The following is a 97102-nucleotide window of genomic DNA, read 5'->3' on the forward strand; positions in this document are numbered from 1 at the left end:
ACACCGCGGGCCTCGCCCACGACATCGGGCACCCGCCGTTCGGGCACAACGGCGAGCAGGCGCTCAACGAGGCGGCCCTGGCGTGCGGCGGCTTCGAGGGCAACGCGCAGACGTTGCGCATCCTCACCCGGCTCGAGCCGAAGGTGCTCGGCGACGGTGACGAGGCCGCGGGGCTCAACCTCACGCGCGCGTGCCTCGACGCGGCCACGAAGTACCCATGGCCGCGCGAGGAGGGCACGGCGAAGTTCGGCGTGTACGCCGACGACCTCGACGTCTTCCGCTGGATGCGCGAGGGCGTACCCGGGCGGAGCACGTGCCTCGAGGCGCAGATCATGGACTGGGCCGACGACGTGGCGTACTCGGTGCACGACGTGGAGGACGGCGTGCTCGCGGGCCGCATCTCACTGAGCGTGCTCGCGGACGCCGAGGAGCGGACCGCCGTGGCCGAGCTCGCGGCCAGGCACTTCACGAGCAGTTCGGTGTCCATTGTGGAGCGTGCGGCGAAGGAGCTGCTGAACCTGCCGGTGGTGGCGGCGCTCGCGGCGAACGGCTACGACTCGTCGCTGTCCGCGCAGGTCGCGCTCAAGCGGCTCACCAGCGAACTGGTGGGCCGCTTCGCCTCCGCCGCCGTCACCGGGACCCGCGATGCCCACGGTGACGGGCCGCTGCGGCGCTACGAGGCGCGGCTGGCAGTGCCGGAACAGGTCGGCGCCGAGGTGGCGCTGCTCAAGGCGCTCGCGTTGCGCTACGTGATGAGCGACCGGCGCAGGCTGGCCATGCAGGAGGGCCAGCGGCAGCTGCTCGTGGAGCTGGTCGACGTGGTGGCCCGGCGCGCTCCCGAGTCGCTCGACCCGATCTTCCTGCCCGCGTGGGAGGCGGCCGGGGACGACGCGGCGAAGCTGCGCGTGGTGATCGACCAGCTCGCCTCGCTCACCGACGCGCAGGCCCACGCGTGGCACGCGTGGCACACGGGGCGGCACAGTTAGCTCACAGTAAGGGCGGTAACTTCGAAGGATGTCCGTCACCGGCCAGGAACGCGCACACCTCCGCTTCGCACTCGCGGTGCACCGTGCCGCCGCCGGAGCCGGGAACGCCTGCTACTCGCCGTACTCCGCCGCGAGCGCACTCGGGCTGGTGACCAGCGCGGCGCGCGGCGTCACCGCCGAGGAGGCCGCCGCGCTGCTCGCCGGGTCGGTCGAGGGCGCCGCGGAACAGGCCGGGATGCTGCGCGAGGCCGCGGAGCTGACGCCGAGGGCGGGGCAGGAGGAGCCCGTGCTCGAGGTGTCCAACACGCTGTGGGCGTGGGACGGGCTGGCGCTCAAGCGCGACTTCCTCACCGAGCTGGCGAGCTGGCCGTCGGGCGGGGTCGCGGGCGCGCCGTTCGTCGAGGACCCCGAGGCCGCCCGCGCCGCGATCAACGCCGACGTCGCGAAGGCGACCCGCGAGCTGATCCCCGAGCTGCTGCCGCAGGGCACGGTGGGAGAGGACACCGTCGCGACCCTCGTCAACGCTCTGTATCTGCGCGTGGCCTGGACCTACCCGTTCCGGGAGGCGGAGACCGCCGACTCGGACTTCCACGCGCCGTCGGGCACCCGCCGCGTGCCCATGATGCGCCAGTCCGAGCGGCTCTCCTACGCCGAGCGCCACGGCTGGCGACTCGTGTCGCTGCCCGCGGTCGGTGACGTGGAGGCCGTGGTGCTGCTGCCGGACGGCGAGCTCGCCGAGCAGGAGTCCACGATGGACGAGGACCTGCTCGCGGATCTGCTGTCCGCCAAGCGCGGGGCCATGGTGAACCTGTCGCTGCCGCGGCTGTCGCTGGACGTGCGCACCGGGCTCAAGCCCGTGCTGCGCTCGCTCGGCGTGCACACCATGTTCACGCCGGAGGCCGACTTCGGCGGGCTCACCGACGATCCGCGGCTGCTCGTGTCGGACGTGCTGCATCAGGCCGTGCTGAGGCTCGACGAGGCCGGACTCGAGGGAGCCGCCGCCACCGCGGTGGCGATGCGGCTGGTCTCGATGCCGGTCGGCGAGCCGGTGACGGTCACGGTGGACCGCCCGTTCCTTCTCCTCGTCCGGCACAGCGGCACCGGGGCCGTCTACTTCCTGGCCCGGGTCGTCGAGCCGTGACGGCGGCCGCCGACATGCGGTCGCCGGCCGCCGAGGTCCCACGCGTCCGGTGGCCGTACCGGGGGCGGATCGCCGACATCGCGGTGCTGTCGGCGTACGTGCTGGCCGCGTTCCTCGTCTACCGTCCACTGTGGATGAACCTGGGCAGCGGGTACCTCAGCAGCAGCGTGCAGGACCAGAACATGTGGGAGTGGTTCTTCGCGGTCACGGCCCGTTCCGTGCTGCACCTGGAGAATCCGCTCTTCTCGGACTTCCAGAACTACCCGCTCGGCGTGAACCTCATGGCCAACACGGCCATGCTCGGCGTCGGCATCCCGCTCACACCCGTGACCGTACTGTTCGGGCCCACCACCACATGGGCGCTGACCCTGACCGGCGGCCTCGCCGCGACGGCCGGGGCCTGGTACTGGGTGCTCTCCCGGCACGTCGTCGACACCCGCGCCGGCGCGGCGATCGGAGCCGCGTTCTGCGCGTTCGCCCCGTCGATCATCTCCCACGCCAACGCGCACCCGAACTTCGTCGTGCTGTTCCTGCTGCCCTTCATCGTGCTGCGGCTGCTCAAGCTCGCCCGCGGGGAACGGCCCGTGCGCAACGGCGTGCTGCTCGGACTGCTCGTGACCTACCAGGTGTTCCTCGGCGAGGAGCCGCTGCTGATCGCGGCCACCACGATGGCGGTGTTCGCGATCGTCTACGCGCTGTCGCGGCCCGAGGAGGCCCTCGCCATGGCGAGGCCGCTTGGCGCCGGGATCCTCGTCGGCGCGGGAGTGACGTTCGCGCTCGTGGCGTTCCCGCTGTGGTGGCAGTTCGCGGGCCCGCAGAGCTACGGCAGCATCGAGCACGGCCTGCTGGGCAACGACGCGGCGGCGTTCACGTCGTTCGCCACCGAGTCGCTGGCCGGGGACGCGGAGACGGCCGAGAAGCTCTCGCTCAACCGCACCGAGGAGAACGCCTTCTTCGGCTGGCCGCTGGTGCTGCTGCTCACCGCGGTGACCATCGCGCTGTGGCGCGTGGCGGCCGCGAGGGCGCTCGCGGTGGCGATGTTCGCGCTCGCGTGGATCTCGATGGGTGTGCTGCTCGTCGTGGACGGCGAACCCACGTCGATCCCCGGCCCCTGGATGCTGCTGTTCGACCTGCCGCTGTACGAGTCGGTGCTGGAGTCGCGGTTCGCGCTGGGCGCCGTGGTCCCGGCGGGGATCCTGCTCGCCATGGCCACCGAGCGGGTGCTGCGGCTGAACCTCGCGCCCGACTGGGGCCATGCCGCGCGCATCGGCTGGTTCGGCGCGCTCGCGTTCGCGCTCGTGCCGATCGCCCCCACCGAGCTGCGCGTGCACGAGCGCGACCCGGTGCCGCAGTTCTTCGCCGACGGCACCTGGCGCCAGTACGTGGAGCCCGGCGGTTCGGTGGTCGTGGTGCCGCTGCCCGACACCGGTGACGCCGAGGCCCTGCACTGGCAGGTGAAGGCCGGTTTCGGCTTCCCGCTGGCCGAGGGCTACTTCGTCGGCCCCTCGGCCGACGGCCGCGGCACCTACGGCGCCGTGCGTCGCCCGGTGTCGGAGCTGCTCGAACAGGTCGCCGACACCGGCGTGGCGCCGGCCATCTCGCCGGCGGGCAAGCGGCAGGCGGCGGCGGACCTGCGGTACTGGGAAGCCGATGTCGTGGTGCTGCCCATGGCGGCCGACCAGGCCGACGCCCTGCGCACCACGGTCGACCGGTTGCTGGACCAGGACGCCCGCCCGGTCGGCGGCATGTGGGTGTGGGACGTCCGCGCTGTCACACCCGGCTGAGCTGTCTCGTCCAGCTGGTGACCCCGTCAGTCACCACAGGAGGAGACCGATGCCCCGCATTTCCGGAGTGCCCACCAAGGACGCCGGCCTGCTCGTCCGGTTGAGCTACCGCTTCGCCCGCAAACGTTTCGGCGCCGTGCCCGAGCCGATCACCGTCAGCGCCCACCACCGTCCGCTGCTGTGGACGTACGCGGTGCACGAGCTGATGGCGGAGAAGGCGTCGCGCTCGCTGCCGGTCACCGTGCGTGAGCTGGCCGTCTACCGCACGGCCGTGCGGCTCGGCTGCTCGTGGTGCGTCGACTTCGGCACGATGCTGCAGAAGCACAAGGGGCTCGACATCGACCGCCTCAAGGAGATCGACGACTACGCGACGTCACCCAAGTTCACCCACCAGGAGCGGCTCGCGCTCGCCTACGCCGACGCGATGACCGACAGCCCGGTGAGCGTCACCGACGAGCAGGTGGCGGAGCTGGAGCGGGAGTTCGGCCACAAGGGCGTCGTCGAGCTCACCTACCAGATCGGCCTCGAGAACATGCGGGCCAGGATCAACAGCGCCCTGGACATCACCGACCAGGGCTTCACCTCGGGCGACGCCTGCCGGGTCCCGGTGCCCGCCGATCAGCCCTCCTGACCGGCGACGCGTCCCGCCCGCTCCAGCTTGTCAGGGTTGGCCTGGTCGTAGATCGTGACGACCTTGCCGTCGCGGACCGAGAACGTCTGCACGTGCGCGTCGAGGTCGCGGTAGCCCTCGCCGGGCGCGGGCGGGACGTACACGCCGAGGTCGCCGTTGACCAGCACCGGCCGCGCGCTGTTGAACGCGCCGGGCTTGTAGACCTGCAGGAGGCCCTGGAGGAAGCGCATGATCTTCTCGGCGCCGACCATGATCCGGCGGGTGGTTCTGGCCTTGCCGTTGGAGTCGCCGATGAGCACCACGTCGGGGTGCAGCACCTCGGCCACGGCGTGCACGTCGCCGCTCATGACGGCCGTCAGGAAGCGCTCCAGGATCTCGCGCTGCTCGTCCAGGCTCTCGCGGGACGGCGGGTCGGCGTCGGCCAGCGCCCGCCGTCCGCGCGAGGCGTACTGACGAGCGGTGTCGGGCGAGACGCCGAGGATGTCCGCGATCTCGGAGAACGGCACCGAGAAGGCGTCGTGGAGCACGAACGCGACGCGCTGCTCGGGCCTGAGCTTGTCCAGCACCACCATCGCGGCCATGCGCACGCCGTCGTCGCGCACGACGGTCTCCAGCGGATCCTCGCTGGCCGGGGCGCCCAGCGGGGTGACGATCGGCTCGGGCAGCCACTCGCCGACGTACTGCTCCCTGCGCGCGGTGGCCGAGCGCAGCCGGTCGAGGCAGATGCGCCCCACGACCGTCGTGAGCCACGCCCGCAACTCGTGGATCTCGTCCTGTTTCTCCCGCGGCAGCGCGCTGAGCCGCAGCCACGCCTCCTGCACGGCGTCCTCGGAGTCGGCGAGCGAGCCGGTGAGCCGGTAGGCCACCGCGATCAGGTGGGAGCGGTGCGCGGAGAACTTCTCGGCGAGTGCGTTCCCGGTGACGGTCATAGGCCGAGTATGGCCGAAGACCTCCGTGTCGCGGAGGACACTAGAGTGGGTCCCGTGGCGGGAAGGATCCGGGAGAGCGACATCGCGCAGGTGCGCGAGCGCAGTCGGATCGACGACGTCGTCGGCGAGTACGTCGCGCTGCGCCGCGCGGGCGGCGGCGCGCTGAAGGGCCTCTGCCCCTTCCACGAGGAGAAGACGCCGTCGTTCAACGTGCGCCCCACACACGGCACGTTCCACTGCTTCGGCTGTGGTGAGGGCGGCGACGTCATCAAGTTCATCATGCAGATCGAGCACCTCGGCTTCGTCGAGTCGGTCGAGCGGCTCGCCGACCGAATCGGTCTGCGGCTGACGTACGAGGGCGGCGGGGGCAGCGTCAAGCGCGACCGCGGCACCCGCCTCCGCATGGTCGAGGCGCACAAGGCCGCGCAGGCGTACTACGCCGAGCAACTGGCCACGCCCGAGGCCCAGGCGGCGAGGGAGTTCCTCACCGAGCGCGGGTTCGACCAGGCCGCCGCGGCGAAGTTCGGCTGCGGCTTCGCGCCGGGCGGCTGGGACCGCCTGACCAAGCACCTGCTGAACAACGGCTTCGAGCTGGCCGAGCTCTACAAGGCGCAGATCTCGAAGGAGGGCAGGCAGGGCCCGATGGACCGGTTCCATCGCAGGCTCGTGTGGCCGATCAAGGATCGCGGCGGCGACATCGTCGGCTTCGGCGCGCGGCGCATCTTCGACGACGACCCGATCCAGGCCAAGTACCTCAACACCAGCGAGAGCCCGATCTACAAGAAGTCGCAGGTGCTGTTCGGCCTCGACCTCGCCAAGCGGGAGATCGCCAGGCGGCACCAGGTCGTGGTGGTCGAGGGCTACACCGACGTGATGGCCATGCACGAGGCCGGGGTGCCCACCGCCGTGGCGTCGTCGGGTACCGCGTTCGGCGAGGACCACATGCGGGTGCTGCGGCAGCTGATGATGGACGACGACGCCTTCCGTGGCGAGGTGATCTTCACCTTCGACGGCGACGAGGCGGGGCAGAAGGCGGCGCTCAAGGCGTTCGAGGGCGACCAGACCTTCGCCGGGCAGACCTACATCGCGGTGGCCCCCGATGGTATGGACCCGTGTGAGCTGCGGCTGGCCAAGGGCGACGCGGCCGTGCGCGACCTGGTGGCGCGCCGGATCCCGCTGTTCGAGTTCGCGATCCGCAGCCTGCTCGCCGAGTACGACCTCGACTCCGTGGACGGCCAGGTGTCGGCCCTGCAGCGGACCGTTCCACTCGTGGCCCAGATCAAGGACCGCGCCAAGCGGGACGGCTACGCCACGAAGCTCGCGTGGTGGGTCGGCTGGCAGGACGAGGCCATGGTCGTGCGCCGTGTGCGCGAGAGCACCGGCGTGCCGGTGAAGCTCAACGGCCGCAGGCCGGCGGCCCGCAACGGGTCCGCGCCGGAGGCCGGTGGCAATGACATCGAGCGGCCCGATCCCCGCGACCCCGGGCTGCGCGCTCAGCGCGAGGTGCTCAAGGCGGCGCTGCAGGAGCCCGCGCTGGCCGGGCCCGCCTACGACACGCTGCCGGAGGACGCCTTCACCCACCCGGCGTACGTGGCCGTGCACCGCGCCGTGCTGGCGGCGGGCGGCACCGCGTCGGGGCTGACCGGTCCCGCGCTGATCGACGCCGCCTCCCAGCACGCTCCACAAGGGACGGTGAGCTCGCTGCTCTCCGAGCTCGCGGTGGAGCCGATGCAGGCGCGGGGAGAAGCCGACGTCCGGTACGTGTCGGTCATGCTGGCCGCCGTGCAGGAGAACCTCGTGGGCAGGCAGATCGGGGAGCTGAAGTCCAAGCTGCAGCGTCTGTCGCCGGTGGACGCCGCGGACGACTACCGCGCGCTGTTCGGTGACCTCGTGGCGCTCGAGCAGTACCGGAAGGCGCTGCGTGAGCAGGCCGTGGGCGGGCTGGACTGATGGGCCTGCTCAGCCGCCTCTTCGGCGAGCCGCTGCCGGAGCCGTTGCGAGTGTCGCTCGCCGAGGACGAGCACGTGCTCGCGGTCGCGCCCACCGGCGCCGGCGGGCACGTCGCCGTGACGGCGCTTGGGCTGTGGCTGCCCGAGGGCGCCGGCGTGCGGCGGGTTGGCTGGCACCTGATCAGCAAGGCCGTCTGGAAGGGCGACGCGCTGACGGTGACGGAGGCCGACGAGGCGCGGACCGCGGGCCGGGCCGTGCTGCTGGCCGACCGCGAACCGGTGCGGCACGTCCTGCCGAAGCCGGGCAAGATCCCGCAGCTCGTGCGTCGGCGCGTCGAAGGCTCCATCCGCCAGCGCTACCGCAAGGAGCTGGACGGTGGCGGTGCGTGGTTCGTGGTGCGCAAGGTGCCCGGATCCGACACATCCGTGCTCCAGGTGCGGCCCGATCCGGGTGCGGACACCGATGTGCTGGCGAGCATCGCGGAGGAGGCCGCCGCGAAGCTCGCGGGCGGAGCGCCTTAACAGTACGCTCGTACTGGGAGGCGATATGTGGGATCCGGCGAAGTACCTCGACTACGGCGACCTCCGCGCGCGGCCGTTCTTCGAGCTGGTGGCCCGCGTGGAAGCGGAGGCCCCGCGCAGGGTCGTCGACCTCGGCTGCGGCCCGGGCAACCTGACGGTGACGCTCGCGCGGCGCTGGCCGGACGCGGTGGTGGAGGCGATCGACAGCTCTCCGGAGATGGTCGCCGCGGCCCGTGAGGCCGGCGTGGCCGCCCGCGAGGGTGACGTGAACGAGTGGACGCCGAGGCCCGACACGGACGTCGTCGTGACCAACGCCGTGCTGCAGTGGGTTCCCGAGCACCGGGAGCTGCTGCGGCGGTGGGTCGGGGAGCTGCCGTCGGGCGCGTGGCTGGCGATGCAGGTGCCCGGCAACATGAGCGCCCCGTCGCACACGCTCACCAGGCGGCTCGCGGCGAGCCCGGAGTGGGCGGAGCGGCTGGAGGGCGTGGTGCTGCGCGAGGACGACGCCGTGGACACCCCGCAGCAGTACGCGGATCTGTTCGCCGATCTGGGCTGCGCGGTCGACGCGTGGGAGACCACCTACAACCAGCCGTTGACCGGCGAGAACGCGGTGCTGGAGTGGATCAGCGGGACCGCGCTGCGGCCGGTGAGGGCAGCGCTGCCGGACGCGGACTGGGAGGCCTTCCGGGCGCAGCTGGCGCCGCTGCTGGAGGAGGCCTACCCGCCGCGTGTGGACGGGACGACGTGGTTTCCGTTCCGCCGGGTGTTCGCCGTCGCGCGGGTGCCCTAGGCGGAGCGCCGGCCGGTCCGGCGCTCCACCGGGTCAGGCCTGGCTGGCGTTGGGCTCCGTCGCGTACTGCCCGTTCGCACCCTGCGGGGTGTGTGACCGGTGGCCGAAGGGCAGCTTGTCACCGACCTTCTCGCCGACCTTGGCCCTGGCGACGCCCGCGGCGCCCTGCACGGCGGGATGGTCGGCGATCTTGCGGTAGGTCCGCACGATCTGTTCGTATCGCGCACGCCCGGCACGGGCGCCCAGGACGTACCCCACGGCTGCGCCAAGCAGGAACGTCTTCATCTCTCGATGCCTCCTCGTCGCTGTCGACCTGGTGGTTCATTGTCCCGCAGCCAGGCGCGGAACGCTCGTGGCGTGTGGTGTGGGGGTGGTGCGAGGCGGTGATCGAGCATGGGCTAAAGTGTTAACCCGTTGGCCGGAGCGATCCAGCCGACGACAGCGATCCCCTGTAGCTCAATTGGCAGAGCATTCGGCTGTTAACCGAAGGGTTGTTGGTTCGAGTCCAACCGGGGGAGCAGCAAGAACAAGGCCTCCAAGATCATTGGAGGCCCTTTCTGCATCCACGGTTGACATCAGTTGTTGTCGGCCAGCCGGTTCATCCGCTCGGCCATCTCCCGCTTCGCCTCGTCGAGGACGTGCCCGTAGATGTTCGCGGTCGTGGTGATGGAGGCATGGCCGAGCTGGTCCATGACCTCACGGATCGTAGCCCCGTCCAGCAGGAGCAGCGTCGCGCACGTGTGGCGCAGATCATGGACCCTGCTCCGGTCGATCTTGGCCCGCCGCAACAGCCGGTCGAGCATCGTATTCACGTTCCTCGGCTCCACCACGCGCCCGGTCCGGGTCACGAACACCAGGTCGTCCGGCTGACCCAGCGCGAGGTTGAGTGAATCGCTCATCCGCTCGGCCGTGTCCTGCCGGTGTACTTTGAGCGCGGCCAGGCACACGGCTGGCAGGAAGAGCGTGCGCCGCGAACGTTCGGTCTTCGGCTCGCCGAACACCAACCTCCCGCGGACCCGTTGCACCGTCCGCCGCACGCGGAACTCGCCGGTGACCAAGTTGATGTCCGACCACGCCAGCCCGAGCACTTCGCCCTTGCGCAACCCGGTCATGATCAGGATGAGCCACAAGGCGTGGAGCCAGTGTTTGGCGATGTGCTTGATGAACCTCCGCGCGTCCGCGCCAGACATGGGCTCGACCTCGTAGTGGTCTCTCGTCGGTGCCTTGACGAGCTTGGCGACGTTGCGCCCGATCAATTCTTCCCGCACGGCGTTCGCCAACGCGCTGCGCAGGACCTCGAAGATGTTCTGCACGTACCGCGCCGACAGGGGCTTGTCGTGCACGGTTTTCCTCTTGCGCAGCTTGCCGAGCATCGTCCGTACGTCGGCCGGGGTGAGTGCGTTGAGCTTGCGAGAACCGATCAGCGGCTTGAGGAACCGGCGGATCACCACCTCGTAACCGGAATAGGTCGACTCGCCACGCTCCACCCGGACGACGTTCTCCAGCCAGTACTCCAGATAGTCCGACAGCGTCATCGCCGAGTAGATCGACGGTACGCCCTTGCGGTTGTTGTCGAGCAGTTCGATGCGCTTGTCGTTCACCTCATCCCAGGTCTTGCCGTAGACGTACTTCCGTTGCCGGGTACCGTCCACCGCCAGCACGTAGACCGCCGCCTGGTAGCGGCCGTCCTTGCGCTGCACGATGGTGCCCATCCCGTTCGCCGCCCGCCCGGCCATCAGGCAGCGTCCTGCGTGAGCGATCGCACGTAGGCGTCCACGGCATCCCGCGGAACACGCCGAGCGCCGAAGACCTTGACCGACTGGAGCAGTCCCAGCCGAATCAGGTCGTAGACGCGCGTGCGGCCGATCCCGAGCAGGCGGGCGGCTTCTTCCACACGGAGCAAAACGGGTTCCACTGGTCACTTCCTTTCTAGGTCAGTTGGTGTTCAGCGATTCCTCGATCTCTTGCCGCGCAATGAGTTTTCGCTCGCGGGCCCTGGCTGCGGCGGTGTTGGCCAACGCGGCGTCGCCGATGGTGCGCCAGCCCACGCCGTCGAACAGCCAGGTCAACGTGACGGCGGCGTCGTCGCCGGTGAGGTCGAGGTCGGCTGGCGTGTGGCCGGGATGCTCGGGCGGTTCGCCGCGTTGGTAGGCCTTCCGCACGGCCCGGAGCGCGGTGAGGGTGGTGGAGTAGCGGCGGCTCTTGGTGGAGAAGTGGCCGCCGAAGCCCAGCATGTGGGCCCATTTCTGGAGCTTGCCCCAGCTCTCGGCCCAGTCCTCTCGTACGGCCTTCGTATCGCGGTAGAAGGGCCGTTGCCCGAGTTGCCAGCAGGCGGTGAGCTGGCGGGCCTGGTGGGTGTCCTGCTCGGCGTAGAAGGCGGCTGACGCGGCGGTGAGGCGGCGGGAGACGTGCCCTGCCTGCTCGGTGGCCTTGGTGGCGTATTTGGCCAAATAGGCGGCCACGGCGGTGGTGGTGAGTGTTCCGCGGTCGTCGCAGTCGGTGGGTGTGAGCCGGACGGGGCGGATGTCGACCTGCCGGCCCCAGCGGATGACCCAGCCGAGCCGGTTCTTGGGGTGCGGGGCGGTGGTGAACCGGGTGACGGTCGCAGCGTGTTCGAGGTAGCTGCGCAGCAACTCCGGGGTGATCGAAAGGTCCGGCGCGATGATTCTATCGCGGTCGTCAGGGTTGTAGCCGTCCACACGCACCAGCGCGTGGAAATGCACCACCCCGCGCCGTTGGTATTCGGCGACTTTGGCGTAGGAGAGCCGCACCTTCACGCCGCGCTCGGTGGCCGCCTGGCGCAGTTTGCGGTTCAGGGTGATGGTGGTGCGCCGCCACAGTTCCCCGGCGTGGAAGTTCCACACGGCTTGGTGTTGGTAGTCGTAGCAGTCCCTGCAGATCGCCTCACCGAGGCGCGGGTCGTCCTCAGTGTGCCGCTGGAGGCAGATGACCTGCCGTCCGTGTTGGCAGACGGTGCCGAGCCTGCGAGCCCGGCAGGGCCGCACACGGCCATTGGAACCGACCACCCGGGTGTGCACCGGGCCGAAGGCCGGGGCGGTGAGGGTGACGAAGAAGCAGGGATGCTCGGTCACGGTGTCGGGGACGCCCTTGCCGCCGACCAGCCCGGCCTTGACGAGTTGGTAGGTGTCGGCGCGGTAGGTCTCGGCGCAGGCGGGGCACACCGAAGCGCGGCGGTTCTTGCACGCGACGTACATGACTCCATCGGGCATGTCGTCGGTGACCCGCTCGATTTCGGCGGGGCCGTGGTCGTTGTGCCAGGTGGCGGTCAGGCGCAGTCGCACGGGGTTCGAGCAGGCGGCGGCGGACGGGGCCCTATTTGGGCTGAACCCTGCCGTAGCTAGTTCGTGTGTGCGTGCGACCGCCTGGCGAGAGTGAGCTTTTGCAGCAGCGCGGGAGATCTACGACCGATCAAGGCACACGGCTAATTGGGCGATCGTTGAAGCAGGGGCTGGACTATCAGGGCATCCTTCTGTTATCGGTAAAGAATGATCAATGCTGCGGCCGGTTCTTCAGAGATGGAGCAGAGTTCGCTCAGTACGCGTCGCACTAATGTGTACCGAATGTATCGATCGGACAACCTCCATGAGCTGCTTTCCTTAAAGATTCGCGAGAATGTAGAGGGCCGCTTCTCGATTCGCACCATAGAAGTTGGATCTTCACCAGCGTTACTAGTATCTGGCGAATCAGGTAGTGGCCCAGTTGAATGGACGGAGACCGTTAGATCTCTAACCGGAATCGATCTGGGCTTTACGACCACTGCGGCTTCGGCTGCACTTTTTATCGACGTTGATGGCGCCTACTATACCCTTGCGTTCGGCCAAGGCTGGCGATACATGCGCGAAGGCAAGGTCGATCGCCAGTTTGGCATTGATGTAGGCGTACGAATGCTTGACCCAGACGAGATCAAAGACGTCACAAGATGGGCTTTAAGTGCAAAGTCTCGTGTCGACCGGAATATGGTTCCGGGCGGACAAGGCTTATGGGCTTTCGGTCTGCGCGAGCACGCTGAACTTGTGCGAAGCTTAAGCGGTAAAGCTCACGATAACCTTCCTATTGATCTAACCTATGTGCGCCGCCGGGGCAAGTATCGGAATTTTCGACTGAGCGTGGAATGTGGGGAAGGTCTGCACATTCATTTGGGTATCACCGGGGACTCGCTGGTGTCCGACCTTCGTGAGCTGACACGAATCGTCGACGAGGTCGAGGTGAATCCTCAGCTCGAGCCATTACAATGGGTTCGCCGATTGGGGCCAAATCATGATATGCGAGAGCTTCTTGACTCGGAAGCCGTCGATCTTTTGGCGGATCCTGACGTCACCCGTGGAGAAGTAGGCATCGCGTATCCATCAAGGTATTACGATGGTCCAACGGTGCAAAGATACTCCGGAAACATTGGAGATTTCCGTATAGATACCGAGGAGCTATCGATAGAAAAAATCCGCATCGGAGTTCGCCAGCGCCCGAAGAATGAATATCTGCGAACCTTGCGGTCCAGTACTATTGAAGGTTTAGACGGGAGTGGCGCGAGTCTTGGCGGAGAAGTGTCGGCCCTGCATTGGATTGCCGCAGAGATTGTTGACCCCGACTATCATTATATCCTCCTGGACGGTGATTGGTATAGTCTTGGAGACCAATATTTGCGCCATGTTGATCGGGTCGTGAAATCTGCATTCAAGGAGCAACCGCCGTGGACCTTGCCCGCGTGGAATTCTACGCCACTCAACGAAAGACGAAAGATCTATGAAAAGGATTACAACGAGAATGTACCAAAGCTCGATGGACGATTCCTCTGCTTGGATCGCAAGCTAGTTAAGACAAGAGTTCATCCTCAGGGTTTCGAAGTTTGCGACTTGCTGGGCCCTAATGATGAGTTGATACATGTAAAGAAGGTGAGCAGTGATACTGGCTCTTCGGTCTTGAGTCATCTATTTGCGCAAGGCCTGGTCGCCATTGAAAGCCTGACGGATGCCGAAACTTGGAAAGAGTTTCGAGAGATTATCCGAGAGCGTGACCCGAGTCGTGTCAGGCGGTTAGGTGCCCGCCCAGCCGGGTTGGTATATGCCATACATCGGTCAGACAAACCCCTTGAGCCCAGGACTCTCTTTACCTTTGCTCGATCGGCTTTAGTGTCTGCATCAGTTGCACTTAACACCTTCGGGATTCCACTGCAGATCGTAGTCATTCCCTAATGGTTTAAGTGTCAGAATCAGATCTCTTCAGTCGATTTCCTGGCTACCTTAATCTGCGATTCGGTTCGCTCAACGGCGGACTAGAGAACTGGTGCCGCGCCGGTGATGAACTGGGTGACCAGGTGGTCGGGCCCGTAGCGCTGCTTGATCTCGGCGATGCGCTCGTCGGCCCTGACGGTCTCGCCGTCCGGCGAGGTCGCAATGGTGACCTGCCTGGGCTGCCTCAGCGGGCGGACCTCCCCGTGCGCTGCTGAAGGCGCCGATCAAGCCGGGCAAGGGCTCGGCTCCGGTCGATCAGCGCCTCGATTTTGCCCGCGAGGTCCGCCGTGCGGGACTCGTCGGCTGTCGTGATCTCGGGCAGCAGCTCGGTGTAGTCGGCCACCAGCTTGCGGTACTTGTTCAGGAACTGTCGTTGCTCGCTGGTGGCCATTCCGGTCTTCACGCCGCGTCTCAACCGCGCATACCTGCTGTCGAGGTCGATGATCTGCTGGGCCAGCACGGCGGCGCTGGCGCCGAGGAGAGTCCGCGCGTCGTCGGCGGCGTCCAACCTCTCCCGGCGCCTGGCCTCCAGCTTCCCTGCCTTCCGCGCACCGAAGTAGAGCACTGCGGCACCGGCGACCACGGCGCCGATCGCCGCGGCGGCTATCAGGTAGCGGGGCAGCGACGGGCTGATCGTGCGTGCACCGTCGGGAACCACTTCCGCCTTGACGAGCTGGTCGTAGTTCACCGCCATGACCTTCAGCGCCTCGAGCGGTTCATCGCGGAACTGGTCGATGCCGCGAACGATCATCGACTCGATGACCATGCCAGTGCCGATGTCCTCGGTCGTGTGGGTGCACGGGTAGCGGTCGTACTCGTCGGCTTCCCTGCTGAGCGGCACCATCACGGTTCCGTTCGCGGCATTGCTGGTGCTGTGACAGGCCTCGCGCAGATCGGCACCCGGCTCGAGGAAGGCCACGGTGAGCCTGCGGTTGCCGATGATCCGCTCCGCGGCGGCCTCGTCGAGTTCGACACCGGGCGCGATGTACACCGAGGATCCGCGCAGTTCCTTCGCGACCGCCCCGTCGAACACTCCGCCCGTCCACAGCGCCCACCCCGCGAGCACGCTGCAGCCGAGTACGGCTATCCCGAACAATGTGCTGAAGAACCGGCCGAGTCGTCTCATCCGAGTCTGCCCTCGAGGTAGTTGCGCGGCCGGTAGTCGCTGCGGCCGAGCAGCCGAGCGGTTTCGTCGAGTTCGTTCTCGGCGTCGTCGAGCAAAGTGCGCACCTGCGCCGACGGCAGGTCGGACTCCAGTGCCTCGGTGGCCGCCCGCAGCTTGCCGATGCCGCGCGTCAGCGGGGGATCACTGCGCTCACCGCTCAACCCCGACACCTCGATTGCGAGCGCGGTGAGCCCCGCCAGGCGGGAGTAGTGGCGTGATTCGCTCACCGCCTGGGGCCGCCTCAACGACCGCGCCGAGAGGGCGAGGAAACCCGCCACGCATACCGCGAACAGCCACGGCAGCGCGGGCATCGTCACCTTCAACGGGTCGAACGGCAGGTAGGGGAGGGGCCGGTCGAACAGGCCGGCGTAGCGGACGTCGGTGACGCGGTTCAGCCACGCGTTCAGGACGTTGCGCTGAGGGTAGTCGTAGGTGGCGAGGCGAGTGCCGAACTGGGAGTAGAACATGGCGCTCACCAACTCGGCGAAGTCCGCCGCGCCGGGACCGTCGTACTCGATCCACGAGCCGTACATGACCACGATCGGCCGGTCGGGGAAAGCCCGCGCCAGTGCGGGGCCGTACCGGGGGACCGGTTGGCCGAACGGCTGCTGCGGCAACGCGACGTAGAGCGCGTCCGCATCCGGGAAGGCCGTAGCCGTCGCCGCCTCGGGCACGCCCTCCAGCGTCGCTCCCTCCGCGACGTGCAACCCGTTCGCGCGCAGATCGGCGGTGACGGCGTCGAGCTCGGCGGCGCTGGGTTGCCGCCAGCTGAAGGAGTCGTCGACGGTCGGCGACTCCCGCTCCTGGGCGTGGTGGATCATCGTCACCAGCAAGGCCGTGACATCGCCGGAAGCGAACTGGGCCCGCCACTCGGGAATCGCATCGGCAGTGGCCTGGTACACCCCGCCACTGACTTTGGTGCCGACGATGGTGATCGTCGCGCGTTCGACGTCGCGGACCCGGCCACGCTCGGCTTTGTCCAGCCCCGGCGGCGCCACGAGGATGCGGATGTCGCTGTCACCGATCGCCTCGCGCACGACCTGCTCGTCCCACCGCGCGATCGATCCCGGCAGCCGGACGACCGGCTCGGCGTCGACCATCGCGGTCATCGCCTCGACCGACGGCACGGTGGCCTCGCTCAACTCACCGGCCTCGCCCTCCACGACCGCGTCCGGCGACGACGGCGACCGCCCGTAGCTGACGTCGATCTCCTCGCGCTGGGACACCAGGAAAACGACCAGTAGCACCACGGCCGCGCCGAGCAACGACCAGCGCACCCACTCCTTCGTCCGACGCCCCACGCGCTCAACCACGGCGGGCCGCCCGCCAGAGCCGGTCGGCCCGCTCGGCACACCTGGCCGCCTCCTCGGCCGCGAGGACACCGCCCCGGTCGGCGGCAATCGACTCCGCGCGGGCCAGCAACTGCTCGGCCTCGGCGACCCGAGCGGCACACGCGTCCCGGCTCACGGTGGCGCTGTCGATCGCCGCCCGCGCGGTGGACCACGCGACACGGCGGCGCACGCCGCGAGCACGCAGCCGCGGCAGCAGCGTGCTCCCCACGCCCGCGGCGACCAGAACGACGCCGCCGACGAGCCAGACCGACCACGACGCGGACACGCAGCGCCACCCCCCAAGCGCATGAGCGCTCGGAACGAGCGCTGCCTCAGCTGCAGATTCTGCATGATCACGCGCACCCGAACTCCGGCCACCCGCCACCCGCCACGGGATGCCTGCCTCCAGCGGGACGGGGCTCCGTCGGAGCCCGGCGAGACGACGTCTGGGACCGTCCGTGTTCGACGGGGATGTCGGGCGTCGGTTTCGGAGCAGGTCGGTTGCCCGTGTTGCACGCACGAGCGCGGGCCGTCGGTGCGGACGGCATCGACGTGGCAGCAAGGAAAGTCGGCGAGCTGCGGCTGCGTGGTCCTGGGCGCACCCGCGGGTCATGTCGGTCCGCGACCGCACCGGCACCTCGCGGGGCGGGCGCCACAGCGAGGCGTGACACCGCCGAGCCGGACCGCGTCCGGCGTTCCGGCGCCAGGGCCCGGGCGCCAGATGCTGACGGTGATGCTGGACGACCTGCCGTGAGCACGAGAATCCGGCGGAGCGAGGTCGCCTGATGGGCGGCAGGGGCTGATTCGCTCAGCCCGTGTTAGCCCGCATCGCGATCCGCTTCTCGATCAGCCCCCGCGCGTCCAGTCCGCTGTCACGCAGAACGTTCTCGGTGTCCTGGCCCGGACGTGGTGCCTGCCGCGGCGCGCGGGTGGCGTGCCCATCGAGGCGTGGCGCCGTGCCCGGCTGCAGTACCCCGTGGCTCTCGACCAGGCTGCGCCGGTGGGCGAGGTGCGGGTGCTCGATCGCCTCCTTCAGGCTCAGCACGGGGGTGACGCACGCATCGGTTCCCGCGAAGTGCTCGGCCCACGCGTCCCGCGTACGCAGGGAGAAGGCGCGGGCGAGAACCGAGCGCAGGTCCGGCCACCGATCGCGGTCGTACTGATCCCCGGGAGCCGCCTCGGCCCGGTCGATGTCGAGGAGCCGGAGGAGTTCCGCGTAGAACTTCGGCTCGATCGCGCCGACGGCGACGTGGCCGCCATCGGCGGTTTCGTAGACGGTGTAGAACGGAGCGGCTCCGTCGAGCAGGTTCGCGCCGCGCTGGTCTGCCCATCGTCCGGAGCCGAGCATGGAATGGATGGCGGCGAGCAGGTGGGACACTCCGTCCACGATGGCCGCGTCGACAACCTGGCCCCGACCGGTGGTGTCGGCCTCCAGCAGTGCTGCGAGCACACCGATCACGAGGTAGGTGGCTCCTCCGCCGAAGTCGCCGAGAAGGTTGAGCGGAACCTGGGGCGGGCCCCCTGCCGCGCCGATCGCCCCCAGCGCGCCGGTCAGCGCGATGTAGCCGATGTCGTGCCCGGCGGTATGCGCCAGCGGGCCGTCCTGGCCCCAGCCGGTCATCCGGCCGTAGACCAGCTGCGGATTGCGGCTCCGCACGTCCCCGGGGCCGACCCCAAGGCGTTCGGCGACGCCTGGGCGGAACCCCTCGATCAGGACGTCGGCACGCTCGACGATCGCGTGCACCGCGTCGACCCCTGCGGGCTTCTTGAGGTCGAGCACGACGGACTTCTTGCCCCGGTTGAGGATGTCGGCGGCGCGCGGCGGTGGTGCCCCGCCCGATGCCGTCGGTCGCTCGATCCGGATGACCTCGGCGCCAAGGTCTCCGAGCATCATCCCCGCGAACGGAGCGGGCCCGATCCCCGCCAGCTCGACGACGGTGCGCCCGCCGAGAGGGCCGCCGGCGGGGTTCACCTCGGCACCGCCCGGTGGGGAAGCGCCGAGACCTCGGGGTGGTCCCCGCCATTCGAGGAGCGGATGCCCTGGCTGAACTCGGCGTTGATCCGAACGAAGGCGGCGCGGTCGTCGGGGATCTCGTCGGCGAAGAAGATGGCCTGCTGGGGGCAGACCGCTTCACACGCACCGCAGTCGATGCAGCTGTCCGGGTCGATGTAGTGCATTCGGTCGCCCGGCTGGATGCAGTCGACCGGGCACTGCGCCAGGCAGCTGCGGTCGGTGATGTCGAGGCAGGCGTCGGTGATCACGTAGGTCATGGCAAGCGGTCTCCTGTCGCGGTTCCGATCCGCACGAGCCTGTCCAGTTCGTGGATCGTGGTGCGGTTTCGTCCGTGGGTTGCGCCGAGCGCGGTCTCGGCGCGGTCAATGCCGAGCCAGCCTGGCCAGGTCACGACCCGCAGGCCTGTGGTCGGCGCGGGATCGTGGTCGTCGTTGTCGTCGGGGGGAACGTCGGCGAGCAGCGTCTCGGCCGTCTCCTGCGCGCACGCCTTGTTGGCGCCGATCACGCCTGTCGGACCACGCTTGATCCATCCGGTCACATACAGCCCGGGCGCGACCCGCCCCTTCTCGTGCGGCACGGTGGCCGTCGCATCGTCGAACGGCAGGCCGGGAAGCGGCCGTCCGCGGAAGCCGATCGCGCTCACGGCCAGGTCGACGGGCAGGAGGGTGGGACCGGGAAGAGCGACGGCCTCGACTCGTCCGGCCCCACGGAACGCCGCAGGTGGGCTGTGGAAACGAATCGTCAGGCTGCGGCCTGCGCCCCGGGGCGCGCAGCTCCAGCGGCGGAAGATCGCCAACCGGGCCGCCAGCGCGCGATCGGCGACGCTCGGGCCGGGGTCGTCGGTGGGCAGGACGGCCGGGTCCACGCGCAGGTCGAGATCCGGCAGGGACTCGAACTCGGCCAGTTCCGCTGGGGTGAACCGGGTGTCGGCGGGGCCACGGCGCACCAACATGTGCACCTCATGGGTCGGCCGGGCGTCGAGATCCCGCAGGACGTGCTCGGGCACGTCGGTGTGGCTCAGACCGCGGCCACCACGTAACAGGATGCGGGCGATGTCGAGTGCGACGTTCCCGGCTCCGATCACGGCGACGCGGCGGCGCTCGGCGGGCCGGTACCGCGCGCCGGGCCGCCCGTTGTACCAGTCGACGAGGTCACCGGCCGGGACGTGACCGGGCAGGTCCTCACCCGGGATGGCCAGCCGCCTGGTGCCGGGAGCCCCCACGGCGACGACCACGGCGGCGTAGCGACCGCGCAGTGTGTCGAGCCGCACGTCCTTGCCGATCTCGACGTTGCCGAGGAAGCGCACCCTCGGATCGCTCAGCGTGCGGGACAGCACACGGGTCACGGACTTGATCTTGAGGTGGTCGGGGGCGACGCCGTAGCGCACGAGCCCGAACGGTGTCGGGCTGCGGTCGTATACGTCGACGAGCACATCGGGCCTGTCCAGCAGGGCCGCGGCCGTGAACACGCCGGACGGGCCGGCCCCGACCACGGCGATACGTGTCATCGCGGTTCTCCTTCTGGGGCGGGGTCGGCGGTCCAGCGATGCCGCGACGGGTCCAGCAGCGCCCTCAGCTCGGACTCAGGCGTCCACACGAAGGTCTCGAGAAGCAGGGCATCGAACCACGCGACGCGCCCCGTGCGGTTGTCCCTGACGCGGAGCCTGCGGTCGTTTCCGGCCTCGTCGACGGCGACCGTCACCGAGGCGAACTCGTTCTCTACCGTCTCGTCCATCTCAGATCAGGAAGGCGAGTGTGGGCAGCGGCTGGTCCGCGTTGACGAGGCGGACCTGCTTGCGCGACATCAGGATGCGGTCGTTGTCTTGGACGAGGGTGTGCTCGACCCGGCCAGCCCAGATGGTGATCCCTCTGGCGCGGGACTCGACGGCGACGAACGTCGCCTGCGTCCGGGTGCCGTCGGTGTCGTGGCCGACGATCTCGATGTTGGAGATCAGCCGCGCTACGGCGCTGCGAGGGTCCTGCGAGTGCCGCTTGCCGGTCTTGAGCTGCGCGACGCGCAGCGCGATCCGTGAGCGATGGTCGCAGATGATGGAGATGCGCTCGTCGGTGTCCGTGCTGTCCGCGACCGGCACCCAGTACAGCGCGTCGTCGGTCCAGAGCGCCTCCCACTCGTCGTAGCGGCCCTCGTCCGCGAGGCGGGCTTCGCGGTAGAGGAACTGCTCGGCGTCGGCGAGCGTGATCGCGTTGGCTGGAGCGGTCATGCCGGGCACTCCTCCGTGAGCAGGGTCCGGATGTGGCGCCAGATGGCGCGCTGGGTGGTCTCGTCGGTGGCCGCTCCGGCGAGGTGGCCGTCGGCGTCGATGTGCTCGCGGTTCAGGCCCCTTCGCAGGACCAGCCACTCCGGCAGGCGCGCGGCGACACCGCGCTGGTTGCGCTCGTACATCTCGGAGTCGTCGGCGAGCAGGAATCCTGCCGGTCCGACCGAGCCGCTGACCTGGTGCAGCAGGCGCCGGTTGAGGTCAGGGGCGCCCGCGAACTGCAACGGCGTCACGTGCTGGACCGTGCGGTCCACCGCCAGGGGCTGGATCACGAAGAGCTGGATCTCCGCGATGAACAGATTGGGGAATATCATGATGTGGGGTGAGCCGTCCACCAGGATCTCGCGCGCGGTCGTGTCGCCGTGTCGTTCGCGCATCGCCCGGCAGTAGTCCGGCAGCCGCTGCTCGGTGGTGCCGAACCAGGCGAGCGGGACGTCGATGTGGCGGAACTGCGGGCGCAGGTCGTGCTCGGTGTGACCGCCGCCGAGATCACGCGCGGTCGCCGCGGACTTCTCGCTGTACACCTCGGCCACATGGCTCTCGCCTACCTCGAATATCGAGGAGTGGACGAACTGTGGGTGGTAGCCGTCGGTCTCGTTCTCGACCAGCATCTTCCAGTTGGCCCGCACCTCGTGCCGCAACCAGCCCGCGGTCAGCTCGACCCGGCCCAGCGGCGAGAGCCGCGCGACGCGGTCGAGCGCCTCACGGGCACTGCCGAGGTGCTCCAACAGCGTCGGTCCCTCCTCGGCGAAGCTGCCGAAGACGAAACCCTGGTAGGCATCCGTCCTCGGTACCCGGCCCAGGCCCAGACCGGACTTCGGGGTGTCCGGCCCGTAGCCCTGCCGGAACGGGTAGCCGAGCAGCGCTCCGTCGGGCCCGAAGGTCCAACCGTGGTACTGGCACCGCAGCGCACCGGTGTTGCCCCGCCTGGCCTCGCAGAGCTGGTTGCCACGGTGGCTGCACCGGTTGAGCAGCAGGTGCACGCCACCCTGCCGGTCACGGGACATGATGATCGACTGAGGGCCGATGCTCTTCACGACGTAGTCGCCGGGCTCGGGGATCTCGCTCTCGTGGCCGACGTAGACCCAGGTTCGGTACCAGATCCGTTCCATCTCGTCGGCGAAGACGGCGGGGTCGGTGTAAAGCGAGCCGTGCACTCGATCGTCCTCGATCAGTCGCTGGTAGCGGGAACCTGACGAGGGGGTTGGGGCAGTCAACGGCGACTCCTTCCTTTAGGGGCCGGGCCTGCCGGCACGACTCCGCAATATTAACCGAACGATCGGTTCATAACAAGACTGACTGGCTGAATGGGCTGCGGCCCCCGTCGAGTTCGGCCGTGCCGGCTCCGCTCGGTGGTGACGCCGTCCGGCATGTCGTCGCGAAATCGACCGCTCGGTCGAATGCTAAAGTTCGGTGGGGCCTGGGGTCGGACCCGCGTCCGCGGTCCCGGGGGCGGCTGCGGTCGGAGTGGAGGAGATGTGGCCCGGATCAGCAACTCCGTTCGGCAGCCGTTTCGCGTCGACGAGATCGTTGACATCGCCGTCGGCGTTTTCCTCGAGCGTGGCTACGACGCGACGTCGATGGGCGATCTCGCCAAGGCTGCAGGTATCACGAAGTCCAGCTTCTACTACCACGTGAGCTCGAAGGAGGAACTGTTCGAGCTCGGCGTCGGACGGGCGCTGGACGCGTTGTTCCTGGTACTCAAGGAACACGAGTCGGTCGCCGGTCCGGCTGTGGGTCGGATCCGGCATGTCCTCCGCCGCCTTGTCGAGATCGTCACCAGGCAGCGTCCGGAGGTCGCGCTGCTGGTGCGCGCTCGCGGCAACACGCCGGTGGAGAAGCGTGCGCTGGCGCGCCGCAAGCAGTTCGACCTCGCCATGACGCTGATGGTCGAGCAAGCGATCGCCGAAGGCGGTCTGCGGATCCGGATGGAACCGGCGTTGTTCTCCCGGCTCGCGCTCGGTGCCGCCGTTTCGGTCGTCGAGTGGTACCGGCCCGGTGGCTCGGTCTCGGCTCGCGACCTCGTCGACGCGGTGGAAAGCCTTGTCTTCGACAGTCCGGTCGACGAGACGGCCGCCCCAGCCAACCCCTGATTCCTCCCGAGCGGTCTGACGCCGCTCTGGCTTCATTCCGTGTGCTGCCGTGCGCGGGGAGTCGCGACGACCGCTGACCTCATTGCGGTTTGTCGGCCTTTCCGCGCGGTGCACGGTCGCAATGCCTTGACCGCAGGGGGTCGCGTGTGCATTCTATTATCCGAACGATCGGTTGATTTTTGGACGCGCTCCGCGTCCGCGCATACTTGGCAAAGGGGCCCGACCGTGACCACCACCTACTGGTCAGCCGACATCGAGACCATGCCCCGCGAGCGCATCGAGCTACTCCAGTTCGACCTGCTGGCGGACACACTCCGACGCTGTACCAACGTTCCGCACTACCGCGAGGCACTCGCCAGGGTGGGTGCCGAGCCCGGTGACATCCGCGGTCTCGACGACCTGACGGCGCTACCGTGCCTGGACAAGTCCATGCTGCGAGCACTCCAGCCTTGGGGGATCCAGGCCGTGCCGCTGGGCGAGGTCGCCCGGCTGAACGCGACGACGGGCACGACCGGGCTGCCGTGCAACATCGCCTTCAGCCGTTCCGACCTCCGCAACATCGGCGAACTCGGTGCCCGGAACCTGACCGCGATGGGAGTCCGTCCCGACGACGTGGCCTGGCAGTGCTACGGCTACGGGCTCTGGATCGGGGGTTCTTCCCTCGACCGGGCATTCGAGGAAATCGGCGTCACCACGTTCCCGGCCGGACCGGGCCGGACGTCGCTTGCCATCGAACGGTTGCGGGACCTCGGCGTCACCGTTCTCTCCTGCACGCCGACCTTCGCGCTGCTGCTGATCGAGCGTGCCCAGGAGGCGGGCGTGGATCCGGGCACCGACTGGAAGCTGCGCGTAGGGATCTTCGGCGGCGAGACGATGAGCCCAGCCGCCATGTCCCGCCTCGCCGCGGCGATGCCCGCAGGCTTCCGGCCGCACAACACCTACGGCACCACCGAACTCGGTGGGCCCTTCGTGGCCGGGACCTGCGAGCACGCGGCCGAGCAGGGAGCCTTCCACGTCTGGGCGGACCACCATCTGATCGAGATCCTCGACCCGGAGACCGACGAGCGCATCACCGAACCCGGTGTGCGTGGGGAGCTGGTCGTGACCACCTTGCAACGGCAGGCATCCCCGATGTTGCGCTGGCGCACTCGTGACCTCACCTCCTGGGTCGAAGACTCCTTCGACTGCCCCTGTGGCCGTCGGGGCCATCCGAAGATCAGTTGGATCTCCGGGCGCAGCGACGATGTGCTCAAGGTTCGGGGTTCGCTGGTCATGCCCTCTCAGGTCGAGGACGTCGTGTGTGCCGCCGTCGGCACGGGCGTCGGATGGCAGCTGGTGGTCGACCGCGACCCGGACGGTCTGCGGGCCACCGAGGCGATCGTGGTGGTCGAGCTCGCCGACGGCGCCGATCCCGGCACACCGTTCGAGCTCGAGTCCCGCCTGCGGGACCGTCTGGGAATCCGGCTTCCCGTCGTGGCGGCCAGGGCAGGGGAGCTGCCCCGTTACGAGGGGAAAGCACGGCGTGTGCTCGGCCTCGCCGAGTTCGCCGACGTGGCCCCCGCCGTCGCCGGCCGGTTGCCCGGCACACCGATCTCCTCCGAACCGGCCGTCCGGTGACCGTCCGGCGCGAGCTGCGCGGCCAGGTCGGCCACGTCGTCCTCGACCGTCCTGCCGAACGCAACGCGGTCACGATCGGTCTTGCGCGGGAGCTGGCCGAGGCCGTCACCTCCCTCGCGGCCCGTGCTCGCGTCCTTGTCCTGAGCGGGGCGGGCCCCGACTTCTGCGCGGGCGGCGACGTCGGCGCACTCGCCGCGCTGCACGCCAGGGGGCGGGACGCCACCGCCGAGCTGTTCGGTGCTTTCCGCGACGCGTGCCGGGCGATCAGCTCCGTGCCGGTACCGGTGGTCGCCGCGGTGCACGGTCACGCCGTGGCCGGTGGCTTCGAGCTGGTGCAGGCCTGCGACCTGGCCGTGGTCAGCGCGGACGCACGGATCGCCGACATCCACTGCCGGTACGGCCAGGTACCCGGCGGGGGGTCGACCCAGCGACTGCCGCGGATCGTCGGCCGCCAGCGAGCGATGGGCCTGATCCTCACCGGCGAGGTGATCGGCGGCAGGCAGGCCGTCGAGTGGGGCCTCGCCTACCGCGTGGCGGAGCCGGGGGAACTCGACCGGACCGTCGAGGAAGTCGTCGACCTCCTCCTGGCGAATCCCGCTCCGGCCATGGCACGCAGCAAGCAACTCGTGAACCAGGCACTCGCCCACTCACTTGACGCGGGACTGGACATGGAGACCGAGCACGTACTCGACCACCTGGAGGCCGAGGGGCATGCCGCCTTCGCCGCCTTCACCGACCGGAAGGCCAGGAGCCGATGACCTCCCTTATCGACAGCGGTGACGTCCTGCTCGACATCCGCGACGGCGTCGCCGACCTGCGCATGAACCGTCCTGACGCGGCCAACGGCATGACGGTGGGGCTGCTGCGCGCGCTGTACGACGCGCTCATGGCCTGCCACCGGCGGTCGGATCTCCGAGCGCTGGTGATCAGCGGAAACGGCCGCCACTTCAGCGGCGGCGGCGACGTCAAGGACTTCGCCTCGCACGGCGAAGCCCTTCCCGAGCACCTGCGCGAGGTGACCTCCTGGCTGCAGATCTCGGTCTCGGCGATGATCCGCCTCCCGGCGCCCGTTGTGGCCAGAGTCCAGGGATTCGCCGCGGGCGGGGGAGGCTTCGGTCTCGTGTGCGCGGCGGACTTCGTCGTCGCGGGGGAGAGCGCCCGGTTCCTACCGGCCGCGACGAACGTCGGCATGGCCCCGGACGCGGGCACGACCGTGACGCTGAGCCGCATCGTCGGCCTCCGGCAGGCCATGCGCATCATTCTCACCAACCCCCGGCTCACCGCGAAGGATGCCTACGAACTCGGTCTCGTCACCGAGGTCGTCCCCGACGGAGAGCTCGAACAGCGCGCCGAGGAGCTCGCCCGCACGCTGGCCGCTGGCGCCCCCCGTGCGATCGCGGCGACGAAGCGGCTGTTGTGGGACGGTGTGGGACGGTCGGTCGAGGACGCACTGCCCGATGAGGCCCGGACCGTCTCCGAGCTGTCCGGCAGTGCTGACGCACGCGAGGGTCTTGCCGCGGTGCTGGAGCACCGGGCCCCCGTGTTCACGGGCCGATGACCGCCTCGGCCACACGGCGGCGGGCCGTCGTGACGGGAGCGGCGCGCGGGATCGGCGCGGCTGTCGCGGCGCGGCTGGCGAAGGACGGCGTCGATGTCCTGGTCACCGATCTCGATGGTGCCGCCGCGGCGCGGACCGCGGCTGCGATCGGCGCCCGGTCGGCGCCGCTCGATGTCACCGACCCGGATGCCGTACAGGAACTGCTCGGGGCAGGGACGTACGACATCCTGGTCAACAACGCCGGGTGCGACGACTTCGGCTGGTTCACCGAGACCACCCCGCAACGGTGGCGGCACGTACTGGCTGTCAACGTGGAAGGGGTGCTCGCCTGCACCCGGGCGGTGCTTCCCGCGATGCAACAGGCCCGCTACGGCCGCATCGTCACGGTCACCTCGGAGGCGGGGCGAATCGGCTCCAAGGGCAATGCTGTCTACGCGGCGGCGAAAGCGGCCGTCATCGGATTCGGCAAGTCGATCGCCAGGGAGAACGCCCGCTACGGCATCACCGTCAACTGCGTAGCCCCCGGCCCGACCGAAACACCGATGGTGCAGGCGATCCGGGACAGCGGCCCGCACGGCGAGCGCATGCTCACCGCGATGATCGCTGGTACTCAGCTCGGCAGGCTCGGAACGGCGGAGGAAATCGCCGCCGGGGTTTGCTTCCTCGCCTCACCCGAGGCGTCCTATGTCACCGCCGAGACCCTCGGGGTCTCCGGCGGGATGGGCCTCGGCGGCTGACCGGTGTCGTCCACTGAACACTCGACTCCTCGAAGGAGCTGTCATGTCTGATGTTCCACGCACGATGGTGTTCGCAGAACCGCCGGCCTTCGCCTCTGTCGCCGACGAACGCCGCGACCGCAAGCAGCGGCTCGCGGTCGCGCTGAGGGCGTTCGCCAAGCACGGGTTCGACATGGGCGTCGCAGGCCACATCACGGCCAGGGACCCCGAGTTCTCCGACCGCTTCTGGGTGAACCCCTTCGGGATGCATTTCGGGCAGATCAGGGCAAGTGACCTGATCCTCGTGGACCACGACGGCGTCGTGGTCGAGGGCGAGGGGATCCTCAACACCGCGGCGTTTCGGATTCACTCGGAGATCCACGCCGCCCGGCCCGATGTCGTCGCCGCGGCGCACGCTCACAGCGTCTACGGCACGACATGGTCCGCGCTCGACCGGCCCCTGCTTCCCCTGACCAACGAGGGATGCATGTTCTTCGAGGACCACGTGCTCCACACCGATCACACGGGGGTCACGCTCGAGGAGCTCAAGGCCAAGACCATCGCACAGAACCTCGGCCCGCATCGCGCGGCCGTGCTGCGCAACCACGGGATCGTCACGGTCGGCCGGACCGTCGACGAGGCCGCGTGGTGGTTCATCGCCTTCGAGCACAGCGCCCACGTGCAGCTGCTCGCCGAAGCGGCAGGCGACCCGGTCCCCGCCGACCCCGAGGACGCCCGCGCGGTGCGCGACACGATGGGCACGCCGCGGGCGGCGTGGTTCAGCTTCCAACCGCTCTACCAGCAGATCGTGCACGAGCAGCCGGACGTCCTGCAGTAACAGAACCAGCAAAACCAGCAGAACCAGTAGAGAGCCCACCCGCCCCGCGCGTTCGAGAGGATCAACGATGACCCACGCGCCTGACCGACCTCCCGTCGACACCGTGAGCACCTCCGCCGCCCCCGTTCCCGAGCCGCGCCAGATCCGCCGCGCGGCGTGGGCGAGTCTCGTCGGCACCACGATCGAGTGGTACGACTTCTTGATCTACGCAGCGGCTGCCGGTCTGGTCTTCGGACAACTGTTCTTCCCGGAGTTGGCGACCTCCTCAGCCGTGCTCGCCTCGTTCGCGACGATCGGAGTCAGTTTCTTCGCACGTCCGCTGGGCGGCATCATCGCGGGCCATCTGGGTGATCGGATCGGTCGCAAGGCCATGCTCGTGGCGACCCTCATCCTGATGGGCGCATCGACGACGGCGATCGGCCTGCTGCCCGGGTACGCCACGATCGGCGCCGCTGCGCCGATCCTGCTCGTGGTGTTCCGATTCCTGCAGGGCCTGTCCGCGGGTGGCGAGTGGGGCGGGGCGGCGCTGCTCGCCGTCGAGTACGCGCCACCGGGCAGGCGCGGGTTCTACGGGTCGTTCCCGCAGCTCGGTGCTTCTTTCGGGCTGGTGCTGGCCAACGTCGCCCTGCTGGTCGCGGCGGCGGCGACCACCCCCGAGCAGTTCGTGGCGTGGGGCTGGCGCATCCCGTTCCTGGGGAGCATCGTCCTCATCGCCATCGGCTTCGTCGTGCGCTCCGGCGTCGAGGAGAGCCCGGTGTTCCAGCAGGTCCGCCGCAGCAACGCGCGGCGGCGCGCTCCGCTGGCGGTGCTGCTCCGCGAACACCGGCGCGCACTGCTCGTGGCCGTCGGGCTCTTCGTCGGTGTGAACCTCTGCGGCTACATCATGATCGCCTTCATCGGCACCTACGGGACGACCGCACTGGGGATGAGCCGACGCCAAATGCTGCTCGTCGGCACGGTGGGAGCGCTCTCCTGGGCATTGTGGACAGTTGTCGGGGCGCGCTGGTCGGACCGGCTCGGGCGTCGGCGGACCTACCTCTTCGGCACGCTTGCGATGGGGGCCTGGACCTTCCCGATGTTTCTGCTGCTCGACACCGGTTCGCTGGGCTGGATGCTGGTGTCGGTGTTCGGACTCGCCATCGGCCTCGGCCTGACCTACGGTCCGCAGGCGGCGGCCTACGCCGAGCTGTTCCCACCGGAGATCCGCTACAGCGGCTCATCGCTGGCCTACGCGATCGGTGCGGTGGTTGGCGGAGGGTTCGCGCCACTCGTGGCGGCCTGGCTGCTGGAGCGCACCGGCACGTCGCTGTCGGTGAGCGTGTACATGCTGCTCGGCTGCGTGGTCACCCTCGTCGCCGTGTTCGGCTGGAGGGAACGCTCCAGGGCCGAGCGGGAGGCGTTCGTGTCCACGGTCGCGCATCCGGGAACGAGGGCCGACGCCGAATGAGCACGGTCACCGTCGTCGGAGCCGGAGCTGTCGGAGTCGTGCTGGCGGCCGCTATGTCCGACGCAGGACACGACGTCGTCGCCTGCAGCCGGACCTCGGCCCCGCTCGCCGTCGAACGTGACGGCGTGGTGCGGGCTCCCGCCGTCCGGGTCCGTACGGACCCGGCGACGGTGACCGGCTCGGACTGGGTGCTGCTCTGCACCAAGGCACAGGACACCACCTCCGCGGCCCCGTGGCTGTCCCGGGCGTGCCACCAGGGAACCACTCTGCTGGTCTGCCAGAACGGAATCGACCACGTCGAACGGGTGGGTGGACTCGCCGGTCCCGCCGACGTACTGCCGGCCCTCGTTTACGTCGCCGCCGAACGGACCGGGCCCAACCGCGCACGGCACCGCCGCGGGGCGCACCTGGTGGTACCCGCCTGCCCGGCAGGGGAACGGGCCGCGGCCCTTGCCCCCGAGGGGATCGATGTCCGGCTCGAACTCGACTTCCGCACCGCCGCGTGGCGCAAACTGCTGACGAACGTCGCGGCGAACGCGGTGACGGCACTGACCGGCCGGCGAATGGAAGTCCTGCGCGAGCCGCAGGTCCGTCAGCTCGCCAGTACATTGCTCACCGAGACGGTCGAGGTCGGCCGCGCCGAGGGCGCGGCACTCGGCCACGACGACGTCCGCGCGACGCTCGACTTCTACGACCGGTTCGCCCCGGAGGACGGCACGTCGATGCTCTACGACCGACTCGCAGGGCGGCCGACCGAGCACGCGCTGTTCAACGGGACGGTGTGCGCGCTCGGACTCCGGCACGGGGTGCCCACGCCGGTCAACGACGCCGTTCACGCGCTCCTGCAGGCGACCGAGAATGCTCGGCCCACCCATCCACAACCGCAGGTCCGCCCGGCCGCGACAACCGCGAGGACGGCATGATGAACGCAGAGGTATGGATCGTCGACGCCGTGCGCACCCGCTCCGGCCGTGGCCGACCCGACGGTGCGCTCGCGAAGGTCCATCCGATCGACCTGCTCGCCGGGACACTCGCCGCGCTGGTCGAGCGCACGGGCGTCGATCCCGGCCGCATCGATGATGTCGTCGTCGGATGCGTCCAGCAGGTCGGAGATCAATCCGGGAACATCGCGCGCAACGCGGTGCTGGCCGCGGGGTTCCCCGAATCGGTGCCGGGCACCACGGTGAACCGGCAGTGCGGGTCGAGCCAGCAGGCTGTCGACTTCGCCGCGTACACCATCGCCGCTGGTGCGCAGGGCCTCGTCGTGGCCGCCGGAGTCGAGTCTATGAGCAGGATTACCCTTGGCAGCTCGCGACCCGCGGATCTCGGAGCCCGGCTGCGCGACCGTTACCGGGACGGCCTTGTCCATCAGGGAGTCTCCGCGGAGCTGCTGGCCGCGCGATGGAAGCTGGAGCGCGCGGAACTGGACGCCTTCAGTGCGGCGTCCCACCACAAGGCCAGCGCCGCGTGGGCGGCCGGTGCGTTCTGGAACGAGGTGATCGAGGTGCCGGGCATTCACCTCGGCACGGACGAGACCCTCCGGCCCGGGACGACCACGGATCGGCTCGCCGAACTGCCGCCCGCTTTCCATGACGACGCCGCCGCTGCCCGGTTTCCGGAGATCGAATGGCGGATCACCGCGGGCAACTCGTCGCCGATCAGCGATGGCGCGTCCGCGGTTCTGCTCGCCGCACCGGACCGTGCCCGAGCGCTCGGACTGGCTCCGCGAGCGCGCATCCGTGCCGCCTCGGTGGTCGGCGACGATCCCCTTCTCATGCTGACCGGCCCGGTCCCCGCCACCCGCGCGGTGCTGGATCGGGCCGGACTCGACCTGCGAGACATTGACGTCTACGAGGTCAACGAGGCGTTCGCGCCGGTACCGCTGGTGTGGGCGAGCGAGCTGGGTGCCGACACCGAGCGGATCAACGTGCACGGAGGGGCGATCGCGCTCGGCCATCCCCTCGGTGCCTCCGGAACTCGCCTGCTCACGACACTGCTCGGAGTCCTTGATGCCCGAGAGGGGCGCTACGGTCTCCAGACCATGTGCGAAGCAGGGGGAATGGCCAACGCCACGATCGTCGAGCGACTCGCCTGAGACCAAGGCCGGGCCAGGATGGGTCCTGCGATCCGTTGCTGCCCAAGGCTCGTCGAGGGCCCGCTTTCGAACGACCGCCACAGTTGGCCCGTACCTCGCCCGTGAGCTGCCGAGACGCATCCGTGAGGCCGACGGAGCTACTTCAGCGTGGAGGCGTTCCTCTCCAATGAGGAACCTACGGAGCTGCGGTAGCTCAGGGACGGACGGTGAGCCGCAGTCGATCATCCCACGGTAGGGCCGCTGGAACAGATCGCGTTTCGTGTCACCTCAACGGCGCCCGTCCGCCACTGCGCACGGCTCCGCCCACACTCTCGGCCAGCACGGCTGCGACCTTCTCGCCTCCGTGGGCTACGACGGCGAACACCGTCGTCGGGACGGGCGCTCGGCGGCGATTGCGTGGCCCCGCTGCCGAGGGGCCCTTGCGTGTGACGTTGCGCAGGCCAAGGTCGAGCCGTTGTTCGGCGGCGGTACGACTGTCGAAGTGCGCCCGGCCTCTTGTGCGACTTTGCGCAGCTGGAAGTCGATGTTGTCGAAGCCAGCCCGGTGTGCAGCGGTGGGGTTGCGAGCTGGCACCATTGGCAAACAGACACGCCTGTTTGTTAAATGGTCGGAGAACGCCGACCGATGATGTGAGGTGAATGAGTGAGAAAGCTCTGACTGTCCACACTGCACAGTTATCGCATTATGATGCCCTACCCGGGCAGAAGGCATCCGAGAAGGCGAGGATCGCGGCTCCTTTAGCGGCGGCCTCAGAAACCAACGACTCAGCTTGTCAATATTCTGGTCCGCATCGAACCAGGCCGGTTCGGCCTGCACGGCCGCCGCCTTGTATTTGTGGCCCTAATCGATCATCTCCGAAATTTCCTCACGCCGCGCTATCTTGGACGAGTTGATGGCTCGGAGTATATGGACTCGATCGCGGACGAATGCGCCACTCCGTGCGCGGTGAAGGGTAGTTCTGTGCATGTTCCCGTAGTCAGGCGGGGGGTTGTCGCATTCGGTCCCATCGAATCCCCGGTCGCCACAGCCACGCCGTCCTGCGGAACAATGCGTTTCCTGTCAGCCGCGCCCTTCATGCAGTGTCGCGGCCGTGCGGGTGGAGCGAGCGTTCTGGCCGTCTCTCGAGTGAACGACGAGGCTTGGCAGATTTCGCGGTTGCCGGAGGAATCAGCCGGTCCGGAAAGATGTGTCACCTGTTGGGGTCAGTCAGCCAATGCTCCCGACAGCACGGTATCGACGAGCGCCGCGAGCTCTCGGTCCAGTGCGAATTGCGGTGGCTCGTGGTGGATCCAGCGGACGACGGCGGAGTAGTAGCCCAGTGCAAGCAGGTGTCCGACCTGCGCCGGGTCGGCCGAGCCGCGGAGTCGGGCACCGTTCGCGGTGATGAGGTTCGCGAGCTCACTGCCAAGTGAGTGTCCCAGTAGCGTGTTGCTGTTCTTCAGGGACGGCGGCATCAGGGCTTTCGTCTCTTCGCGGGTCTCGGCGTTGAGTTTGGCGAGCGCCCCGAAGTAGTCCCCGAGCAGCTCCGGCAGCGAGCGCCGTTTCGGGTCGACGTCACCGAGTGCGGCGGCCGCCCGCTGCCGGCGGCGCAGCGCCCACTCGTCGAGGAGCGCGGCCTTGCGCGGGAAATGGTTGAAGACCGTCGTGCGGGCGAGGCCGGAGTGGACAGCGATGTCGTCCATCGAGGTCTCGTCGAAACCGTGCTCCGTGAACAGGGTGACCGCGGCCGTGTAGACGCGGTCCCGGCGCTCATTGCGCTTGCGGGTCCGGCGGGTGAGCGGGACCGGATCCAGGGTGCTGTCGGGTACGTGCAACGCGCGGGCCGCAGACGGGTTCATTTCGCCAAAGTAGAGCACATCCGCGCGAAGTTGTACTCGGGTCTTGCTTCGAGCGCGTGGATCCGTCTATGTTGCTTGCCACGAACTTGTACTTGAGTACGGATTCGTCGAAGGGTGGTGCGGCGTGGCATCGGATACAGACCTGGGCAGCAGCGTGTTCGCGCTGCTCGAGCGGCAGGCGACGGCCTCACCGGAGGCGCCGTTCCTGGTGTTCGAGAACGAGGCGGGAGCGGTGACCCGGCGCAGCTACGGAGCACAGCTTGCGCGTGCGACGGCGGTCGCGGCGCTGCTCGCCGGTCGCGGGGTCCGCGTCGGCGACCGGGTGCATCTGATGACGGCCAACCGGCCGGAGTTTCTCGACGTCCTCTTCGGATGCGCCGCGCTCGGTGCCACTGTGGTCCCGGTCAACCCGCTGTCCACCCCGGCCGAGGTTGCTCAGCAGGTCGAAGACGCGCGAGCCGTCCTTTCGGTGACCGACCCAGGCGTCCGGGACGTCGTGGCCGCGGCGGCGACCGGGATCCCGGTGCTCACCGCCGAGGAGATCGCAATCGCGCCGCACGCCGCACCGCCGGCCGCGGCGCGGACCGGTGCCGGGCCTGCCGCGATCCTGTTCACCTCCGGCACCACCAGCCGGCCGAAGGGCGTCCGTGTCACCCACGCCAACTACCTGCGGGTCGGTGCGGCACTGCGGGACCACCTCGGCGTCGGCCCCGACGACCGCTGGCTGGTCACCCTGCCGCTATTTCACGCCAACGCGCAGTACTACTGCCTGATGTCGGCTCTGACCGCGGGCGGTTCCGTCGCGCTGACGGCGCGCTTCTCGGCGAGCCGCTGGCCCCGCCAGGCCCGCATCCTCGGCGCCACCCTGGCCAGCCTGTTCGCCGCCCCGATCCGGCTCGTGCTGGCTCGTGCCGAACCGGGCCCGGAGGACGCCCGGAACGACCTGCGGCTCGTCCTGTTCGCACAGAATCTCTCCGATGCCGAGGGAGCGGAGTTCGAGTCTCGGTTCGACGTCCCGCTCGTGCAGCTCTACGGCATGACCGAGACAGTGTTGCCGCCGTTCGTCAACCCCCTCGACGAGCGGCGCCGCCGGGACTCGATCGGCCTGCCGCTGCCGGGTGTACGCACCCGGGTCGTCGACCAGTCCGGGCATCCGGTGCCGGTCGGGACGCCGGGAGAGCTGCAGGTCGCCGGGACTCCGGGAGTCGATCTCGCCGAGGGCTACGACACGGCGCCGGGCGCAAGCGACCCCGAGGGAGTCACGCCGTTGCTGCGGGACGGCTGGCTGTGCACGGGCGACCTCGTCCGGCTCGACGAGCAGGGCATGGCCTACTTCGTCGACCGGGCCAAGGACATGATCAAGCGGTCCGGCGAGAATGTCGCGGCGACTGAGGTGGAGCGGGTGTTGCTGGAACACCCGGACGTCGCCGACGCCGCCGTGCACGGCATCCCGGACCCGCTGTTCGATGAGGCGATCGTCGCCCACGTCGTCACCCAGGGCGGACGGACGCCATGTCCGGACGACCTTGTCGCGTGGTGCGCGGAACGGCTCGCCCGGTTCAAGGTTCCCAGCCTGGTCGTCCTGTGCGATGACCTGCCGCGGACCTCGGTCGGGAAGGTCCGCAAGGACGTGCTCCGTACCGAGACGCTCCAGAACCGACTGTCCCAGAACCAGGGTTCGGCGCGGGTCGCCGGCGACCCGCGACAAGGAGGCTCCAGATGAGATGGGTGACCTACGAGGCTGGGGACGGGCCACGCACCGGCCTCGTCGACGGTGACACGGTGCGCGGGCTTGCCGCGGGCGTCACGCTCCTGTCGCTGCTCGGCGACGGCGGGGAACGGCTGGCCGAGGCGGGCGCGGCGGTGCGCAGGGACCCCGCCGAGGTTCGGCCGCTGCACGGGGTTCGGCTGCTCGCCCCGATTCCGCGCCCGCCCTCGATCCGCGACGGCCTGTGCTTTCTTGATCACCTACGTGGCTGTTACCGCGCGCTCGGCCGGACCGAGGACCTGCATCCGGCGTGGTCGCAGACGCCGGCCTTCTACTTCGGGAATCCGGCCGCGGTCGTCGGGCCGTACGACGACGTGCCGATCGCACCCGGGTCGAACTGGTTCGACTTCGAGCTCGAGATCGGCGCGGTCGTCGGCCGGGGCGGCCGGGACCTACACCCGGACACCGCCGAACAGCACATCGCCGGCTACATGTTCTTCAACGACTGGACCGCCCGCGACCACCAGGTTCGCGACATGGCACAGGGCATCGGGATGGGCAAGTCGAAGGACAACGCCATCACCCTGGGACCTGCACTCGTCACCGCCGACGAGCTCGAATCGTACCGGCGTGACGGCCGGCTGGACATCGAGGTGTGCGCCGCGGTCAACGGCCGGGAGGTCGCTCGCGGCTCACTGGCCACGGCCGACTGGAGTTACGGCGAGCTGCTGGCGTTCCTGTCCAGGGGCACCGAGCTGCGACCCGGTGACGTGATCGGCTCCGGAACCATCCCCGGCGGCTGCCTGCTCGAGCACGTCGACACCCCCGACCCGGCGGTCTTCACCGGCTGGCTGACCCCTGGGGACACCGTCGTGCTGTCCGCACCCGCACTGGGTGAGACCCGTCAGACCGTCCGGCCCGCCGAGCCGGTGACACCCCTGCGGACCGGGTTCTGAGCCCGTTCCCCGACGTCCCCAACGAGGAGGACACTATGTCCGCAATCTCGCCACCGCCCGCCGATCCCACGTCGAACCTCGTCGAGTCGCTGTTCGTCGGGCAAGTCGCCGACCCGTACCCGGTCTACGCCGAGCTCCGTGAGACCGGGGACGGGATCCACTGGTCGGACACGCTGCACGCCTATGTCGTCACACGCTACGACGACGTCCGGCGAATCGGCGCCGACCCGAAGACCTACTCCAGCGACGTCTTCTACGACTCCGCGCCGAGCACACACGACCCGGACAACCCCGAGCACCTGCGCTTCCTCGACGCGGCATCGCGGCTGTTCATGTTCGCCGACCCGCCGGTCCACACCCGCATCCGCTCAACGTTCCGCCACGCCTTCACCGTGCAGGGGGTGCAACGGTGGCGGCCGCTCGTCGAGCGGGTCACCGCGGAGCTCATCGAGCGCTACCCGCGCGGCGAGGAATTCGACATCATGCCCGGCTTCGCTGCGGACGTACCGGTCGCGGTGATCGCGGCGATCCTCGGCGTACCGGACGAGATGCGGCCCCGGTTCCGCGAGTGGTCCTATGCCTACGCCTCGACGTTCGACCCGGTTGTCCAGGGGGAACGGCGGGACCGGGCGATCGCGACATCGCTGGAGCTGTTCGATTACCTCGGGGAACTGGTGACCGCCCGCCGGGCGGAACCCCGCGACGATCTGATCAGCACGCTCGTGCACACCGAGACGATCAGCGGTGACACCCTCAGCGACATCGAGCTGCTCGCCCAGCTCGCGCTGCTCCTGGTCGCCGGCAACGAGACGACGACGACGCTGATCGGGTCGGGACTGACCCTGCTGTTCGACAACCCCGACGTCCACCACCGGGTGCGGACGGACCCCTCGCTGCTCCCAGCGGCGATCGAGGAGATGCTGCGCATCGACCCGCCGCTGCACCTGGTGATCCGGAAGACGACCACCGATGTCCGGCTCGGCGAACACACGCTGCCCGCCGGCACGCTGCTGTTCCCCAGCCCCGCCGCGGCCGACCGCGACCCGCGCCGGTTCGAGCGCCCCGACACCTTCCTGCTGCCGCGTGAGGACAACAAGCACCTGGCCTTCTTCCACGGGGTGCACTTCTGCGTCGGGGCCCCGCTCGCCCGCCTGGAAGGACAGGTCGTGTTCGAAAGCATCGTGCGCGACTTCCCGGACGTCCGTCCCGGCGCCACGCCAGCCGTGCGACGCACGACGAACTCGGTCGCTCGCGGCTGGGAGACCAGGCCGGTGATCCTGTGACCGAGCCACACGTCGTCGTCCATCCAGAGCACTGCGCGGGCAGCGAGGCCTGTCTGAGGGTCGCTCCCGATGTGTTCGCCCTCGACGCCGACGGCCGGGTCGAGTTGCGCGACGCCCGGCCGGGGACGGCCCGGCTCGACGAGGTGATCGAAGCCCGCGATGCCTGCCCGCTCGCCGTGATCGAGGTGCTCGACGAGCACGGAGACCCACTCGACTGAGACGTACGGAGAGACCATGACAACCAGCCCCCACACGGTCCCCCCGGCCGTGGCGGAGCTCATCGCGGCCTACGGCGCACCGGATGCTGACGCGACACACCTGCTGTGCCGCAGGCACCCGCCCGACGCGGTCGCATTCACCGTCGTCGACCCCGACCTGACCAGCACGAACCTCACCTTCGGGGAGCTGGACGATGCCGCAGGCCGGCTGGCCGGCGGCCTGGCCCGGCTCGGCGTCTCGGCCGGTGACCGAGTCGCGACACTGATGGGCCGCTCCGCCGAGCTGGTCACCACGCTGCTGGCGATCTGGCGGCTCGGAGCGGTCCACGTGCCACTGTTCACCGCGTTCGCGCCGCCCGCGATCGCGCTGCGAACCGCCGCGAGCGGGGCCCGGTTCGTGGTCGCCGACCCGGACCAACGGGCCAAGCTCGACGGGAGCACCGGTGTCATCGTGACCACTGGACCGGTGTCCGGCAGCGACACGGCGTGGGCGGACCTGCTCGTCGCACCGCCCGCCGAGCCGGTCCCCGTCGGCGGTGCCGGCATCCTGATCGAGCTGTTCACCTCCGGCACCACGGGCACACCGAAGGCGGTCCCGGTTCCGATCCGGGCTCTGGCCGCGATGCATGTCTACCAGGACTACGCGCTGCGCCACACCGACGACGACGTGTTCTGGAACGCCGCCGACCCCGGCTGGGCCTACGGCCTCTACCACGCGATTCTCGGGCCGCTCGCCACCGGCCGCCGCAGCCTGCTGCTGCGATCTGGGTTCTCCCCGGAACTCACCTGGAACGTGCTCGCCCGGTTCGGCGTCACCAACTTCGCCGCAGGCCCGACCGTTTACCGAGCGTTACGCTCGGCCGGGCTGACGGTGCCGGACGGGCTGCGCCTGCGACGCTGCTCGTCGGCCGGCGAACCGCTGACCCCGGACATCGTCGAGTGGGCCGAGCGCGAGCTCGGGCTGCCCGTCCGCGACCACTACGGCCAGACCGAGACCGGCATGATGGTCGCCGACGCCTGGCACCCCGACCTCGTCAGCGCCCCGGTGCCCGGCTCCATGGGCCGCCCCCTGCCAGGCTGGACGGTCGACATCCTCGACCTCGAGCACGACGTCCCCGTTCCAGCCGGACGGACCGGCCGGGTCGCGGTCGACATCACCCGCAGCCCACTCATGCCCTTCACCGGCTACCGCGACACCGGGCGGGCAGGCGTCCCCGACCGCACGGCCGAGCGGTTCACTGCCGACGGCCGCTGGTACCTCACCGGGGATGTCGCGACCCGGGCCGAGGACGGCCGGCTGATCTTCGGCTCCCGCGACGACGACATCATCCTCATGGCCGGCTACCGGATCGGACCGTTCGAGGTGGAAAGTGTGCTGGCCCGCCATCCCGCGGTGCTCGAAGCCGCCGTCGTGGGGGAGCCGGACGAGCTACGCGGTGAGGTCCTCGTAGCGCACGTCGTGCTGCGGGACGGAGCCGAGGCTGGAGAGACCCTCACCACGGAACTGCGGCAGCTGGTGCGGAGCGAGCTCGGCGCCCACCTGTACCCGCGCCGGGTATACGCCACCGATGCCCTCCCTCGCACCCCCAGCGGGAAGATCCAGCGCTACCAGCTGCGCCGCACCGCCATCCCGACAGCCACCGGAAAGGAACGCCCGTGAGCGCACTCGACTACCGAAAAGGCCTCCACGACCTCGGACAGGGCTGCCACGCCTGGCTGCAGCCAGACGGTAGCTGGGGCTGGAGCAACGCCGGGATCGTCACCGGCTCCGGTACCTCTCTCCTGGTCGACACCTTGTTCGACCTCGCACTGACCCGCGAAATGCTCGACGGAATCGAGCCGGTCGTCACCGGCCACCCGCTGCAGACCCTGGTGAACACCCACTCCGACCCGGACCACACCTTCGGCAACGAGCTGCTGGCCGCGCGCGGCGTGGAGATCATCGCCTCCGAGGCGGCGGCCGAACTGATGACCCAGGAGGCTGCCGACGCCATCATGGCCGTCAAGCGAGCGGACGGGCCGCTCGGGGACTTCGCCCGGCACGTGTTCGGCCCGTTCGACTTGGAGGGCATTACCGCGACCGGCCCCGATCGGACGTTCACCGGCGAGGAGAGCATCGACGTCGGCGGACGGGAGGTCCGACTGATCCAGGTCGGACCGGCGCACACCCCCGGCGACGCGCTCGTGCACGTCCCCGACGCGCGCCTGCTCTACGCCGGCGACATCGTGTTCGTCGGCGGGACCCCGATCGCATGGGCCGGGCCCATCGAACGGTGGATTGCGGCGCTCGACCTGATCCTGAACATGGACGTCACGACCGTCGTCCCCGGCCATGGCCCCGTCAGCGGCAAGACAGAGGTGGCCCGGATGCGCGAGTACCTGGTTTTCGTCGAGGAGGAGGCGCGCCGACGTTACGAGGAGGGGCTCGACGTCGACGCCGCGATCGACTCAATCGACCTCGGTGAGTTCGCCGAGCTCCCCGAGTCCGGGCGACTCGCGCAGAACGTGCTCAACGTCTACCAGCAGCTCGACCCCACCGTGCCGCGTCCGGACCGGCTGCACGTGTTGACGAAGATCGCGGTGCTCGAGGGGTTCCCTGACGTCGCCCCCGCCACGGGCCGGCAGGCCTGACTGACCTCACCTCAACCCCCGGCAGGGGTCGAGGGCGAGTGGGGCGGCCCGAGGAGCCTGAGGCCTTCCTGTTCCGCCAAGGCGGCCGCCGCGGCCCGTGAGCCGACGTGCAGCTTGCCGAGGATGCGTTCGACGTGGTGGGCGACTGTCCGCTCGCTGAGGTGGAACCGCCGGGCGATGGCGAGGTTGGAGTGACCGTCGCAGATCTTGTCGAGGATCTCCAGCTGGCGGTGGCTCAACCCGTGCGGCGCCGCGACCCGGTTTGTCGACACGGTCACGCCCGCGCGCACCTGCCTGACCCGGACGTGGTGCCATGCCCCGGTGCGGTCCAGCCAGTGATACGACCGGTCCGGGGCGTGCGTGCCGTCGGCGGCGACGACGGCACGCAGCGCTTCCAGCAGGGCCGTTCCCTCCTCGGGTGCTCGCCCGTCGACGGGCTGGGCGCTCCCGTCGCGGCGGATGAGCGTCACGTTCTCCGCGTCCGGGAGCAGAGCCGCCGGTGAGCCTGGGAACGCTGGCATCTCCTGGCACGCGGCGAGGAGCGTGTGGCAGCGGTGCAACAGGCGCATCGCCGCGGCGGAGGGCAGGCAGCGGGCTTCGGTGCTCATGTGGAGATCGCCGACGTACCGTCCCCTTCTGGTGACCAGCCGCAGCGAGACGCCGCCGCGATATCCCTCCGGCAGCAGGAACTCGCGAGCCGTGCACGTGGTCGCGTAGTCGAACTCCAGGTCCTGCCAGGAGCGCAGGGGCCGCGCGCGGTCGGCGGCGATGGCCCGGTACGCGGGATCGTCGCGGTGGAAGGCGTTCGAGACGACGTGGTCGACGATCTGGGGCGAGTAGCCGCGCACCGCCGCGACGCGGTGCCGGCCGGCCTGCCGGTCCCATCGGGTGATGATCCCGGCAGGCGCCTCACCGAGCGTGGTGAGCAGTTGGAGCAGCCTCGGCGCCGGGTCCGCCCCCGCCCGCGTCTCGGCGGCGATCTCCGCGAGCTCCAGCCCGAACTCCTCGCTTCGCGTCTCGTCGGTCGATGCACTCACGGCTACCTCCCCGGGGATGTCGAAGTCTCCCCCGGGTTGCGCCCCCGCGACAAGACGGGCCACGCATCAAGCGGCCGCGTGCACGCCGGGTCGCCGCCCGTTCCAGGGCCGCGCCCGTTCGAGCTGACCGGCGAGGGCCAGCAGCGTCGACTCCTCGCACAGGTCGGCCGCGAGCTGGACGCCGATCGGCAGGCCGCCGGAGGTCGCACCGAGCGGGAGGCTGATCGCAGGCGCGCCAGTGAGGTTGAACAGCGGAGTGAACGACACGACGTCGAAAATCCTTCGGGTCCATTCCTCGTGGCCGAGCGCGCTGTCGTCGGCGTCGAGATACCCGAGCGGAAGGGGTGGCGTGTTCGTCGTGGGGGTCAGCAGGACGTCGTAGCGAGTGTGGAACTCGCCGAGCACCCTGCTGATCCCGTTGACGATCGAGAACGCCTCGCCCAGCTGCAGCACGCTCAACCTCCGCCCGTACTCGTATCCGGCGAGCACGCTGGCCTCGAGCGTGTCGGGGCCGGGTGCGAGCCCGGACAACGCGCTCGTGGCGTGCACGGACTCGGCGACGAAGCCCGCCCACAGGCGGCAGTTGGCGGTCAGGAACTCCTCCCAGTCGAAGCGAGGGCCCGCCGCCTCGACCCGGTGTCCCAGCTCCTCCAGCGTCCTGGCGACCCCCTCGACCACCGCGACGACCTCCGGATCCACCTCCGTGCCCGCCCACGACTCGGTCTGCACGGCGATGGTGAGCGGGGTGGGATCGCGCTCGAGCTCGGCGGCGAACGGCCGGACCGGATCCGGCAGCCGGTACTTCTCCCCAGGCACCCACCCGGCGACCTCGTCCAGCAGCGCCGCGCTGTCCCGCACGGTCCTGGTCACGACGAACTCCGCCGCGCACCCGTACAGTGCCTCCTGGAAGTCCGGCGCGAGCGGGACCCGGCCGCGTGTGGGCTTGAGCCCAACGAGGCCGTTGAAGGCGGCGGGGATGCGAATCGATCCGCCGCCGTCGTTCGCGTGGGCGACAGGCACCGCGCCTGCGGCGACGAGGGCGCCGGATCCACCGCTCGACCCACCCGCGGACCGGGTCACGTCCCACGGGTTGCGGGTCGGGCCGTGCACGACGGGCTCGGTGTTCGCGTTGTAGCCCATCTCCGGTGTCGTGGTCAGTACCGTGGTGGCCAGGCCTGCCCGCCGGAACCGGGACATGAGCTCGGTGTCGTGCGGAAAGGTCACGCCCTTCTCGCCGGTCAGGCGGCTGCCCATGCGGGTCGGCAGCCCGGCGGCGTGGCACACGAGGTCCTTCAGGCCGAAAGGCACGCCACCGAACACGCCCGCCGCCTCGTAGGCGAGAGGTTCCGGCCACGGCCCTTCGGCGACGCCACCGATCCGCGGCCGGACCTTCTCGATGGCCGCGCTCGCCGCCGCGTGCACCTCCTGGGCGGACACGTCGCCGGACCTGATGAGCTCGGCGAGCCCGGTCGCGTCGTGCGCTGCATAGTCCTCGATGTTCATGGGCAGACTCCTCGACAGCACGAGTGGATGTTCGCGTGTCCTAGAGCCAAACGCTCGCCCAGCTTTCCGGGCAATGGGCAGAACTGCCCCATTTACAGCTCGCCCCGCTCGACATGCGCCAACCCGCCGCATCCTCACGGGCAAGAAGCGCCCGACTGGGACGCAACTGAGGCAAGAATCGGGTTAACACTTCCTGGGCGGCGCAAGGAGTACTCGAAAGGTTTCCCTTCCGGGCGCCTTGGTACTCCACGTTGACGTATTCGTGCCGTCGAAGCATTCAGCATCAATCCCGGACATGGAAGAAGACACGGATCTGCTGCAACCGATGCTCGATGAGTACGAGGAATTGTACGGACGGGGCGCACGGACCACCGATTGTCCAGCAACCCGACTCGACCGAACACGCGGCACACACCAGGGTCTCCGAATTCGGCGCGCGGCGCAAAAGCCCGCGGAGTGAGCGTTCCAGGATTCCGGACCATCGCTGGCCGGCCGGGTCCCTTGCCGTCACATTGCGGCGACCGGATCGGTAGCGGGGAAGTGGCAGGCGACCGGGTGGCCCGTGCCCCGCTCGAGCAGCTCGGGTTCCTCGGTGCGGCATCGGTCCTGTGCTTTCCAGCACCGGGTGTGGAAGCGACAGCCCGGTGGCGGGTTCAGCGGCGACGGCACGTCCCCGGTCAACACGATCTCGCCGTTCTCGGCGTCGTCGCGCCAGTCCTCCACGCTCGGTGCCGCCGAGAGCAGCGCCCGCGTGTACGGGTGCTCGGCATGCTCGTAGATCTGCTCGGTGTCACCGGACTCGACGATGGATCCGAGATGCATCACCGCGACCCGGTCCGCGAAGTGCCGCACCACGCCGAGATCGTGAGTGATGAAGAGATAGGCCACGCCGAGGTCGCGCTGCAGCTCCCTCAGCAGTGTGAGCACCTGCGCCTGGATGGACACGTCGAGCGCCGACACCGCCTCGTCGCACACGATCAGCCGCGGACGTACCGCGAGCGCCCGCGCGATGGAGATCCGCTGTCGCTGGCCGCCGGAGAACTGGTGCGGGTAGCGCTCAGCGTGACCGGGGTTGAGCCCGACGCGTTCCAGCAACCGGGCCACCTCGGCGTCCCACCCGTCCGGCTCGACGATACCGGGGTGGATGCGCCACGCCTCGCTGATCAGCTCCCGCACCGTCATCTTCGGGTTGAGCGAGGCGTACGGGTCCTGGAACACCAGCTGCACCTGCCGCCGCAGGTTCTTCAGCTCACGGCCCTTGAGTCCGGTCACGTTCCGGCCGTCGAAGCGCACCTCGCCGGAGAACGGTCGCAGCAGGCTCACGACCGCTCGGGCCACCGTCGACTTGCCGCACCCCGACTCGCCGACCAGGCAGACCGTTTCACCCGCGCTCACCGACAGGCTCACGCCTGCGACGGCGCGGACTTCGTTCCGCCTGCCCAGCAGGCCGTGCCGCGACCGGTATCCGGCGACGAGATCGACAAGCTCAAGCACCGGCGTGGTCGACTGCTGCTCCACGGGCGAGCACCTCCTCCGCGTAGTGACACGCACTGGACCTGCCGGGTGCGAACTCGCGCAGGTCCGGCTCCTCGGTCCGGCACCGCTCGCGGGCGAACGGGCACCGGGGGTGGAACGCGCAACCGGTGGGCAGCGCGGTGATGTCCGGCGGGTACCCGTCGATGGGCCGGATCTCCCGGTTGCTGTCGCGAGCGGACGGGCTCGCGTCCAGCAGACCCAGCGTGTAAGGGTGGGCAGGCGCTATATAGACATCGGCCACGGTGCCCGACTCGACCGCCTGGCCCGCGTACATGACGACCACCGACCGTGCCGTCCTGGCGACCACGCCGAGATCGTGGCTGATGATGACCATCGCGAGACCTTCGCGCTGCCGGTGCCGCAGCAGCCGCAGGATCTGCGCCTGCACGGTGACGTCCAGCGCGGTGGTGGGCTCGTCCGCGATCAGCAGCCGCGGCTCCAGCGCGAGCGCCATCGCGATCATCACGCGCTGACGCATGCCACCGGAGAACTCGTGCGGGTACGCGCCGACCCGCCGTGCGGCGTCCGGGATGCCGACCTCGGTCATGGCCTCCACCGCGCGCCTTCGTGCCTCGTCGCGGCGAAGGCCGCGGCGGCGCCGGAACATCTCGGCGATCTGGTAGCCCACGGTCAGTGAGGGGTTCAGCGCGCTCAGCGGATCCTGAAAGATCATCGAGAGCTGCTCGCCCCTGAGCGCGCGCAGTTCCCGCTCGCTCATCGCGCTCACGTCCTCGCCGGCCCAGCGGATCTCACCGGACTCGACGCGGGCCTGTGCCGGCAGCAGCCCGAGCACGGCCAGCGAGCTGAGGCTCTTGCCGCTGCCCGACTCGCCGACGATCGCGAGCGTCTCGCCCTCGCTGAGGCTGAACGACACCCCGCGGACCGCCCGTACGTCGCCGAACGCGACCACGAGGTCCGTCACTTCCAGCAGAGCGCTCATCGGACCACCGCCACCTTCGTGTTGTCGGAACCGTCCCTGGCCGAGTCTCCGAGGACGCCGACGCAGATCACCACGAGCGTCAGCGCGATCCCGGGAACGGCGGCGATCCACCACGCCGAGGCCAGGTAGTCGCGCCCCGCCGCGATCGTGGAGCCCCACGACGCCTGGTCGATCGGCACGCCGAGACCGAGGAAGCTCAGCGCGGCCTCGGCCACCATCGTCAGTCCCACCTGGACGGTCGCGGCGACCAGCAGCGGCTGCACGCACGACGGGTAGATGTAGCGGGCCATGATGCGCACGCTGCCGGCGCCCATCACCCTGGCGGAGTCCACGAACTCACGGTTGCGCGTGGACAGTGCGGAGCCGCGCACCACCCTCGCGAAGATCACCCAGCGGGTGACCGCGAGCGCGATGATGACGTTGGTGAGGCTCGGCCCGAGCGCGCCCGCGAGCAGGATCGCCAGCAGGATGCTGGGGAACGCCAGCTGCATGTCGCCGACGCGCGAGATGACCGTGTCCAGCCAGCCGCCGTAGTACCCGGCGAGCAGGCCGAGCACCAGGCCGATGAGCCCGCCGACCACCACGACGGTGACGGCGACCAGTAGTGAGATCCGCGACCCCGCGATCACCTGGGCGAACACGTCCCTGCCGAGCTGGTCGGTGCCCAGCAGCGCGAACGAGCCGTCCGAAAGGGTGCTGCCGGGCGGCAGGAGCCGGTCGGAGACGCCCGTGGCCACGCTGTCGTAGGGGGCGAGCATGGGGCCGAACACGGCGACGAGCACGAACAGTGCCAGCACGCCGGTGGCGGCCTTCGCGGCCTTCGACTTCATACGGTCTCCAGCGTGATCCGGGGGTCGAGGTAGAAGTAGAGGACGTCGACCGCGAGGTTGAGTCCGATGTAGAAGATCGCGATCAGGAGGATCGCGGCCTCGGCCACGGCGTAGTCGCGGTTGACGATCGACTCGATCATCAGTGAGCCGATGCCGGGCCACGCGAAGACCTGCTCGATGATCACCGCGTCGGCGATGAAGTTGCCGAGCACCAGCCCCAGCACCGTGACCACGGGGGTCAGCGTGTTGCGCAGGACGTGGACGTTGAACACCACCCGTTCGGAAAGGCCTTTCGAGCGCGCGGTGCGGACGTAGTCCTTGCCGAGCTCCTCGAGGGTCCCGTTGCGCACGAGCCTGGCGAGCCAGCCGAGGAACGGCAGCGCGAGCGTGAACGCGGGCAGCACCAGTGCCAGTGGCGTGCCGTCGGCTGTGGCGGGCAGGATGTCCAGCATCCGCGAGAAGATCAGCACCAGCATGATGCCGACCCAGAACGAGGGCAGCGCCTGGCCGGTGAGGGACAGGTAGGAGACGAGGCGGTCGACGGCCTTGCCGGTGTTGCGGGCCGCGTGCACCCCGAGCGGGAAGCCGATGAGCAGGGTCAGCGCGAGCGCGTAGCCGGCCAGCGTCAGCGTGGCGGGCAGGCGCTCGAGCACGTTCGCGAAGGCGTCGCCGCCGAGCCGCCACGATTCGCCGAAGTCCAGGCGGAGGACCTCGCCAAGATGGCGGAAGTACTGCGCCAGCAACGGGTCGCCGAGTCCGAGCTCCTGACGCTTGGCCTCCAGCTCTTCGGCCGTCGCCTGGCTGCCGAGAATGAGCGACGCCGGGTCGCCGGGAATGACCCGCAGCACCAGGAAGACGATCGTGATGGCACCGAAGACCAGGAACACCGACTGGGCCAGCCGGCGTGCGATGTAGATGATCACGTCATTGTGCTCTTTCCTGTCCGGCTCGAGTCGCGCACGACGAGCTCGGTCGGCAGTCGCCGCTTCTCCGTTGCGTCGTGGTCGTCCCGGCCCTTCATCCGCTGCAGCAGCAGGTCGACGGCGGTGGTGCCGATGTCGGCGGCGGGCAGCCGGACGGTCGTCAGCGGGGGATTGAGGTAGGCGGCGAAGGGGTGGTCACCGAATCCGCCGACCAGCACGTCCTCGGGGACGCGGAGGCCGGCCTCGGTGAGCGCCCGGTACACCCCGAGCGCGAAGTAGTCGTTGCCGACCATGATCGCGTCGGGGAGGTCACCGCCGCGCACGATGTCCTGCGCCAGGCGGTAGGCGTCCTCGGGCTCCCAGGGCAGGGCCAGTGACTCCCTCCGCCGGGTGGGCACCGAGCGCACGGGGTCGGTCCCGGCCTCGATGCCCGCTTCGGTCAGCGCCCTGCGGAAGCCGGTGGTGCGGTCGGCGACGGGCGAGATCGGCAGGTCCTCCTCCAGCAGGCACAGGGTGCGCGCGCCGCCGTCGACGAGGTGCCGGGTGGCCTCGTACGCGCCGTGCTCGTAGTCGACTCCGATGAAGTCGAGGTCAAGGGCGGGGAAGTCACGGTTGAGGCACACGAGCGGCACACCCGATTCGTTGAGCCGGTCCCAGTGCTCGCCGTCTCCCTGTACCGGCACCACGAGCGCGCCGTCCACGCCCCACCGCAGCAACGTCTCCGCCGCGGCCCGGTCACCGTCGGGACTCTCCTCGGTGACCAGCAGCATGAGCGAGTAGCCGTGCACGCGGCCGCGTTGCTCGATCGTGCTGATGAGCCTGGCGTAGAAGGGGTTCGACGGGTTGGTGATGACCAGGCCGAGCGTCATCGCCGACCCGAGTACGAGCGAGCGGGCCATGGAGTTGGGCACGTACCCGAGCCGTTCGGCTTCGGCCTTGATCCGGGCGCGGGTGTCCTCGCCGACACTGTCCTTACCGGTCAGTGCCCGCGACACCGTGTTGACCGACACCCCGAGCGATTTCGCGATGTCCTTCAGGGTCACCCGCCGTGACTCCATCCTTGCCCCTCCCTCAGGACGCCAGCGTCACGCCACGCAGATCGGGCTGGTTGCTGGCCGCCGGTTCGAACCCCTCGACGGTGCTGCGCAGACCGTAGGTGCTGATGAGCGCGGCGGGGAACATACCGACCGCGTCGTCCCAGACGATCTTGCATGCCCGACTGTAGAGCTCCTCGCGGCGCCCGCGATCGGAGTCCCGGTGCGCCTGCCGCAGGATGGTGTCGAGCTCGGGGTTCCGGTAGCCCATCCGGTCGGCGTCGGAGTCGTACAGCCTGCCGAGCGTGAAGTCGGCGTCTCCGGTGGTCACCGTGTTGATCTGGAGGTCCATGTCGAACTCCTTGGCGTTCAGCCGCCGCAGCCACTCCGCCTTCTCCACGTTCTGCGGCTCCACGGTGACGCCGATCTTGGCCCAGTCCGAGATCATCGCCTGCGCGAGCGCGTCGGCGAGCGGTCCCGTGTCGCTGAACCACATCAGTGAGGTGCGGAAGCCGTCGGCCAGCCCCGCGTCGGCGAGCTCGCGCTTCGCCGCGTCGGGATCGTGCCGGTAGGGCTCCTGCGGCGCGTGCCCGAACACGGTGGAGGGGATCGGCGCCGTCATCAACTCGGCGCCGTCGCCGAAGAGGTTCTTGACGATCCCGGCGACGTCCACCGCGCGCCACATGGCCCTGCGCACGCGCGGGTCCGTGAACGGCTCCCTGCCGCAGTTGAACCAGTTGAAGTAGTACGCGTAGCTCGGGATGGTCTCCAGCCGGATCTCATCGAGGCCCTCGAGCTCGCGAAGCTGGTCGGGCGGCACCGGCCACAGTGCACTCAGCTCCCCGGTGCGCAGCGCGGTGATCTGGCTGGAGGTCTCGGGGATGTAGGGGAGGGTGACGCGGTCGAGCTTCGGCTTGCCGCCCCAGTGTTCCACCGCGCTCAGGCGCAGCTCGTCGGACGGCGTGAATCCGTCGACCCGGAACGGCCCGCTGCCGATGGGCTTGCGGAAGAACCCCGGCTCGTTCATCTTCGCCGCGGGCAGGATGAACATCAGCGTCAGGTTCACCGGCATCGTGCCCAGTGGCTCGCTGGTGGTGATGCGCAACGTCGTGTCGGTCTCGGCCTCGACGGCGCTCACCGAGGTCCACAGCGCCGACTGCGCCGTCCCGGCGTCCTTCACGCGCTCCAGCGAGGCCTTCACGTCACCGGCGGTGAGCTTGCTGCCGTCGTGGAAGGTCACGTCGTCGCGAAGCTGGAACACCCACGTGTTCTCGTCGGTCTGCTCCCAGGACGTGGCCACACCGGGCACCAGCTTGTCACCGTCACGGCGGATCAGCGTGTCGTAGATCAGCCGCCCCGCCAGCAGCGTGCTCTCGTCGACGCTGCTGGGCCCGTGCGGATCGAGATCGTTGACCGGCTGCGCGAACGCCGCCTTCAGCGCGTTGGCGGCCGCGCCGCTGTCACCGCCGCCGACGCTGCACGCGGCCAGATAGGCGCTGGCGAGGCCGATGCCGCTGATCTTGAGGAAGCCGCGCCGGTTGTACGTGCTCACCATGTGTGTCTCCAATGCTCATTCTTTGAGCGTGAGGTAGATCTGAACCTTGACCGATCCTTCGTCCCCCTCGACGGATCCGCGGATCCGTAGCCATTGCCCGAACTCCCGCACGGGCCACGAGACCATCCCCTCGCCCTCGGCGACCTGTGGCGGGCACTCGGCGTCACACCAGTGCAGGCCGTCCGGGGAGACCTGCGTGGTCAGCACCACCTTCACGTCCGGAGCGGACGCGCGCAGCACCTGCACGAACCAGCGCGCCTCAGTGGCCCAGCCCGCCTCGTAGGGCTCGGTGGCGAACTCGCCCTCCAGCACGCGGTACCGTTCGAGGACGGCGGCTTGTGACTGTCGCATGTAGACCTACCAATCGACCGAGATCAGAACCGAGTCCAGGAAGAGGAAGTTCCTGACGTTGGTGTGGGTGCGGGTGCTGACGTAGAAGTTGAGCAGGTTGTCGAGCGAGTCGTAGCGCTCCTCGTACGCGGGCACGGGCACGTCGCGCATGTCGTAGACGCGGTCGTTGACCTGCAGCTCCACGTTGCGCTGCTTCTCGGTGTCGAGCTGCCAGCGCAGGTAGTGCCAGTTGACCTTGGTCGGCACCTCGTTGTAGCAGAAGGACTGCGGTTCGCCGAAGTAACGCCAGTCGTCGGGGTTCGGTGCGGTGAAGTCGTCGGTCGCGGCGAGCTTCGCCTTGCCCTCCAGGTGTTCCCTCGGTGTCGGCTCTGGCACCACCGGGTACATCCAGCGACGGGTGAACCGGTTCTCGAGGTCGGTGTTCTGGTAGCGGGCGACGCAGTGGTAGCGGACGCCGCGGTCGTCGCAGATGTCGGTGGCCACGGTGAACGCGCCGAACTGCTGTTCCGAGGGGTGGATGTTGCCGTCCCACTCGCCTGCGCCCGCCTGCTGCGCGGCGCCGTTCTCCTCCGACGCGGCCTCGGCCTTGTAGGTGAAGTACGTCTCGAACTGGACGAGGCCCTTCTTCGCCATGGTGAGCCTGCGGATCGCGACCGCGGTGTGGCCCGCGAGCGGCCGGGTGGCGACCTTGAGCGCGTAGGTGCCGGTCATCGCGCCGTGCGTGCCGACGTCGAAGAACGTGCACGAGCTCAGCTGCGGTGGCCGGAAGTCGCGCATGTGGTCGTCGACGGTGTCGAGGTTGCCCTCGCCGTCGTGGTTGCCGATCAGCTCGGTCCAGCCGTGCGTTCCCGAGTTGAACTGGTCGAACACGAGGATGCGAGAGAGCGGGTTGTAGCGGGAGAGTGCCGGGTCTGCGTCGAGCACGGCCCGGCGCAGACTTCCGGCGAGCTCGGAGTCGGTGATGTTGCCCAAAGGTGTCAGCTCCTGACGGGAGGCGGCCCACGGGAAGAGGATGAACGTTCACGTGAGCGCTAACTGAGATCGGGATGAACGTTAACTCCCGATGTCGCCCGAGTCAACGGTGTCGCTCAGCGAAACGTCGCGACCTTGACAGCGCTCGCCTGGCGGCCGTACGTTTCTGCTTCAGTCCCACCATTAACGTTAACTTTAACGTTAATTCTTCGCATTCCGAACTTCCGCCGAGACGTCATCGGCTGTTGGTGCTCTGTTCGCACTTCCCGGGCAAGGTCGCCCCGGACGAAAGGAATGATCGATGCGTGTAAAGGCACTGCTCACGGTGCTCACCGCGGCGGCGCTCGCGGTCACCGGCGCGGCGATACCCACGGCGGCCGCGGGCGCCGGCGAGAACCCGAGGCCGTGCGCCGACGCTCCGGCCGCCCCGGTACGGACCGGCGCGGTCTTCAACGATCCCGCGGCCGGTGACCCCACCGCGATCGTGCGGCAGATCTGCGGCCTGGTGAAGCAGGCCCCGAGCGGCTCGCGCATCCGCATCGCGCACTTCGTGATCTCGGGGGAGGCCGGAGCGGACTTCGCCGCCGAGCTCGTCAGGGCACACGAGCGTGGCGTCGACGTGCAGGTGGTGCTCGACGGCTGGCAGGTGACCAACCCGGCCGTCGGGGCGCTGCGGGACGTGCTCGGCACCGACGAGACGCGGCGGTCCTGGCTGCACGTCTGCACCGGGCTCTCGCCCGAGGGCAACACCGCCGCGTGCATCGGGACCAAGGGGCAGCACAACAAGTTCTACCTGTTCTCGCGCACCGGCGGACAGTCCGATGTGGTCGTGCAGTCCTCGGCCAACTTCACCGACCTCAACTCGACGACCTACTGGAACAACGCACTCACGCTCGTCGGCAACTCCAAGCTGTACCGGGCCTACGACTCGTACTTCGAGGACCTGGCCGCCGAGCGTCGTACCGACGACTACGCCCGCGTCACCGGTACGGGAATGCGTGGCGGCTCGGTGACGTCGTACTTCCATCCGTTCGCCACGCAGGACCCGGTCGCCGCGTTCCTCGACGAAGCCGGTTGCCGTACGGCCACCACGATCCGCATCGGGATGTCCGAATGGGACACCTACCGGATCGGGCTGGCCGAGCGGCTGGTGGAGCTGGCCGGTGACGGCTGTGACGTTCGCATCGTGCATGGCCTGATCGACGACGAGGTGCGGCGGCTGCTGGAGTCGCACCCGAACATCGCCTTGCGCGCGCTGGACGACGCCGCCGTGCTGCCCGGCCGGATTCACTCGAAGTACCTGCTACTCGAAGGCGAGTACGACGGCGAACCCGGCTCGAGGTGGGTGCTCACCGGCAGCCCGAACTTCAACCAGACCTCGTTGCGGCGCAACGACGAGGCGATGCTGAAGACCAACCTCGGCACGGTGTACGCGCAGTACGAGGACAACTTCCGGACGATGTGGGCCGCGGCGGGCTGAGCCGGTAGCCCCCCGGACGAGGCCGCCGCCGGCGAGGGCGGCGGCCTCGTCCGCGTCAGGGGCGTACCGCGTTGGCGACAGGCTCGCCGCGCATGAACCGGGCCACGTCGGCGGCGACCGTGCGGGCGGCGTTGTGGGCGGTCTGCTTGCTCGCGCCCGCGAGGTGCGGGGTGCTGACCACGCCGCGGGTGCGCAGCAGCCGGGAGGCCGGCGACAGTGGCTCCTCGGGATAGACGTCCAGGGCCAGCGCGAAGAGGTGGCCGGAGTCCAGCGCGTCGCATGCGGCGTCGTAGTCGAGCAGACCGCCGCGCGCGCAGTTGACCAGTATGGACCCTCGCGGCATGCGCGCGATCTCGGCCGAGGCGATGAGTCCCTTGTTCTCCGGCGTCAGCCGGGCGTGCAGCGACACGACCTGTGAGCGTGCGAGCAGCTCGGCCAGCTCCACGCTCTCGACGTCGCCCTCCGGCGCGGCGTACGGGTCGTGCACGAGCACGCTGGCTCCGAAACCCCTCAGGATCGCGGCGACCCTGCGCCCGATCGCGCCGTAGCCCACCAGGCCGACTGTGGCGCCGTTGAGTTCGAGACCCACCTGGTCGTACTGGTAGTAGTCCCCGCGCCAGACGCCGCCGCGCAGCTCGCCGTGGGTGTCGGGAACGCGCCGCGCCGCCGCGAGGATCAACGCGACCGTGTGCTCCGCCGTGGCGACCGCGTTGCGCCCCGGCGTGTTCGTCACCGTGACGCCGTGGCGGGCGGCCGCCGCCACGTTGGCGTTCACCGGACCGCCCCTGCCGACGGCGAACAGCTCCAGATCGGGACAGGCGGCCAGCACCCGCTCGGTGAGCGGCGCGAACTGGGTCACGCAGACGCGCACGCCGGCCAGCGCCTCGATCAGCTCGTCCTCGCTGCCCGAGGCCTCGTCCACCTCGGCCACGGGGTGGTACGGCTCGACCGGCCACGGCAGGTCCAGCGTGCGGATCTCCGGGTCGTCGCCGAGCTCGGCGCGCAGTGCGTCGACGAGCAGGGAGGTGCGGACGAAATGGTCGCCGGCGGCCAGGATGCGGACCGTCATCGTGTCTCCTCGATACGGGTGTTGAACTCGATCAGCGCCGCCCGGCCCGTACCGGTCCAGCGCACGGTGGTGATCGCGCAGTTGCGCACGACCGGGAACACGGTGCGATAGGTGGACAGTGGCAGGCCGAGCAGCCTGCACAGCACCAGGCGGTGCAGCGTGGAGTGACCGACTACCAGCACCCGGCCCTCCGGTGCCGCCGCGACGACGTCGGCGAGGCAACGTTCGGCGCGCTCGGCGGCGCGCACGGGATCCTCTCCGCCGGGAAGGTGAAAGGCGACCGGATCGGCCTGGAATGCCTGCCGGGCCTCGGGAAACCGCGCGGCCATCTCCTGGCCGGTAAGGCCCTCGCCCTCGCCGAAGTCGAGCTCGGTCAGCCGGTCGTCCACTGTGGCCCGCAGCCCGATCGCGCTTGTGACGGCCTTCGCCGTGTCCTGCGCCCTGCTCAGCGGTGACGCCCACATCGCGGTCAGCCCGGCGTGCGTGGCCCAGTGAGCGAGGAGGTTCGCCTGCTGCCGTCCACGCTCGGTCAGGGAGACGTCGGTGCGCCCGGTGTAGCGGTTGTCGTGGTGCCATACGGTTTCCCCGTGCCGCACCAGAACCAGGTCGGTCATCGTGTGCTCCGTTCTCGCGCGTGCCGGGTGAGCTCGGCAGGCAGCCAGCCGCGCTCGTGCAATGCGGCCACCAGCCTGAGGTAGCCGTCCGTCAGGACTTCCGCCTGCGCGGGATCCGGGTCGAGGACCTCGCGGGGCGGGTCGCCCGCCACGTCGGCGAGTGGGTTTCCCTCGGCACGGGCGAGTAGTGCCATGCCCGCCGCGGGGTCGGCGTCCTCGGGGACCGTGACCGGGCGGCCGAGCGTGTCGGCGCGCAGCTGGCACCAGTACCGGTTGCGCGCACCGCCCCCGGTGAGGCTCAGTGGGCCGTCGGCCGGCGCGCCGAGCAGGTCGAGGTAGTCGAAGCAGAGCCGCTCGGCGAAGGCGACTCCGCGAAGCAGGGCCGCGTAGGTGTCGATGTCGTCGCGCGGTTCGCCCACGGTGATGCGCTCAGCATCACTCGCGACGAACGGGAACCGCTCGCCGCGCGAGACGAGGGGATAGGCCGAGACCGTGGTGTGCGGGCGCGCCGCCGCCTTCGCCGTCAGCTCGCCGAGGTCCGCCCCGCCGAACTCCGCGGCGAGCACGCCCGCACCCACGCTGGAGGCCCCGCCGGGCAGCCAGTTGCCGTCGGGAGCGCGGTGGGAGTAGACCACACCCAGTGGGTCGTGGATCCGTTGTGGAGTGACGCCCTTGAGCACGAGCGTGGTGCCGAGGACGCTGTTCCACGAGCCGGCCTCGAAGGTGCCGGAGCCGAGCAGCGCCGCGCAGCCGTCGGTCATTCCCGCGATCACGGGCGTGCCGTCGGGGATTCCGGTCTCGCCCGCGGCCTCCCGGCCGATGCCGCCGAGCGGCGTGCCGGGGCGTACGACCTCGGGGAGGACGGCAGGCGGGATGCCGAGTTCGTCGAACATGCCGGCCGGCCAGCGTTCGGCGTCGAGGTCGTAGCCGGCCTTGAGCGCGTGGCTGGAGTCGACGGCGGTGGGCCGCCCCACCAGCCTGCCGGTGAGGTAGTCGGCCTGGTGGAGTAGGCGGACGTCGCGACGGGGTGTCCCGGCGAGGAGCCACAGCAACTTGGGCAACGCCCAGGATGCCTGTGGCCGGTAGCCCAGCCGCTGCCAGAGCGCCGTACCCGCGTCGACGACGCGCTGCGCCTCGGCGCCCGCCCGCGCGTCGTCGTACATCAGCCCCGGCGACACCGGCTCGCCGTCGCGATCAGCGAGCAGGATCGTGCCCGAGGTCGCGCACAGTGCGACGCCCCGCACGAGCCGCCCTCGGACGCCCGCCATCGTCTCGCGGGACGCTGCCGCGAGCGCGCTCCACCACGCGTGCGGGTCCTGTTCGTGCCGGTCGTCGTCGCGCGTGCCGCGCAGAGGATGCGATCCCGTGGAAACGGGTGTGCCCGTTCGATCGGCCGCCAGGCACCGCACGCTCTGCGTGCCCACGTCGATGCCGAGCCACACGGGCTCGAAGGTCTGCGTCATGCTCCCGGTCCGGTCGTCTCGCCGGCCCGCCAGCCCTGGGCCGCGATCTCGCGCAGTTCCAGGAACCGGCCGTACAGCCCGGTGTAGTGGCGCGCGCGGTCCGGATCCGGCTGCCAGTAGCTGGCCAGCCGCACGTGGCGCGAAGCGGCGGCCAGATCCGGCTCGGCTCCGGTCGCGACGAGCCCCGACAGAAACGCTCCCCGCGCGCCGACCTCCGTATCGGCCGAGCGGGCCGTCGGCACGCCCACGACGTCGGCGATCAACTGACACCACAGGTCGCTGACGGCGCCCCCGCCACACAGGCGCAGGTCACGCACGCGCGCCGAGGAGGCTGCGACGCAGTCGCGGATCACCAGCGACAGGCCCTCGAAAACCGCCCTCGCGAGGTCGGCGCGGTCATGTTCCAGGCTCAGCCCCCAGAACGTGCCCCTCGCGTACGGGTCGAGGAACGGCGCGCGCTCTCCGGCGGGGGAGAGGTAGGGCAGGAAGATCAGCCCGTGCGCTCCGGGCGGCGATCCGGCGGCCAGCGCGCCGAGTTCGCGCGGGTGCTCGAGCCCGAGCATCCGGGTGGTCCAGTCGAGCACCTCGGTACCCGCGAGGGTCGGGAAGGCGCGCAGCACGTCGGTGCCGTGGTCGAGCACGATCGTGAGGCCGGACGGCTCTCCCGAGGTGTCGACGGTGTCGTGCACGACCTCGGTGCACAGCGTGGTGCCGAGGATCGTGCACGCCTGCCCCGGTTCCGTCACACCCATCCCGACCGCCATCGAGACGACGTCGTAGGGCGCCAGGACCACCGGCGTGCCCTCGGCCAGACCCAGCCGGGATGCCGCTTCGCCGGTCAGCGGCGCCGAGCGGGCCGTGTGGTCGATGATCTCGGGCAGCAGCCGCGCGGCCCAGTCGAGGCCGAACAGGGCGAGGAGCTCTGGCGAGTAGGCGCGGGCACGTGGATCGAGGAACGGCACCGAGGCGTCGGAGAAATCGGCGCCCCGCACGCCGGTGCACCGGGAGAACAGCCACCCACCGCAGTAGAGCGCCGTGGCGGACTTCGACAGTCGCGCGTGATCGTGTTCGTGGAGCCATGTCAGGATCGCGTGCGGCAGACCGGAGAAGCCGAGCGAACCGTTGAGCTGGAAGGCCTTCTCGGCCGTTCCCGCGCGGCGCCATCCCTCGACGACCTCCGCGGCGCGGCCGTCGGACCACAGGATCGCGGGCCCGGTCGGCTCGCCGTCCTCGTCCACGAGCCAGCATCCGTCGCCCTGCGCCGTCAGCGCGACGAACCGGACGTCGTCGCGTGCGTGCGTGAGCACCTCTCGCACGGCGGCGACCACGGCCTCCCACACAGCCGCCATGTCCTGTTCGGCCCAGCCCGGCCGCGGACGCAGCACCTCGGTGGCGCGGCGGGACACGACGATCTCGGCTCCGTCGTCGCCGAACAGCACGGCCTTGATCATCGAGGTGCCCGCATCGACCGCGACCGCTGCCATGTCGATTCCTCCTGTCCGCTCCGCTCCCGCGCGGAGTCGTGATCCAGGAGAGCGCGTCATGGAGCCCGACACAACAGCAACGGGCAAGACATCGCGGGTTCGTGCGATGATCGCGTTAGCTCAAGCGTGCGTGACCAGTTGTCATCGCAGGTCGACCGGTGATCTGGCGTTGTCATAGCATCAGCGATCTAACATTTTCTCACACGGAGTCGGGAGGTGCCATGACGGCCGGCCGGGCGTCGTTGCAGTCCGAGCGCAGGCAGCGCATCCGCGAGCGGGTGAGCGGCGACGGCTTCGTGCGGGCCAGCGCGCTGGCGGCCGAATTCGGTGTCAGCCTCATGACGATCCACCGTGACCTGGAGGCGCTGCAGCGCGCGGGCTGGCTGCGCAAGGTCCGCGGCGGTGCCACCGCGGTGCCTTCCGAGGTCTTCCATGGCGACGTTGCCCAGCGCAGGGAGGCGATGGCGCCGACGAAACGGGCGCTGGCCATGGCCGCCGCGAGCGAGGTGACCGAGGGGCAGGTGCTGATGCTCGACGAGAGCACCACGTGCCTGCATCTCGCGGAACTGCTGCCCGAGCGGGCGCCCTTGACCGTCGTGACCCATTTCCAGCCGGTGATCACGATGCTGGCGGGAAAACCCGGCATCAGCCTGATCGCGCTCGGCGGCGAGTACTTCCCGGCCTACGACGCGTTCCTCGGTCTCTACACGGCCGAAGGCGTGTCGAAGGTCAGGGCCGACACGCTCTACCTTTCCACCACAGCGATCTCGCAGGGGCGCTGCTATCACCAGTCGCAGGCCACGATCCAGGTCAAGCGGGCGATGATGGAGTCGGCGTCGCGCCGGGTGCTGCTCGTCGACCACACGAAGTTCGCACGCCAGGGCCTCTACGCGCTCGCCCCGCTGACGGCCTTCGACCTCGTGCTGGCCGACGACGGGCTGCCGCCCGCAGAGCAACGCCGGATCCGCGACTCCGGGGCGGCGCTGAGGATCGTGCCCGCTCCGTCCTGAGCTTCCTCATCCGTGTGATCGAGCGCCGACGGCGTTCCGGCGACGTGTCCGCCGGGAGGTGCCCGCGGCGGAGACCCCGGAGTAGCCGTCAGCCGCGCCATCGACCTGGTGCGTGCGCACGCCGGGGCTGTCCACGCCCAGCGCTGGTCCCGCGGGCCGTGTGCCGTGTCGCTCCGGCGAGCGTCAGTCGTCGAGCAGCCGCCACGCGGTGAGGGCGAGCCGGGCGCGGGTCAGCCCGGCGGGCTCCGTGAGTTCGATGCCGAGCGCCTGCCCGATGCGTTCGAGCCTGCGGGCGACGCTGCTGTGGTGGAGGTGGAGCCGCTCGGATGCCTGGCGCAGGGATCCGGTGGCGCAGTAGGTGTCCAGGGTTTCCAGATCGTCCGGGCTGCCTGCCAGGCGGGCGATCGCGACCACGTCGGCGTTGCCTCGCAGGGCGTCGCGGCGTACCTCCGCGAGCAGCGCCAGCGACCCCAGCTCGTGGTGGTGCACTACCGGTTGGCGGCCGGTGGCGAAGCGCAGGGCCGTGCGCGCTTGGCACCAGGACAGTTCCGGGCTGCCGGTGGCGCCGATGCCCGCGTGGACGCCGGCTGGAAACCGTTCCGCGTCGAGGGTGGTGGCCAGGATGACGCCCACGCCGTCGAGCGGTGCGGCCTTCACCGGCCCCGCCGGGCAAACCAGGCCGCCGACCCGGTCGAGCGGCAACTCCGACCGGACGGCGGCGACGCGGACGGGCTGGTCGGCGGCGAAGCCGAGGAGCCGCAGCGCCCGGTTGCGGCCCGCCTCGTCGCTGTCGGCGCTGATCACGAGTTCGACGAGGGCGGGGTCGGCCATCGTGGTGCGGGCCGGTCCGTACCTTTCCACCACGGCCGCGGAGGCGATGGCGAGCCGGTCCAGCACCACGTCGTCGAGCGAGCTGGGCGTGGCCGCGCGTTCCAGCCACACCGTGCCGATCTCCTCGCCGTCCAGCGTGATCGGGACCGTGGTGGAAGCGGGCTTCGCCGGTTCGGGTGCGGGCCTGCCATCGGGTGCGTAGCGGATCACCTTCCCCTTGTCGTGCAGGCGGATCCCGGCCACGCACTCGGCCAGGTTCGCCGAGGCACGGGCGAGCGCGGGAAGGTCCACCCGCCTGCGCATCAGCGTGTCGTAGAACATGACGACACGAAGGGCCCCTTCGACGTGGGAATCCAGGTGCGACAGCCGCTGCGCCAGTGCCTCCATGGCCTCAGGATATGCGCGTTCGGTGCACGGCCAGGCCGGATCGCGCGACGGATGGCGGCTGCCCTCCGTGGGGCCCGGCCAAGAGGATGGTCGGCATGGATCCCGAACTGGAAGCATTCCTCGCGCTGTTCCCGAAGACCGACCTGACCGATCTGGAGACCTCGCGCAGGAACTTCGCCGAGCTGGCCGTCGCGGTGCCCGCTCCCGATCTCACGGACATGCAGGTCGAGAACCGCACGGTGCCCGCCGATCCGGACGTGCCGGTGCGGATCTACCGTCCGCACCTGGCGCAGGGCGCCATCGTCTGGATGCACGGCGGCGGCTGGGTCATGGGCGACCTCGACACCGAGCACCCGTGGGCAGCGCGGCTGGCGGGCCTTTCCGGCGCCGTGGTGATCTCGGTGGGCTACCGCCTTGCCCCCGAGAACCCGTTCCCCGCCGCGCTGGACGACACCTACGCGGTGCTGAACTGGACGGCCGAGCACGCCGCCGAGCTGGGTATCGACGCGGCGCGGATCGCCGTCGGCGGACACAGCGCGGGCGGCGGCCTCGCGGCAGGCGTGGCGTTGCGGGCGCGTGACGAGAATGGCCCGCCGATCCGGTTCCAGCTGCTCAACCAGCCCGGCCTGGACGACCGGCAGGGGACGTGGTCGGCGCGCAACTTCACCGGCACGCCCTGGATGAACCGCGACAAGGTCACCGAGGCGTGGCGGCACTACCTCGGTTCCGCTCCCGCCACTCCGTACGCCGCCCCGGCGCGGGCCACCGATCTGACCGGCCTGCCGCCCGCCTACGTCTCCACCGCGGAGTTCTGCCCGAACCGCGACGAGGACATCGAGTACGCGCTGCGCCTGCTCCAGGCGGGGGTGCCGGTGGAGCTGCACCAGTGGGCGGGCACGTTCCACGGGTCGCAGGCGATCCTGTCCGCCGAGGTGTCGCAGCGCCAGCTCGCCGAGCTCGGCGCGACCGTCCGCCGGGCACTGGCCGGCTGATGACCGCCACCGACCTCGCCGAGGCGAGGGCAGTGTCCACACCGGCCGCCGCCGAGGCGCCGCCGAGCGCGGCCCGGCTGCTGCGTCCTTTCGCCGGGAGTTTCGCGGCCGTGGTGGTCCTCCAGGTGATCGGCGCGGTCGCGGGCCTGGCGCCGTTGCTGGCGGTGGTCGAACTGGGCCGGACCCTGCTCTCGCCGGGGCCGATCGATCACGGCCACGTCTGGTTCGTCGTGCTCGCGGGTGCGGCGGGCCTGCTCGTCCGCCTGCTCTTCACGGCCGCGTCGGCGGGGATCGGGCACCTCGTGGACGACCAGGTGCAGTTGTCGTTGCGCCGGGCGCTGGCCGCGAGGCTGGGAAGGGTGCCGCTCGGCTGGCTCTCCCGCCGCCGGACCGGGGAGCTGGCGAAGGTCGTGGGGGACGACGTGAGCGCGGTGCACCCGTTCGTCGCGCACGCCCCCGGCGAGCTCGTCGCCGCGTTCGTGGTGCCGCTCGTGTCCCTGGTGTACCTGTTCACCGTCGACTGGCGGCTCACGCTGATCACGCTGATTCCGGTGGTGCTGGCGGTGGCGCTGGTGCCGCTGATGATGACCCCGGCGCGGCGGCGCGAGCAGGAGGAGTTCGACGCGGCGATGGGCCGGATCGCGAACTCGGTCGTCGAGTTCGTGCAGGGGATCGCGGTGGTCAAGGCCTTCGGTGGCGCCGGGCGTGCCCACCGCCGGTTCCTCACCGCGGCGGACGACTTCGGCCGCGTCTTCTTCCGGTGGGTGCGTGGTCTGTCCGAGGTCGCCGCCGGGATGCAGCTGGCCCTGTCGCCGCCGTTCGTGCTGCTGGTGGTGCTGATCGGCGGCACGGTCCTGATCACGACGGGTGGCCTGGCCGCGCCCGATCTGTTGCCCTTCCTGCTGCTCGGTCTGGGCCTGACCGCTCCGGTGGCGGCACTCGGCCACGGGTTCGACGACCTGCAGGCCGCCCGGCGCGCGGTCGGCCGGATCCGGGACGTGCTGGCGGTGCCGTCGCTACCGGAGCCCGTGCGCCCTGCCTCGCCGCGGGGGCAGCGGGTGGAGCTGCGGGACGTCCGGTTCGCCTACGAATCCGGACACGAGGTGCTGCGCGGCATCGACCTGGTGCTGGAGCCGGGCACCGTCACCGCGCTCGCCGGGCCGTCGGGCAGTGGGAAGTCCACTGTGGTCCAGCTGTTGCCCCGGTTCTTCGATCCCACACACGGTTCGGTCACGCTGGGAGGCGTCGACCTGCGCGAGCTCGGCAGCCGGGAGCTCTACCGGAGGGTTTCCTTCGTCTTCCAGGACACCGTGCTCCTGCGCGCGTCGGTCGGCGACAACATCGCGCTCTCGGCGCCGAACGCCGGTCTCGACGACGTGGTGCGCGCGGCCCGGCTGGCGAACGTCCACGAGCGGATCCTGGAGCTGCCGCGGGGGTACCACTCGGTGATCGGGGAGGACGCGGTCCTCTCGGGCGGAGAGGCGCAGCGGATCTCGCTGGCCCGGGCACTGCTCGCAGACGCGGCTGTCCTCGTGCTGGACGAGGCGACGGCGTTCGCCGACCCGCAGACCGAGCAGGCGGTGCGCCGGACCCTGAAGGCGCTGAAGGGCGAGCGCACGGTTCTCGTCATCGCCCACCGCCTGGAGACCATCGCCGACGCCGACACCGTCGTGGTGCTGGAGGACGGGACGGTCGCCGAGCGCGGCAGCCCCGCGGAGCTGCTGGCACGCGGCGGAAAGTTCGCGGCGTTCTGGCAGTCCCACCGACGAGGAGAGTTCCGATGATCCGCATGTTGCTGCGTGTGCTGGGTCCCGAGTACGCGAAGCCGGTACGCCGCACGGTGGCACTGATGACGATCACCGCGATCGCCGAGGGCCTTTCCTACGCGCTGCTGGTTCCCGTGCTGCGAGCGCTGTTCGGCGGCGATCCCGGTGGTGCCTGGCCGTGGCTGGCCGCGTTCGGCGGTGCGGTCGCGGTGTTCGCCGTGCTGCGTTACCTCAGCGACCTGTCCGGGTTCCGGGTAGGGACCTCGCTGCTGCTGGGGATGTATCACCGGCTCGGCGACCACCTGGCCCGCCTGCCCATCGGCTGGTACAGCGCGGCCCGGGTCGGTGAGGTGTCGGTGCTGGCCAGCCGGGGCGTGCTGGACGCGATGGGTGTGGCGGCGCACCTGCTGGCGCCGTTCGTCTCCGCCTGCGTGACGCCGTTGACGATCGTCGCCGTGCTGCTCGCTCTCAACTGGCAGTTGGGGCTGGCAGCACTGGTCGCCGCGCCGATCGTCGCGGCGATCCAGATCTGGACGGGACGCTCGATGGCGGCTCACGACGCCGAGCGGCACGAACGCGACCACGAGGCCGCCGGGCGGGTCATCGAGTACCTCCAGGCCCAGCCGGTGCTGCGGGCAGGCGGCCGGACCCACGAACGGTTCGAGATGCTCGACGACTCGCTGCGCGAGGTGCAGCGCGCGTCCCGTCGCACCCTGCTGTCGGCGCTGCCCGGCACGGTGGGCCTGACGCTCGCGGTGCAGGCCATGTTCACCGTGGTGCTGGTGCTGGGCACCCACCTCGCGCTCGGCGGGCACATCGGGGTGGCGGAGGTGCTCGCGATCCTGGTGCTGGCCGCTCGCTGTGCGGATCCGCTGCTGTCGTTGTCGGACATCGGGGGCAAGCTCCGCGGCGCGCGCTCCGAGCTCGCGAGGCTCGACGCGGTGCTGAGGACGGAACCGCTGCCGGAACCCCGTGACCCGGTCGAACCGGAGGGGCACGCACTGGAGTTCGACGCGGTCACCTTCCGGCACGGCGACCGCGTGGTGCTCGACGGCGTTTCGCTGTCGGTGCCGGAGGGACGGCGGCTCGCCGTGGTCGGGCCGTCGGGTGCGGGCAAGAGCACGTTGCTGCGGCTGCTCGCGCGGTTCCACGACGTCGACGCGGGTGCGGTGCGCGTGGGCGGCGCGGACGTCCGCGAGATCGAGACCGGCGAGCTGATGTCGCGGATCGCCATCGTCTTCCAGGACGTCTACCTCTTCGACGGCACGATCGAGGAGAATGTGCGGCTCGGTCGGCCGGGCGCGAGCGTCGCCGAGGTGCGCGCGGCGGCGAGCGCGGCGGGACTGGACGACGTGGTGGAGCGGTTGCCCGGTGGCTGGGCGGCGAACGTCGGGGAGGGTGGCGCGCTGCTGTCCGGCGGTGAGCGCCAGCGGGTCTCGATCGCGCGGGCGTTGCTCAAGGACGCGCCGATCGTGCTGCTGGACGAGGTGACCTCCGCGCTGGACCCGGTGAACGAGGCGGCGGTGCACGCTGGCATCGAGCGGTTGCTCGCGGGGCGGACGGTGGTGCTGGTGGCGCACCGGTTGCGGACCGTGCGGAACGCCGATCGGATCGTCTTCCTGGAGGGCGGCCGGGTCGTGGAGGAGGGCGGCCACGACGAGCTGCTGCGCCGGGGTGGTCGCTACGCGGAGTTCTGGAGGCTCGCCACGACGCCGGGGTAGGCGAGGGGGTCACCTCGCGGGGAGGCCGAGGGCCGCGCAGGCGGCGTCGAGTGCGGCGGTCCGCAGCTCGTCGACGGGCGTGTCGGCGAGCAGCACCAGGCAGTCGCCGAGCCCGCCGAGCGCCACGATCGCCCGTGCCTGGGCGGCGACGTCGGCGCCAGGGCCCACCAGCAGCGTGGTGAGGCGGCGACGCCAGTCCACGATGCGCTCGACGAGACCGAACTCACTCAGCGTCGGCAGGTCGCGCAGCATCAGGCCGGTGACGACACGATGGCGGTGGGAGACGTCGAAGTAGCGGCCGAGCAGCTCCCGCGGGTCCACCTCCTCGGCGGCCTCGTCCTCGGCGAGCAGGGCGTCGAGGTCGTCGGTCAGCGGCTGCAGCAGGCTCGCGACGAGCTCCTCGCGGGACGCGAAGTGGTAGTACAGCGCGGGTTTGGTTAGGCCGAGCCGGTCGGCGATCTGGCGCAGGCTCGTCTGCCGCACGCCCTGCTCGGCGAACAGCTCGAGCGCCACCTCCTGGATGCGCTGCCTCGTCCGGCTCGTCCTCGGTCTCGCCACGCGTCACACCCTAGTTCATTGACCGACCGGAAGGTAAACGGTTTACTTACCGGAAGGTCAATGAACGGGGGTACCGATGAACGTGCTGATCTCCGGGGCGAGCGTCGCCGGCCCGGTCGTGGCGTACTGGCTCGCGCGGGCGGGGTTCTCGCCGGTGGTCGTGGAACGGACGCCCCGCCCGCGGCTCGGTCTTGGCGGTCATGCGGTCGACCTCTTCGCGCCGGCCATGGAGGTGGCCCGACGGATGGGCATCGTGCCCGCGTTGCGCGAGGCCGCGCTCCCGCCGGCGACGATCCGGCTGGAACGACCGGGCAAGCCTGCCATCGAAACGGACCTGGCCCACCTGTCGGACGCGTTCGCCGAGGCCAACCACGTCGAGGTCATGCGTGGCGAACTGGCCTCGACGCTGCACGACGTGACGCGGGACGACGTCGAGTACGTCTTCGGCGACTCGATCCGGACGCTCGCCGAGGATGCCGGGGGAGTGGACGTCACGTTCGACAGCGGGCGCACGCGGCGGTTCGACCTCGTGGTCGGCGCTGACGGCCTCCATTCGAACGTGCGGCGGCTCGCGTTCGGGCCCGAGCGCGACTTCCTGCACCACCTCGGCGGCCACCTCGCGGTGTTCACACTGCCGGACCGCCTGGGGCTCGCCGGGCGGACGGTGCTGTACAACGCAGTGGACCGCGTGGTGGCGATGTACGCGGTGCCGCGCACCGGGCAGGCGCGGGCGGTGCTGCTGTTCCGCGCGGGCGAGCTGTCCTACGACCACCGCGACGTCGCCGAGCAGAAGCGTCTGCTGCGCAAGGAGTTCGCCGGTGCGGGCTGGGAGGTGCCCCGGCTGCTCGATGCCGTGGAGGACGCCGACGACTTCTACCTGGACGCGATCGCCCAGGTCCGGATGGACACGTGGACGCGCGGCCGCGTGACCCTCGTCGGCGACGCCGGGTACTCGCCGGGGCCCGCGGTCGGCGGTGGCACCACGCTGGCGATGGCCGCGGCGTACGTGCTCGCCCGCGCGCTCGCGAACGCGCGCGGCGACCACGCCGCGGCGTTCACCGCGTACGAGCACGGCGTGCGCGACTACGTGCTCCGCTGCCGCGAGGTCGCACCGCGCGTGCTGCGCAACGGCATCCCGCGCTCACCGGCCCACGTCGCGCTCACAGCGCTCTCGATGCGGCTGCTGCCACGGCTGCCCCGTGGCATCCGCCGCCGCGCGCTCGCGGGCGGGGCCAGCAGCACACTGTCGTCCTTCACCCTCCCCGGGTGAAGATGGACCCTCTGGGGAAGGGAGAACACGATGAGCTTCTGGATCTGCCGGACGTGCGCGGTGGAGCACGACGAGCGCGTGGAGGTCTGCGCGATCTGCGCCGACGAGCGACAGTGGGTGCCGGCCGATGGCCAGCAGTGGACCACGCTCGCGGAACTGGCGTCGGCGGGCCGGCGGGTCGACGTCGTGCCGCTGGAGGCGGACCTGTTCGGTCTCCGCAGCGATCCGGCGGTGGGCATCGGCCAGCTGTCGAAACTGCTGCGCACGCCGGAGGGTAACGTGTTGTGGGACCCGATCGGCTTCCTCGACGACGACGCCGTGCGCCGGGTGCGGGCGCTGGGCGACGTCGTGGCGATCGCGGCCAGCCATCCGCACATGTTCGGCGTGCAGGTGGAGTGGAGCAGGGCGCTGGGCGGCGTGCCGGTGCTCGTCTCCGAACCCGACCTGGAGTGGGTGGCGAGGCGCGACCCGGCGATCAAGCCGTGGTCGGGCACCGTCGAACCGGTTCCGGGCGTGACCATGACGCAGCCGGGTGGCCATTTCCCGGGCAGCGCGGTGGTGCACTGGGCGGCGGGCGCCGAGGGGCGGGGTGTGCTGCTGAGCAGTGACACCGTCTTCGCCAACCCGGACCGCGTCTCGGTGAGCTTCATGCGCAGCTACCCCAACCGCATCCCGCTGTCGGCCGGGGTTGTCGAGCGGGTCACGGCCCACCTCGAACGCTTCGAGTTCGACCGGCTCTACGGCAACTTCGACAACGTGATCGCAGAGGACGCCAAGGCGGTGGTGCGCCGGTCGGCCGACCGCCACATCGGCTGGGTCCGCGGCGACTTCGACCACCTGACCTGACGGGCTCCGGCTGCGGCTACTCGATGATCGTTCGCACCGGGGTGCCACGCTCGACGGTGCGGCTGACCGTGCACAGCTTGTCGTGGGACAGGGCGACCGTGCGCGGCAGCATCGCGCGCGCCGCGTCGCCCTGCTCGCCCTCGGGGAAGCGCACGTGGAACGTCACCGAGAGGTTCTCCATCCGGTTGCCGGTCTCGCGATCGGACACCTTGTCGCCGCTGACGGCGACGGTGAACTCGGTCGGCTCGGTCCGCCTGCTCGTGGCGACGTCGGTGTCGATGGCCGTGCAGCCGCCGATCGCGGCGAGCAGCAGCTCCACGGGGCTGAAGTCGTCGCCGCCGATGGGCAGGGTGCCGCCGCGGTCGTTGTGCGCGACGTAGCGTCCGGCGGAGACGCGCTCGATGCGGACGGACCTCTCGGATGTCGTCATGCCCCGAACCTACCGGCGAGGTCAGGCGTCGAGGCCCACCCAGTGCCGGGTGTCCTTCCGCCGCGCCTGCACCAGTGCCAGCGTCCCGAACAGCAACAGGATCCCGAGTCGCTGGCTGTTCGCCGGGCCCGTGCTGCTCGCGTACTCCGGCAGCGAGTTCACCACGAGCTCGGCGAGGACGATGACCAGCGCGAGGACGCTGCCGATCGAGCTCACCCTGACGCCCGTGGGTTTGCGCTGGAGCAGCAGCACGCAGCCGGCGAGGGAGAAACCGGCGCAGGCTCCGTAGAGCGCGGCGAAGAGCACCACCAGCAGCGGGTCCACCACCACCTCGTCCAGCACGCCGAACACACTCACGAACACCAGCAGACAGACCAGGCCGACCAGCCCGCCGAACACCACGGCCAGCACGGTGGATACCTTGCTGGGCCGGTACTCCGTTTGTTCCATGTCCGTTGCTCCGATGGTCAGGCACCCACGGCGCCGAGGAAGATCCGCCACTGGCTCTTGGCTATGTCCGCGCCCTCGGCGCAGATGCTCTGCGCCTCGGCGGCCAGCTGCGGTGGGGGCGAGGGCTTGTCGTTGAGTCCGTAGCAGGGCATCGACCCGGCGAGCTGGCCGACCGTGGAGCGGATGGCGCTCGCGGTGGTGAGCACCGCGCCGTAGAGCAGGTGCGCGTGTTCGGGGTTCCCCGCCGTCAGTGTCTGCGCCGTGGCGTCGGCGACGTCGGCCGCCGCCGACAACGCCGTGCCGCACACCGTGTCGGTCAGCGGCGTCTGGCGGGTGCAGCGGTCCAGGCTCTCGGTGCCGGGATGCGCGGCCAGCGCGGCCTCGTACGCATCCCGGATGTCGCGCTCGACGGGCAGCTCCTCCGGGGTGGGCGCCGGAGCGGAGGTTGTGGTCGTGGGCGACACGGCCACCGAACTCCGCGGGGTCGCCGCGTCCTGCCCGCCCCCGCACGCGGCGAGCAGAGTTCCCGTGGCGAGGGCGAGTGCGGCACGAATGGTCCATCCCATGTCGCCAAAGCTAACCGCGAGCACCGCTGAGTTGAGCGACCCTGGCCGGTAATTGCCACGATCCGAAGTGGACCCAACCGCAGTGAAGGCCACCTTCACTGCGTTCAACGCAGTGAAGGTGGCCTTCACTGCGGTCCGGGCGAGGCGGGGCACGCGGGCTGGGGCAGGCGGGTGTCAGTGGGACTCGCGGCTGACCTTCGAGCCGCTGGAGCCGCGGAGGAAGTCCAGGTCGGCGCCCGTGTCGGCCTGCCCGACGTGGTCGACGTAGAGGCGTTCCCAGCCACGGCGCGGGCTGGCGAAACCGTCGAGGGTGGCCCGGTTCGGCGTCCGCGCGCGCAGTTCCGACTCGGGCACGTCCAGGTCGATCCTGCGTGCCGCGGCGTCGAGGACCACAGGGTCGCCGGTGCGCACGAGCGCGAGCGGGCCGCCCGCCGCCGCCTCGGGGGCGACGTGCAGCACGACGGTGCCGTACGCGGTGCCGCTCATCCGGCCGTCGCACACGCGCACCATGTCGCGCACGCCCTCGGCCAGCAGCTTCGAGGGAAGCGGCATGTTCGACACCTCCGGCATCCCGGGGTAGCCCTTGGGTCCGCAGCCGCGCAGCACCAGCACCGAGTCGGCGTCGACGTCGAGGTCCGGGTCGTCGATGCGGGCGTGGAAGTCCTCGATGGAGTCGAAGACGACCGCCCGGCCGCGATGCCGGAGCAGGTGCGGGGAGGCCGCCGCCGGTTTGATGATCGCGCCGTCCGGGGCGAGATTGCCCCGCAGCACGGCGATGCCGGCCTCGGCCTGCACCGGCTCCGAACGGCGGTGGATCACGTCGGAGTCCCAGCTGCGCGCGCCGTCCAGATGGTCGGTGAGCGGCTTGCCGGTGATGGTCAGCGCGGTGGGGTCGAGCAGGTCCCGCACCTCGCGCAGCACGGGCAACAGCCCGCCCGCGCGGTGGAAGTCCTCCATGAGGTACTTGCCCGCGGGCTGCAGGTTCACCAGCAGCGGCACGCGGGAGCCGATGCGGTCGAAATCGTCGAGGGTCAGCTCGATGCCCAGCCGTCCCGCGATCGCGAGCAGGTGGACGACGGCGTTGGTGGAGCCACCCGTGGCGGCCAGCGCGACGATCGCGTTGTGGAACGACGCGCGGGAGAGCACGGTGCTGGGCCTCCGGTCCCGCGCGACCAGGTCCGTGACGAGCCTGCCGGTCTCGTGCGCGGACTCGAGCAGCCTGCTGTCGGGCGCGGGTGTGCCGGCCAGCCCGGGCAGCACCGTGCCGAGTGCCTCGGCCATGATCGCCATCGTCGACGCCGTGCCCATCGTGTTGCAGTGACCGCGGCTGCGGATCATCGCGGACTCCGAGCGCGCGAAGTCCTCGCGGTCCAGCGTTCCGCCTCGGACCTCCTCCGACAGCCGCCACACGTCGGTGCCGCAGCCGAGCGGCCTGCCCCGGAAGGTGCCGGTGAGCATCGGCCCGCCGGGAACCACGGCGGCGGGCAGGTCCACCGAGGCAGCAGCCATGAGCAGCGCCGGGATCGTCTTGTCGCAGCCGCCGAGCAGGACGACGCCGTCGACCGGGTTGCCCCGCAGCATCTCCTCGGTCGCCATCGCCGCCATGTTGCGCCAGAGCATCGCGGTGGGCCGCAGCTGTGTCTCGCCGAGCGACACGACGGGGAGGTTCAGCGCGATCCCGCCCGCCTCGTGGATGCCGTCCCTGACCGAGGAGGCCAGCTCGCCGAGGTGCGCGTTGCACGGCGTGAGGTCGGAGGCGGTGTTGGCGATCGCGATGTGCGGGCGCCCCGTGAAGGCGCTGCCCGGTAGTCCGCGTCGCATCCACGCGCGATGGATGTAGGCGTTGCGGTCGTCGCCCGAGTACCACTCCGCACTGCGCAACTCTGCTGCCATCCCACGCACTATGCCCGCTCGGAGACGATCTCGGGAAGACCCCGTGTAACGGGGGCGCGAACGGGGTAGGCGAGAGCAGGAGAGCCGGAACTCGACGTGACGAGGAGGCGCGATGAAGGAACACGAGATCGTTGCGGCGGTGCGCAAGACCGTGGGCCTCACCGACCCCGGGCACGCGGAGTCGGCGACCCGCGCCACGTTGTCGGTGCTCGGGCAGCGGCTCGCCGGGGGCGAACCGAAGGACCTGGCGGGGCAGTTGCCGCCCGCCATCGCCGAGGCGCTGCCCACCACCGGCGGCGCGGAACCGTTCGGCCTGGAGGAGTTCTACCGCAGGGTGGCCGAGGCCGAGGGGCGCGACTGCACCCAGGACAGCGCGCGGGAACATGCCCGAGCCGTGGTGGCCACGCTCAAGCAGGGCGTGAGCAAGGGCGAGTTCGACGACCTGGTCTCGCAGCTGCCCCGCGAGTACCGGGACGACCTGCTCTCCACCGCCCCCGTGCGGGAGCACCGCTGATGGGCGGGGCGGGATCGGTGCCCACCAACGACTCTGCCGAGCCGACCGCGTGACCGGCCACGAAGCGAGCCGGGGGTTCGCCGCGATGCCCGCCATCGTGCTCAACACCGCCGCCGACCCGGCGCAGTCCAAGGCGTGGCTCTGCGACGTGCTCGGCGTCGGCCCCGGTGACGTGGACTGTCACCTCGACCCGCCGCACGCGTACTTCGCGTGGCCCGGCGGCCAGGCGGAGCTGCGCGTCGACGGCGGGGGCGCTGGCGCGAGCACGGCGCACCTGCGGGTCAGCGGTGACGGCGACCTCGCCGCACGGGCGTTGGCCGCGCTCGCGGGCCAGGTGGACCAGAACCTCGACCCGGGCTGAAGCGGTTCACGGCATGGGCCCGGTACGCGCCGGACGGCGTGCCGGGTTCGGTCGAGGTCGAGCGCACCGTCGCCGCGACCGGGTGTGTGCACGCCAGCGAGCGTCGAGGAGCAGCTTGCGTGGGGGTTTCCACGCAGTGAAGGTGGCCTTCACAGCGGTGGCGGAACCCGCGTCCGGCCTTCGCCGAGGGAAGCGCGCAGCGCGGCCTGGCTCTTGAACAGCGTGCCCGCCGTGGGAATCTTGTTCGGTTCCGGCCAGGTTTCCTTGTCCCACAACGAGGAGCGCGTGAACGCCCGGCCACAGTGGACGAACAGCTCATCGACCTCCACCGTGATCGCCAGGTCCGGCGCTGTCCCGTTCACCGCGAGCCGCTCCAGGAGCGGGCCCTCGCGCACGATCGTTGCCGTGCCGTTGACCCGCAGCGTGTGGTCGACACCGGGAACGACGAACAGCATGCCCACACGTGCGTTGCGCAGGATGTTGCGCATGCTGTCCACGCGCCGGTTGCCGTTGCGGTCGGCGAAGGCGAGCGTCCGGCCGTCGCCGAGGACGAGCACGGTGCCGGCCGGGTCGCCACGGGGTGACACGTCGACGGACCCGTCGTCGGCGCTCGTGGCGAGCAGGAAGAACGGCGACGCCTCCAGGAACCGCCGCGACTCGTCGTCGATCCCGGCCACCGGTTTGTCGAGGATGACCTGCGCCGGCTCCTCGACCACGTCGCGCAGCTCGTCCTCTGTGGACACGGTCCGCCCGGCGTGGTGTCTGCCGATCGGCACGATCAGCGGGCTCGCCGAGACGGGGTCGGGCACGACCCGGCACGGCAGCCCGAACACCTCGCGCACCAGCTCCTCCGAGACCACGTCGGCAGGCGAGCCCCCGGCCACCAGGTCGCCGTCCTTGAGCACCAGCAGGTGGTCGGCGTAGCGGCAGGCGAGGTTGACGTCGTGCAGCACGGTGACGATCACGGTGCCCTCGCCTCGGTTGAGGTCGGCGAGCAGGTCGAGCAGCTCCACCTGCTCGGCCACGTCGAGCAACGTCGTCGGCTCGTCGAGCAGCAGCACGCCCGTGCGCTGGGCCAGCGCCATCGCGATCCACGCGCGCTGGCGCCAGCCGCCGCACAGCTCGTCGACGTACCGGTCGGCCAGCTCCAGCGTGCCGGTGGCCCGCATGGCCCCGGCCACGGCCTCGTCGTCGGCACCCGGACCGAGGCCGACGAGGTCCGCCACCGTGATGCCCTCAGGCGCTGACTGCGCGGGCGGCAGGAGGCCGAGCCTTCTGGCGACCTCCACGCCCGGCAGCGTGTGGATGGCCTTGCCGTCGAGGTACGTGGCCGCGGACCGCAGCGCCCGCTCGCGCAGCATGGCCGACCTGCCGGAGCCCTGAGGCCCGGCGATCACGGTGAAACCCGGCTGGTCCGGCACGTCGCGGTCAGCCCGCGAGCGCGTCGGCGAACATCGGCACCGTCTTGTCCAGCGCGTAGGACAGGCCGACCACCGAGGCGCTCGAAAAGGCCTGTGACACCGTGGGGTCGCTCAGCACCACGCTGCGCCCGTCCTTGACCGAGGGAATGTTCTGGTACAGCGGGTCGCGGGTGGCCTGGTCGGCTTCGACGCCGATGGGGAACAGCACGGTCAGGTCGGCGTCGAGCAGGTCGAGGCGCTCGCCCGAGATCGGTACCCAGAAGTCGTCACCGGCCAGCTCCTGCACGGTCGGCGAGTTGACGAACCCGAGCTGCTCCATGAACTCGACGCGGCCGTCGCCGTTGACGTAGGCGCCCCACGATTCGGAGGTGCGCGCGGCGATGGCCACCGTGGTGTCCGTGAACTCGGGGTGGTCCTGCGCGGCCCTCGCGAACTTCGCCTCGAGGTCGTCGTGCAGCTTCCTGGCCTGGTCCTGCTTGCCCAGCGCCTTGCCGATCAGGTCGAGCTGGTCCTGCCACGAGGTGAGGTAGGCGTCGGCGCCCTCGGGGACGCCCACCACGGGCACGCCGAGCTGGCTGAGGCGGTCGTAGCGTTCGCGGTCGCCGCTCGCGCGGGTGTCGAGGATGAGGTCGGGGTTCAGCCCGGCGAGCTGCTCCAGGTTCACTTCCATGGTGCCGAGCTGGGTCGGCGGGTTGGTGTAGCGCTGCTCGACCCACGGGCCGAGGCCGTCGCCGCCCACGGCGAGCCAGTCGCTGACGCCGACCGGCTCGACGCCGAGCGCGAGCGCCACCTCGGCATCGCTCCACCCGAGCGCCACCACGCGCTGCGGTGCCTTCTCGATCGTCACGTCGCCGAACTTGGTGTCGACCGTGACGGGGAAGCCGGTGCCGGTCTGTGCCTGGCCCGTGTCCTCGCCGCCCTCGTCACCGCCCGTCGAACAGCCCGCGAGCGCTACGAGCACACCCGCGAGCAGTACGGCGAGACCTCGACGGACCGGGGGCAGTGCAGTGCGCATGGCGGGTGGCCTTTCGCGGGACGGCTCTTAGCTGTGGCTACCCTAACTTCCGATCCTCGTTCTGAGTACGCCCGCTGCGATGACGACCGTCACACGAGCTCGGTCTTCAGCAGGGTCGTCACCAGCTCGGCCACCTGGTCGGTCTCGATCAGGAACCCGTCGTGGCCGTGCTCCGAGGTGAGCACCCACGGCTGCCCGGAACCCGGCAGCGCGGCGGCCAGCTCCCGCTGCTGCTCCAACGGGTACAGCCGGTCGCTGTCGATCCCGGCCACGACCGTGGTGGCCGTGACCCCGCGCAGGGCCGCCGCGGCGCCGCCCCGGCCCCTGCCGATGTCGTGGGTGTTCATCGCCTCCGCCAGGCGCAGGTAACTGTTGGCGTCGAACCGGCGGGCCAGCTTCGCCGCGTGATGGTCCAGATAGGACTCGACGGCGAACCGGCCGCCGGAGAGCGGATCCTCGCCGGGCTGAGGGTCGGCCCCGAACCGGGCGGCCAGCTCCGGCTCGCTGCGGTAGGTGAGGTGCGCGATGCGCCGTGCGACACCGAGGCCGCGGTGCGGCCCGTCGCCGTCCGGGGCGAAGTAGTAGTCGCCGCCCCGGAAACCTGGGTCCGCCCTGATCGCCGCGAGCTGCGCGGAGGTCCAGCCGATCTGGTCGGCGCTGGAGCGGGCGGGTGCGGCGAGCACGGCGAGGCGCCTCACGCGCTCCGGGTGCGAGACGCCCCACTCCAGCGCGCGCATGCCGCCCATCGACCCGCCGAGCACGAGCGCCCACGACGCGATGCCCAGCTCGTCCGCCAGTGCGACCTCGGCGGTCACGAGGTCGCGGATCGTCAGGCGCGGGAACCGGCTGCCCCACGGCAGGCCGTCGGGTGACGTCGAAGCCGGCCCCGTGCTGCCCTGGCAGCCGCCGAGCGCGTTTGGCGCCACGACGAACAGCTCGCCGGTGTCGAGCGCCCTGCCCACGCCGACCAGGTCGTCCCACCAGCCGGGGCTGGGATGGCCTGGTTGCGCCGGTCCCGCGACGTGGCTGTCGCCGGTGAGCGCGTGCAGCACGAGCACCGCGTTGGAGCCGTCGGCGGCGAGCTCGCCCCACGTCTCGTACGCGAGGCGGTAGCCGGGCAGCACGCCGCCGCGCTCCAGCGCGAGCGGCCGCGCCGAGCGGAACCACCGCCGCCGGCCGGGCGGGTCTCCCTCGCGCCAGGCGCCGCTGACCGGAAGGAGACCGCCCGTCCGGTCGGTCACAGCTTGTCCTTGGCCGCCCGGAAACCCGCCTCGAGGTCGGCCTTGAGGTCCTCGATGTGCTCCAGCCCCACCGACAGCCGCACGAGGCCCGGGGTGACACCGGTGACGGTCTGCTCGTCGGCGGTGAGCTGCGAGTGGGTGGTGCTCGCCGGGTGGACGATGAGGCTGCGCACGTCGCCGATGTTCACGAGCTGGCTGAACAGCTCGGTCCCGTCGACGAAGGCCCGGCCCGCCTCGACGCCGCCGCGCAGGTCGAACGACACCACCGCGCCCGCGCCCCTCGGCAGGTACTTCCGCGCCGCCGCGTGCCACGGGCTGGACGGCAGCCCCGCGTAGTAGACGGCCGCCACCTCGTCGCGAGCCTCCAGCCACTCGGCGAGGGCCTGCGCGTTGGCGACGTGCCGTTCCAGCCGCAGCGACAGCGTCTCGATCCCCTGCAGCACCAGGAAACTCGTCAGCGGGGCGATCGCGGCTCCGGTGTCGCGCAGCAGCTGCACGCGCAGCTTCGCGGCGAACGCGCCGGGGCCGAGCGCTTCCCAGTACCGCAGCCCGTGGTAGCTCGGGTCCGGTTCGGAGAAGTCGGGGAACCGCCTTGCGTGGGCGCCGAAGTCGAACGTGCCGCCGTCGACCACGATGCCGGCGATGGCGGTGCCGTGCCCACCGAGGTACTTCGTCGCCGAGTGCACCACGATGTCGGCGCCGTGCTCGAGCGGGCGCAGCAGGTACGGAGTCGGCACCGTGTTGTCGACCACGAGCGGCACCCCGATCTCGTGGGCGAGCCCGGCGACCGCCTCGATGTCGAGCACGTTGGACCGCGGGTTGCCGAGCGTTTCGGCGAAGAACAGCTTGGTGTTGGGCCGCACCGCGGCGCGCCACTGCTCCAGGTCGTCGGGATCATCCACAAAGGACACATCAATGCCGAGCTTGGGCAACGTGTAGTGGAAGAGGTTGTAGGTGCCGCCGTAGAGCGAGGCGCTGGACACGAAGTGGTCGCCGGCGCGCGCGAGGTTGAGGATCGTCGCGGTCTCGGCGGCCTGGCCCGAGGCGAAGGCCACAGCGGCGACCCCGCCCTCCAGCGCCGCGACGCGCTGTTCGAACACGTCCTGCGTAGGGTTGTTGATGCGCGTGTAGATGTTGCCGGGCTCGGCGAGACTGAACAGATCGGCGCCGTGCTGTGTGTCCCTGAACACGTACGAGGTGGTCTGGTAGATCGGCGTCGCCCGCGCTCCGGTCGCCGGGTCGGGGGCGGCGCCCGCGTGAATCTGCTGCGTCTCGAACGACCAGCCCGCCGCTGTCTGTGTCATGGAGGTCTCTCCCTCTGTGCTCGGAAAAAGCGCTTCGATGTCACAGTCAACCGATACCGGGCCGTGCGGCCCACCCTTTCCCAGCACTCGGAACGGATGCCGATTTCTCTTGGAAAGAAAGGAATTCCGGATAGCACGACCGGGTGAGCGAGGGCAAATTCCTTGCCTGTTGGCCCAAAGTGTGGAACGCGCTGCCGTGCCGGCGCACCCGCGGGCACAGTGGCCTCATGACAGAGCACAACCCGGGCGAACCCGAGCCCGCGCTGCCGGAGAGACCGAAGCGCACCAAGGGAATCCTGATCGGAATCGGCGCCGTGGTGGTGATCGCGCTCGTCGCCGTCGTGGTTCTCCTCGTGAGCGGAAGCGGCGACGACACCGCGTCCGGCGACCGCGTCACGGTACGGATCGGCACCACCGAGGCATCGTCCGAGTACTGGGTGGCGTTGCGGGAGATCGCCGCCGCCGAGGGGATCGACATCGAGCCGGTGAACTTCAGCGACTACAACCAGCCCAACCCCGCCCTGACGCAGGGCCACACGGACCTGAACCTGTTCCAGCACCTGCTGTTCCTCGCCAACCACAACACGGCCAGCGGCGACACGCTCACGCCGATCGCCTCCACCTATGTCGTGCCGCTCTCGCTGTACTCGCGCAAGCACGACGCCGTCGAGGACATCCCGAGGGGCGGCACCGTCGCGATCCCGAACGACCCGACCAACCAGGCTCGCGCGCTGCTCGTGCTGCAGGAGGCCGGCCTGGTCCGGTTGCGCGACGGCGGCACCGTGCTCTCCACCCCCGCCGAGATCGACGCCGCCGCGTCGAAGGTCACGGTCACGCCGGTGGACGCCGCGCAGACCGTCGCCGCGCTGCCGTCGGTGGACGCCTCGATCGTCAACAACAACTACGCGCTCGACGGCGGGCTCGACCCCACGACAGCGCTCTTCGCCGACGACCCGTCGAGCCCAGCCGCGGAGCCGTACCTCAACGTGATCGTGGCGAGGGCCGAGGACAAGGACGACCCGGCCTACCGCAGGGTCGCCGAGCTGTACCGCGACCCGAGGGTCACCGAACTGGTGCGGGCGGAGTCGCACGGCACCTCGGTGCTCGTCGACCGGCCCCCGGCCGAGCTGGAGAGGATCCTCGCCGAGCTGACCGCAACCGTGCGATCGGCGGCGCAGTGACCGCTGCGGCACCGCTGATCGAGTTCCAGGACGTCACAAAGACGTTCCGCACCGGCCGGGGCAGGCCGGTGACCGCGCTCGACGGCGTCACCCTCGGCATCGACGAGGGTGACGTCTTCGCGATCATCGGCTACTCCGGCGCAGGCAAGAGCACGCTCGTGCGGCTGATCAACGCGCTCGAGCCCGTCACGTCGGGCCGGGTGCTCGTCGACGGCACGGACCTGAGCACGCTTCGCGAGCGCGGGCTGCGGGAGGTGCGCCGCGGCATCGGCATGGTCTTCCAGCAGTTCAACCTGCTGCGCTCGCGGACGGTCTTCGGCAACGTCGCCTACCCGCTCAAGATCGCCGGCTGGGGCAAGGCCGCGCGGGAGAAGCGGGTCGCCGAGCTGCTCGGTTTCGTGGGGATCACCGACAAGGCTTGGCACTATCCCGGGCAGCTCTCGGGTGGCCAGCAGCAGCGGATCGGCATCGCGAGGGCGCTGGCGACCAACCCGAAGATCCTGCTCGCCGACGAGTCCACGAGCTCGCTCGACCCCGAGACGACGAGCGAGGTGCTGCGGCTGCTCAAGCGGGTCAACACGGAACTCGGCGTGACGATCGTGGTGATCACGCACGAGATGGACGTCGTCAGGGAGATCGCCGACAAGGTCGCCGTCCTCGACTCCGGCCGGGTGGTCGAGCAGGGGCCGGTCGCCGACGTGTTCGCCTCGCCGAAGGAGGAGACGACGCGCCGGTTCGTCGAGACGGTGCTGCGCGACCAACCGCGCGGTGACGACCTCGCGCGCATCCGTGAGCGGCACCGGGGGCGGCTCGTCGCCACGCGCGTCGGGGACGACCGGCGCATCGGGGCCGTGCTGTCGGACGCGCTCGGCAGGCACGGCGTGCGGTTCGAGCTGGTCTACGGCGGCATCAAGGAACTGGGCGGGCGCGCGTTCGGCGGGCTCACGCTGGAGCTGCTCGGCGAGGAGTCCGCCGTGGACGCTCTGGTGGCCGAGCTGCGCGAGGTGACCGAGGTCGAGGAGCTGGTGCCGTGAACTGGGACCTGCTCGGACCGGTGCTGCTCGACGCGATCGGGCAGACGCTGTTCATGGTCGTGGCGACGATGCTCGTCGGCGGTGTGCTCGGCCTCGGGCTCGGCATCCTGCTCTATACGACGCGGCCGGGCGGCATCCTCGCCAACCGCGTGGTGTTCACGGTGCTCAACGTGCTCGTCAACATCATCCGCCCGATCCCGTTCATCATCTTCATCACCGCGATCGGGCCGTTGACGATCAGCGTCGTCGGCACCCAGCTGGGCACCACGGCGGCGACGTTCGCGCTCATCGTGGCCGCGACGTTCGGCATCTCCCGCATCGTGGAGCAGAACCTGGTGACGATCGACCCCGGCGTGATCGAGGCGGCGCGCGCGATGGGCGCGAGCCCGTGGCGGATCATCACCACGCTGCTCGTGCCGGAGGCGCTCGCGCCGCTGATCCTCGGCTACACGTTCGTCTTCGTCGCGGTGGTGGACATGACGGCCGTAGCCGGGGCGGTGGGTGGCGGCGGGCTGGGCGACTTCGCGATCGCCTACGGCTACCAGCGTTTCGACTGGACCGTGACCGCGGTGGCCGTGGTGCTGATCGTCGTGCTCGTGCAGGCGGCGCAGTTCGCCGGGAACCGGCTGGCGCGCAAGGCGTTACGGCAGTGAGCCCCTCGGCGGGGTGGCGAACCAGTTGACGGCGAGGAACGAGCCGGGTTCCTCGCGGTCGGCGCCGATGAACGCGCCCGGACGGGATGTCGTCGACACGGTAGGTGATCCCCGTGGCGATCAGGCTCACGTCGCCGATCGTGTCACGGCGCGAGATCGGTCGCGGAGCGGAACGAGCCGTCCATGTAGAACGGCGTCGACGTGTGCTCGTGGGTGATCCGCCACGCGCCGTCGATCCGCCGCAGGCACACGGTCGCGCGGTACCAGAGGTCGAAGCGTTCCCCGGACCCGCTCGGCACGGCCGACATCCGGTTGAGGCTGTGGCAGAAGGCGACGTCGCCGTCCACGGTGACGTCGAGGTCGCGGACCTCGGCGTCCACCGGGCCGTCGAACGTCGCCAGCCACGCGCGCACCGCGTCCGCGTCGAGCACCTCGGCGCCGGTGTGCCGCAGCGGCGGCGCGAGGTCGAACCTCACGGTGTCCGGCGTGTAGCGGGCGACGAGCGTGTCGGCGTCGCCCGCGCGCAGCGCCGCGGTCTGCTCGGCGATCACGGCGCGGACCTCGGTCTCGGCCTGGCTCAGTACGGTGCTGCCCATCGGGTCCTCCTCGGTCGGGGCACCCTCCCGCGGGTGCCGCTCACGGGGTTGTAGAAGCCGAAGCGGCGATTTCGACATCCATCGGTGAGAGAATTCGCGAGAGTTCCGGGAGGCATCGGTGAAGTACGTGATCCTGATCTACGGCAACCCCGCGTCGCGCGAGATCTGGTCCCGGCTCACGCCCGACCAGCGGCAGGAGGGGCTCGGCGCGTACGCCGCGCTGGACGCCGACCTCGCCGCGTCGGGGGAGATGATCGTGTCCGAGGCGCTGGCCGATCCGGCGAGGACCACCCGCGTCACGGTGCGCGAGGGCACGACGCTGACGAGCGACGGCCCGTTCGCCGAGGCGAAGGAGCTGCTGGCCGGGTTCTTCCTGGTGGACTGCGAGAGCACCGAGCGGGCCGTCGAGATCGCCGCGCGGGTGCCGGAGGCCGAGCTCGGCCTCGTGGAGGTGCGCCCCGTGGTGGAGCTCGACGAGCTGGCGGGGTGAGCGAGCCCGTCGCCTTCGAGGGCCTGCTGCGCGAGCTGGCCCCGCGCGTCCTGGCCGTGCTCGTGCGCCGCTACGGCGGGTTCGACACGTGCGAGGACGCGGTGCAGGAGGCCTTGCTCTCCGCCGTGCGCCAGTGGCCTGCCGAGGGCGTGCCGGCCAACCCGATGGGCTGGCTGGTCACCACGGCGTCGCGCAGGCTGATCGAGCTGTGGCGCAACGAGTCGGCGCGCAGACGGCGCGAGGAGGTCGTGGCCGCGAGGGCGGTCCCCGAGCCCGAGCCCGCATCCGGCGTCGATGACACGCTCCCGCTGCTCATGCTGTGCGCCCACCCCTCGCTGACCCCCGCATCGCAGGTGGCGCTGACGCTGCGGGCGGTCGGCGGGCTGACGACCGCGGAGATCGCGCGCGCGTTCCTCGTGCCGGAGGCGACCATCGCGCAGCGCATCAGCAGGGCCAAGCAGCGCATCAAGGCCTCCGGTGGCGAGTTCCGGCTGCCGCCCGAGGCCGAGCGGTCCGAGCGGCTCGGCGCGGTGCTGCACGTGCTGTACCTCGTCTTCAACGAGGGCTACACCGCCAGCTCGGGGGAGACGCTGCAGCGCGTGGAGCTGAGCGAGGAGGCGATCCGGCTCGCCCGGCAGCTGCACGAGCTCGTGCCCGGCGACGGCGAGGTGGCCGGGCTGCTCGCGCTGATGCTGCTCACCGACGCGCGGCGGCCCGCGCGCGCCCGCGACGACGGCACGCTCGTGCCGCTCGCCGAGCAGGACCGTTCGCGGTGGAACGCCGCGCTCATCGCGGAGGGCACGGAGCTGCTCACCCGCACGCTCGAGCGGGCGCCGATCGGCCCATACCAGTTGCAGGCCGCGATCGCGGCGGTGCACGACGAGGCCGCGAGCGTCGAGGACACCGACTGGCGGCAGATCCTCACGTTGTACGACCTGCTGGAGAGCATCGCGCCGGGTCCGATGGTGACGCTCAACCGCGTCGTCGCGGTGGCGATGGTCCACGGCCCCGAGCGTGGCCTGCGCGAACTGGCGGACGCCGAAGGCGACCGGGCGCTGGCCGGGCACCACCGCGTCGACGCGGTCCGGGCGCACCTGCTCGAGCTGGCCGGCGACACCGACGCCGCGCGAGACCACTACCGGAGGGCCGCGCGCCGCACGCTGAGCCTGCCCGAACGACGGTACCTGGAGGCCCGCGCCTCCCGGTGAGACGCGAATCATGCTCGTTCCTTCCCCCTCCGCTGGTCGGCGGATTGCGCCCCGGGGGTGAACACAGGTTTACTTCAACGGGCGCGGTGAACAGAGGTTCACCGCCGTCGTGTGCCTGCCGAGGGAAAGGGGAGCTCAGTCGTGGCCGCAAGGTCGTCCGCCGGGTCGAGAGCCGCGATCGGGGTGCTCGCGTCGTCGGGCATCGTGGTGTCGCTGATGCAGACGCTGGCGGTCCCGCTGCTGCCGGAGTTCCCCCGCCTGCTCGGCACCACGCCCTCCAACGCCGCGTGGCTGATCACCGCGACGCTGCTGACCGGGGCCGTGTTCGCGCCGGTGCTCGGCAGGCTCGGCGACATGTACGGCAAGCGGCGCATGCTGCTCGTCGCACTCGCCGCGATGGCCGTTGGCAGCGCGCTCGGCGCCGTGAGCAGCGAGTTCGTGGTGGTGCTCATCGCGCGCGGCCTCCAGGGCGTCGCGATCGGCGTGATCCCGCTCGGCATCAGCATCATGCGCGACGAGCTGCCCCCTGAGCGGGTCGGCACCGGCATCGCCGTGATGAGCTCGACGCTGGGTGCCGGTGGTGCCGTCGGCCTGCCGCTGACCGGGCTCGTCGCCGAGCACGCCGACTGGCACTGGCTGTTCGCCGGTTCCGCGGTGTTCGCCGTGATCCAGATCGTGCTCGTGTGGCTGCTCGTGCCGGAGTCGCCGGTGCGCAGCGGCGGCCGGTTCGACGCCGTCGGCGCGATCGGGCTGTCGGCGGCGCTGCTGTGCCTGCTGCTGCCCGTGTCGCGCGGGACGGAGTGGGGCTGGGGCAGCCCGCTCGTGCTCGGCCTCTTCGGCGCCGCGCTCGTGCTCTTCCTCGCGTGGGGTTACTACGAGCTGCGCGTGCCCTCCTCGCCGCTGGTGAACCTGCGGGTGTCGGCGCGTCCCGCGGTGCTGCTGACGAACCTCGCCTCGGTGCTCATCGGCGTGGCGATGTTCGCCTCGTTCATGGTGAGCGCGCAGATGCTGCAGGCGCCGAGCGGAACGGGGTATGGCTTCGACCTCTCGCTCATGCTCAGCGGCGTCGCGCTGCTGCCCGTCGGCTGCGCGATGGTGGCGTTCTCCCCGCTGTCGGCGAAGATGTCGGCCCGCTGGGGACCGGCCGTCACGATGGTCCTCGGCGTCGGCGTGCTCGCCGTCGGCAACCTCGCCCGCCCGCTGGTGCACTCGCCGCTCGCCGGGGTGATCGTGGTGGTCACCGTCACCGCGATCGGTGCGGCACTGGCCTACGGCGCCGTGCCCGCGCTCATCATGCGCGCCGTGCCGATGTCGGAGACGGCTGCGGCCAACAGCCTCAACGCGCTCGCCCGCTCCATCGGCACCTCCACGTGCAGCGCGATCGTCGCCACGGTGACGGCGGGCATGGTGGTGCAGGTCGGCGGCCACGTCTATCCGTCGACGGACGCCTACACCGTCATCTTCGTGATCGCCGGTGGCGCCGCCGCGCTCGCCGGCGTGATCGGTCTGCTGACGCCGGGCCCGGGCAACGGCGCCGAGACCGCGACGGTGCCCTCCCGGGTGGCCGCCACCGCGGGCGGGTCGCGTTAGCCTTACGCGGTGTCCACTCCGGAACGCCTCGCCACGGCGGCTCGCGACGCCTTCCTGACCCGCGCCGCCGTGCTGCAAGCCGCCCGGCGCCGGTTCTCGCTGCACGGCTACGCCGACGTCAAGCTGCGGGACATCGCCGCCGACGCCGAGGTGAGCGCAGCGCTGGTGCTGAAGTACTTCGGAAGCAAGGAAGAGCTCTTCGCCGAGGCGTCCAGTTTCGAGGCCGACGCCGAGGTCCTGCTCGACTGCCCGCTGGAAGACCTCGGCGAGCACCTCGTGCGCACTCTGCTCGACTACCACGAGCGTACGCAGGCGGATCCCTTGCTGCGCGCGCTGTTCACGTCGTCCCGCCCCGGTGGCGCGACGTTCCGGGAGAACTTCGAGCGACAGTTCGTCGCCGAGCTGAGCCGTCGTCTGGACGGTCCGGAACCCAGGCTGCGCGCCGAGCTCGTGTGCGCGCATCTGATCGGCCTCGGCGCGACGCGCCTCGTGCTGCGCATCGGCGCCGAACCGCGCGAGCGCGTGATCGCGAGGACGGCGCCGCTGCTCCAGGGCTGGATCGACGGCACCCAGCCCTTCTAGGGCTCGGGGACGAGCGTGCCGAGGTCGATGCCGGGCCCGTTCTCGGCCTCGTCGATGTCCTCTTGAATGTCGGGCGCGATGTAGTCCGTCATCGGCGGGCGCGGCGCGGGTTCCATCGCCCGCTGCCTGGCGATGTCGTCGCTGTCGCCGTCGCCGGTTCCGGCGGCGGGCACGGCAGGCTCCGGCTCCTCGGCCACGGCGTCCCCGGCCACCGGCACGGGTGCCGCGGTCACCGGGGGCGGCGGGGGAGGCGCCGGCTTCGCGGAAGGTGTGGCGAGCAGCTTCAGCTCCCTGACCTCGTCCAGATCCCGCACGGCCACGACGGACTCCGGCACCGTGGCCTGCCGCGACGCGGGCGGCTCCGGCGTGGCGGTCTCCGTTGGCCAGAGCGTGATCGCGAGTGCCGCGGCGGGCACCGCGGCCGCGGCCGAGCCCAGCGAGATCCACAGCGTGCGCCTGCGCATGGACGTACACCCTTCGTGTCGTTGTGGCGCCGAACCTAGTGCCCCCGCCGGAAGTTCGCCGCATAATTCGGTGGATCCAGCTTCCCGCCGGCTGCGTTGCCGGTCCGCCCAAGTACGGCCCAGTACGAGGACGAACCGGCGCCTTGCCGGCGGAAACCTGGATCCACCGACTCGAGCAACAGACTTCCGGCGGAGGACACTAGCAGTCAGCCGTCCTTGACCAACTCGATGTCGGCGGTGGTGAATCGTTGGCGTAACGGGGCACTCACCGCGTCGTTCTGGTGAGGACGCGCAGCCCGATCCTCTCCGGCAGCCCGGCGAACGCGGTCAGCTCGTCGAGATGGTGCACGCCGGGCGGCAGGCCGCGGCCGAGCAAGGTGTGCGCTACGTGCGCGGCCACGAGCCCGGTGACGTGGCCCTGGGCGTTGCCGGTGAGCGCGTAAGCGACGCGATGTCCGTTGTGGACGGCCTCCGCGGCGACAGCGAAGCCGTCCGATCCGAAGTGGACCTTGCCCGCCGCGGCCGTGAGCGCCCGCAGCACGTCCAGCCTGGCCGCCAGGCGCAGCAGCCCGGTGCGCCGCAGGGCGAACAGCAGGGTCGTCAGCACGCGCGAGTCCAGGCACAGCCTCGTGGTCACGTCGGTGACGCCGAGCGTGCGCCGGAGCGTGTACTGGTCGGAGAACGGGAACGGGTGGGCCGTGCGGTGCCCGTACCCGGGCAGGAACACCCTGGCGGGGCCGCGGGCCGCTCGCTGCCGGGGCGCCACCAGCTGGGTGAGCGTCCAGCGCAGGGCGTCGGCACCGTGCTGCTCGCCCGCGCCAAGGAGAACGGTGACGTCGATGCGGTCGGCGCCGCCGAGGTCGCGGCACGCGCGCCCGGCGAGCACGTTGGTCAGGCCGGGTGCGAGCCCGACGCTGAGCACCGCGGTGGCGGCCGCTTCGAGGGCCGTCTCGGTCAGCTCCTCGGTGAGCGCCAGCAAGTGGTACGACGCGCCGACGTCCACCAGGTGCACGCCGTTGCTCAGGCAAGCGCGAGCGAGCGCGCCGTCGGAAGGCTCGACGCACAGCACCACCACGCCCACGCCGTGCTCGGCGAGCAGTCGCTCGAACCCCTTCACGTCGGTGACGTCGAGCCCCGCCGCCGTGGCCCCCACCTGGTCGGCGAGCGCGCGGGCCCGACCGAGGTCGCGTCCCGCGCACACCACCCGTCCCGGTGACCACTCCGCGAGCGAGCGCGTGACGGTGGCGCCGACGGCGCCGTATCCACCGACGACCAGAACGGTTCGCATGCGCCTACTCAACACGGGAGAGGGGCTCGGGTCAAATACGGGCAGGGGGTACTTGCAAATATACCCCCACGGGGTATAGTGGTGTGCGTTCGGCAAAGGGAGGTCGTCGTGGAGACACAGCAACACGCGCAGCACGAACAACACGACACACGCACGGTTCACTCCGGGCATTCCGGGCACGGCGACCACGCCGCGGTGTTCCGCGACAAGTTCTGGCTCAGTCTGGTGCTCGCGATCCCCGTGGTCGCGGCGTCCGGCATGATCGGCGACCTGCTCGGCTACGAGGTGCCCGGCTGGGCGAGCTGGATCTCGCCGGTGCTGGGTACGGTCGTCTACTTCTACGGCGGCTGGCCGTTCCTGTCCGGAGCGGTGGGGGAGCTGCGCGAGCGCAGGCCCGGCATGATGACGCTCGTCGCGCTCGCCATCACGGTCGCGTTCGTCGCCAGCGGGCTCACCACGCTCGGCATCGGTGACCTGGAGCTCGACTTCTGGTGGGAACTCGCGCTGCTGGTCGTGATCATGCTGCTCGGGCACTGGCTCGAGATGCGCGCGCTGGGACAGGCGTCGGGCGCACTGGAGGCGCTGGCCGAGCTCCTGCCCGACACGGCGGAGCGCGTGGAGGACGGTGAGGTCCGCCCGGTCGCGCTCGCGGACCTGCGTGTCGGCGACACGGTGCTGGTCCGCTCCGGCGGCCGGGTGCCCGCGGACGGCAGCGTGGTCGACGGCAGCGCCGAGCTGGACGAGTCGATGGTGACGGGGGAGTCGCGCACGGTGCGCCGCGACGTGGGCGACCGTGTGGTCGCCGGGACGGTCGCGACGGACTCGGCCATCCGCGTCCGCGTCGAGGCGGTCGGCGAGGACACCGCGCTGGCGGGCATCCAGCGGCTCGTCGCAGACGCACAGGGCTCCCGCTCGCGCGCGCAGGCGCTGGCCGACCGGGCCGCGGCGATGCTGTTCTGGTTCGCACTCGGCGTCGGGGCCCTGACCTTCGCCGTGTGGCTCGCGCTGGGCGACGCGACCACCGCCGTGGAACGCACGGTGACGGTGCTCGTCATCGCCTGCCCCCACGCGCTGGGCCTCGCCATCCCGCTGGTGATCGCGATCTCGACGGCGCTGTCGGCCAAGGCGGGCATCCTGGTGAAGGACCGGCTCGCGCTGGAGCGCATGCGCACCGTTGACGCGGTGCTGTTCGACAAGACCGGCACGCTCACCCAGGGCAGGCCCTCGGTCACGGCCGTCGTCGCGGCCGGTGAACACGAGCGCGACGAGGTGCTCGCGCTGGCGGCCGCGGCGGAACGCGACTCCGAGCACCCGCTGGCCCGCGCCATCGTGGAGGCGGCCAGCGAGCGTGGTGCCGTGCCCCCGGCGAGGGATTTCCGATCGCTGACCGGACGCGGTGTGGAGGCCACAGTGGACGGTCGCGCGGTCGCCGTCGGCGGCCCCGCACTGCTGCGCGAGCGCGGCGCCGAGCCGCCCGTGGAGCTGGCCCGCGAGACGGGGGAGTGGGCCGCGCGGGGCGCGATCGTGCTGCACGTGCTCGTCGACGGCGAAATCGCCGGCGCGCTGGCGCTCGCCGACGAGGTGCGGCCCGAGTCGCGCGAGACCGTGGAGAGGCTGCACGCCGAGGGCATCCGGGTCGTCATGATCACCGGCGACGCGCGCAACGTCGCGGAGGCGGTGGCGAAGGACCTCGGTGTGGACGAGGTGTTCGCCGAGGTGCTGCCCGCCGACAAGGACGCGGCGGTGAGCGAGCTGCGGCAGCGTGGCGAGCGCGTGGTGATGGTCGGCGACGGGGTGAACGACGCGCCCGCGCTGGCACGCGCCGACGTCGGCATAGCGATCGGCGCGGGCACCGACGTGGCCATCGAGTCGGCGGGCGTGGTGCTCGCCTCCGACGACCCGCGCGGCGTCCTCGCGACGCGCAGGCTCTCGGCGGCCAGCTACCGCAAGATGTGGCAGAACCTCACGTGGGCGACCGGGTACAACCTGCTGTCGGTGCCGCTGGCGGCCGGGGTGCTCGCGCCGATCGGGTTCGTGCTCCCGCCCGCCGCCGGAGCGATCGCGATGAGCCTCTCGACCGTGATCGTGGCCCTCAACGCCCAGCTGCTCCGCAGGCTCGACCTGCGCCCGGCGGATCGTGAGTGACGCTGCCTGCCCCGGCCCGCGAGTCGCGCGCTCAGGCCCGCGAGTCCCCCGCTCAGGCCCGCGAGTCCCCCGCTCAGGCCCGCGAGTTGCCCGCTCCCGACGCCGAGTTGCGCGTTCGGGACCGTACGGCCGCGAGGTTGTGCTTGGCTTGGCCCCATGCGCATCCCGCCTTTGGAACCCGTCGTCCGCGTTGTGACCGCCCTGCGTGCCGCAGGCCTGAACCCGGCGGTGGGTGGTTCGGGCCTGCTGGTGGCGCTGGGCCTCGCCGAGGTCGCCAACGACTGGGACGTCACGGTCGACGCGGACGCCGAGACGGTGAGGGAGGCACTCGACGCGGCGAGCCTGACCTACCGCGAGCTCGACCAGGGCCGGTACGTGATCGACGGGGTAGACGTGATGGTCAACTTCGCCCTGACGGGCCCTGCCGGTGTGGAAGCCCTGCCGACCAGGGTGACGGGAGAGTGGCAGGGCCTGCCGATCGGAGACCCGGAGGTGTGGGCGAGGGCGTACCGCCTGCTCGGCCGAGAGGCGAAAGCGGATCTGCTGGAGCGCTACCTCGAGAGCCGGGAGCACCAGATATAGTGCGACTCGCTGGGCCTGCCAGGCTGTCACCACGGGCTCAAGCGGGGAGCCGGAGCGCTCCCGGGGGCCGGTAGCTCAGTTGGTTAGAGCAGGGGACTCATAATCCCTTGGCCGCGGGTTCGAGCCCCGCCCGGCCCACCCTTCTGACCAGTTCAAACAGCATTCTAGCTCGAGCCTCAAGATCATCTGTCCATGGTTGTGTCCATGGGTGGATCGTTGACGTGGCCCTGGCTGTCGTCGGACGCTGGGTGTCATGACTGGGGCAGAGCAGGGGAGCGACCGCCGAGGCAGGGGCAACATCCGCCGCCGCGGTGGCTCGTTGCAGGTGCGGGTGTACTCGGGTGTCGATCCGGTGACCGGCAAGGAGATCTACCTGTCGGAGACCGTCAAGGGCACCGACAAGGCGGCGTACCGGCGCGCCGACAAGGTCATGACGAAGCTGCAAGCGCAGGTAGACAAGCAGCGCTCGCCGAGCACGGCCGTGACGTTCTCGTACGCCATCGACGAGTGGCTACGCACGGCGGATATAGAGCCGACGACGAGGCACGGCTATGTCGGCTACATCGAGCGCACCATTCGGCCTGCGCTGGGCGAGATGCCGGTGAACAAGCTCAGCGCGCGTAATCTCGAAACGCTCTATGGCGAATTGCGGCGATGCCGGGTGCGTTGTGATGGGATGCCGTTCATCGAGCACAAGGTTGAGGGCGAACACGACTGTAAGAAGGCGAAGTGCAAGCCGCACGAGTGCAAGGCGATGGCTCAGTCCACGGTGCGGCAGATCCACTCGATCATCAGTGGGGTGCTCAACGCCGCCGAGCGGTGGGACTGGATCACCTCGAACCCGGCCAAGGTTGCTCAGCGGCCGCGCCAGGCGCCGCCACAACCTGATCCGCCGTCGCCGGCGCAGGCTGCGCGGTTGGTCGAGAAGGCGTTCGAGCTGGACGAGGCGTGGGGCGCGCTGGTGTGGCTCGTGATGACCACGGGCATGCGTCGCGGTGAGGTGTGCGCTCTGCGGTGGTCCCGTGTCGACCTAGACGAGGGCATCGTCGATGTCCGCAGCAGTTACACGACGGTGCGCGGTGTGGGGAGGGAGAAGGACACGAAGACCCACCAGATTCGTCGCATCGCGCTCGACACGGAAACGGTCGTGCTGCTTCGCGAGCACAAAATTCGGTGTCAGGAGATGTTTGCGGAACTCGGCGCTAAATGGCAGGAGGATTCTTACGTCTTCGTCGGCATGCGGGGCGACGTGACGAGCCCGTATCCGCCAGATGCTGTGTCGAACCGATACAAGAAGATGGCTAAGCGGCTTGGGATAACGACACACCTGCACGCGCTGCGGCATTACTCCGCGACCGAGCTGTTGACCGCCGGCATAGATCTCCGAACGGTTGCGGGCCGCCTCGGACATGGCGGGGGCGGAGCGACAACCCTCCGGGTGTACGCGGCTTGGGTCGCTGCGGCGGACCGGAAAGCTGCGGAAATTCTCGGCTCACGAATGCCGAAGCGCAGACCCTCGAACTAGGCAACCAGGAGCTCCGTTGCGCAGGCCAAGGCCTGCTGATTGGCCGCATGTTCCGCCACAACGGCACGCAAGCACGCGGGCACGTGGCGATCACCAAGGCGTAGCCTGTGGCCCGTGGCTGAGGAACGTGGTGCATGGCAAACCTTCGGTGAGCGGCTGATCTACGACAACCGCTGGGTCAAGGTGGGCTTGACAGACGTGCAGGCTCCGAACGGAAAGCGCTGGGAGTACCACGTGGTGCACCTCGCGCGCATCGCCATCGCGCTGGTCGTCAACGATCGGCATGAGGCGCTCATGCTCTGGCGGTACCGGTTCGCCACGAAGCAGTGGGGGTACGAGTTGCTGGGTGGCCTCGTGGACGACGAGGAGGACTCCGCCGCGACCGCGGCGCGGGAGGCGGCCGAGGAGAGCGGCTGGCAGCCCATCGGCGAGGGCGAGCATCTGGTGAGCTTCGAGCCACTTCCGGGCCAGGTCACCGCGCCGATGGACGTCTACCTCTGGCGCGGCGCCGAGCGCATCGGCGACCCGACCGACACCGAGGAGGTCGGCCGCGTCGAGTGGGTTCCGCTCTCCCGCGTCAATGAGCTCGCTCAGCGGCAGGAACTGCTCGGGTCGGGCACCCTCGTTGCGCTGCTCTACTACCTGAACTCACAGCGATCGTGATCTACCGGTCGGCAGGATCAAGCCGCCCAGTCGTCGGAGATGCCGGTCGGACCTGATCTGGAGCCCAAGCTGCCGGGCCTGGCGTGCGTAGCGTTGGGCCTCGTCGCGGTCCCCGGCCGCGGCATGTGCGAAGGCGAGATCGACCATCATGCCCACCCTCGCGCGCACGAAGGCCGCAGGTAGCCGGGGGAGCGCGTCGGTGAGGTGCTGGATGGCCTCCGGTTCGCCCAGCTTCGCCAGTGCGTTGCCCCGCCAGCGGTCGAGGTGCGAGTCGCCGAGGAACAGGAACGGCAGCGACGGGTCATGCGGGTCCACCGGTAGGAGCTCGTCGGCGCTGTCGAACGCCCTGAGCGCCTGTGGGCCGTCACCTGCTGCCGCGAAGCCCTCGCCGCTCGCTGCGGTCAACCATGCCTGGAGCAGGGACGACACCCGATGTTCGCCAAGGGAGCGGGCGTGGTCGAGTTCCTCGACCGCGCTCGCGGTCTCACCGATGTCGATCAGCACGAAGGCCTGCTCGGCGAGCGCATGCGCCAAGGCGGTGGGCGAGCCGAACTCGCGGGCGGCCGCCTTCGCGCGCTCGTAGTGGCCCCAAGCTTGGCTGATGGCGTTTCGGTCGAGCGACACCCAGCCGGCGAGCGTGGACGCTTCCACGAGGACCTGCGCCAGCGCCTCCCGCTGACCTCGGGCCGTGCTGTAGCTGAGGAGGCCCTCGAGCTGCTTGATCAGGCTGTGGAGCTGGTCCAGCAGGGTGATACCACCGAACTGCCGGTCGACGCGTCGTGCGTTGTCGACCTGCTGACGGAACGCCTCGACAGCCCCCGCGTCGACGCTGCGCGCCAGCGCCAGCCGTGACCGCAGCTCGGCGACCTCGTCGTCTTCGTCGTCATCCGGGAACCCGAGCTCGCCGTTCGTCCGGCCGTACACGTCGCGGAACAGCCGTCGGTATGGCTCACTCACCTGCTCGTGGCCGTTCTCCCACCGGGAGAGCTTCGTCTTCAGGCTGGCCGGCTCCATGATCGCGAGACCCAGCGCGTCGGCGCGCCGAACCACCAGCGTGATGACGTCCGCGGCCTTGTACTCGAGCTGCTTGCGGACAGCCTGCAATTTGGTCGCGGCCATCAATTATCACCTCGGCGATAATCGTGCTGACCTGCGAAGTTAATTGTGGTTAACGGGCTCAGGGTTAACCGCCGCCACCTGCGAAGAATGCTTGCGCTGCCGTTTCCTGGTTTCATGAACGAAGACACCAAACGGCACCGGCAGCGCATCGGCGACCTACCGAGAGCGGCGGCGCAACGTCGGGTCGGTCAGGGCCGCGACATCAACGCTCATCGCGTCCAAGCGCTTGGTGATGTCGTCGAGTCGGCCTTCGATCGCAGCCAGCCGCGCGAGGATCTGATCGGTCGGGTCATCTCCGGTTTCCCCAGGGCGCAAAGGCTTTCGTCCGGCAAGTACCGCCGAGAGGTGGCCCGGATGCCACTCCAGGGCCAGGGACAGCGCCTCGAGTGTGCGCTTGCTGCGGCGCCGCTCCACGGTGCGGTGCTGGAGTTCACGCACGATCGCCTGCGAGACGTGCGAGCGCTCCGCGAGCTCGCGCTGGCGGAGTCCGAGCTCGTTCATGCGCTCGTTGATCGCCCGCGCGACTGCAGTCCAGTCCTCCGTCACCCATTCCTCCGTGGTCCGCCTCAGCGCCGAGATTAGCGCTCCACCACGAAGGCGCGAGGGCGCCTCGCGCAATTGGGTCAATACTATCCGTACATACGCTGATATTAGCGCATAATTGCGCTGAAACTATCTCGAAGGAATTCATTCATGGATACCCCTATGTCGAATGCCGGCAAGCCGGTGTTCTACACGGTCCGAGAGGCGGCACGGATCGTCCGTGTCGACCCGTCCACCCTCTACCGTGCCATCCGGGAGGACGCCTTCCCGGCTGTCCGAGTCCGGTACCGCTACGTCATCCCTGCCGCCGCGCTCGAACGGCTGATCAGCGAGGCAGCCGAGTCGGGACGGTGCGTCGACCCCGCCCGCATCGTGGCCGAGCGTCGTACCGCGCGCGAGGTTGCCCGGCTTGCCGGGGGTGACGCGTGGTGAACCAGGACGACTACGACGAGATCGCCGAGAGCCTCGACTATCTCGCGGATCTGCCCGACGACGTGCTCTGCGAGGTTGTCACCCGCGACGGCCTGTGTTTCTGGGCTTTCGACCGCGACGGCATGCCGGACCTGACTGGCGTGCCGGACCCGGACCGCGCGCTCGCGGCGGCCGCATGCGCCGGGTGCCCGGTCATCCAGGAGTGCCTCGAGCTGGAGCTCCGCGCCGCAGGCGCCGACACGGTTGGAATCTGGGGCGCGCTGGCCGACACCGATCGGCGCGAGGTCTACCGCGTGTGGAAATGGCGGCACATCAACCGAGGTGTGTGGGGAGAGGAGCTGCCGTGACGATCGACCTCACCCCTGAGCAGGTCATGGCCGGAGCGGGAGTACTGCTCGCTTTGGCAGTCGTCTGGCGGCTCGGTAGCCGACGGGCGCGTAAGGCCGCAGAGACCGCACGTGCCGGCGCGCGGGCGGTGTCACTTGCCGGACGTGTCGTGTTCATGGCGGCCGCGTTCGTCGGCGTCCAGTGGCTGGTGATCGTGAATCCAGGCAACACGACGTTGCTGGTCGTTGTGCTCGCTCTGCCCGATCTCCTCGCCGCCTACGTGCTGACGCGCACGTTGACGGTCACGTCGCTGGACACGACAAGGCGCCGAGGTGACCGCCGATGAGTGACCAGAAGCGGGGCAGGGAAAGGGTGGCCGCCTCCGGGCGGCCACCCGGCCGCACCACAATGGAGCCGCGGGCGTCCACCAGTGCACAGCGACTCGCACAGGAGGCAGCCGAGGCTGCGGAGCTGCGTTCGTACCAGGCAGATCCGGACGTCATTGCCTTGCGCGTCGAGAAGGTCCGCGCGCAGGTCGACCGCCTCTGCTGGGCCGGGATCATCCTTGGTCTGGCGTTCACCATGGCCAACGTCCAGTCGTTCGCGGCCGGCGACGCGGCCGCCTGGTCACTGCCGTGGCTCGCGGCGTGGCTGCTCGATCCCACCGTGTCGCTGGTGCTGCTGGCGATCCTGCGGGCCGAGCAGGTGACGGCGCGGTACCAGGTTCGGACAGGACGATGGGTTCGCCGCGCGAAGTGGTTCACCTTGGCGGCGACCTACGTCATGAACACCTGGGAGTCCTACGCGGCGGCTTCGTTGTCCGGTGTCGTGCTCCATTCGGTCCCGCCGCTGCTCGTGTTCGTGGCCGCCGAGGCGGTGACAGATCTGCGGGACAAGTTGACCGAGGCCGTGAACGTCGCGTTCGCGGAAGCCTTCTCGGTCACTCGGGGATCTGACCGGCCTGGTCGCCGCACTCCTCGCAAGCCAGCGCGGCGGAAACTGTTCCGCGACTACCTGGTGGAGGCTCGAGAGGCATGGACGCCGGATGTGGTCATCACCCCAGCATGGGTGCGTCGAGCGACTGGCTGCTCCCGAGGCTTGTCGCCTCGCGTGGCCGAAGCCCTTGCGCACGAGATCGCGCAGGGAGGCGAGCGCTCATGAACGCCCACGAGCCGGGTTCCATGAACGCATCCGCGACAGGCTCGTCCCTCGCGCGCGAGGGTTCACCGGAGTTGCAGCGATGTGAGTCCGTCCTGGACGGTGAGCTCGTCGAGGACCAACCGTTCCCGGCTGTGCGGGTCCCGTGGCGTCGTCGGCTGCGCCGGTGGTGGCACTCTTCCCCACGGGTGCCCCTCAGTCTGAAGACTCGTGCGCAGGCGGTGCAGGCGTTGAAGGACGGGATCGTTGCCGTCCTGCGCTCGCCCTGGCGGTTCGTGGGGGCGGTGGTGCGCGGACTTGTGACAGGCGCGCGGTTGTGGCGCCGGTGGATCACCGTACGGGACTATCGCGAGGCGGCAGAGGAGTCTCAGAAGCTTGCGGACAAGTTCACCGAGATCAGGGCGCTCACGTTGTTCCGGTGGAAGGTTACGGGTGCGGTACTCGTCGCTGTTACCTTGGCGATCTTCATCATCGCCGCCATCTACGGTGAGCGCCCGTTGCGGATAGTTGCCGCCGCGGCGTCCGTGGCGCTGGCCGTCCTCGGCAGGCGCAAGGACGGGAAGCCGGGACGCAAGCCGTCACTGGCGGGACCGCGCACCCTGACGTGGACCATGGACACCCAAGTCTTGGTCGACGCCTTCCGCGACGCGAAGCTGATCGGGAAGGACGAGTCGCTCCGTCTGGTCGAGCGGGCGACCCGGGTCGGCGACGGCTGGTCGGTCATCGTCGACCTGCCTGCCACTCGTAAGGCCGCAGACGTCGTGAAGCACCGCGAGGCACTCGCCTCAGCGTTGGCAGTCGACGAGATCCAGTTGATCGTGGAGCGTGTACGGGGGAACGGCGGGCACGCGGGCAGGGTGTCGATGTGGGTCGCCGACGAAGATCCGTACGCGACTCCGCCGCGGCGAACACCGTTGCTCGGGGTGTCGCAATGGGACGCGTGGCAACCGGTGCCGTTCGGCCGGGACGCGCGGGATCGCCGTATCGATCTGCCCCTGGTGTGGACCTCATTGCTCGTTGGCGCGATCCCGAGGCAGGGAAAGACCTTCGCGGCACGGCTTGCGGCCGCCGGACTCGTCCTCGATCCGCATACGAGGTTGTACGTCGCGGACTTCAAGGCAGGAAAGGACTGGGTCGCTGCGGAACAGGTCGCGCATCGCTTCCTCTCCGGTGACGACACGGAGCATGTGCTGGCGTTGAAGGACTGGCTCGTCGAGCTAGTCTCGGAGGTGCAAAGCCGGTACCGGCGCATGCGAGACCTCGATGACGAGATCTGCCCCGAATCCAAAATCACGCCAGATATGTCCAGGGATTCGGCGCTGAACATGCCGATCACAGCGATCTTCATCGACGAGGTCCAGGTTCCATTGGAGGACCGAACGCCCATCGACGTGCAGGGCAAGAAGCTCACCGCGGGCGAGTACATCGGGGAGTTGCTCACGTGGCTGGCGAAGAAAGCCCCCGCGGCCGGGGTCGTGCTCGTCCTCGCGACACAGCGGCCCGACTCGAAGACCATCCCGTCCGGGCTGCGCGCGGTGCTCGGCTCGCGCTTCGCACTGCGGGTGATGGACTGGCGGGACAGCAACATCGTGCTCGGAGAGCAGATGAACACGCGTGGCTACGACAGCAGCCGGCTGCTTCCCTCACACAAGGGTGTGGGCATCCTTCGTCCGGACGGCGAGACGCAGGCCGGAGCTGACGTCCTCGCGATGACGGTGCGGACCTATTACATGCCGGTGGAGGACTGGCAGGACATCTGCCGTCGCGGTCGTGCTCTACGGCTGGCGGCCGGGACACTCACCGGTCACGCGGCGGGCGAGGACGCCGCGTTGCTGCTCGACCCTGTAGGCGCCGCGAAGGCGATCGGCTCCGCGCCGGCGCCCGTCGACCTACCGGATCCGTTGGCGGCAGTGGTCGAGTACATCGAGGCCAACGCCGACGACCGTGAGTTCATACCAACCGCTGAACTCGTCGGTGCTCTCGACTTCGAGCCGAACGCGTTCGGGCGGCAGATGAGTGAGTACGGCTGTTCGTCCGAACGGAGAAGGATCACGACCGAGGACGGGGAGACGCGGCAGGTGCGCGGCTACCTGGTTGCGGACATCCGTCGAGCCGCTGCCGAGCAGGGCTGCGGACGTGGGTCGTAAGCCGTCACGAGCCGTCCCACCCGTCACGGCCGCCGTGACGGGTGGGAACAGGTGGCTACCTGCGAAAACAGCGCCAGTGACGCCTGTGACGCCACCGCCGGAAGCCGTCTCTGCGGCGCTCTGCGCGTAGCTGTCGAGGGTGATAGGGGTCGTCTGGACAGCCGTCACGCAGCGACGCAAGCAGCTCTGCGAGTGAGTCGAGCGTTTGGCCGATGTCGTCGATGCGTCGTTCGATCGCATCCAGACGGTTCGCGAGGTCGTCGTCTCCGGTCGTCATCGGCTGGTCCTCGGTGTCGTACCCCGGTGCTCGACCTGTCGCGGCAGCGGTAGTTCGGTCGGCTGGTGCCGGCTGCGGTTTCTGCGATGCCGACCCGGCATTCGACCCGTAGGGTGATGCGCGAACGGCCTGTGCAGGCGCCTTTCGCATCGTGGACATCCAGCCGCCGGAGGGAGCAACATCGAGCCGGGCTGGACGATGTGGCCGCAGACGGCGGTGTAGAGGCCCTCGTTTCGCCGTGGGCCGCGGGCGAACTCGATGTCGGTCACTGCGTGCTCCCGGCCATCTCGCTCGCAACGATGCCAGACGACGTGCAGTCTCCTGGTGGTCGTCAAGGCTGATCTCCCCGAATCCATGAATCGTCCTGAACAGTGACGATGATGTGTGTAAGACTAAAACCAGCTTGCCATCAGCGCAGGCGGAACGAGTACGACACGCACCAGACACGGGGCCGTCTTATGGGAGTCAATGGCAGCGGATCTACGGGAGCGAGCCACGGCGGTAGAGAGCCGCGCACCGTGCTCGAGCAGCAGATACGTGAGGTGCGCCGGGAGACGCTTCAGGAGTTCGTGGAGTTCGCCGAGCGCTTCGCCCGTGAGCACGGAGAGCAGGGAACCTTGAGTCTCCGTCACCTGGACCGCCTGGTGTCCGGTCGTGGTCCGAAGGGAAAGCCGCTGGGCAAGCCGCGACCGGCTACAGTGCGCCTGCTGGAGCGGATCTTCGGCGTGCCGATCGACGTGCTGCTGTCTGCCCCTGCTGAGCGACCGACGAGCGACGCGGGAGAAGCGGAACTGCTGACGAGGTTGCGGAGTGCTGCGCAGGTGGACGACGAGCTGATCGACCTGCTGCATGGGCAGCTGACGATGATCCGACGGCTCGATCGGCAGCTCGGAGCTGTCGTAGCGCACGAAGAGACGGCGACCAAGGTCGAGCAGGTTTCGGCGCTGCTGCGACACAGTCTCCAACCGGCTCGGCGTCGCCGCCTGGCGTCGCTGCTGTCTGAGGTGTGCACACTCGCTGGCTGGCAAGCACTTGATGCCGGGTGCCTGTCGACGTCGTGGCGCTTTTACGAGCGCGCGAAGACGGCAGCTCGGGAGTCCGGTGACCTGTTGTTCGAGGCACACGCGACGGCTGAACGGGCATTCGTGCTGATCGATCTTGGTCAAAAGGTCGAAGCTGTCCAGTTGCTGAGCGAGGTACGTAAGCGGGTAGGTCGCGTCCCAAGGGTCTTGCGTTCCTGGCTGGCTGCTGCTCATGGTGAAGCGTTGGCGGGAGCCAACCGGCGCACGGCTAGCTTGCGAGCCTTCGATGAGGCGGCGGCATTGCTCCCGGCTGGGGGTTACGACTTGGAGCGTCCATACGTGGCACACGGCGACGTTCATCTTGCTCGCTGGCGTGGGCACGCGTTGGCGCGTGTCGGTGAACCCGAGGCAGTCGATGTTCTGGCGGGTGCGCTGGACGACCTCGATCCGAGTTTTACGCGCGCACAGGTAGCACTACGGGTCGACCTTGCAACTGCGTTCGTGTATTCAAGGGATTTGGAAAGTGCGAGACACCATGTCGAACATGCCGTGGCACTTGCCGACGCCATCGGCTCGAACCGGCAGCTGAGGAGGCTGAGGAGCCTTCAGCTTGCCGGTTGAGTACGAGTCCTCTCGTCAGCCAAGTGTCGGCTTGCTGGTCGAATTCGGTGCTAACGCTCGAGCTGTCAACGGCACGTGAATCTTGAACACTTTTCGGCATCTGAATCCTGACCCCTCTGCCCGGCGTGTTGATGTTTACTCTTCGGTTGTGCTGGCGGCGGGGACGCGGCCGAGGTCGCGGTTCTTGAGCCGGTAGCTGTCGCCCTTTGAGGGCGATCACTTCGGCGTGGTGGACGAGCCGGTCGATCATGGCTGCGGTTATCTCGACTTCGATTTCCGAATCTTGCCGTTGACCTGGTATTTCGTGTCGTGGACAGGTGT

The 97102-nt window shown here is 70.0% G+C and carries 93 protein-coding genes, 2 tRNA genes and 1 pseudogene (1 of these 96 running past the window's edge); 51 read left to right on the forward strand and 45 right to left on the reverse strand.

The annotated features are described in order from the left end of the window. The 4 genes in view from FCN18_RS26465 to FCN18_RS26480 are tightly spaced (at most 49 nt apart) and all read left to right on the forward strand, a layout consistent with a single transcriptional unit that may run on beyond the window. Window positions 1-986: the 3' portion of a deoxyguanosinetriphosphate triphosphohydrolase gene (locus FCN18_RS26465; protein ID WP_137096380.1), read on the forward strand. The gene continues 292 nt to the left of window position 1, outside the view; 986 of the gene's 1278 nt are visible here — the last part of the coding sequence; its start codon lies beyond the left edge, outside the window; it ends in the stop codon at window positions 984-986. A 28-nt stretch (window positions 987-1014) separates the two neighbouring features. Next, a complete protein-coding gene (locus FCN18_RS26470; RefSeq protein WP_112268158.1) occupies window positions 1015-2127 on the forward strand; it encodes a serpin family protein in 1113 nt (370 codons plus the stop codon). 14 nt (window positions 2128-2141) lie between these two features. Beyond that, window positions 2142-3911, forward strand: coding sequence for a glycosyl transferase (locus FCN18_RS26475; RefSeq protein WP_137096426.1), 1770 nt, complete (start codon window positions 2142-2144; stop codon window positions 3909-3911). Between the two features lie 49 nt (window positions 3912-3960). Further along, window positions 3961-4542 (forward strand): carboxymuconolactone decarboxylase family protein, encoded by a 582-nt coding sequence (locus FCN18_RS26480; RefSeq protein WP_112268157.1) that lies wholly within the window; start codon window positions 3961-3963, stop codon window positions 4540-4542. Here the strand turns inward: FCN18_RS26480 and FCN18_RS26485 are convergent. Then, the gene (locus FCN18_RS26485; RefSeq protein ID WP_112268156.1) at window positions 4530-5471 is read right to left on the reverse strand and encodes a sigma-70 family RNA polymerase sigma factor; all 942 of its coding nucleotides are present in this window, start codon (window positions 5469-5471) and stop codon (window positions 4530-4532) included. The two genes, FCN18_RS26480 and FCN18_RS26485, sit on opposite strands and share 13 nt — an antisense overlap. Before the next feature lie 9 nt (window positions 5472-5480). Between FCN18_RS26485 and dnaG the strand changes: the two genes are divergently transcribed. From dnaG to FCN18_RS26500, 3 genes are read left to right on the forward strand one after another with little or no spacing between them, the layout of a single operon-like run. Then, window positions 5481-7421: a DNA primase gene (dnaG, locus tag FCN18_RS26490; RefSeq protein WP_112268155.1), complete on the forward strand. Its 1941-nt coding sequence runs from the start codon at window positions 5481-5483 to the stop codon at window positions 7419-7421. Then, window positions 7421-7942 carry a hypothetical protein gene (locus tag FCN18_RS26495; RefSeq protein ID WP_112268154.1) on the forward strand — a complete coding sequence of 174 codons (522 nt, stop codon included), beginning with the start codon at window positions 7421-7423 and terminating at the stop codon, window positions 7940-7942. Before dnaG ends, FCN18_RS26495 begins: the two co-directional genes overlap by 1 nt. A gap of 25 nt (window positions 7943-7967) precedes the next feature. After that, window positions 7968-8732, forward strand: coding sequence for a trans-aconitate 2-methyltransferase (locus tag FCN18_RS26500; RefSeq protein ID WP_137096381.1), 765 nt, complete (start codon window positions 7968-7970; stop codon window positions 8730-8732). 33 nt (window positions 8733-8765) lie between these two features. Here FCN18_RS26500 and FCN18_RS26505 read toward each other — a convergent pair whose 3' ends face one another. Continuing rightward, complete coding sequence (locus FCN18_RS26505; protein WP_112268150.1) at window positions 8766-9017, reverse strand: hypothetical protein; 252 nt, start codon at window positions 9015-9017, stop codon at window positions 8766-8768. A gap of 160 nt (window positions 9018-9177) precedes the next feature. Between FCN18_RS26505 and FCN18_RS26510 the strand changes: the two genes are divergently transcribed. Then, a tRNA-Asn gene (locus FCN18_RS26510) sits at window positions 9178-9250 on the forward strand. A 57-nt stretch (window positions 9251-9307) separates the two neighbouring features. Here FCN18_RS26510 and FCN18_RS26515 read toward each other — a convergent pair. The 3 genes from FCN18_RS26515 to FCN18_RS26525 are packed head-to-tail and all read right to left on the reverse strand — an operon-like array spanning window position 9308 to window position 12151. Further along, window positions 9308-10468 (reverse strand): tyrosine-type recombinase/integrase, encoded by a 1161-nt coding sequence (locus tag FCN18_RS26515; protein WP_137096382.1) that lies wholly within the window; start codon window positions 10466-10468, stop codon window positions 9308-9310. After that, window positions 10468-10647 (reverse strand): helix-turn-helix domain-containing protein, encoded by a 180-nt coding sequence (locus tag FCN18_RS26520; RefSeq protein ID WP_137096383.1) that lies wholly within the window; start codon window positions 10645-10647, stop codon window positions 10468-10470. Before FCN18_RS26520 ends, FCN18_RS26515 begins: the two co-directional genes overlap by 1 nt. Window positions 10648-10666: 19 nt before the next feature. Further along, a complete protein-coding gene (locus FCN18_RS26525) occupies window positions 10667-12151 on the reverse strand; it encodes a replication initiator (protein ID WP_137096384.1) in 1485 nt (494 codons plus the stop codon). A gap of 162 nt (window positions 12152-12313) precedes the next feature. On the opposite strand from FCN18_RS26525, the gene FCN18_RS26530 reads away from it, so the two are divergent. Beyond that, the gene (locus FCN18_RS26530; RefSeq protein ID WP_158303183.1) at window positions 12314-13942 is read left to right on the forward strand and encodes a DUF6119 family protein; all 1629 of its coding nucleotides are present in this window, start codon (window positions 12314-12316) and stop codon (window positions 13940-13942) included. Window positions 13943-14165: 223 nt separating this feature from the next. On the opposite strand, the gene FCN18_RS26540 is transcribed toward FCN18_RS26530, so the two are convergent. From FCN18_RS26540 to FCN18_RS26580, 9 genes are all read right to left on the reverse strand, one after another. Further along, a complete protein-coding gene (locus tag FCN18_RS26540) occupies window positions 14166-15107 on the reverse strand; it encodes a hypothetical protein (protein ID WP_137096386.1) in 942 nt (313 codons plus the stop codon). After that, on the reverse strand, window positions 15104-16447 hold the full coding sequence (locus tag FCN18_RS26545; protein ID WP_113641888.1) for a hypothetical protein: 1344 nt from the start codon (window positions 16445-16447) through the stop codon (window positions 15104-15106). Before FCN18_RS26545 ends, FCN18_RS26540 begins: the two co-directional genes overlap by 4 nt. Before the next feature lie 4 nt (window positions 16448-16451). Continuing rightward, complete coding sequence (locus FCN18_RS26550; protein ID WP_112268011.1) at window positions 16452-16763, reverse strand: DUF6403 family protein; 312 nt, start codon at window positions 16761-16763, stop codon at window positions 16452-16454. A gap of 522 nt (window positions 16764-17285) precedes the next feature. Continuing rightward, window positions 17286-18449: a CaiB/BaiF CoA transferase family protein gene (locus tag FCN18_RS26555; RefSeq protein WP_137096387.1), complete on the reverse strand. Its 1164-nt coding sequence runs from the start codon at window positions 18447-18449 to the stop codon at window positions 17286-17288. After that, entirely contained in the window at window positions 18446-18748 is a 303-nt protein-coding gene (locus FCN18_RS26560) for an indolepyruvate ferredoxin oxidoreductase subunit alpha (RefSeq protein WP_112268009.1), read from the reverse strand. Before FCN18_RS26560 ends, FCN18_RS26555 begins: the two co-directional genes overlap by 4 nt. Continuing rightward, on the reverse strand, window positions 18745-19998 hold the full coding sequence (locus FCN18_RS26565; protein WP_113641872.1) for an FAD-dependent oxidoreductase: 1254 nt from the start codon (window positions 19996-19998) through the stop codon (window positions 18745-18747). Before FCN18_RS26565 ends, FCN18_RS26560 begins: the two co-directional genes overlap by 4 nt. After that, window positions 19995-20225, reverse strand: coding sequence for a hypothetical protein (locus tag FCN18_RS26570; protein WP_137096388.1), 231 nt, complete (start codon window positions 20223-20225; stop codon window positions 19995-19997). Before FCN18_RS26570 ends, FCN18_RS26565 begins: the two co-directional genes overlap by 4 nt. Before the next feature lies 1 nt (window position 20226). Next, window positions 20227-20712 (reverse strand): aromatic-ring-hydroxylating dioxygenase subunit beta, encoded by a 486-nt coding sequence (locus FCN18_RS26575; protein WP_112268004.1) that lies wholly within the window; start codon window positions 20710-20712, stop codon window positions 20227-20229. Further along, complete coding sequence (locus tag FCN18_RS26580) at window positions 20709-21986, reverse strand: aromatic ring-hydroxylating oxygenase subunit alpha (RefSeq protein ID WP_112268002.1); 1278 nt, start codon at window positions 21984-21986, stop codon at window positions 20709-20711. The genes FCN18_RS26575 and FCN18_RS26580 overlap by 4 nt, the downstream gene beginning before the upstream one ends. Before the next feature lie 261 nt (window positions 21987-22247). On the opposite strand from FCN18_RS26580, the gene FCN18_RS26585 reads away from it, so the two are divergent. The 9 genes from FCN18_RS26585 to FCN18_RS26625 all read left to right on the forward strand — a co-directional run bounded on the left by FCN18_RS26585 (window position 22248) and on the right by FCN18_RS26625 (window position 31133). Next, complete coding sequence (locus FCN18_RS26585) at window positions 22248-22862, forward strand: TetR/AcrR family transcriptional regulator (RefSeq protein ID WP_112268000.1); 615 nt, start codon at window positions 22248-22250, stop codon at window positions 22860-22862. Window positions 22863-23087: 225 nt separating this feature from the next. Beyond that, window positions 23088-24479: a phenylacetate--CoA ligase family protein gene (locus FCN18_RS26590; protein ID WP_112267998.1), complete on the forward strand. Its 1392-nt coding sequence runs from the start codon at window positions 23088-23090 to the stop codon at window positions 24477-24479. Next, window positions 24476-25237 (forward strand): enoyl-CoA hydratase/isomerase family protein, encoded by a 762-nt coding sequence (locus FCN18_RS26595; protein ID WP_137096389.1) that lies wholly within the window; start codon window positions 24476-24478, stop codon window positions 25235-25237. The genes FCN18_RS26590 and FCN18_RS26595 overlap by 4 nt, the downstream gene beginning before the upstream one ends. Next, window positions 25234-26037 carry an enoyl-CoA hydratase/isomerase family protein gene (locus FCN18_RS26600; protein WP_112267994.1) on the forward strand — a complete coding sequence of 268 codons (804 nt, stop codon included), beginning with the start codon at window positions 25234-25236 and terminating at the stop codon, window positions 26035-26037. Before FCN18_RS26595 ends, FCN18_RS26600 begins: the two co-directional genes overlap by 4 nt. Further along, window positions 26034-26774, forward strand: coding sequence for an SDR family NAD(P)-dependent oxidoreductase (locus tag FCN18_RS26605; RefSeq protein WP_112267992.1), 741 nt, complete (start codon window positions 26034-26036; stop codon window positions 26772-26774). The genes FCN18_RS26600 and FCN18_RS26605 overlap by 4 nt, the downstream gene beginning before the upstream one ends. A 43-nt stretch (window positions 26775-26817) precedes the next feature. Continuing rightward, window positions 26818-27591, forward strand: a complete 774-nt coding sequence (locus FCN18_RS26610) for a class II aldolase/adducin family protein (protein ID WP_228714145.1) — start codon at window positions 26818-26820, stop codon at window positions 27589-27591. A gap of 67 nt (window positions 27592-27658) precedes the next feature. Beyond that, window positions 27659-29038, forward strand: coding sequence for an MFS transporter (locus FCN18_RS26615; protein WP_137096390.1), 1380 nt, complete (start codon window positions 27659-27661; stop codon window positions 29036-29038). Then, window positions 29035-29961, forward strand: coding sequence for a 2-dehydropantoate 2-reductase (locus tag FCN18_RS26620; RefSeq protein WP_137096391.1), 927 nt, complete (start codon window positions 29035-29037; stop codon window positions 29959-29961). The genes FCN18_RS26615 and FCN18_RS26620 overlap by 4 nt, the downstream gene beginning before the upstream one ends. Continuing rightward, the gene (locus tag FCN18_RS26625; RefSeq protein ID WP_137096392.1) at window positions 29961-31133 is read left to right on the forward strand and encodes a thiolase family protein; all 1173 of its coding nucleotides are present in this window, start codon (window positions 29961-29963) and stop codon (window positions 31131-31133) included. The genes FCN18_RS26620 and FCN18_RS26625 overlap by 1 nt, the downstream gene beginning before the upstream one ends. 1202 nt (window positions 31134-32335) lie before the next feature. Here FCN18_RS26625 and FCN18_RS26630 read toward each other — a convergent pair. After that, the gene (locus FCN18_RS26630) at window positions 32336-32971 is read right to left on the reverse strand and encodes a TetR/AcrR family transcriptional regulator (protein ID WP_112267982.1); all 636 of its coding nucleotides are present in this window, start codon (window positions 32969-32971) and stop codon (window positions 32336-32338) included. Between the two features lie 124 nt (window positions 32972-33095). On the opposite strand from FCN18_RS26630, the gene FCN18_RS26635 reads away from it, so the two are divergent. Genes FCN18_RS26635 through FCN18_RS26660 form a run of 6 tightly spaced genes read left to right on the forward strand, consistent with a single transcriptional unit; the run spans window position 33096 to window position 39767 of the window. Then, entirely contained in the window at window positions 33096-34694 is a 1599-nt protein-coding gene (locus tag FCN18_RS26635; protein WP_137096393.1) for an AMP-binding protein, read from the forward strand. After that, on the forward strand, window positions 34691-35635 hold the full coding sequence (locus FCN18_RS26640; protein WP_137096394.1) for a fumarylacetoacetate hydrolase family protein: 945 nt from the start codon (window positions 34691-34693) through the stop codon (window positions 35633-35635). Before FCN18_RS26635 ends, FCN18_RS26640 begins: the two co-directional genes overlap by 4 nt. A 35-nt stretch (window positions 35636-35670) precedes the next feature. Continuing rightward, window positions 35671-36918, forward strand: a complete 1248-nt coding sequence (locus FCN18_RS26645; RefSeq protein WP_137096395.1) for a cytochrome P450 — start codon at window positions 35671-35673, stop codon at window positions 36916-36918. Further along, window positions 36915-37136, forward strand: a complete 222-nt coding sequence (locus FCN18_RS39225) for a ferredoxin (protein ID WP_158303184.1) — start codon at window positions 36915-36917, stop codon at window positions 37134-37136. The genes FCN18_RS26645 and FCN18_RS39225 overlap by 4 nt, the downstream gene beginning before the upstream one ends. Window positions 37137-37152: 16 nt before the next feature. Then, complete coding sequence (locus FCN18_RS26655) at window positions 37153-38796, forward strand: AMP-binding protein (RefSeq protein WP_112267973.1); 1644 nt, start codon at window positions 37153-37155, stop codon at window positions 38794-38796. Next, window positions 38793-39767 carry an MBL fold metallo-hydrolase gene (locus FCN18_RS26660; RefSeq protein WP_137096396.1) on the forward strand — a complete coding sequence of 325 codons (975 nt, stop codon included), beginning with the start codon at window positions 38793-38795 and terminating at the stop codon, window positions 39765-39767. Before FCN18_RS26655 ends, FCN18_RS26660 begins: the two co-directional genes overlap by 4 nt. 11 nt (window positions 39768-39778) lie before the next feature. Here the strand turns inward: FCN18_RS26660 and FCN18_RS26665 are convergent, their stop codons facing one another. The 10 genes from FCN18_RS26665 to FCN18_RS26710 form a co-directional block, all read right to left on the reverse strand. Continuing rightward, a complete protein-coding gene (locus FCN18_RS26665; RefSeq protein ID WP_112267969.1) occupies window positions 39779-40804 on the reverse strand; it encodes a helix-turn-helix transcriptional regulator in 1026 nt (341 codons plus the stop codon). 66 nt (window positions 40805-40870) lie between these two features. Continuing rightward, the gene (locus FCN18_RS26670) at window positions 40871-42307 is read right to left on the reverse strand and encodes an amidase (RefSeq protein ID WP_137096397.1); all 1437 of its coding nucleotides are present in this window, start codon (window positions 42305-42307) and stop codon (window positions 40871-40873) included. Between the two features lie 507 nt (window positions 42308-42814). Further along, window positions 42815-43825, reverse strand: coding sequence for an ABC transporter ATP-binding protein (locus FCN18_RS26675; protein ID WP_137096398.1), 1011 nt, complete (start codon window positions 43823-43825; stop codon window positions 42815-42817). Continuing rightward, entirely contained in the window at window positions 43794-44783 is a 990-nt protein-coding gene (locus FCN18_RS26680) for an ABC transporter ATP-binding protein (RefSeq protein WP_137096399.1), read from the reverse strand. The genes FCN18_RS26675 and FCN18_RS26680 overlap by 32 nt, the downstream gene beginning before the upstream one ends. Next, window positions 44780-45613, reverse strand: coding sequence for an ABC transporter permease (locus tag FCN18_RS26685; RefSeq protein WP_112267960.1), 834 nt, complete (start codon window positions 45611-45613; stop codon window positions 44780-44782). The genes FCN18_RS26680 and FCN18_RS26685 overlap by 4 nt, the downstream gene beginning before the upstream one ends. After that, complete coding sequence (locus FCN18_RS26690) at window positions 45610-46536, reverse strand: ABC transporter permease (RefSeq protein WP_112267959.1); 927 nt, start codon at window positions 46534-46536, stop codon at window positions 45610-45612. Before FCN18_RS26690 ends, FCN18_RS26685 begins: the two co-directional genes overlap by 4 nt. Continuing rightward, window positions 46533-47594, reverse strand: coding sequence for a LacI family DNA-binding transcriptional regulator (locus tag FCN18_RS26695; RefSeq protein ID WP_137096400.1), 1062 nt, complete (start codon window positions 47592-47594; stop codon window positions 46533-46535). The genes FCN18_RS26690 and FCN18_RS26695 overlap by 4 nt, the downstream gene beginning before the upstream one ends. Window positions 47595-47607: 13 nt before the next feature. Then, window positions 47608-49125, reverse strand: a complete 1518-nt coding sequence (locus FCN18_RS26700) for an ABC transporter substrate-binding protein (RefSeq protein WP_112267955.1) — start codon at window positions 49123-49125, stop codon at window positions 47608-47610. A gap of 15 nt (window positions 49126-49140) precedes the next feature. Continuing rightward, window positions 49141-49476 (reverse strand): hypothetical protein, encoded by a 336-nt coding sequence (locus FCN18_RS26705; RefSeq protein ID WP_112267953.1) that lies wholly within the window; start codon window positions 49474-49476, stop codon window positions 49141-49143. Window positions 49477-49482: 6 nt separating this feature from the next. Next, window positions 49483-50448: a DUF6772 family protein gene (locus tag FCN18_RS26710; protein ID WP_112267951.1), complete on the reverse strand. Its 966-nt coding sequence runs from the start codon at window positions 50446-50448 to the stop codon at window positions 49483-49485. A gap of 301 nt (window positions 50449-50749) precedes the next feature. Here FCN18_RS26710 and FCN18_RS26715 point away from each other — a divergent pair, with 301 nt between their 5' ends. Beyond that, window positions 50750-51928: a phospholipase D-like domain-containing protein gene (locus FCN18_RS26715; protein ID WP_137096401.1), complete on the forward strand. Its 1179-nt coding sequence runs from the start codon at window positions 50750-50752 to the stop codon at window positions 51926-51928. A gap of 55 nt (window positions 51929-51983) precedes the next feature. Here the strand turns inward: FCN18_RS26715 and FCN18_RS26720 are convergent, their stop codons facing one another. Genes FCN18_RS26720 through FCN18_RS26735 form a run of 4 tightly spaced genes read right to left on the reverse strand, consistent with a single transcriptional unit; the run spans window position 51984 to window position 56558 of the window. Next, window positions 51984-52997 (reverse strand): 2-hydroxyacid dehydrogenase, encoded by a 1014-nt coding sequence (locus tag FCN18_RS26720; protein WP_137096402.1) that lies wholly within the window; start codon window positions 52995-52997, stop codon window positions 51984-51986. Beyond that, window positions 52994-53611 carry a histidine phosphatase family protein gene (locus tag FCN18_RS26725; protein WP_112267945.1) on the reverse strand — a complete coding sequence of 206 codons (618 nt, stop codon included), beginning with the start codon at window positions 53609-53611 and terminating at the stop codon, window positions 52994-52996. Before FCN18_RS26725 ends, FCN18_RS26720 begins: the two co-directional genes overlap by 4 nt. After that, window positions 53608-55074 carry an FGGY-family carbohydrate kinase gene (locus tag FCN18_RS26730; protein WP_137096403.1) on the reverse strand — a complete coding sequence of 489 codons (1467 nt, stop codon included), beginning with the start codon at window positions 55072-55074 and terminating at the stop codon, window positions 53608-53610. The genes FCN18_RS26725 and FCN18_RS26730 overlap by 4 nt, the downstream gene beginning before the upstream one ends. Continuing rightward, window positions 55071-56558 carry an FGGY-family carbohydrate kinase gene (locus FCN18_RS26735; protein WP_112267940.1) on the reverse strand — a complete coding sequence of 496 codons (1488 nt, stop codon included), beginning with the start codon at window positions 56556-56558 and terminating at the stop codon, window positions 55071-55073. The genes FCN18_RS26730 and FCN18_RS26735 overlap by 4 nt, the downstream gene beginning before the upstream one ends. Window positions 56559-56779: 221 nt before the next feature. On the opposite strand from FCN18_RS26735, the gene FCN18_RS26740 reads away from it, so the two are divergent. Continuing rightward, window positions 56780-57568, forward strand: a complete 789-nt coding sequence (locus FCN18_RS26740) for a DeoR/GlpR family DNA-binding transcription regulator (RefSeq protein WP_112267937.1) — start codon at window positions 56780-56782, stop codon at window positions 57566-57568. A 183-nt stretch (window positions 57569-57751) separates the two neighbouring features. On the opposite strand, the gene FCN18_RS26745 is transcribed toward FCN18_RS26740, so the two are convergent. Further along, complete coding sequence (locus tag FCN18_RS26745; protein ID WP_137096404.1) at window positions 57752-58786, reverse strand: PucR family transcriptional regulator; 1035 nt, start codon at window positions 58784-58786, stop codon at window positions 57752-57754. A 95-nt stretch (window positions 58787-58881) separates the two neighbouring features. Between FCN18_RS26745 and FCN18_RS26750 the strand changes: the two genes are divergently transcribed. From FCN18_RS26750 to FCN18_RS26760, 3 genes are read left to right on the forward strand one after another with little or no spacing between them, the layout of a single operon-like run. After that, window positions 58882-59778: an alpha/beta hydrolase gene (locus FCN18_RS26750; protein ID WP_137096405.1), complete on the forward strand. Its 897-nt coding sequence runs from the start codon at window positions 58882-58884 to the stop codon at window positions 59776-59778. Next, window positions 59778-61562 carry an ABC transporter ATP-binding protein gene (locus FCN18_RS26755; protein ID WP_137096406.1) on the forward strand — a complete coding sequence of 595 codons (1785 nt, stop codon included), beginning with the start codon at window positions 59778-59780 and terminating at the stop codon, window positions 61560-61562. Before FCN18_RS26750 ends, FCN18_RS26755 begins: the two co-directional genes overlap by 1 nt. Beyond that, complete coding sequence (locus FCN18_RS26760) at window positions 61559-63265, forward strand: ABC transporter ATP-binding protein (protein WP_112267931.1); 1707 nt, start codon at window positions 61559-61561, stop codon at window positions 63263-63265. Before FCN18_RS26755 ends, FCN18_RS26760 begins: the two co-directional genes overlap by 4 nt. Before the next feature lie 9 nt (window positions 63266-63274). On the opposite strand, the gene FCN18_RS26765 is transcribed toward FCN18_RS26760, so the two are convergent. After that, a complete protein-coding gene (locus FCN18_RS26765) occupies window positions 63275-63823 on the reverse strand; it encodes a TetR/AcrR family transcriptional regulator (RefSeq protein ID WP_112267929.1) in 549 nt (182 codons plus the stop codon). Between the two features lie 76 nt (window positions 63824-63899). Between FCN18_RS26765 and FCN18_RS26770 the strand changes: the two genes are divergently transcribed. Together FCN18_RS26770 and FCN18_RS26775 are read left to right on the forward strand one after the other, a co-directional pair. Next, on the forward strand, window positions 63900-65093 hold the full coding sequence (locus FCN18_RS26770) for an FAD-dependent monooxygenase (protein ID WP_112267927.1): 1194 nt from the start codon (window positions 63900-63902) through the stop codon (window positions 65091-65093). 30 nt (window positions 65094-65123) lie between these two features. Then, window positions 65124-65939, forward strand: a complete 816-nt coding sequence (locus tag FCN18_RS26775; RefSeq protein ID WP_137096407.1) for an MBL fold metallo-hydrolase — start codon at window positions 65124-65126, stop codon at window positions 65937-65939. Between the two features lie 16 nt (window positions 65940-65955). Here the strand turns inward: FCN18_RS26775 and FCN18_RS26780 are convergent, their stop codons facing one another. From FCN18_RS26780 to FCN18_RS26795, 4 genes are all read right to left on the reverse strand, one after another. Beyond that, window positions 65956-66369, reverse strand: a complete 414-nt coding sequence (locus FCN18_RS26780) for an OsmC family protein (protein ID WP_112267923.1) — start codon at window positions 66367-66369, stop codon at window positions 65956-65958. A gap of 21 nt (window positions 66370-66390) precedes the next feature. Continuing rightward, the gene (locus FCN18_RS26785; RefSeq protein ID WP_137096408.1) at window positions 66391-66819 is read right to left on the reverse strand and encodes a hypothetical protein; all 429 of its coding nucleotides are present in this window, start codon (window positions 66817-66819) and stop codon (window positions 66391-66393) included. Window positions 66820-66836: 17 nt separating this feature from the next. Beyond that, window positions 66837-67385, reverse strand: a complete 549-nt coding sequence (locus tag FCN18_RS26790; RefSeq protein ID WP_137096409.1) for a hypothetical protein — start codon at window positions 67383-67385, stop codon at window positions 66837-66839. A gap of 174 nt (window positions 67386-67559) precedes the next feature. Then, complete coding sequence (locus FCN18_RS26795) at window positions 67560-69278, reverse strand: dihydroxy-acid dehydratase (protein WP_137096410.1); 1719 nt, start codon at window positions 69276-69278, stop codon at window positions 67560-67562. A 112-nt stretch (window positions 69279-69390) separates the two neighbouring features. Here FCN18_RS26795 and FCN18_RS26800 point away from each other — a divergent pair, with 112 nt between their 5' ends. Together FCN18_RS26800 and FCN18_RS26805 are read left to right on the forward strand one after the other, a co-directional pair. Next, the gene (locus tag FCN18_RS26800) at window positions 69391-69792 is read left to right on the forward strand and encodes a DUF2267 domain-containing protein (RefSeq protein ID WP_112267915.1); all 402 of its coding nucleotides are present in this window, start codon (window positions 69391-69393) and stop codon (window positions 69790-69792) included. A 49-nt stretch (window positions 69793-69841) separates the two neighbouring features. Next, a complete protein-coding gene (locus FCN18_RS26805) occupies window positions 69842-70153 on the forward strand; it encodes a hypothetical protein (RefSeq protein ID WP_112267913.1) in 312 nt (103 codons plus the stop codon). A gap of 149 nt (window positions 70154-70302) precedes the next feature. Here the strand turns inward: FCN18_RS26805 and FCN18_RS40300 are convergent, their stop codons facing one another. The 4 genes from FCN18_RS40300 to FCN18_RS26825 form a co-directional block, all read right to left on the reverse strand. Then, entirely contained in the window at window positions 70303-71574 is a 1272-nt protein-coding gene (locus FCN18_RS40300; RefSeq protein WP_228714146.1) for an MSMEG_1061 family FMN-dependent PPOX-type flavoprotein, read from the reverse strand. A 7-nt stretch (window positions 71575-71581) separates the two neighbouring features. Continuing rightward, the gene (locus FCN18_RS26815; protein ID WP_137096412.1) at window positions 71582-72589 is read right to left on the reverse strand and encodes an iron-siderophore ABC transporter substrate-binding protein; all 1008 of its coding nucleotides are present in this window, start codon (window positions 72587-72589) and stop codon (window positions 71582-71584) included. 89 nt (window positions 72590-72678) lie between these two features. Continuing rightward, window positions 72679-73830, reverse strand: coding sequence for a homoserine O-acetyltransferase MetX (gene metX, locus FCN18_RS26820; protein WP_137096413.1), 1152 nt, complete (start codon window positions 73828-73830; stop codon window positions 72679-72681). Continuing rightward, the gene (locus FCN18_RS26825; protein WP_137096414.1) at window positions 73827-75134 is read right to left on the reverse strand and encodes a bifunctional o-acetylhomoserine/o-acetylserine sulfhydrylase; all 1308 of its coding nucleotides are present in this window, start codon (window positions 75132-75134) and stop codon (window positions 73827-73829) included. Before FCN18_RS26825 ends, metX begins: the two co-directional genes overlap by 4 nt. A 227-nt stretch (window positions 75135-75361) precedes the next feature. Here FCN18_RS26825 and FCN18_RS26830 point away from each other — a divergent pair, with 227 nt between their 5' ends. Genes FCN18_RS26830 through FCN18_RS26840 form a run of 3 tightly spaced genes read left to right on the forward strand, consistent with a single transcriptional unit; the run spans window position 75362 to window position 78002 of the window. Next, window positions 75362-76315, forward strand: a complete 954-nt coding sequence (locus FCN18_RS26830; RefSeq protein WP_137096415.1) for a MetQ/NlpA family ABC transporter substrate-binding protein — start codon at window positions 75362-75364, stop codon at window positions 76313-76315. Then, the gene (locus FCN18_RS26835) at window positions 76312-77349 is read left to right on the forward strand and encodes a methionine ABC transporter ATP-binding protein (protein WP_137096416.1); all 1038 of its coding nucleotides are present in this window, start codon (window positions 76312-76314) and stop codon (window positions 77347-77349) included. Before FCN18_RS26830 ends, FCN18_RS26835 begins: the two co-directional genes overlap by 4 nt. A 53-nt stretch (window positions 77350-77402) precedes the next feature. Then, window positions 77403-78002 (forward strand): methionine ABC transporter permease, encoded by a 600-nt coding sequence (locus tag FCN18_RS26840; protein WP_112268318.1) that lies wholly within the window; start codon window positions 77403-77405, stop codon window positions 78000-78002. A gap of 143 nt (window positions 78003-78145) precedes the next feature. Here FCN18_RS26840 and FCN18_RS26845 read toward each other — a convergent pair whose 3' ends face one another. Then, window positions 78146-78598 (reverse strand): YybH family protein, encoded by a 453-nt coding sequence (locus FCN18_RS26845; protein ID WP_113641848.1) that lies wholly within the window; start codon window positions 78596-78598, stop codon window positions 78146-78148. Between the two features lie 118 nt (window positions 78599-78716). Between FCN18_RS26845 and FCN18_RS26850 the strand changes: the two genes are divergently transcribed. From FCN18_RS26850 to FCN18_RS26865, 4 genes are all read left to right on the forward strand, one after another. Continuing rightward, on the forward strand, window positions 78717-79088 hold the full coding sequence (locus FCN18_RS26850; protein WP_113641847.1) for a YciI family protein: 372 nt from the start codon (window positions 78717-78719) through the stop codon (window positions 79086-79088). Continuing rightward, window positions 79085-80296, forward strand: coding sequence for an RNA polymerase sigma factor (locus tag FCN18_RS26855; protein ID WP_137096417.1), 1212 nt, complete (start codon window positions 79085-79087; stop codon window positions 80294-80296). Before FCN18_RS26850 ends, FCN18_RS26855 begins: the two co-directional genes overlap by 4 nt. A gap of 141 nt (window positions 80297-80437) precedes the next feature. Continuing rightward, a complete protein-coding gene (locus tag FCN18_RS26860; protein WP_228714147.1) occupies window positions 80438-81886 on the forward strand; it encodes an MFS transporter in 1449 nt (482 codons plus the stop codon). A 9-nt stretch (window positions 81887-81895) separates the two neighbouring features. Continuing rightward, the gene (locus FCN18_RS26865) at window positions 81896-82468 is read left to right on the forward strand and encodes a TetR/AcrR family transcriptional regulator (RefSeq protein ID WP_112267897.1); all 573 of its coding nucleotides are present in this window, start codon (window positions 81896-81898) and stop codon (window positions 82466-82468) included. On the opposite strand, the gene FCN18_RS26870 is transcribed toward FCN18_RS26865, so the two are convergent. Beyond that, on the reverse strand, window positions 82465-82932 hold the full coding sequence (locus FCN18_RS26870) for a hypothetical protein (RefSeq protein WP_137096418.1): 468 nt from the start codon (window positions 82930-82932) through the stop codon (window positions 82465-82467). The genes FCN18_RS26865 and FCN18_RS26870 overlap by 4 nt on opposite strands. Before the next feature lie 265 nt (window positions 82933-83197). After that, window positions 83198-84220, reverse strand: coding sequence for a saccharopine dehydrogenase NADP-binding domain-containing protein (locus tag FCN18_RS26875; protein ID WP_137096419.1), 1023 nt, complete (start codon window positions 84218-84220; stop codon window positions 83198-83200). Between the two features lie 108 nt (window positions 84221-84328). On the opposite strand from FCN18_RS26875, the gene FCN18_RS26880 reads away from it, so the two are divergent. The 5 genes from FCN18_RS26880 to FCN18_RS26900 all read left to right on the forward strand — a co-directional run bounded on the left by FCN18_RS26880 (window position 84329) and on the right by FCN18_RS26900 (window position 89135). Next, a complete protein-coding gene (locus FCN18_RS26880; RefSeq protein ID WP_228714148.1) occupies window positions 84329-86365 on the forward strand; it encodes a heavy metal translocating P-type ATPase in 2037 nt (678 codons plus the stop codon). Between the two features lie 156 nt (window positions 86366-86521). Beyond that, on the forward strand, window positions 86522-86947 hold the full coding sequence (locus FCN18_RS26885; RefSeq protein WP_137096420.1) for a hypothetical protein: 426 nt from the start codon (window positions 86522-86524) through the stop codon (window positions 86945-86947). A gap of 64 nt (window positions 86948-87011) precedes the next feature. Beyond that, window positions 87012-87085: transfer RNA gene (locus tag FCN18_RS26890), tRNA-Ile, on the forward strand. Window positions 87086-87200: 115 nt separating this feature from the next. Next, window positions 87201-88472, forward strand: coding sequence for a site-specific integrase (locus tag FCN18_RS26895; RefSeq protein WP_137096421.1), 1272 nt, complete (start codon window positions 87201-87203; stop codon window positions 88470-88472). A gap of 114 nt (window positions 88473-88586) precedes the next feature. After that, complete coding sequence (locus FCN18_RS26900; protein ID WP_137096422.1) at window positions 88587-89135, forward strand: NUDIX domain-containing protein; 549 nt, start codon at window positions 88587-88589, stop codon at window positions 89133-89135. Here the strand turns inward: FCN18_RS26900 and FCN18_RS26905 are convergent. Together FCN18_RS26905 and FCN18_RS26910 are read right to left on the reverse strand one after the other, a co-directional pair. After that, window positions 89121-90254 (reverse strand): tetratricopeptide repeat protein, encoded by a 1134-nt coding sequence (locus tag FCN18_RS26905; RefSeq protein WP_137096423.1) that lies wholly within the window; start codon window positions 90252-90254, stop codon window positions 89121-89123. The two genes, FCN18_RS26900 and FCN18_RS26905, sit on opposite strands and share 15 nt — an antisense overlap. Before the next feature lie 156 nt (window positions 90255-90410). Next, window positions 90411-90800: a helix-turn-helix domain-containing protein gene (locus FCN18_RS26910; protein WP_113641838.1), complete on the reverse strand. Its 390-nt coding sequence runs from the start codon at window positions 90798-90800 to the stop codon at window positions 90411-90413. Between the two features lie 147 nt (window positions 90801-90947). Here FCN18_RS26910 and FCN18_RS26915 point away from each other — a divergent pair, with 147 nt between their 5' ends. From FCN18_RS26915 to FCN18_RS26940, 6 genes are all read left to right on the forward strand, one after another. Beyond that, window positions 90948-91229, forward strand: coding sequence for a helix-turn-helix domain-containing protein (locus FCN18_RS26915; protein WP_170200602.1), 282 nt, complete (start codon window positions 90948-90950; stop codon window positions 91227-91229). After that, window positions 91223-91576, forward strand: a complete 354-nt coding sequence (locus FCN18_RS26920) for a WhiB family transcriptional regulator (protein WP_113641836.1) — start codon at window positions 91223-91225, stop codon at window positions 91574-91576. Before FCN18_RS26915 ends, FCN18_RS26920 begins: the two co-directional genes overlap by 7 nt. Next, window positions 91573-91902 (forward strand): hypothetical protein, encoded by a 330-nt coding sequence (locus FCN18_RS26925; protein WP_199542682.1) that lies wholly within the window; start codon window positions 91573-91575, stop codon window positions 91900-91902. Before FCN18_RS26920 ends, FCN18_RS26925 begins: the two co-directional genes overlap by 4 nt. 62 nt (window positions 91903-91964) lie before the next feature. Then, on the forward strand, window positions 91965-92717 hold the full coding sequence (locus tag FCN18_RS26930; protein ID WP_137096428.1) for a hypothetical protein: 753 nt from the start codon (window positions 91965-91967) through the stop codon (window positions 92715-92717). Continuing rightward, the gene (locus FCN18_RS26935; protein WP_407675792.1) at window positions 92714-94861 is read left to right on the forward strand and encodes a cell division protein FtsK; all 2148 of its coding nucleotides are present in this window, start codon (window positions 92714-92716) and stop codon (window positions 94859-94861) included. Before FCN18_RS26930 ends, FCN18_RS26935 begins: the two co-directional genes overlap by 4 nt. A 795-nt stretch (window positions 94862-95656) precedes the next feature. Further along, a complete protein-coding gene (locus FCN18_RS26940) occupies window positions 95657-96781 on the forward strand; it encodes a hypothetical protein (protein WP_228714149.1) in 1125 nt (374 codons plus the stop codon). Between the two features lie 135 nt (window positions 96782-96916). On the opposite strand, the pseudogene FCN18_RS26945 reads toward FCN18_RS26940, so the two are convergent. Beyond that, a pseudogene (locus FCN18_RS26945) lies at window positions 96917-97102 on the reverse strand (ATP-binding protein); the annotation flags it as partial.

This window comes from Prauserella endophytica (assembly GCF_005146945.1).
In the GTDB taxonomy this organism is placed as follows: domain Bacteria; phylum Actinomycetota; class Actinomycetes; order Mycobacteriales; family Pseudonocardiaceae; genus Prauserella_A; species Prauserella_A endophytica.

What these genes read in the sequence shown, in the direction of transcription:
- FCN18_RS26915 (WP_170200602.1), top strand. Translation starts at nt 90,948, where the DNA reads ATGGATACCCCTATGTCGAATGCCGGCAAGCCGGTGTTCTACACGGTC.
- FCN18_RS26640 (WP_137096394.1), top strand. Translation starts at nt 34,691, where the DNA reads ATGAGATGGGTGACCTACGAGGCTGGGGACGGGCCACGCACCGGCCTC.
- FCN18_RS26485 (WP_112268156.1), bottom strand. Translation starts at nt 5,471, where the DNA reads ATGACCGTCACCGGGAACGCACTCGCCGAGAAGTTCTCCGCGCACCGC.
- FCN18_RS26800 (WP_112267915.1), top strand. Translation starts at nt 69,391, where the DNA reads ATGAAGGAACACGAGATCGTTGCGGCGGTGCGCAAGACCGTGGGCCTC.
- FCN18_RS26575 (WP_112268004.1), bottom strand. Translation starts at nt 20,712, where the DNA reads ATGACCGCTCCAGCCAACGCGATCACGCTCGCCGACGCCGAGCAGTTC.
- FCN18_RS26730 (WP_137096403.1), bottom strand. Translation starts at nt 55,074, where the DNA reads ATGACGCAGACCTTCGAGCCCGTGTGGCTCGGCATCGACGTGGGCACG.
- FCN18_RS26760 (WP_112267931.1), top strand. Translation starts at nt 61,559, where the DNA reads ATGATCCGCATGTTGCTGCGTGTGCTGGGTCCCGAGTACGCGAAGCCG.
- FCN18_RS26615 (WP_137096390.1), top strand. Translation starts at nt 27,659, where the DNA reads ATGACCCACGCGCCTGACCGACCTCCCGTCGACACCGTGAGCACCTCC.
- FCN18_RS26540 (WP_137096386.1), bottom strand. Translation starts at nt 15,107, where the DNA reads ATGAGACGACTCGGCCGGTTCTTCAGCACATTGTTCGGGATAGCCGTA.
- FCN18_RS26630 (WP_112267982.1), bottom strand. Translation starts at nt 32,971, where the DNA reads ATGAACCCGTCTGCGGCCCGCGCGTTGCACGTACCCGACAGCACCCTG.
- FCN18_RS26785 (WP_137096408.1), bottom strand. Translation starts at nt 66,819, where the DNA reads ATGGAACAAACGGAGTACCGGCCCAGCAAGGTATCCACCGTGCTGGCC.
- FCN18_RS26935 (WP_407675792.1), top strand. Translation starts at nt 92,714, where the DNA reads ATGAACGCCCACGAGCCGGGTTCCATGAACGCATCCGCGACAGGCTCG.
- FCN18_RS26530 (WP_158303183.1), top strand. Translation starts at nt 12,314, where the DNA reads ATGTATCGATCGGACAACCTCCATGAGCTGCTTTCCTTAAAGATTCGC.
- dnaG (WP_112268155.1), top strand. Translation starts at nt 5,481, where the DNA reads ATGGCCGAAGACCTCCGTGTCGCGGAGGACACTAGAGTGGGTCCCGTG.
- FCN18_RS26790 (WP_137096409.1), bottom strand. Translation starts at nt 67,385, where the DNA reads ATGGGATGGACCATTCGTGCCGCACTCGCCCTCGCCACGGGAACTCTG.
- FCN18_RS26495 (WP_112268154.1), top strand. Translation starts at nt 7,421, where the DNA reads ATGGGCCTGCTCAGCCGCCTCTTCGGCGAGCCGCTGCCGGAGCCGTTG.
- FCN18_RS26705 (WP_112267953.1), bottom strand. Translation starts at nt 49,476, where the DNA reads ATGCGACAGTCACAAGCCGCCGTCCTCGAACGGTACCGCGTGCTGGAG.
- FCN18_RS26475 (WP_137096426.1), top strand. Translation starts at nt 2,142, where the DNA reads ATGCGGTCGCCGGCCGCCGAGGTCCCACGCGTCCGGTGGCCGTACCGG.
- FCN18_RS26885 (WP_137096420.1), top strand. Translation starts at nt 86,522, where the DNA reads ATGCGCATCCCGCCTTTGGAACCCGTCGTCCGCGTTGTGACCGCCCTG.
- FCN18_RS26600 (WP_112267994.1), top strand. Translation starts at nt 25,234, where the DNA reads ATGACCTCCCTTATCGACAGCGGTGACGTCCTGCTCGACATCCGCGAC.
- FCN18_RS26470 (WP_112268158.1), top strand. Translation starts at nt 1,015, where the DNA reads ATGTCCGTCACCGGCCAGGAACGCGCACACCTCCGCTTCGCACTCGCG.
- FCN18_RS26875 (WP_137096419.1), bottom strand. Translation starts at nt 84,220, where the DNA reads ATGCGAACCGTTCTGGTCGTCGGTGGATACGGCGCCGTCGGCGCCACC.
- FCN18_RS26670 (WP_137096397.1), bottom strand. Translation starts at nt 42,307, where the DNA reads ATGAACATCGAGGACTATGCAGCGCACGACGCGACCGGGCTCGCCGAG.
- FCN18_RS26825 (WP_137096414.1), bottom strand. Translation starts at nt 75,134, where the DNA reads ATGACACAGACAGCGGCGGGCTGGTCGTTCGAGACGCAGCAGATTCAC.
- FCN18_RS26685 (WP_112267960.1), bottom strand. Translation starts at nt 45,613, where the DNA reads ATGAAGTCGAAGGCCGCGAAGGCCGCCACCGGCGTGCTGGCACTGTTC.
- FCN18_RS26625 (WP_137096392.1), top strand. Translation starts at nt 29,961, where the DNA reads ATGAACGCAGAGGTATGGATCGTCGACGCCGTGCGCACCCGCTCCGGC.
- FCN18_RS26715 (WP_137096401.1), top strand. Translation starts at nt 50,750, where the DNA reads ATGCGTGTAAAGGCACTGCTCACGGTGCTCACCGCGGCGGCGCTCGCG.
- FCN18_RS26930 (WP_137096428.1), top strand. Translation starts at nt 91,965, where the DNA reads ATGGAGCCGCGGGCGTCCACCAGTGCACAGCGACTCGCACAGGAGGCA.
- FCN18_RS26750 (WP_137096405.1), top strand. Translation starts at nt 58,882, where the DNA reads ATGGATCCCGAACTGGAAGCATTCCTCGCGCTGTTCCCGAAGACCGAC.
- FCN18_RS26610 (WP_228714145.1), top strand. Translation starts at nt 26,818, where the DNA reads ATGTCTGATGTTCCACGCACGATGGTGTTCGCAGAACCGCCGGCCTTC.
- FCN18_RS26755 (WP_137096406.1), top strand. Translation starts at nt 59,778, where the DNA reads ATGACCGCCACCGACCTCGCCGAGGCGAGGGCAGTGTCCACACCGGCC.
- FCN18_RS26905 (WP_137096423.1), bottom strand. Translation starts at nt 90,254, where the DNA reads ATGGCCGCGACCAAATTGCAGGCTGTCCGCAAGCAGCTCGAGTACAAG.
- FCN18_RS26870 (WP_137096418.1), bottom strand. Translation starts at nt 82,932, where the DNA reads ATGCGCAGGCGCACGCTGTGGATCTCGCTGGGCTCGGCCGCGGCCGCG.
- FCN18_RS26795 (WP_137096410.1), bottom strand. Translation starts at nt 69,278, where the DNA reads ATGGCAGCAGAGTTGCGCAGTGCGGAGTGGTACTCGGGCGACGACCGC.
- FCN18_RS26770 (WP_112267927.1), top strand. Translation starts at nt 63,900, where the DNA reads ATGAACGTGCTGATCTCCGGGGCGAGCGTCGCCGGCCCGGTCGTGGCG.
- FCN18_RS26775 (WP_137096407.1), top strand. Translation starts at nt 65,124, where the DNA reads ATGAGCTTCTGGATCTGCCGGACGTGCGCGGTGGAGCACGACGAGCGC.
- FCN18_RS26780 (WP_112267923.1), bottom strand. Translation starts at nt 66,369, where the DNA reads ATGACGACATCCGAGAGGTCCGTCCGCATCGAGCGCGTCTCCGCCGGA.
- FCN18_RS26745 (WP_137096404.1), bottom strand. Translation starts at nt 58,786, where the DNA reads ATGGAGGCACTGGCGCAGCGGCTGTCGCACCTGGATTCCCACGTCGAA.
- FCN18_RS26570 (WP_137096388.1), bottom strand. Translation starts at nt 20,225, where the DNA reads ATGGACGAGACGGTAGAGAACGAGTTCGCCTCGGTGACGGTCGCCGTC.
- FCN18_RS26500 (WP_137096381.1), top strand. Translation starts at nt 7,968, where the DNA reads ATGTGGGATCCGGCGAAGTACCTCGACTACGGCGACCTCCGCGCGCGG.
- FCN18_RS26645 (WP_137096395.1), top strand. Translation starts at nt 35,671, where the DNA reads ATGTCCGCAATCTCGCCACCGCCCGCCGATCCCACGTCGAACCTCGTC.
- FCN18_RS26680 (WP_137096399.1), bottom strand. Translation starts at nt 44,783, where the DNA reads ATGAGCGCTCTGCTGGAAGTGACGGACCTCGTGGTCGCGTTCGGCGAC.
- FCN18_RS26565 (WP_113641872.1), bottom strand. Translation starts at nt 19,998, where the DNA reads ATGACACGTATCGCCGTGGTCGGGGCCGGCCCGTCCGGCGTGTTCACG.
- FCN18_RS26505 (WP_112268150.1), bottom strand. Translation starts at nt 9,017, where the DNA reads ATGAAGACGTTCCTGCTTGGCGCAGCCGTGGGGTACGTCCTGGGCGCC.
- FCN18_RS26725 (WP_112267945.1), bottom strand. Translation starts at nt 53,611, where the DNA reads ATGACCGACCTGGTTCTGGTGCGGCACGGGGAAACCGTATGGCACCAC.
- FCN18_RS26620 (WP_137096391.1), top strand. Translation starts at nt 29,035, where the DNA reads ATGAGCACGGTCACCGTCGTCGGAGCCGGAGCTGTCGGAGTCGTGCTG.
- FCN18_RS26895 (WP_137096421.1), top strand. Translation starts at nt 87,201, where the DNA reads ATGACTGGGGCAGAGCAGGGGAGCGACCGCCGAGGCAGGGGCAACATC.
- FCN18_RS26815 (WP_137096412.1), bottom strand. Translation starts at nt 72,589, where the DNA reads ATGCGCACTGCACTGCCCCCGGTCCGTCGAGGTCTCGCCGTACTGCTC.
- FCN18_RS26830 (WP_137096415.1), top strand. Translation starts at nt 75,362, where the DNA reads ATGACAGAGCACAACCCGGGCGAACCCGAGCCCGCGCTGCCGGAGAGA.
- FCN18_RS26560 (WP_112268009.1), bottom strand. Translation starts at nt 18,748, where the DNA reads ATGACCTACGTGATCACCGACGCCTGCCTCGACATCACCGACCGCAGC.
- FCN18_RS26695 (WP_137096400.1), bottom strand. Translation starts at nt 47,594, where the DNA reads ATGGAGTCACGGCGGGTGACCCTGAAGGACATCGCGAAATCGCTCGGG.
- FCN18_RS26480 (WP_112268157.1), top strand. Translation starts at nt 3,961, where the DNA reads ATGCCCCGCATTTCCGGAGTGCCCACCAAGGACGCCGGCCTGCTCGTC.
- FCN18_RS26655 (WP_112267973.1), top strand. Translation starts at nt 37,153, where the DNA reads ATGACAACCAGCCCCCACACGGTCCCCCCGGCCGTGGCGGAGCTCATC.
- FCN18_RS26740 (WP_112267937.1), top strand. Translation starts at nt 56,780, where the DNA reads ATGACGGCCGGCCGGGCGTCGTTGCAGTCCGAGCGCAGGCAGCGCATC.
- FCN18_RS26605 (WP_112267992.1), top strand. Translation starts at nt 26,034, where the DNA reads ATGACCGCCTCGGCCACACGGCGGCGGGCCGTCGTGACGGGAGCGGCG.
- FCN18_RS26845 (WP_113641848.1), bottom strand. Translation starts at nt 78,598, where the DNA reads ATGGGCAGCACCGTACTGAGCCAGGCCGAGACCGAGGTCCGCGCCGTG.
- FCN18_RS26840 (WP_112268318.1), top strand. Translation starts at nt 77,403, where the DNA reads ATGGTCGTGGCGACGATGCTCGTCGGCGGTGTGCTCGGCCTCGGGCTC.
- FCN18_RS26700 (WP_112267955.1), bottom strand. Translation starts at nt 49,125, where the DNA reads ATGGTGAGCACGTACAACCGGCGCGGCTTCCTCAAGATCAGCGGCATC.
- FCN18_RS26515 (WP_137096382.1), bottom strand. Translation starts at nt 10,468, where the DNA reads ATGGCCGGGCGGGCGGCGAACGGGATGGGCACCATCGTGCAGCGCAAG.
- FCN18_RS26735 (WP_112267940.1), bottom strand. Translation starts at nt 56,558, where the DNA reads ATGGCAGCGGTCGCGGTCGATGCGGGCACCTCGATGATCAAGGCCGTG.
- FCN18_RS26720 (WP_137096402.1), bottom strand. Translation starts at nt 52,997, where the DNA reads ATGACGGTCCGCATCCTGGCCGCCGGCGACCATTTCGTCCGCACCTCC.